The 115,343-nt window shown below is 35.4% G+C and carries 106 protein-coding genes and 1 pseudogene (1 of these 107 cut by a window edge); 67 read left to right on the forward strand and 40 right to left on the reverse strand.

The features are described from left to right. Positions 1 to 66: 66 nt before the first annotated feature. The 16 genes from AC52CF_RS07095 (at position 67) to AC52CF_RS07170 (ending at position 14,226) form a co-directional block, all read left to right on the forward strand. Positions 67 to 435, forward strand: coding sequence for a hypothetical protein (locus tag AC52CF_RS07095; protein ID WP_288461772.1), 369 nt, complete (start codon positions 67 to 69; stop codon positions 433 to 435). A 12-nt stretch (positions 436 to 447) separates the two neighbouring features. Further along, complete coding sequence (locus AC52CF_RS07100; RefSeq protein ID WP_375182280.1) at positions 448 to 864, forward strand: hypothetical protein; 417 nt, start codon at positions 448 to 450, stop codon at positions 862 to 864. Next, positions 861 to 1,673 (forward strand): DCC1-like thiol-disulfide oxidoreductase family protein, encoded by an 813-nt coding sequence (locus tag AC52CF_RS07105; protein WP_375182279.1) that lies wholly within the window; start codon positions 861 to 863, stop codon positions 1,671 to 1,673. Before AC52CF_RS07100 ends, AC52CF_RS07105 begins: the two co-directional genes overlap by 4 nt. A gap of 21 nt (positions 1,674 to 1,694) precedes the next feature. Next, positions 1,695 to 2,180: an SRPBCC family protein gene (locus AC52CF_RS07110; RefSeq protein WP_290260547.1), complete on the forward strand. Its 486-nt coding sequence runs from the start codon at positions 1,695 to 1,697 to the stop codon at positions 2,178 to 2,180. 107 nt (positions 2,181 to 2,287) lie between these two features. After that, positions 2,288 to 2,992, forward strand: coding sequence for a YqjF family protein (locus AC52CF_RS07115; protein WP_214590231.1), 705 nt, complete (start codon positions 2,288 to 2,290; stop codon positions 2,990 to 2,992). 138 nt (positions 2,993 to 3,130) lie between these two features. Next, a complete protein-coding gene (locus AC52CF_RS07120; protein WP_214590230.1) occupies positions 3,131 to 3,718 on the forward strand; it encodes a TetR/AcrR family transcriptional regulator in 588 nt (195 codons plus the stop codon). A gap of 15 nt (positions 3,719 to 3,733) precedes the next feature. Further along, positions 3,734 to 4,021, forward strand: coding sequence for a cupin domain-containing protein (locus AC52CF_RS07125; protein ID WP_214590229.1), 288 nt, complete (start codon positions 3,734 to 3,736; stop codon positions 4,019 to 4,021). A 3-nt stretch (positions 4,022 to 4,024) separates the two neighbouring features. Next, on the forward strand, positions 4,025 to 5,341 hold the full coding sequence (locus AC52CF_RS07130) for a TolC family protein (RefSeq protein WP_214590228.1): 1,317 nt from the start codon (positions 4,025 to 4,027) through the stop codon (positions 5,339 to 5,341). A 21-nt stretch (positions 5,342 to 5,362) separates the two neighbouring features. Next, positions 5,363 to 6,499: an efflux RND transporter periplasmic adaptor subunit gene (locus AC52CF_RS07135; RefSeq protein WP_214590227.1), complete on the forward strand. Its 1,137-nt coding sequence runs from the start codon at positions 5,363 to 5,365 to the stop codon at positions 6,497 to 6,499. A gap of 2 nt (positions 6,500 to 6,501) precedes the next feature. Further along, positions 6,502 to 7,725: an ABC transporter permease gene (locus AC52CF_RS07140; protein ID WP_214590226.1), complete on the forward strand. Its 1,224-nt coding sequence runs from the start codon at positions 6,502 to 6,504 to the stop codon at positions 7,723 to 7,725. A 3-nt stretch (positions 7,726 to 7,728) separates the two neighbouring features. Next, complete coding sequence (locus tag AC52CF_RS07145; protein WP_214591105.1) at positions 7,729 to 8,406, forward strand: ABC transporter ATP-binding protein; 678 nt, start codon at positions 7,729 to 7,731, stop codon at positions 8,404 to 8,406. 20 nt (positions 8,407 to 8,426) lie between these two features. After that, positions 8,427 to 8,969, forward strand: coding sequence for an NAD-dependent epimerase/dehydratase family protein (locus AC52CF_RS07150; RefSeq protein WP_317195191.1), 543 nt, complete (start codon positions 8,427 to 8,429; stop codon positions 8,967 to 8,969). Between the two features lie 150 nt (positions 8,970 to 9,119). Further along, a complete protein-coding gene (locus tag AC52CF_RS07155; protein ID WP_317195190.1) occupies positions 9,120 to 9,320 on the forward strand; it encodes a DUF1731 domain-containing protein in 201 nt (66 codons plus the stop codon). A 186-nt stretch (positions 9,321 to 9,506) separates the two neighbouring features. Continuing rightward, entirely contained in the window at positions 9,507 to 10,949 is a 1,443-nt protein-coding gene (locus AC52CF_RS07160) for an alpha-L-fucosidase (protein WP_290260535.1), read from the forward strand. Positions 10,950 to 11,209: 260 nt separating this feature from the next. Beyond that, positions 11,210 to 13,873 (forward strand): beta-glucosidase, encoded by a 2,664-nt coding sequence (locus tag AC52CF_RS07165; protein WP_214590224.1) that lies wholly within the window; start codon positions 11,210 to 11,212, stop codon positions 13,871 to 13,873. Positions 13,874 to 13,965: 92 nt separating this feature from the next. Further along, positions 13,966 to 14,226 carry a hypothetical protein gene (locus tag AC52CF_RS07170; protein WP_214590223.1) on the forward strand — a complete coding sequence of 87 codons (261 nt, stop codon included), beginning with the start codon at positions 13,966 to 13,968 and terminating at the stop codon, positions 14,224 to 14,226. Between the two features lie 60 nt (positions 14,227 to 14,286). Here AC52CF_RS07170 and AC52CF_RS07175 read toward each other — a convergent pair whose 3' ends face one another. After that, positions 14,287 to 15,159, reverse strand: a complete 873-nt coding sequence (locus AC52CF_RS07175) for a hypothetical protein (RefSeq protein WP_214590222.1) — start codon at positions 15,157 to 15,159, stop codon at positions 14,287 to 14,289. A gap of 282 nt (positions 15,160 to 15,441) precedes the next feature. Between AC52CF_RS07175 and lpdA the strand changes: the two genes are divergently transcribed. From lpdA to AC52CF_RS07195, 4 genes are all read left to right on the forward strand, one after another. Beyond that, a complete protein-coding gene (gene lpdA, locus AC52CF_RS07180; protein WP_214590221.1) occupies positions 15,442 to 16,830 on the forward strand; it encodes a dihydrolipoyl dehydrogenase in 1,389 nt (462 codons plus the stop codon). A 684-nt stretch (positions 16,831 to 17,514) separates the two neighbouring features. Then, positions 17,515 to 18,129 carry a PH domain-containing protein gene (locus AC52CF_RS07185; RefSeq protein ID WP_185205357.1) on the forward strand — a complete coding sequence of 205 codons (615 nt, stop codon included), beginning with the start codon at positions 17,515 to 17,517 and terminating at the stop codon, positions 18,127 to 18,129. A 54-nt stretch (positions 18,130 to 18,183) separates the two neighbouring features. Continuing rightward, entirely contained in the window at positions 18,184 to 18,774 is a 591-nt protein-coding gene (locus tag AC52CF_RS07190) for a hypothetical protein (protein ID WP_087706088.1), read from the forward strand. A gap of 204 nt (positions 18,775 to 18,978) precedes the next feature. Continuing rightward, entirely contained in the window at positions 18,979 to 19,785 is an 807-nt protein-coding gene (locus AC52CF_RS07195; protein WP_496517992.1) for a patatin-like phospholipase family protein, read from the forward strand. An 82-nt stretch (positions 19,786 to 19,867) separates the two neighbouring features. Here AC52CF_RS07195 and ade read toward each other — a convergent pair whose 3' ends face one another. Next, positions 19,868 to 21,496: an adenine deaminase gene (gene ade, locus AC52CF_RS07200; RefSeq protein WP_496517993.1), complete on the reverse strand. Its 1,629-nt coding sequence runs from the start codon at positions 21,494 to 21,496 to the stop codon at positions 19,868 to 19,870. A gap of 549 nt (positions 21,497 to 22,045) precedes the next feature. Then, on the reverse strand, positions 22,046 to 22,477 hold the full coding sequence (locus tag AC52CF_RS07205; RefSeq protein ID WP_214590218.1) for a hypothetical protein: 432 nt from the start codon (positions 22,475 to 22,477) through the stop codon (positions 22,046 to 22,048). A 450-nt stretch (positions 22,478 to 22,927) separates the two neighbouring features. On the opposite strand from AC52CF_RS07205, the gene AC52CF_RS07210 reads away from it, so the two are divergent. After that, positions 22,928 to 24,865: an SPFH domain-containing protein gene (locus AC52CF_RS07210; RefSeq protein WP_214590217.1), complete on the forward strand. Its 1,938-nt coding sequence runs from the start codon at positions 22,928 to 22,930 to the stop codon at positions 24,863 to 24,865. A gap of 161 nt (positions 24,866 to 25,026) precedes the next feature. On the opposite strand, the gene AC52CF_RS07215 is transcribed toward AC52CF_RS07210, so the two are convergent. From AC52CF_RS07215 to AC52CF_RS07225, 3 genes are all read right to left on the reverse strand, one after another. Then, positions 25,027 to 25,722: an ABC transporter ATP-binding protein gene (locus AC52CF_RS07215; protein ID WP_214590216.1), complete on the reverse strand. Its 696-nt coding sequence runs from the start codon at positions 25,720 to 25,722 to the stop codon at positions 25,027 to 25,029. Between the two features lie 84 nt (positions 25,723 to 25,806). Next, positions 25,807 to 26,382 carry a hypothetical protein gene (locus AC52CF_RS07220; RefSeq protein ID WP_250902167.1) on the reverse strand — a complete coding sequence of 192 codons (576 nt, stop codon included), beginning with the start codon at positions 26,380 to 26,382 and terminating at the stop codon, positions 25,807 to 25,809. Between the two features lie 446 nt (positions 26,383 to 26,828). Next, positions 26,829 to 27,761: a LacI family DNA-binding transcriptional regulator gene (locus tag AC52CF_RS07225; RefSeq protein WP_214590215.1), complete on the reverse strand. Its 933-nt coding sequence runs from the start codon at positions 27,759 to 27,761 to the stop codon at positions 26,829 to 26,831. A gap of 243 nt (positions 27,762 to 28,004) precedes the next feature. Here AC52CF_RS07225 and AC52CF_RS07230 point away from each other — a divergent pair, with 243 nt between their 5' ends. The 4 genes from AC52CF_RS07230 to AC52CF_RS07245 all read left to right on the forward strand — a co-directional run bounded on the left by AC52CF_RS07230 (position 28,005) and on the right by AC52CF_RS07245 (position 33,711). After that, positions 28,005 to 30,428 carry a TonB-dependent siderophore receptor gene (locus tag AC52CF_RS07230; RefSeq protein ID WP_214590214.1) on the forward strand — a complete coding sequence of 808 codons (2,424 nt, stop codon included), beginning with the start codon at positions 28,005 to 28,007 and terminating at the stop codon, positions 30,426 to 30,428. Between the two features lie 65 nt (positions 30,429 to 30,493). Next, positions 30,494 to 31,621: a glycoside hydrolase 100 family protein gene (locus tag AC52CF_RS07235; RefSeq protein WP_496517994.1), complete on the forward strand. Its 1,128-nt coding sequence runs from the start codon at positions 30,494 to 30,496 to the stop codon at positions 31,619 to 31,621. A gap of 39 nt (positions 31,622 to 31,660) precedes the next feature. Next, a complete protein-coding gene (locus AC52CF_RS07240) occupies positions 31,661 to 32,311 on the forward strand; it encodes a hypothetical protein (protein WP_214590212.1) in 651 nt (216 codons plus the stop codon). After that, the gene (locus AC52CF_RS07245) at positions 32,308 to 33,711 is read left to right on the forward strand and encodes an MFS transporter (RefSeq protein WP_496517995.1); all 1,404 of its coding nucleotides are present in this window, start codon (positions 32,308 to 32,310) and stop codon (positions 33,709 to 33,711) included. Before AC52CF_RS07240 ends, AC52CF_RS07245 begins: the two co-directional genes overlap by 4 nt. 268 nt (positions 33,712 to 33,979) lie before the next feature. Here the strand turns inward: AC52CF_RS07245 and AC52CF_RS07250 are convergent, their stop codons facing one another. The 6 genes and pseudogenes from AC52CF_RS07250 to AC52CF_RS07275 form a co-directional block, all read right to left on the reverse strand. Continuing rightward, complete coding sequence (locus AC52CF_RS07250) at positions 33,980 to 34,657, reverse strand: DUF2490 domain-containing protein (RefSeq protein WP_214590210.1); 678 nt, start codon at positions 34,655 to 34,657, stop codon at positions 33,980 to 33,982. A 225-nt stretch (positions 34,658 to 34,882) separates the two neighbouring features. After that, positions 34,883 to 35,332 (reverse strand): VOC family protein, encoded by a 450-nt coding sequence (locus tag AC52CF_RS07255; RefSeq protein WP_214590209.1) that lies wholly within the window; start codon positions 35,330 to 35,332, stop codon positions 34,883 to 34,885. 341 nt (positions 35,333 to 35,673) lie between these two features. Continuing rightward, entirely contained in the window at positions 35,674 to 36,045 is a 372-nt protein-coding gene (locus AC52CF_RS07260) for a VOC family protein (protein ID WP_214590208.1), read from the reverse strand. Next, positions 36,042 to 36,446 (reverse strand): hypothetical protein, encoded by a 405-nt coding sequence (locus AC52CF_RS07265; RefSeq protein ID WP_214590207.1) that lies wholly within the window; start codon positions 36,444 to 36,446, stop codon positions 36,042 to 36,044. Before AC52CF_RS07265 ends, AC52CF_RS07260 begins: the two co-directional genes overlap by 4 nt. A 5-nt stretch (positions 36,447 to 36,451) precedes the next feature. Beyond that, on the reverse strand, positions 36,452 to 36,922 hold the full coding sequence (locus AC52CF_RS07270; RefSeq protein ID WP_214590206.1) for a hypothetical protein: 471 nt from the start codon (positions 36,920 to 36,922) through the stop codon (positions 36,452 to 36,454). Between the two features lie 16 nt (positions 36,923 to 36,938). Further along, positions 36,939 to 37,393 (reverse strand): annotated as a pseudogene (locus AC52CF_RS07275) (DUF1569 domain-containing protein). A 289-nt stretch (positions 37,394 to 37,682) separates the two neighbouring features. On the opposite strand from AC52CF_RS07275, the gene AC52CF_RS07280 reads away from it, so the two are divergent. Continuing rightward, complete coding sequence (locus AC52CF_RS07280; RefSeq protein ID WP_496517996.1) at positions 37,683 to 38,894, forward strand: hypothetical protein; 1,212 nt, start codon at positions 37,683 to 37,685, stop codon at positions 38,892 to 38,894. A gap of 50 nt (positions 38,895 to 38,944) precedes the next feature. Here the strand turns inward: AC52CF_RS07280 and eco are convergent, their stop codons facing one another. From eco to AC52CF_RS07320, 8 genes are all read right to left on the reverse strand, one after another. After that, on the reverse strand, positions 38,945 to 39,430 hold the full coding sequence (eco, locus tag AC52CF_RS07285; RefSeq protein ID WP_214590203.1) for a serine protease inhibitor ecotin: 486 nt from the start codon (positions 39,428 to 39,430) through the stop codon (positions 38,945 to 38,947). A 281-nt stretch (positions 39,431 to 39,711) separates the two neighbouring features. After that, complete coding sequence (locus AC52CF_RS07290; RefSeq protein WP_496517997.1) at positions 39,712 to 41,196, reverse strand: tetratricopeptide repeat protein; 1,485 nt, start codon at positions 41,194 to 41,196, stop codon at positions 39,712 to 39,714. Positions 41,197 to 41,281: 85 nt separating this feature from the next. Beyond that, the gene (locus tag AC52CF_RS07295; protein WP_496517998.1) at positions 41,282 to 41,608 is read right to left on the reverse strand and encodes a helix-turn-helix domain-containing protein; all 327 of its coding nucleotides are present in this window, start codon (positions 41,606 to 41,608) and stop codon (positions 41,282 to 41,284) included. Further along, entirely contained in the window at positions 41,580 to 41,822 is a 243-nt protein-coding gene (locus AC52CF_RS07300; RefSeq protein ID WP_496517999.1) for a hypothetical protein, read from the reverse strand. Before AC52CF_RS07300 ends, AC52CF_RS07295 begins: the two co-directional genes overlap by 29 nt. Positions 41,823 to 41,826: 4 nt before the next feature. Then, complete coding sequence (locus tag AC52CF_RS07305; RefSeq protein ID WP_250902166.1) at positions 41,827 to 42,264, reverse strand: transposase; 438 nt, start codon at positions 42,262 to 42,264, stop codon at positions 41,827 to 41,829. A 111-nt stretch (positions 42,265 to 42,375) separates the two neighbouring features. Continuing rightward, positions 42,376 to 42,894 (reverse strand): phage tail-like protein, encoded by a 519-nt coding sequence (locus AC52CF_RS07310; protein ID WP_496518000.1) that lies wholly within the window; start codon positions 42,892 to 42,894, stop codon positions 42,376 to 42,378. Positions 42,895 to 42,918: 24 nt separating this feature from the next. Further along, positions 42,919 to 45,294: a phage tail-like protein gene (locus AC52CF_RS07315; protein WP_496518001.1), complete on the reverse strand. Its 2,376-nt coding sequence runs from the start codon at positions 45,292 to 45,294 to the stop codon at positions 42,919 to 42,921. A 35-nt stretch (positions 45,295 to 45,329) separates the two neighbouring features. Beyond that, positions 45,330 to 46,922: a hypothetical protein gene (locus AC52CF_RS07320; RefSeq protein WP_496518002.1), complete on the reverse strand. Its 1,593-nt coding sequence runs from the start codon at positions 46,920 to 46,922 to the stop codon at positions 45,330 to 45,332. 653 nt (positions 46,923 to 47,575) lie between these two features. Here AC52CF_RS07320 and AC52CF_RS07325 point away from each other — a divergent pair. The 9 genes from AC52CF_RS07325 (at position 47,576) to AC52CF_RS07365 (ending at position 55,133) form a co-directional block, all read left to right on the forward strand. Continuing rightward, a complete protein-coding gene (locus AC52CF_RS07325) occupies positions 47,576 to 48,025 on the forward strand; it encodes a PA2169 family four-helix-bundle protein (RefSeq protein ID WP_496518003.1) in 450 nt (149 codons plus the stop codon). 75 nt (positions 48,026 to 48,100) lie between these two features. Next, positions 48,101 to 49,804: an FAD/NAD(P)-binding protein gene (locus tag AC52CF_RS07330; protein WP_496518004.1), complete on the forward strand. Its 1,704-nt coding sequence runs from the start codon at positions 48,101 to 48,103 to the stop codon at positions 49,802 to 49,804. 207 nt (positions 49,805 to 50,011) lie between these two features. After that, positions 50,012 to 50,437, forward strand: a complete 426-nt coding sequence (locus tag AC52CF_RS07335; RefSeq protein ID WP_214590193.1) for an SRPBCC family protein — start codon at positions 50,012 to 50,014, stop codon at positions 50,435 to 50,437. Between the two features lie 27 nt (positions 50,438 to 50,464). Further along, positions 50,465 to 50,848, forward strand: coding sequence for a VOC family protein (locus AC52CF_RS07340; protein ID WP_214590192.1), 384 nt, complete (start codon positions 50,465 to 50,467; stop codon positions 50,846 to 50,848). Between the two features lie 36 nt (positions 50,849 to 50,884). Continuing rightward, on the forward strand, positions 50,885 to 51,907 hold the full coding sequence (locus tag AC52CF_RS07345) for a glutaminyl-peptide cyclotransferase (protein WP_214590191.1): 1,023 nt from the start codon (positions 50,885 to 50,887) through the stop codon (positions 51,905 to 51,907). Positions 51,908 to 51,953: 46 nt separating this feature from the next. After that, the gene (locus tag AC52CF_RS07350; RefSeq protein ID WP_214590190.1) at positions 51,954 to 52,979 is read left to right on the forward strand and encodes a glutaminyl-peptide cyclotransferase; all 1,026 of its coding nucleotides are present in this window, start codon (positions 51,954 to 51,956) and stop codon (positions 52,977 to 52,979) included. Between the two features lie 88 nt (positions 52,980 to 53,067). Beyond that, positions 53,068 to 54,045, forward strand: a complete 978-nt coding sequence (locus tag AC52CF_RS07355) for a hypothetical protein (RefSeq protein ID WP_496518005.1) — start codon at positions 53,068 to 53,070, stop codon at positions 54,043 to 54,045. A 34-nt stretch (positions 54,046 to 54,079) separates the two neighbouring features. After that, complete coding sequence (locus AC52CF_RS07360; protein WP_076394463.1) at positions 54,080 to 54,694, forward strand: deoxynucleoside kinase; 615 nt, start codon at positions 54,080 to 54,082, stop codon at positions 54,692 to 54,694. Between the two features lie 88 nt (positions 54,695 to 54,782). Next, positions 54,783 to 55,133 carry an ArsC/Spx/MgsR family protein gene (locus AC52CF_RS07365; RefSeq protein ID WP_076394465.1) on the forward strand — a complete coding sequence of 117 codons (351 nt, stop codon included), beginning with the start codon at positions 54,783 to 54,785 and terminating at the stop codon, positions 55,131 to 55,133. A gap of 54 nt (positions 55,134 to 55,187) precedes the next feature. On the opposite strand, the gene AC52CF_RS07370 is transcribed toward AC52CF_RS07365, so the two are convergent. Both AC52CF_RS07370 and AC52CF_RS07375 read right to left on the reverse strand, forming a co-directional pair. After that, positions 55,188 to 55,493, reverse strand: a complete 306-nt coding sequence (locus tag AC52CF_RS07370; protein ID WP_087706271.1) for a DUF493 family protein — start codon at positions 55,491 to 55,493, stop codon at positions 55,188 to 55,190. Positions 55,494 to 55,532: 39 nt separating this feature from the next. Next, entirely contained in the window at positions 55,533 to 56,210 is a 678-nt protein-coding gene (locus AC52CF_RS07375) for a DUF4197 family protein (RefSeq protein ID WP_214590188.1), read from the reverse strand. A gap of 426 nt (positions 56,211 to 56,636) precedes the next feature. On the opposite strand from AC52CF_RS07375, the gene AC52CF_RS07380 reads away from it, so the two are divergent. The 7 genes from AC52CF_RS07380 (at position 56,637) to AC52CF_RS07410 (ending at position 67,570) form a co-directional block, all read left to right on the forward strand. Next, positions 56,637 to 59,450 carry a SusC/RagA family TonB-linked outer membrane protein gene (locus tag AC52CF_RS07380; RefSeq protein ID WP_496518006.1) on the forward strand — a complete coding sequence of 938 codons (2,814 nt, stop codon included), beginning with the start codon at positions 56,637 to 56,639 and terminating at the stop codon, positions 59,448 to 59,450. A 10-nt stretch (positions 59,451 to 59,460) separates the two neighbouring features. Next, a complete protein-coding gene (locus AC52CF_RS07385) occupies positions 59,461 to 60,882 on the forward strand; it encodes a RagB/SusD family nutrient uptake outer membrane protein (RefSeq protein ID WP_214590186.1) in 1,422 nt (473 codons plus the stop codon). A 5-nt stretch (positions 60,883 to 60,887) separates the two neighbouring features. Further along, positions 60,888 to 62,276 carry a glucoamylase family protein gene (locus AC52CF_RS07390; RefSeq protein ID WP_214590185.1) on the forward strand — a complete coding sequence of 463 codons (1,389 nt, stop codon included), beginning with the start codon at positions 60,888 to 60,890 and terminating at the stop codon, positions 62,274 to 62,276. A 13-nt stretch (positions 62,277 to 62,289) separates the two neighbouring features. Then, complete coding sequence (locus AC52CF_RS07395) at positions 62,290 to 63,678, forward strand: glucoamylase family protein (protein WP_214590184.1); 1,389 nt, start codon at positions 62,290 to 62,292, stop codon at positions 63,676 to 63,678. Between the two features lie 163 nt (positions 63,679 to 63,841). Continuing rightward, complete coding sequence (locus tag AC52CF_RS07400; RefSeq protein WP_214590183.1) at positions 63,842 to 64,549, forward strand: carboxylesterase family protein; 708 nt, start codon at positions 63,842 to 63,844, stop codon at positions 64,547 to 64,549. 171 nt (positions 64,550 to 64,720) lie between these two features. After that, complete coding sequence (gene bglX, locus AC52CF_RS07405; RefSeq protein WP_496518007.1) at positions 64,721 to 67,048, forward strand: beta-glucosidase BglX; 2,328 nt, start codon at positions 64,721 to 64,723, stop codon at positions 67,046 to 67,048. 111 nt (positions 67,049 to 67,159) lie between these two features. Then, a complete protein-coding gene (locus AC52CF_RS07410; protein WP_214590181.1) occupies positions 67,160 to 67,570 on the forward strand; it encodes a hypothetical protein in 411 nt (136 codons plus the stop codon). A gap of 36 nt (positions 67,571 to 67,606) precedes the next feature. Here AC52CF_RS07410 and AC52CF_RS07415 read toward each other — a convergent pair whose 3' ends face one another. Then, the gene (locus tag AC52CF_RS07415) at positions 67,607 to 67,756 is read right to left on the reverse strand and encodes a bacteriocin-like protein (protein WP_410492760.1); all 150 of its coding nucleotides are present in this window, start codon (positions 67,754 to 67,756) and stop codon (positions 67,607 to 67,609) included. 229 nt (positions 67,757 to 67,985) lie between these two features. On the opposite strand from AC52CF_RS07415, the gene purB reads away from it, so the two are divergent. From purB to AC52CF_RS07440, 5 genes are all read left to right on the forward strand, one after another. After that, entirely contained in the window at positions 67,986 to 69,413 is a 1,428-nt protein-coding gene (purB, locus tag AC52CF_RS07420; RefSeq protein WP_496518008.1) for an adenylosuccinate lyase, read from the forward strand. Between the two features lie 321 nt (positions 69,414 to 69,734). Further along, on the forward strand, positions 69,735 to 70,208 hold the full coding sequence (gene tnpA / locus AC52CF_RS07425; protein ID WP_496518009.1) for an IS200/IS605 family transposase: 474 nt from the start codon (positions 69,735 to 69,737) through the stop codon (positions 70,206 to 70,208). Between the two features lie 336 nt (positions 70,209 to 70,544). Continuing rightward, entirely contained in the window at positions 70,545 to 74,243 is a 3,699-nt protein-coding gene (locus AC52CF_RS07430; RefSeq protein WP_496518010.1) for a phosphoribosylformylglycinamidine synthase, read from the forward strand. Then, the gene (locus AC52CF_RS07435; RefSeq protein ID WP_214590178.1) at positions 74,221 to 74,613 is read left to right on the forward strand and encodes a barstar family protein; all 393 of its coding nucleotides are present in this window, start codon (positions 74,221 to 74,223) and stop codon (positions 74,611 to 74,613) included. Before AC52CF_RS07430 ends, AC52CF_RS07435 begins: the two co-directional genes overlap by 23 nt. Before the next feature lie 33 nt (positions 74,614 to 74,646). Continuing rightward, positions 74,647 to 75,261 (forward strand): SGNH/GDSL hydrolase family protein, encoded by a 615-nt coding sequence (locus AC52CF_RS07440; RefSeq protein ID WP_214590177.1) that lies wholly within the window; start codon positions 74,647 to 74,649, stop codon positions 75,259 to 75,261. Between the two features lie 7 nt (positions 75,262 to 75,268). On the opposite strand, the gene AC52CF_RS07445 is transcribed toward AC52CF_RS07440, so the two are convergent. Beyond that, positions 75,269 to 75,640 carry a diacylglycerol kinase family protein gene (locus AC52CF_RS07445; protein ID WP_290266184.1) on the reverse strand — a complete coding sequence of 124 codons (372 nt, stop codon included), beginning with the start codon at positions 75,638 to 75,640 and terminating at the stop codon, positions 75,269 to 75,271. Positions 75,641 to 75,836: 196 nt separating this feature from the next. Here AC52CF_RS07445 and dnaN point away from each other — a divergent pair, with 196 nt between their 5' ends. The 3 genes from dnaN (at position 75,837) to AC52CF_RS07460 (ending at position 80,860) form a co-directional block, all read left to right on the forward strand. Next, positions 75,837 to 76,967 (forward strand): DNA polymerase III subunit beta, encoded by a 1,131-nt coding sequence (gene dnaN / locus AC52CF_RS07450; RefSeq protein WP_076394496.1) that lies wholly within the window; start codon positions 75,837 to 75,839, stop codon positions 76,965 to 76,967. A 596-nt stretch (positions 76,968 to 77,563) separates the two neighbouring features. After that, on the forward strand, positions 77,564 to 79,966 hold the full coding sequence (gene pheT / locus AC52CF_RS07455) for a phenylalanine--tRNA ligase subunit beta (RefSeq protein WP_214590175.1): 2,403 nt from the start codon (positions 77,564 to 77,566) through the stop codon (positions 79,964 to 79,966). Between the two features lie 483 nt (positions 79,967 to 80,449). Further along, positions 80,450 to 80,860: an META domain-containing protein gene (locus AC52CF_RS07460; RefSeq protein WP_214590174.1), complete on the forward strand. Its 411-nt coding sequence runs from the start codon at positions 80,450 to 80,452 to the stop codon at positions 80,858 to 80,860. A 47-nt stretch (positions 80,861 to 80,907) separates the two neighbouring features. Here the strand turns inward: AC52CF_RS07460 and AC52CF_RS07465 are convergent, their stop codons facing one another. From AC52CF_RS07465 to AC52CF_RS07495, 7 genes are all read right to left on the reverse strand, one after another. Next, positions 80,908 to 81,147: a DUF8828 family protein gene (locus AC52CF_RS07465; RefSeq protein WP_002977986.1), complete on the reverse strand. Its 240-nt coding sequence runs from the start codon at positions 81,145 to 81,147 to the stop codon at positions 80,908 to 80,910. Between the two features lie 38 nt (positions 81,148 to 81,185). Continuing rightward, positions 81,186 to 82,502 carry a hypothetical protein gene (locus AC52CF_RS07470; protein WP_214590173.1) on the reverse strand — a complete coding sequence of 439 codons (1,317 nt, stop codon included), beginning with the start codon at positions 82,500 to 82,502 and terminating at the stop codon, positions 81,186 to 81,188. Between the two features lie 101 nt (positions 82,503 to 82,603). After that, positions 82,604 to 83,494: a 3-hydroxybutyryl-CoA dehydrogenase gene (locus tag AC52CF_RS07475; protein WP_214591104.1), complete on the reverse strand. Its 891-nt coding sequence runs from the start codon at positions 83,492 to 83,494 to the stop codon at positions 82,604 to 82,606. Between the two features lie 24 nt (positions 83,495 to 83,518). After that, positions 83,519 to 83,932, reverse strand: a complete 414-nt coding sequence (locus tag AC52CF_RS07480; RefSeq protein WP_375181747.1) for a hypothetical protein — start codon at positions 83,930 to 83,932, stop codon at positions 83,519 to 83,521. A 31-nt stretch (positions 83,933 to 83,963) separates the two neighbouring features. Further along, on the reverse strand, positions 83,964 to 84,839 hold the full coding sequence (gene bla-A / locus AC52CF_RS07485; protein ID WP_496518011.1) for a CGA/CIA family class A beta-lactamase: 876 nt from the start codon (positions 84,837 to 84,839) through the stop codon (positions 83,964 to 83,966). Positions 84,840 to 85,113: 274 nt separating this feature from the next. Next, complete coding sequence (locus tag AC52CF_RS07490) at positions 85,114 to 86,835, reverse strand: cellulase family glycosylhydrolase (protein WP_496518012.1); 1,722 nt, start codon at positions 86,833 to 86,835, stop codon at positions 85,114 to 85,116. Positions 86,836 to 87,089: 254 nt separating this feature from the next. Beyond that, on the reverse strand, positions 87,090 to 88,052 hold the full coding sequence (locus AC52CF_RS07495; protein ID WP_496518013.1) for a Gfo/Idh/MocA family protein: 963 nt from the start codon (positions 88,050 to 88,052) through the stop codon (positions 87,090 to 87,092). Between the two features lie 157 nt (positions 88,053 to 88,209). On the opposite strand from AC52CF_RS07495, the gene AC52CF_RS07500 reads away from it, so the two are divergent. The 8 genes from AC52CF_RS07500 to hutU all read left to right on the forward strand — a co-directional run bounded on the left by AC52CF_RS07500 (position 88,210) and on the right by hutU (position 99,120). After that, positions 88,210 to 88,863: a protein-L-isoaspartate(D-aspartate) O-methyltransferase gene (locus AC52CF_RS07500; protein ID WP_214590167.1), complete on the forward strand. Its 654-nt coding sequence runs from the start codon at positions 88,210 to 88,212 to the stop codon at positions 88,861 to 88,863. Between the two features lie 309 nt (positions 88,864 to 89,172). Further along, positions 89,173 to 89,970, forward strand: coding sequence for a hypothetical protein (locus AC52CF_RS07505; protein ID WP_214590166.1), 798 nt, complete (start codon positions 89,173 to 89,175; stop codon positions 89,968 to 89,970). Between the two features lie 234 nt (positions 89,971 to 90,204). After that, positions 90,205 to 90,432: a hypothetical protein gene (locus AC52CF_RS07510; RefSeq protein WP_214590165.1), complete on the forward strand. Its 228-nt coding sequence runs from the start codon at positions 90,205 to 90,207 to the stop codon at positions 90,430 to 90,432. Between the two features lie 103 nt (positions 90,433 to 90,535). Next, complete coding sequence (locus AC52CF_RS07515; RefSeq protein ID WP_214590164.1) at positions 90,536 to 91,510, forward strand: 2-hydroxyacid dehydrogenase; 975 nt, start codon at positions 90,536 to 90,538, stop codon at positions 91,508 to 91,510. Positions 91,511 to 91,561: 51 nt separating this feature from the next. After that, on the forward strand, positions 91,562 to 91,855 hold the full coding sequence (locus tag AC52CF_RS07520) for a hypothetical protein (RefSeq protein WP_214590163.1): 294 nt from the start codon (positions 91,562 to 91,564) through the stop codon (positions 91,853 to 91,855). A 202-nt stretch (positions 91,856 to 92,057) separates the two neighbouring features. Continuing rightward, entirely contained in the window at positions 92,058 to 96,260 is a 4,203-nt protein-coding gene (locus AC52CF_RS07525) for an FIDD domain-containing protein (RefSeq protein ID WP_496518014.1), read from the forward strand. Positions 96,261 to 96,446: 186 nt separating this feature from the next. Then, the gene (locus AC52CF_RS07530; protein ID WP_496518015.1) at positions 96,447 to 96,866 is read left to right on the forward strand and encodes an endonuclease domain-containing protein; all 420 of its coding nucleotides are present in this window, start codon (positions 96,447 to 96,449) and stop codon (positions 96,864 to 96,866) included. Positions 96,867 to 97,134: 268 nt separating this feature from the next. Next, on the forward strand, positions 97,135 to 99,120 hold the full coding sequence (gene hutU, locus AC52CF_RS07535; RefSeq protein ID WP_496518016.1) for a urocanate hydratase: 1,986 nt from the start codon (positions 97,135 to 97,137) through the stop codon (positions 99,118 to 99,120). 132 nt (positions 99,121 to 99,252) lie between these two features. Here hutU and AC52CF_RS07540 read toward each other — a convergent pair whose 3' ends face one another. From AC52CF_RS07540 to AC52CF_RS07565, 6 genes are all read right to left on the reverse strand, one after another. Next, positions 99,253 to 100,041: a hypothetical protein gene (locus AC52CF_RS07540; protein ID WP_496518017.1), complete on the reverse strand. Its 789-nt coding sequence runs from the start codon at positions 100,039 to 100,041 to the stop codon at positions 99,253 to 99,255. Positions 100,042 to 100,099: 58 nt separating this feature from the next. Next, on the reverse strand, positions 100,100 to 101,803 hold the full coding sequence (locus AC52CF_RS07545; RefSeq protein WP_496518018.1) for a DUF262 domain-containing protein: 1,704 nt from the start codon (positions 101,801 to 101,803) through the stop codon (positions 100,100 to 100,102). A gap of 138 nt (positions 101,804 to 101,941) precedes the next feature. Continuing rightward, positions 101,942 to 102,337: a hypothetical protein gene (locus AC52CF_RS07550; RefSeq protein ID WP_496518019.1), complete on the reverse strand. Its 396-nt coding sequence runs from the start codon at positions 102,335 to 102,337 to the stop codon at positions 101,942 to 101,944. Between the two features lie 76 nt (positions 102,338 to 102,413). Next, positions 102,414 to 102,833: a hypothetical protein gene (locus AC52CF_RS07555; protein ID WP_394665258.1), complete on the reverse strand. Its 420-nt coding sequence runs from the start codon at positions 102,831 to 102,833 to the stop codon at positions 102,414 to 102,416. A gap of 263 nt (positions 102,834 to 103,096) precedes the next feature. Then, a complete protein-coding gene (locus AC52CF_RS07560) occupies positions 103,097 to 103,354 on the reverse strand; it encodes a hypothetical protein (RefSeq protein ID WP_496518020.1) in 258 nt (85 codons plus the stop codon). Positions 103,355 to 103,458: 104 nt separating this feature from the next. Then, positions 103,459 to 103,674, reverse strand: a complete 216-nt coding sequence (locus AC52CF_RS07565) for a hypothetical protein (protein ID WP_496518021.1) — start codon at positions 103,672 to 103,674, stop codon at positions 103,459 to 103,461. A gap of 55 nt (positions 103,675 to 103,729) precedes the next feature. On the opposite strand from AC52CF_RS07565, the gene AC52CF_RS07570 reads away from it, so the two are divergent. The 7 genes from AC52CF_RS07570 (at position 103,730) to AC52CF_RS07600 (ending at position 111,175) form a co-directional block, all read left to right on the forward strand. Next, positions 103,730 to 104,452, forward strand: coding sequence for a DUF6261 family protein (locus tag AC52CF_RS07570; protein ID WP_394665260.1), 723 nt, complete (start codon positions 103,730 to 103,732; stop codon positions 104,450 to 104,452). Positions 104,453 to 105,860: 1,408 nt separating this feature from the next. After that, positions 105,861 to 106,787: a tetratricopeptide repeat protein gene (locus AC52CF_RS07575; protein WP_496518022.1), complete on the forward strand. Its 927-nt coding sequence runs from the start codon at positions 105,861 to 105,863 to the stop codon at positions 106,785 to 106,787. A gap of 20 nt (positions 106,788 to 106,807) precedes the next feature. Next, on the forward strand, positions 106,808 to 107,290 hold the full coding sequence (locus tag AC52CF_RS07580; protein ID WP_496518023.1) for a DUF3997 domain-containing protein: 483 nt from the start codon (positions 106,808 to 106,810) through the stop codon (positions 107,288 to 107,290). A gap of 329 nt (positions 107,291 to 107,619) precedes the next feature. Beyond that, entirely contained in the window at positions 107,620 to 108,081 is a 462-nt protein-coding gene (locus AC52CF_RS07585) for a hypothetical protein (RefSeq protein WP_496518024.1), read from the forward strand. A gap of 37 nt (positions 108,082 to 108,118) precedes the next feature. Continuing rightward, positions 108,119 to 108,577, forward strand: coding sequence for a hypothetical protein (locus AC52CF_RS07590; protein WP_496518025.1), 459 nt, complete (start codon positions 108,119 to 108,121; stop codon positions 108,575 to 108,577). A 1,551-nt stretch (positions 108,578 to 110,128) separates the two neighbouring features. Continuing rightward, on the forward strand, positions 110,129 to 110,899 hold the full coding sequence (locus tag AC52CF_RS07595; RefSeq protein WP_496518026.1) for a Rossmann-fold NAD(P)-binding domain-containing protein: 771 nt from the start codon (positions 110,129 to 110,131) through the stop codon (positions 110,897 to 110,899). Between the two features lie 3 nt (positions 110,900 to 110,902). After that, on the forward strand, positions 110,903 to 111,175 hold the full coding sequence (locus AC52CF_RS07600; RefSeq protein WP_496518027.1) for a hypothetical protein: 273 nt from the start codon (positions 110,903 to 110,905) through the stop codon (positions 111,173 to 111,175). A gap of 148 nt (positions 111,176 to 111,323) precedes the next feature. On the opposite strand, the gene AC52CF_RS07605 is transcribed toward AC52CF_RS07600, so the two are convergent. Next, positions 111,324 to 111,824: a hypothetical protein gene (locus tag AC52CF_RS07605; protein WP_076394544.1), complete on the reverse strand. Its 501-nt coding sequence runs from the start codon at positions 111,822 to 111,824 to the stop codon at positions 111,324 to 111,326. Between the two features lie 236 nt (positions 111,825 to 112,060). Here AC52CF_RS07605 and AC52CF_RS07610 point away from each other — a divergent pair, with 236 nt between their 5' ends. Then, positions 112,061 to 112,738: a hypothetical protein gene (locus AC52CF_RS07610; RefSeq protein ID WP_290266215.1), complete on the forward strand. Its 678-nt coding sequence runs from the start codon at positions 112,061 to 112,063 to the stop codon at positions 112,736 to 112,738. Positions 112,739 to 113,010: 272 nt separating this feature from the next. Here AC52CF_RS07610 and AC52CF_RS07615 read toward each other — a convergent pair whose 3' ends face one another. Continuing rightward, on the reverse strand, positions 113,011 to 113,145 hold the full coding sequence (locus AC52CF_RS07615; RefSeq protein WP_336730912.1) for a hypothetical protein: 135 nt from the start codon (positions 113,143 to 113,145) through the stop codon (positions 113,011 to 113,013). Positions 113,146 to 113,371: 226 nt separating this feature from the next. Next, positions 113,372 to 113,944, reverse strand: a complete 573-nt coding sequence (tpx, locus tag AC52CF_RS07620) for a thiol peroxidase (RefSeq protein WP_214590147.1) — start codon at positions 113,942 to 113,944, stop codon at positions 113,372 to 113,374. A 181-nt stretch (positions 113,945 to 114,125) separates the two neighbouring features. Here tpx and AC52CF_RS07625 point away from each other — a divergent pair, with 181 nt between their 5' ends. Further along, positions 114,126 to 115,343, forward strand: the 5' portion of a protein-coding gene (locus tag AC52CF_RS07625) for an NADP-dependent glyceraldehyde-3-phosphate dehydrogenase (RefSeq protein ID WP_214590146.1). 411 nt of this gene lie beyond the right edge of the window; the window shows 1,218 of its 1,629 coding nt (coding positions 1-1,218); the start codon lies at positions 114,126 to 114,128; the stop codon falls past the right edge of the window.

The following is a 115,343-nucleotide window of genomic DNA, read 5'->3' on the forward strand; positions in this document are numbered from 1 at the left end:
TTCACCTTCAAAATCCAGAAAAAGAGAACGAGAGGAGATTTTTTGAACCTTTAAAATCCAATAACCATGAAAACTTCTATTAAAAACGACTTTTATATTCAACTTTCATTCCTTGTAATCGGACTTATTTTGGTATTCTTAGGAATTGTTGTTTTTGAAAATGCTACTGTTTTTCTTTTTTATTTCATAGTGGGAATACCTCAGTTGATTAGTTTTATCAGCAGAGCCTTTCAGAAAACAAAGAAATCTTGGCTATATATTGTCTACGGAATTTTTATAATGCCTGTTTGGATTTCATGGCTGATTATTTTGGCTTTTAATAACAATAATGATGTCACCAATTTTTTCGGATATATTTTAATCGCATCAGTATTTTACAGTCCGGTACTTGCAATCCTCTACATTATAGATTGTTATAAAACTTATGAATACTAAAAAAACAGGATCATGAAAACTATTCTTACATATGATCTCAGAATCCAGCAATCGCTAATATTACTGTTTCTTGCAACAATTCTTGCAGCAATAATTACAAAACAGGAATTTTTAGGAGTAGTAATAATAGTTGAATTTTTCCTGATAGCCGTTGCACAATATTCTCTGAATATTATCAAGACTTTCAGTAACAAATATGTAAAAACAGATTCCAGAAAAGTATATGTTTTTATTTCAAGCTATGTTGTAATCGGTTTTTTAATCCTGATTTTATCATCATTATTAAAGTTTGAAGACACTAAACAAAACCTGAAAAATATTTTTGAATTAATGGTAATGTCTTGGATATTTCTTTCACCCATTCTTATTATTCAGTCTTTAATGATCAGTTTTTTTGATGCTAAAAATAGTATAAACGAACAACCATGAAAACCCTCAAAAACCACATCCTCATTTACGACAATGAATGTCCTATGTGCAACATCTATTCAAAAGGCTTCATCAAATGCGGAATGCTCGATGAAAACGGAAGAGAAGCTTTTACAGATCTGAGTTTCGAAAATAATGACATCATTGATTTCAACCGCGCAAAAAACGAAATCGCTTTAGTCGATCACGAAAAAAATACAGTGATTTACGGTTTAGACAGTCTTTTGTTAATCATAGGAAATTCGTTTCCAAAGCTTGAAAAAATAGCGATGATTCAGCCTTTATATTGGTTTTTCAAAAAGATGTATTCCTTCGTTTCTTATAACCGAAAACAGATCATCCCTTCGAAAAATGACGATACGGAAACAGCTTGTGTTCCGGATTTCAATCTAAAATACAGATTGGCTTACATCGCTTTTGTGGTCATTTTTTCAGGATATATTTTAAGCATATTTTCATCTAAATTGGGATTAAACCTCACTCAGAATTTTTGGAGAGAATTTGCAATCTGTTGCGGACAAATCGTTTGGCAGACTTTAATTTTAAAAACTTATTTAAAAGAGAAAATCTGGAATTACCTCGGAAATATGATGACGGTTTCTTTAATCGGAACTTTACTTCTGATTCCGGCTTTATTTCTTAATATCAATGCAAATGCATCAGTTATCTACTTCGGAATTGTGGTTTTTGTCATGTTTTCAGAACATCTCAGAAGAAGCAGAATTTTAAAATTAAACCTTCTTCCGACCATTTCATGGATTGTTTTCAGATTGACTGTTTTAGCCATCTTAATCTGGATGAATCTTTAAAAACTAAAAAATATTTTTAAAATGTCAACAATCTATTTAGATACCATCATCAAATCAGACATTCAGACCGTTTTTGATCTGGCAAGAGACATCGATCTTCATCAGGAATCAACTTTTAAAACAGGAGAAAAAGCAATCGCAGGACGAACTTCAGGACTCATTGAAGAAGGCGAAACGGTAACGTGGAGAGCAAAACATTTAGGATTCTGTCAAACCTTGACTATAAAAATTATCAGTATGAAAAGGCCTCATCATTTCACAGATATGATGTTGCAGGGTGCTTTCAAATCCATGAAACATCAGCATATTTTCAGGCAGGAAGGTAAAAACACAATCATGACAGACATCTTCGAATTTCATTCCCCTTTCGGGATCATCGGAAAAATTTTTGATGCTCTGTTTCTTAAAAATTACATGAAAAACTTTCTTTTAGAGAGAAACAAATTAATAAAAACTGTTGCAGAAAATAAGCAGAAGCGTGAGCGAAGCGAGCGTCGAAACGTTTAGTATTAGCGATGTCATGCTAAGCTGTAAGTTTATCCTGAGCTTGACTAAGGAAAGCATCTCAATATTTAAATCCATCAACTTTCAACTAACAACAATCAACCAAAGTCATGAACTTCCTAAAAGCCGAATGGCGAAAACTAGCCATCATCAATTACGAAATTAAACCCGAAATTCTACAGAAATATCTTCCAAAAGGTACAGAACTCGATTTTTACAAGGGAAAATGCTATGTAAGTGTAGTCGGGTTTATGTTTTTAAATACAAAATTACTCGGACTTCCGATTCCTTTTCACAGAAATTTCGAAGAAGTAAATTTAAGATTTTATGTAAAGAAAAAAGAAGGCAATGATTGGAAAAGAGGAGTTGTTTTCATCAAAGAAATTGTTCCTAAACCGGCTTTGAGTTTTGTGGCAAATTCGGTTTACAAAGAAAATTATAAAACAATGCCGATGAAAAATATCATTCATCAAAAAGATCAAGAACTGCTGATAAAATACTCTTGGAAAGATAAAGAATGGCATTCAATAGAGATCAGTGCAGAAAGTGAACCATTAAAAATGGAAAACAATTCTGAATTTGAGTTCATTACTGAACATTATTACGGTTTCACAAAAAAAGAAAATAAAACATCAGAATATCAAGTCTGCCATCCGAAATGGGATTATTATTTAATCAAAAACTATCAGTTAGAAATAGATTTTCAGAAAGTATACGGTAATGATTTTGAATGTTTAAATCATAGGAACCCAATTTCTGTAATGCTTGCAGAAGGTTCTGAAATTGAAGTAAAAACAAAAAAATATGTGATCTAAATGATTTATAAATTACAAATATCTTTCTTTTACGGCTAAAATCAGTTATATGATAAAAAACACAAAATCAGAATATTGTCCGAATAAAAATAAATGCTAAATTTGGAGAGTGAATATTCACTAACTTTAATAGAATGCATGAAATTAGATATTACAAACAGGCAGATTGAAATTATCAAAGCGTCGGGTAAAATCTTGATGGAGAAAGGAATTGTGGGTCTTACGACAAAAAATTTAGCTGCTGAAATCGGTTTCTCTGAAAGTGCTCTCTACAGACATTTTAAGGATAAAGAGTCAATAATTTCACTCTTAATTCAATATCTGGCAGAAAATATCAACGAAAGATTTACAAAGATTATGAGCTCAGATCTCAACGGAGAAGAAAAATATCTTGCTGTTTTCGGGAGCCAGTTTCAGTTCTTTAAAGATAATCCCCATTATATTGCGGTTATTCTTTCCGATGGATTGATGGATAGTTCGGAAGTGATAAAGCAAAGCATAAAAAATTTAATACAGAGAAATTCTAAATTCCTCATAGAACTCATTGAAAACGGAAAACAAAATCATTTCTTTACCCATAAAATTGATACCGAAGATATGGTTCATATCATGATGGGAACCTTCAGATTACAAATGCTGAAATGGAAAATGGCAGATTTCAGTTTTGATATTACCGAAAAAGGAATGAAAACCATGAAAGGCCTATTAACACTTATTAAAAACTAAAATAAAAAAAATACAATGAACCTGAAAAAATTACATGAAGACAGTTCCGGAGTACAGGCTAAAACAATCTTTTCTGCTTCCGAAGGTAAAGTTATTTCCTTGCAGATCCTGAAGAACAACAGGCTGAAAGAACATATCACAAAAGTTCCTGCAATGCTTCTATGTATATCCGGAGAAGCCGTTTATGAAGATGAAAACAACACCAAAATATCTCTGGTTTCCGGTGATTTTACAGAAATAAAACCAGATGTAAAACATTGGGTGGATGGTATCGAAAACTGTAATCTGCTTCTTATAAAATAACCTATGAAAAGGTCTCAGTTTTTATATACATCCTTTGTCTTCCTGATTTTTTTCAGCGTTATAAATGGACAGGAAAAAAGAGAATTCACCTCTTTTAAAGAAGTTCTGGAATATGCCAAAGCCACAAATCATCAGTTTAAAAATGCCGAATGGCAGACCCGATTAGCAGACTTAACAAGAAAAACCGCAAAATTAAATCTGCTGAATCCCAAAATTCCAGCATCTGCACAGGTACTGGATAATATTACCCAGCAGGTCAGCTTTTTACCGGGACAGATTTTCGGGCAGCCGCAGGGAACTTTTAAAGAAGTAACGATTGGTCAGCAATATGCATCTACTTTCAGCATTCAGCCACAATTTGATATCATTAATTTAGCAAATTACGCCCAGATTAAATCGGCAAAAACCAATCAGCTTCTGGTTGACAATCAGAACAAAATTAACGAACAGAATGTATATGACCAGATCAATATGGTATATTTTAACATTCTTTCCTTTAATGAGCAGAAAAAAATACTCGAAGAAAATATTATTATTGCCAAAGATATTCTCAGAATCATTCAGAACAAATTCACAGAAGGAATTGCAAGAAAACAGGAGGTAAATGAGGCTGAAACCAATTTGATTTCCTTGCAGGACAAGCTTCAGCAAATAGAGCTGAATACAGAAATTCAGGTTCAGACCTTCAATTTATTTCTTGAAAATACTATAAACGCGACACTTTCTGAAGATTTGTGGACTTACGAAAACAGCAATTCGCCTCTAACCACACAAAACAGTCTTTTGGCAGAAAATGCAAAACTACAATATGAATTATCCGAACAGGAATATAATGGATTAAAATTTCAGAATTATCCCGTCCTTAGTTTTATTTCATCTTTCAACTGGCAGAATCTGAGCAATGATTTTGCTTTCTCTAAGAATTCCGACTGGATCAATTTTAATTATATCGGGTTAAAATTATCCTACGATTTGCCTACGACCGTTACCAAGTATTCTAACCTAAAATCCAAGAAAATTCAACTGGAAATCGCGAAAAACAATCAGGAATTCAGCAAAAAAGAAAACGAAAACAAAAATAAGCAGATGATTCTGGAATATGAAAAAGCCCTTCTGCAAAACGAAAATTTCAGAAAAATTTACACTCTGAAGAAAGACACCTATGAAAAAAACTTCAATCAGTTTAAAGAAAATATCCTGCCTTTGGATAAATTGCTCATTTCACAGAATGATATGTTAACAAGCCGGCTTAATGTTGTTTATTCACTGGCAAATATTGGTTTTGCCAAAGCTAAAATAGAAATCAGCAATAGATTTTAAAGTTCACAAAAAGACAACCCAATGAATACAGAAAGAAATTATTCAGAATTATCCCATCAGAAATACAGGCTGAAAACATCAGTTTTAGCTCTTTTTTTTATACTTTTTTTATTTTCCTGCGCAAAAAAGGAAGAAGTAAAACCCGTTGTTCAGGATATAAAAGAGCTTGTCTTTGCATCGGGAGATTTAGAATGGGAAAACGCTTACAATCTTACCGCGCAATCCGATGGAATATTGTTGAATGCAGATTTTGAAGTAGGAGATAAAATTTCAAAAGGAAAAAATGTAGCGGATATTGATAACAGATCAAGCGAAGTGAATGCCGAAATCGCCAATGAACAACTGGCAATTTCCAATGAAAATCTTACCCCAAATTCACCTCAGATTCAGCAGTTAGAACAGAATATTCAGTTTGCCGAAAACAAATATACTCAGGATAAAATTCAGGCAGAACGTTACGAAAGACTCTACAAAAGCCAAAGCGTGGCAAAGGTAGAATATGAAAACATGCAGCTTACTGCAAAAAATTCCTTATCCAGCTTAAATGCGCTGAAAAAACAGAAATTACAGATATTGCAGCAGGCTGAAATTCAGAAAATTGCATCAAAAGGACAGGCGGAAAACAGCAGAATTGTCCGGGGTTTTAATCACATCACGGCAACTGTGAGCGGAACAGTAATTAAAAAGCTGAAGTCGAAAGGAGATTATGTGCGGAAAGGAGATATAATCGCCACGATTGCCGATGATCAGAAGGTGGAAGCCGTACTCAATGTAGACGAAAATAACATCGGGAAAATCAAAGTCGGGCAGACTGTTTACGTAAAACTAAATACAGACAAAAATAAAGTATACAACGGAAAAATATCCGAGATTCTATCCGCTTTTAACGAACAGACCCAGTCGTTTATCTGCAAAGTTACTTTTGATAATACATTGAATGCATCTTTATTCGGAACACAGCTTGAAGCCAATGTTTTGGTGGGAGAAAAGAAAAATGCACTACTCATCCCGAGAGAACTGATGGGATATGGAAATAAAGTAAACGTGAAAGGAAAAGAACAGCCGGTAATCATAAAATCAGGGATTGTTTCCACAGATTATGTAGAAGTACTTTCAGGAATTACGAAAGATGATGTTTTACTTCCTCTAAAACCATAAGTATGAACATCAATTCTCTTATTTCAAAAACCTATATCTTTTCCAATAAAAAGCTTACCGCAGTTGCCGTTTTGGGAGTGTTATTGGGAATGTCTGTCTATATTTTCATGAACTGTCTTCTGGTAGGTTTCGACAGGACTTCCAACGCCTCCGTTTTCCGAAACACTTCCCACATCAGAGTATACAAAGATGATGAAATAAGCAGGGTTTTACCCGAAAACAAGGCAGGAAACTTCATCATTATCAATCCGAAAGTAGTTCCCGATAACAATACGATCATCAACCCGAAATTAATTTTAGCAACCATTCTAAAGCAGAAAGAAGTAACCGTTGCTGCTCCACAGGTAAATGCGAGTGTTTTTTACAATAACGGAAAATCTCAGATTTCGGGTATTGCAGCGGGGATAAATCCCGATGAAGCCAACCTTATGTACGATATAAAATCGTTTATGGTAGAAGGAAAATATGATCTCTTAAAATCCAATCCCAACGGAATTATTATCGGAAGCGGAATTGCAGAAAAAATGAATGTTGAAGTAGGCGATAATATCAATTTAACATCTTCAAGAGGTGTTAACCGAACCTTTAAACTGATCGGGATTTTCAAAACCAACAATTCTGCGGTAGACAAAACAAAATCATACATTAATCTCGCTTCCTCACAGCAGTTACTAAAAGAAGGAAATTCCTACATAACCGATATTAATGTAAATGTTACCGATCCGGAGACTGCAGGAGATATGGCAAAAAAACTGACGCAGATTACAGGATATAAAGCCGAAGGATGGAAGGAAGCCAATCAGACATTAATGGCAGCTAATAAAATGCGGAAACTGATTATCTCATTCGTTTCACTTACCATTTTGTTGGTTGCAGGTTTTGGAATTTACAATATTCTGAACATGACGGTATCACAGAAAATTAATGACATAGCGATCTTAAAAGCGATTGGTTTCAAAGGTAAAGATGTGATCCGCATTTTTGTGATGCAGGCAATTTCTATAGGAATCATGGGAGTAATAGGAGGAATTATTTTAGCTACTGTTCTCATTACCATTTTAAAAAGAGTGTATCTTGGCGGCGATATTGGTTATTTTCCCATAGACTATGAACCCGTAAAATACATTCAGGGAATTGTAATTGGCTTGGGAATTACTTTTTTTGCGGGATATATTCCTGCTAAAAAAGCAGCAGGTATAGATCCGGTAGAAATATTTAGAAAATAAATGATGACCACAATTTTAAAAACAGAAAAGGTAAATAAATTTTTTCACGATCCTGTTGAATTTCAGGTACTCAAAAACATAGAATTTGAAGTACAAAAAGGGGAATTCCTTTCCATGATCGGGAAATCCGGAAGCGGGAAATCTACCCTGTTGTACATCCTTTCTACGATGGATACAGATTATAAAGGGAATCTTTATATTGATAATCAGCTTACAACAGGTCTCAACAAAGATAAGCTTGCAGAACTGCGGAACGAAAAAATAGGATTTGTTTTTCAGTTTCATTATTTACTCCCTGAATTTTCTTGCCTGAAAAATGTAATGATTCCTGCATTAAAACTTGGAAGATTAAACGAAAAAGAAATTGAACACAAAGCTTATGAGAAACTGGAAATGCTGGGGCTGAAAGATCAGGCTCTGAAGCCGGCAAGCAAACTTTCAGGAGGACAGCAGCAACGTGTTGCAATCGCCAGAGCACTCATCAATGATCCGTTGATTATCATGGGAGACGAACCGACAGGAAACCTCGACAGCAAGAATACAGACATTGTTTTTGATATTTTTCAGGAGCTTACCAAAACCTACGGTCAGACGATTATTGCAGTTACTCATGATGATGATTTTGCCCGCAAAAGTGACCGGATTATTGAGATGAAAGACGGAGAAATTATCAAAAAATAAATACGCACAATAGAATTCAGATGAAAATAATCATTGCTGCCGGAACAGGTTTTCTAGGCAAAAATCTCGAAAAATATTTTACCGAAAAAAGAAACGAAGTATATATTTTAACCCGAAACCCAAAACAGAAAAATGAATTGTATTGGGATGCCAAAACTTTGGGCGAATGGAAAAAAATACTCGAAAATTCTGATGTTCTGATCAATCTTGCCGGAAAATCCGTCGATTGCAGATATACGGAAAACAACAAAAAAGAAATTTACAATTCAAGAATTGAAAGCACTAAAGTTCTTCGGCAGGCAATTGACGAATGTATCCATAAACCCAAAATCTGGCTCAATTCCAGTTCCGCAACCATTTACGTTCATTCAGAAAAGCAATTAAACACAGAAGAAAATGGAATCATCGGTGACGATTTTTCCATGAACATCTGTAAAAGCTGGGAAAATGAATTTTTTAAATCAGAAACAGAAAATCTACGAAAAGTTGCGTTACGGACTTCCATCGTTTTAGGAAATAACGGCGGTGCTTTTCCAAAACTGAAAATGCTCACCAAATTCTGATTAGGCGGAAAACAGGGAAGAGGAAACCAAAACGTAAGCTGGATTCATATCGAAGATTTTTGCAGAGCAGTAGCGTTCATTATTGAACATGAAAATATTTCAGGAACTATCAATATTACAGCTCCAAATCCGTTATCCAACGAAGAATTCATGAAAAAATTAAGAAAACAAATGAAAATTCCATTTGGATTGAATGCTCCGGTTTGGCAACTGGAAATCGCATCAATATTCTTAAACACCGAAACCGAATTACTATTAAAAAGTCGGAATGTCTACCCTGAAAAATTAATCAAAAGTGGGTTTGAATTTACTTATTCAAATATTGAATCTGCATTTAACGATTTGGTTTAAAGTAAAAATAAAAATGAAAGGAATGAGAAACCAATGCAACAGAAAATATTTGATTTTCAAAAACTAATGTGTTCTTCTATAGAAAATGTGATAATAATCTTAAATTCTAATGTGTTTCTAATCTTTTATGCCTTTTGTAGTTAAAAATTTACGGTGAAATATTAAATTAGCAAAAACTAAACGTCAATGTTCATCAGACAAAAAGCAAAAGCCATAATCCTTTCATCATTTCTTACGTCATCCGCTTTTTTTTCTCAGGCTCACAATGTTTCTGAAGGCTATCAGAAACCTACCGATCCGCTTGTTGTTCAAAATCTGGAAAACTGGCAGGATTTAAAATTCGGACTCTTCATGCATTGGGGAACCTACAGTCAATGGGGAATTGTCGAAAGCTGGAGCCTTTGTCCCGAAGACGAATCATGGACACAAAGAAAACCCGAACACGGAAAATCGTACTATGAATACGTAAAAAACTATGAAAATCTTCAGACTACTTTCAATCCGGTTCAGTTCGATCCACAGAAATGGGCAGAAGCAGCGAAAAAAGCAGGAATGAAATATGTGGTTTTTACCACAAAACACCACGACGGTTTTGCAATGTTTAATACCCAACAGTCTGATTACAAAATTACTTCTTCCAAAACGCCTTTTTCCAAAAATCCGAAAGCAGACGTAACAAAAGAAATTTTCAATACATTCCGAAATAGCGGGTTTAAAATCGGAGCTTACTTTTCAAAACCCGATTGGCATTCCGACGATTACTGGTGGTCGTATTTTCCGCCAAAAGACCGAAATGTAAACTACGATCCTAAAAAATATCCGGAAAAATGGAACAGTTTTAAAAACTTTACCTTTAACCAACTCAACGAAATCACCTCCAATTACGGCAAAATTGACATTCTTTGGTTAGACGGAGGCTGGGTTCGTCCCTTTAATACCATCGATCCTAATGTAGAATGGCAGAGAACCATCAAAGTTGAACAGGACATCGATATGGATAAAATCGGAACAATGGCGCGTAAAAACCAACCCGGAATCATTGTCGTAGACCGTACCGTTCCCGGAAAATGGGAAAATTACGTAACACCGGAACAGGCGGTTCCCGAAAAACCACTTTCCATTCCCTGGGAAAGCTGCATCACAATGGGGGATTCCTTTTCCTATGTTCCCAATGACAATTATAAATCCTCTCAGAAAATTATCGAAACGTTAATTAAAATCATCTCAAGAGGCGGAAATTACCTCATGAATATTGCTCCCGGACCCAATGGAGACTACGATTCCATTGTTTACGAAAGACTGAAAGAAATTTCAAGTTGGATGGATAAAAATCAGTCGGCTGTTTTTGCAACAAGAAGTATTGCCCCTTATCATGACGGAAATTTTTACTACACCAAAAGCAAAGACGGAAAAACAGTGAATATTTTTCATCTGGATGAAAAAGTAAATTATCTCGCTCCTTCTACGTTAAATTTTGCAATTCCGGAAAATTTTAAACTAAAATCATTGAAAATTTTAGGTTTATCCCATAAAATTCAGTGGAAACAATCTGGAAATTCAATTGAAATCAATTTACCCAAAGAAAGAAATCAATTAAAATATTCAACCGTAATCCAGATTACACGATAGTTCAGATTGAGGACTGCTATATATCAAAAAACGACCTAGGAAATCGAAGCGTTAAGAAAATAAAGTCTGTGAACGTTAAGAAAATTCTACTGTTTGAGCGCGACACAATTATTGAACTGAAAAACCAACATTGAATTCGCGCGGGTTTTAGAATTTTTAGAGAGCAGATTTTTTTTTTAGCGGAGAGTTCCATGTCTTGATTTTTTGTTTCTTTTTTCATCAAGGAAAAAAGAAAATATTTAAAACAAAATTATTTTGCGATGTCTTTAAAACTTCGATTTAAAATTATAGGAATTTCATTGTTGAGCACGGTATTCATCTCAGCTCAAAAAACACTTTACAAAGACCCCAAACAGCCTGTTGAAGCCAGAGTTCAGGATTTATTGAAACGCATGACGCCCGAAGAAAAATTCTGGCAGTGCTTTATGATTCCCGGAGATCTAGATAACGTTCCGAAAGGTCAGTATTCATACGGAATTTTCGGTTTGCAGGTGAGCGCAGGAAATCAGGGAGGCGGAGTTGCAGGACAAATGCTGAAATACAACGCCAATGAAGATGCAGAAAGACTCGCAAAAAAAATCAACGCCATTCAGAAATATTTTGTGGAAGAATCAAGATTGGGAATTCCGATTATTCCTTTTGATGAGGCTTTGCATGGATTAATGCGTGAAGGTGCAACTGCTTTTCCACAGGCAATTGGTTTATCCGCAACTTTCAATCCTGAATTGATGAAACAAGTTTCAAGGGCTATTGCAAAAGAATCTAAACTGAGAGGAATCCGTCAGATTTTAACGCCGGTTGTCAATTTAGCAAGCGATGTACGATGGGGGAGAACGGAAGAAACATACGGGGAAGATCCGTTTCTGACTTCCGTAATGGGGGTAAATTTCGTCAGTTCTTTTGAAAATCAGGGAATTATTACCACTCCGAAACACTTTTTAGCCAACGTTGGAGAAGGCGGAAGAGATTCTTATCCGATTCACTGGAGCAGAAGATATTTGGAGGAAACCCATTTGATTCCTTTTCAGAAAGCTTTCCAACAGGGAAAAAGCCGTTCGGTAATGACTTCCTACAATTTGCTTGACGGAAGACCTTCAACGGCAAATCATTGGCTGTTAACAGAGAAATTAAAAAAAGACTGGAATTTTAAAGGATTTGTCATCAGCGATGCAAGTGCAGTCGGAGGAGCCAATGTGTTACATTTTACGGCAAAAGATTACGATGATGCCTCTGCACAGGCAATCAATGCGGGGCTTGATGTGATTTTTCAGACAGAATATCAACATTACAAACTTTTTATTCCTCCGTTTTTGGATGGAAGAATTTCTCAGGAAAGAATTGATGATGCAGTCGCGAGAGTTTTGAGGGCAAAATTTGAACTCGGTTTGTTTGAAAATCCTTACGTTTCCAACAAAGACATTGCAGAATTAAAAAAAATCAATCACAAAACATTGGCGGAAAAAGCTGCGGCAGAATCTTTTGTGTTGCTTCAGAATAATAATCATACTCTTCCGATTTCAGAAAAATATAAAAAGATTTTAGTTGTCGGAACAGATGCTGTTGATGCAAGATTGGGTGGTTATTCGGGGCCGGGAAATAAAAAGGTCAGCATTTTGGACGGCATTAAAAATTTTGCCAAAAATAAAAATATCGAAATCGCTTATTCAAAGGGAATCGACTGGAATGTAAAGGATTTTATGACCGTTCCTGCTGAAGTTTTGTCTTCTGAAAATCAAAAAGGGTTGAAGGGAAGTTATTTTTCAAATTCTGAATTAAATGGAGATCCCGCTTTTGAAAAACAGGACGAACAACTGAATTTCAAGTGGACTTTGTATTCGCCTAATCCTGAAAAATTGCAGCCAGATAACTACAGTGTTCGCTGGAAAGGAAAACTGGAAGCTCCAAAATCGGGAAAATATCAGTTAGGTTTAAGAGGAAATGATGGTTTCAGATTGATTTTAAACGGTTCATTGTTAATTGACCATTGGGAAAAGCTGAGCTATTCAACAAAAACGGTTGAGGTAGAATTTAATAAAGGTCAGAAATATGATATTGTGGTTGAATTTCACGAAAACAGGGGAGAAGCGAACATTGAACTGATCTGGAACTATGGCTTATATGACTATCAAAAAGATTTTAATGATGCTTTGAAACAGGCTCAGAATGCAGATTACATTATCGTGACAGCCGGAATTCATGAAGGGGAATTTCAGGACCGCTCTTCGTTGAGTCTTTCTGGAAATCAGGAAAAATTCATCCATGAATTATCAAAATTAAATAAACCGACAACGGTTGTTTTGATTGGTGGTTCTGCCATAAAAACAATAGGTTGGAAAGAGAAAGTCGGAGCGATTCTGGATGTCTGGTATCCCGGAGAAGAAGGCGGAAACGCAGTGGCAAAAGTGCTTTTCGGAGAAGAAAATCCTTCAGGAAAACTGCCGATAACATTCCCTGTTGAGGAAGGGCAGCTGCCTTTAACCTACAATCATCATCCTACAGGACGCGGAAACGACTATTATGATCTGAGTGGCGAACCTTTATATCCTTTCGGTTTCGGATTAAGCTATACCACTTTTGAAATCTCAGATTTACAATTAAATAAAACAAAATATTCTAAAAATGATGTCATTACAGCAAAAGTAACCGTTAAAAATACAGGTTCAAAAGCAGGAAGTGAAGTGGTTCAGCTCTACGTAAAAGATCTGCTGGCTTCGGTTTCAAGACCGATTATTGAACTGAAAGGATTTCAGAAAGTATATCTGAAACCCGGAGAATCCAAACAGATTTCAATTACAGTTCCGGCGAAAGAATTACAGTTTTTAGATGAAAAAATGAACTGGATTGTCGAAAAAGGAACATACAGAATCTTTGTCGGAAACTCTTCCAAAAATCTTCCTTTGAAACACAATATTGAAGTTGAGTAGTTCGGCGTAAAAAAATTATGGTATGATATATGTAATATTTCCTCCGAACGCGAATGAATTCATCACGAATTCATTCAAAAAAGTAAAATGTTATGAAAAATTTATTTATATCAGCCGTTTTATTAGTAGGATTATCAATGAATACTTACGGACAAAAACGTCCGCCGGCACCTCCTCATCCTTCAAAAAGTGAACTGATCAGCATCAAGTCGAAAGAACTTGACAGAAGATACAACGCAGAGAAAAAAGCAATTTTAAATCATCCGCTTGCTACTAAAAGAATGAAGCAGGATCAGTTAAGAGCTTTGAACGAAAAATATCAGAGTCAGAAGAGATTACTGAGAAAAATGTAATTTCCGGGCAAAATAAAATAGGCTATCCCAAAAAGACAGCCTATTTTTTATGAATTCATGCTAATAAACTTTTCTTGAAAGCAAGAGATTTAAAAGGAATGTTCCCGTCCAGTTACTGTTATTGGTAAAGTTATTCCCTACAAAGTCTACACGGGCTACGGAAACAGTCAGTCTTGTTCTGCCCGCTGTTCCGTTATTGGCAAGATTTACGAAAGAAGCAATAAACACATCCGGAAAACTTGAGTTATTTCCGGCTGTAAGAATAGGATTCATATTAGTGATGTTAAAAGGAGTTCCCTGATATTCATACACTATGGTCATTCTGCTGGCATTTGAATATCCTGATCCAACAATATATGAAGTTGATGCTTTGCTGATAACCCACCATACATCAGTTCCTGTTCCTGTATCATATCCTGTATTAGAATGTCCCGTCCAGTCAGCTACTCCGGCATGTGGAGGAATGGATAGCTGAGCTCCGTAAATTTCAACATTGCTGGGTCTTGGGAGAGTGGCATAGGAAATATCCCATGTTCCGCCCGTGGTATTGTTGTTGTTTACAACTTCGGCATAGGCTCCTGTAGGAATCGTAAGAGTAGATACTGCGGTATTGTCAACCCTTAGTGTATTGCCACCTGAAGCCTGCAGCGTGATATTAAAAGCAGAGACGTTTTTAATTTTATAAACTCTTCCTGCATAACTTGACGATCCTGATCCGATATTCGGAAGCGTAAAGGTAGAATTTGCAGTTCCGTTATAGGTCACATAACAATCGTTGTCCGCAAGTGTATACGTGGCAGCCGTTACTTGTCTGTAATTGGCACTTAAGGATCCGTTAACATCTAGGGTACTTGTTGGTAGGTTTTTGTTGATTCCTACTTGTGCATTGAGGGATAATGCCGAAAATACAATTATCGATAATAATTTTTTCATAAATGTCGTTTTTGTTGTGTTATTGATGATAAAATTAAAAAAAAACAAAATAAAAACAATATTGGCGTGTCAATTTTTTAATAGTTTGTTTGTATTTTTGTTATTTATACAATCTTAAAAGGTTATATGTGGATATTTTAAAATTATTTGTAAATTTTATTAAAAATTTCACTTTTTTGGGATTATTTTGTTTATCATATCAAAATCCTGTAGTCCATCAATTTTGTTACAATGCAATACATCCGATATTTTTCCTTAAATTCGCATAAAAATTTTAAACTAATGAATTACGATATTATTGTCATCGGAAGTGGTCCTGGCGGATACGTTACAGCAATCAGAGCGGCACAATTAGGTTTCAAAACAGCAATCATTGAAAAAGAAAATTTAGGAGGAATCTGCCTTAACTGGGGATGTATTCCTACGAAAGCTTTATTGAAATCGGCTCAGGTTTTTCATTATATCAACCATGCTGAAGATTATGGTTTGAATAAAGTGGAAGCAAGTTTTGAGTTTCCAAACGTAATTCAGAGAAGCCGTGGCGTTGCATCGAAAATGAGCAAAGGGATTGAATTCCTGATGAAGAAAAATAAAATCGACGTTATCCTTGGAACTGCAAAAGTACAGAAAGGTAAAAAAGTTTCTGTTACAGATAAAGAAGGAAAAGTAACTGAGTATACAGGAACCCACATCATTATCGCAACAGGAGCACGTTCAAGAGAATTACCGAACTTACCACAGGACGGTAAAAAAGTAATCGGATACAGACAGGCATTGTCTCTTCCTGAGCAGCCAAAATCTATGATCGTTGTAGGCTCCGGAGCAATCGGGGTAGAATTTGCCGATTTCTATAACACGATGGGGACAAAAGTAACCGTTGTAGAATTTATGCCAAACATCGTCCCTGTAGAAGACGAAGAAATTTCTAAACATTTAGAAAAATCTCTGAAAAAATCAGGAATTGATATTATGACCAATGCTTCAGTAGAAAGCGTTGATACAAGCGGAGAAGGCGTAAAAGCTACCGTAAAAACAGCAAAAGGAAACATCGTTCTTGAAGCTGATATCTTATTATCTGCTGTTGGTATCGCCGCAAACATCGAGAACATCGGTCTTGAAGAAGTGGGAATCCAGACCGATAAAGGAAGAGTTTTGGTAAACGAATGGTACGAAACTTCAGTTCCGGGTTATTATGCAATCGGAGACATCATTCCTACTCAGGCTTTGGCGCACGTTGCTTCAGCAGAAGGAATTACCTGCGTTGAAAAAATCAAAGGAATGCACGTTGAAAAAATCGACTATGGCAATATTCCGGGATGTACGTACTGTCACCCTGAAGTAGCTTCAGTAGGTCTTACAGAAAAGCAGGCGAAAGAAAAAGGATACGAAATTAAAGTAGGTAAATTCCCTCTTTCTGCAAGTGGAAAAGCTACAGCAAACGGAAATACGGATGGTTTCATCAAAGTTATTTTTGATGCAAAATACGGAGAGTGGTTAGGTTGCCACATGATCGGAGAAGGTGTTACAGATATGGTTGCAGAAGCGGTTGTTGCCAGAAAACTGGAAACTACAGGTCATGAAATCATCAAATCTATTCACCCGCACCCTACAGTTTCTGAAGCCATTATGGAAGCTGCAGCGGCAGCGTATGGTGAAGTAATTCACATTTAATTTTTCACTTTGTCAAAGTTGAAATCTTTGACAAAGTTTAACAATATCAAATATCAAAACCACAGATCATGAGTCTGTGGTTTTTCTCTTTTAAAAAGCCTGTTTCAATTTGATATTTAAAATTTTAAGATTCGATTATTTTATCACGCAAAGTTTTAATTCAACTTTACACATTATTCTTAGAAAGCATAGGCAAATAAAATTTGCTTCACGACGCCTGAAAATAGTGCTTCATCAAATCAACTTCTTGATTCTTCTTTGTTCACTTAAATATTTAACCTCAGTTCGGGATAAGAAATAAATTTAAATAATTGATTTATCGCATTATATTAATTTATCGCAAAGAAAAGCAAAAGATTTTTTTTAATTATTAAAAGTTTGTAAGTTAAACAAAGGCACTTCGTTTATTTAAAAAAGAGAAAAATGGTATTACTTTGATCAATTTTACGCCTCTGTATATCTTAAAAGCTGAATTCCTGATAATTGAATCTCTTTGTTTAACCTTACGTTTAAGAAGACTTATCCCGAATTCAGGTAATTAAATCTTTAAATAAAAACTTTGCGTCAAAAAATGAATGAAATTTTTCAATATTTAATCAAATTTAAACACTCTTTAAGATGATTTTTTTTGATTTTATCTCGGTTATTTTCTTATTTTAGTCAGTCAATAAATACAAATAAACTATGTTTAAAAAATTAGCTGCGGAAGCTTTAGGATTGGGAGATATCGGTAAAATCATTCCTTCTCAGGATTATGATAAAGTAGACTCAGACGATTATATCCTTTCCGAAGATAACGAGAAAATTTTCTTCCTCATTAAATCTAAAAGAGACGAATATTGCTTTACCAACAGAGCTTTGATCCACATCGACGGAGCCAGTGCTTTGGATAAAAAAAGAGTTTTGAAGAGATACGAATATTATCAGTTTCCTTTCTCTAATATTGCTTTACAGACGGCGGGAACCATTGATCTTGATGTAGAAATTTCTTTCAATATCGGGAATGTTCCGATGATGATAAGCGTTGCAAAAGGTCAGATCGATCAGTTGAAAGATTTATATAAAGCACTTTTGGCGATTCAGCAGGAAGTTCACCACAATCATTCTTTGCTGAATTTTTCTAACGACAGCATCCAGAAGGCGATCACTACAGTAGCTTCCGGAAAGCAGGAAAATGTTTCGAAAAGTCAGGAATTAAGAGCCATCAACGAATATATTTTTGCATGGAATACCAACAGTTTTGATAAATACAATCAGAAAGATTTTTCAAGAATTTTTGAAAAATATATTAATAATTAAAATAAATTTAGATAATATGCCCGGAAATTTGCCGGGCTTTTTAAACCGCCATTCATGAAAAAAATCATTTTTTTGCTGCTTTTTGTATGCTTTAGCTTTTCATTTTCTCAGAACAAAGACGATAAAAGATATTTTCCTGTGGAGTACATTCTGAAAACATCCAGTGATACCATCAAAACGAAGATCAGAAATGTAGGTAAATTTTCCAATACAAAATATTATGTAGCCACGGTGTTACTTAAGATGAAAATGAGGGATTCTTCCGGGGCTGAAACGTGGGTGGAACCAAAAGATGTGGAATACATTAAGATTACCGATGAAAATAATACCATTCATGAATATTATGCTTCTGCCGGGAAAATGGTTTTTGACAATGGTTTTGTAGAAATTTTGTATGAAGGCAAAAATATGAACTGGTACAGATTTTTTCCTCACGGCGGCTTAAAATTTGTTGGAACAGATTTCTTAATCGACGGCAGAAACCGAAAAATTATCAATGAATCCGGATTTTTCAATCCCAGTCTTAAAAACAGCCTGAAAGTAAGATTTGCAGCTTATCCGGATCTTCTTGCAATGATAGATTCCTGGAAAACAGATGATGATCTTCTGAAGATTCTTCAGTTGTATGATAAAAAAGTGGGTTAAACTATTTCTTATTGAAGAAAACCTCTTTTAAAAAAGCTTTAGATTAAATACTTAATACTAAAATCATTATAGTTTTCTGGTTAAATAAGATCAGATCATCAATATTCATTTAAGCATAATTTTATTTGTGTTAAAATAATCCCAAATCACGGTATTTAGAAAATTTAATCTGTTTTTCTCGACTTGTTTTCTTAATTTTATTCAATGGATTTTGGGAAAGTTGGGCTTGTTTTATCGGGTGGCGGAACAAAAGGGATCGCACATGCCGGAGTTTTAAAATTCTTAGCAGAAAAAAATATTGATATTGATGTTCTGTCATGCTGCAGTGCAGGTTCAATTGTGGGCTGTCTTCATGCGGTAGGCAAAACGCCCGAAGAAATTCTGGAATTTTTCAATTCCGTTTACTTTTTTAACTGGAAGCATTTTGCATTCAACCAACCCGGATTGGTTTCTTCCGTTATTTTCAGAAATTATCTCAATCCTATTTTCGGCGAAATGAAACTGGGCGATCTGGATAAAGACGTAAGAATTGTGGCGACAGAATTGGTAAGAGGAACCGAAAAAATCTTTGAAAAAAGTTTTAAAATCGTTGATGCCATTATTGCTTCATGTTCCATTCCCGGAGTGACGACTCCTTATATTATTGATGATGAAATGTACTGTGACGGAGGAGTACTGAATAATTTTCCTGCTGACATCATCAGAGACGATTGCGATAAGCTGATCGGAGTTTTCGTTTCTCCCCCACAAGACGTCAAAATCAATGATTTAAAATCGATTAAAGCCATTGTTTCCCGCTCGTACGATCTGCTTTCTTACCGCATCGAAAGAATTAAATTCGATCACTGCGACTGGTTTATCTCATCGCAGGAACTTTCCATCTACGGAACATTCGAAAGAAGAAAAGACCGTCTGGAACAGATCTTTAACATTGGTTATCAAGCTGCCAAAGAAAGCTTTAATGAAAGCCGTTTTTACGCTGATCTGGAAAACGAAAAAAGAATAGTCTGAAATCTTTAATTTTACTAAATCTTGAAAAGTTATTGGAAATTGATAAATCGTGTGTTTTTTATCAAATAAATTGCAGTAAAATTTATTTGATAAAGACATCCGTAAACTCAAAACTTTTCCCGTTGAAAAGCCCTTTGTCGCTAAGTTTCAGCTCGGGAATCACCAGAAGAGCCATGAAAGACAAACTCATGTAAGGCGCTCGTAATCTGCTTCCCAATTCCTTTGCGCGCCGGTCTAATTTAATATAAGCTTCTGCTACTTTTTCCGCAGGAAGATCCGTCATAATTCCCGCAATCGGCAGTTCCAGAACCATTTCTTCCTCATCATGGGCAAGAGAAATTCCGCCTTTTGCCTGAATGATCAGATTCACGGCTTTGCATATGTCATCGTCATTCGTTCCCACCACTACAATATTATGACAGTCGTGCGCAACACACGAAGCAATCGCTCCGTTTTTTAAGCCTATATTTTTAATGAAAGCTGTTGCAACTGGCGCATCCTGATAACGGTTCACCACGGCAATTTTCAGAATATCATTTTCAGGATCAGATTCTGCAAAACCATCAATATTTAAAACTTCTGCATGAATTTCTTTTGTAATCAGTTGTCCGTCCAGTGTTTCAATCACACGAACTTTTTCCCCTTCGCTTTTTACCTTAAAATCTGATGGGCTTTTTAAGCTGCAGCTAAAATTATTCACTGTCGCAGCTTCCACAGATTCAATAAACGATTCCCCGTTTTCTGAAACCAATGCTCCGTTGATGTACGTTTTTAAAATCGTAAAATCCGTGAGATTATCGATTTCTATAAAATCTGCATTGTCGCCAATCTGCAATAATCCGACCGGTAAATTGTAATGTTTAACTACATTGTACGAAGAAGTACGCAGCACATCGTACAAATCATAACCCAAATCCAGAGCGCGTTTTACATGATCGTTGATATGAGATTCCAGCAAATTATCAGGATGCTTATCGTCACAGCAAAACATCATCTGATCCGGAAAATCTTTTAATAAAGGAATTAAAGTGTCAAAATTTTTCGCTGCACTTCCTTCACGGATCATCACTTTTACCCCGAATTCAATCTTTTCCAGTGCTTCCTGATACCCAAAACACTCATGATCTGTAGAAATTCCCGCACTGAAATAAGATCTCATTTCTTCTCCCATTAATCCCGGAGCATGACCGTCAATCGGCTTGTTATGTTTTTTCGCAGATTCCAGCTTTTTCAGAACCTCCTCATCTTTATAAATAACCCCCGGAAAATTCATCATTTCAGCCAGATATGCAATTTCTTTCTTGCTTAAAAGCCCGTCAATATCACCCGAATCAATCACCGCACCTGCTGTCTCAAAATGGGTCGCAGGAACGCATGAAGGAGCCCCGAAATAAAAATGAAAAGGTACTTTCTGAGCATTTTCGATCATATAATCTACCCCCGAAACTCCCAAAACATTGGCAATTTCATGAGGATCTGAAATCGTTCCCACCGTTCCGTGCTTTACCGCAATCTTTGCAAACTCAGACGGAACCAGCATACTGCTTTCAATATGAACATGTGCATCAATAAATCCGGGCAGAACATACGTATTCAGTTTTTCTGAAATTCTTTGTATTGAACTGATCTTGTTGTCTTTAATAATTATTTCAGCAGGGTAGGTTTCCTTTGCAACAATGTCGATGAGGTTTGATTTAATGGTGAAATCCATTTTGTATTGAATATTTTAAGTGAATTTACCAAAATATTAGAAATAATACCATTTTTCTACACATAAAATATTCTGTAGAAATCATATCTGTGCAGCAGAAAAATAAAATGCAGAAGCAGAACTCCGAAGGAGTTCAATTTTTTATAGTAACTTTAATGACGAAATGGGAAACCAGATAGGATAGCCTTAACCTCAAACTTAGCCTTTCCAATCTAAATCTTTTTTTTGAAGCTGTTTCCCACTTTCGCTACTCGCTTTTTTAGAGTTTCGGCGGCAGCTTCGCTGCCGCCGAAACTCTAAAAAGAGCTCAGACATGCCGCTCAATTGGGGCTAGGAAACCAGTTATTCATTCACTATTTCAATAATATCTTCAATAAATAACCTCCCCAAAATAAAAACCAAAGTATTTTTTATTTATCTGATTTTTAGCTTTCACCAGAATGTAAAAACCTTTGTGATTCATAAAAATTTAAACAATTCTCCATTGTTTCAAAAAGACAAAAAAAAAATCCTGACGGTGAAGTCAGGAACTCAAATATATAATTGAAATTAATTTTTGACAATGTAACCATCCTGATTAACGATTGTCTTGCCGTTTCGGTCCGTTACCGTTAAAGTATAAGGAGCTTTTTTTGCAGAACTCGTTAAATAATTTCTCCAGATCTGATAAGTATATCCGTTATTATTAAACTCATAGTAATAATTTCCGCCTGTTCCGTCCGGAATTAATTCTCCGTCCGAAATAATCATACTCGGTTTCGAAGTCACCTTTCCGTTGGCTGCCCACGATTGATACAGATAATTTCCGTTCGGTTGCTTATCAATTTTAATTTTAAACTTTTTCGTTTTAATGATAAACGACTTTGGAACTTTTTCCTGTTGATAATGGATTTTTGAAACCGGATTTTCATTAAAAGCTGCTGCCTGTACCAATGAAAACTGTGCAATACAAAATACTCCTAATAAAATTTTTCTGATCATTTTCGATGTATATTACACAAAAAATTAATCAAATTTAAAGCCAATTTATAACGATAGGGTTCGTTTTCCGTCTAATTTCACATTAAAAACCACCTGATTTTGATTAAAAAACAATATCGCTGTAAAAATAATTGTATTGATTATCAGTGAATTAATAAATATTCAGAAAAATATTTAATTTTTTTGAAACAAGTAAATATTTTTCTTACGTACATTTGTATCATCAAAAGGATCTCGTTCCTTTCTTATCAAAATGAAACTAATTAACTTTAAGTTTTTTCTTTTAAAAGTATCAGAAATCATCTTCACGATTTTCAATACTTCTCCTCCTGCACTTTCTTAATTTTTACGAAAGAATTATCATATAATTCGTACTCTGTTTTTCTTTTATGAAAAAATAGAGCACACTTTCTGTTTTCAAATTTAATCAAACAAAAAAACAAACAAACTATGGAATTAGGTTTTCATGGCTGGATGATTCCGGTCGTTATTGCACTGTTGTGCATCATTTTTTACAAATTTATCTTAAGAATTTTCTTTGGATTAGTGATTGTTCCACAAGACAGAATTGGCTTGGTCACCAAAAAATTCGTGCTTGTCGGTAAACAGGAACTTCCCGAAGGAAGAATCATCGCCACCAACGGAGAAGCCGGTTTTCAGGCACAGACTTTGGCTCCCGGAGTTTATTTCGGAAAATGGATCTGGCAATATTCTATTGATTTTCAGCCTTTCACCGTAATTCCCACAGGAAAAATAGGCTTACTTCTTGCGAAAGACGGGATGGAGCTGGAAACCGGAAGAATTTTAGGAAGAAAGGTAGACTGCGATTCTTTTCAGGATGCAGAAGCCTTTTTAAAGAATGGAGGAAGAAAAGGCCGCCAAACCGCCATCATTGCTCCCGGATCTTACAGAATCAATACTTTACTGTTTGAAATCGAACTTACTGACATGACTCAGATTCCCGATAATGCAGTGGGAATTATAACAACGATGGAAGGAAGTCCGTTGGAAGAAGGACAGATTGCCGGAAAGATCATTAATGACCATAATAAATTTCAGGATGTTGATACTTTTTTAAACAGCGGTGGTTACAAAGGTCTTCAGGAACAGGTGATTTTGGCGGGTTCATATTTCTTAAACCCTTGGTTTACAAAAGTTGAAATGGTAAAAATGACGGAAATTCCTATCGGTCATGTTGGAGTCATTATCAGTTATGTAGGAGAAGAAGGGCAGGATTTGAGTGGGGTAGACTTTAAGCACGGAAATATTGTAGAAAAAGGGCACAAAGGAGTTTGGGCAGAACCTATCGGTCCCGGAAAATATCCAATTAACCCTTACATTATGAAAGTGGAACTTGTTCCGACAACCAATTTAGTTTTAAACTGGGCTTATGAAAGAAGCGAATCTCACCAACTGGATAAAAACCTTTCCACTATTACCGTTCGAAGTAAAGACGGTTTCCCTTTCAACTTGGATGTTTCGCAGATTATTCATATTCCGACGTATGAAGCACCAAAAGTAATTGCCCGTTTCGGAAATATGATCAATCTGGTGAGTCAGGTACTGGAACCTACGATCGGAAATTACTTCAGAAACTCTGCGCAGGACAGTGATGTAATTGCCTTTTTAGGAACCCGTAAAGAAAGACAGCAGTCAGCCAAAGATCATATCAGCAGTGTTTTGGAACAATATAATGTAAATGCCGTTGATACACTGATTGGAGCAATCGTTCCTCCTGAAAGTTTAATGAAAACTTTAACAGACAGAAAGTTAGCAGAAGAACAGAAAATTACTTACGAAACCGAAATGCTTGCTCAGGAAACCAGACAGGCTCTTGAAAAAGAAACTGCTGTTGCAGATATGCAGAAAGAAATTGTAAAAGCAGATCAGGGCGTTGTGATTGCAGAAAGAATTGCCGATGCATCCGTGAAAAAAGCAACAGGAGACGCCAATTCCGTAAGATTACAGGCAACTGCGGAAGGAGACAGATTAAAACTTTTAGCAACCGGTGAAGCAGAAAAAACAAGACTTCTTGCAAAAGCCGAAGCGGAAAAAATCGAATTGCTGGCAAAAGCTAGTGCAGAGCAGATTTCATTAACAGGTAATGCAGAAGCGGAAAAAATCCTTGCCATCGGTAAATCCAACGCGGAATCTTACAAATTGTCTGTGGAAGCAATGGGTGGAAATAATTTCACGCAGTTAAAGATTATGGAAAATATTGCGAGCCAAAATGTGAGAATTATGCCTGAAGTGTTGATCGGAGGAAACGGAGATTCAGCAAGCGGAGGAATCAGCGGACTTTTGGGATTACAGCTTTTGGAGCAGGTTCAGAAGAAAAATTTAGAAACGGTTCCTGCAACTGAGGAAAAAGGAGATAACCATGCTTAATAATTTCTGTCAGAATCAGAATCAAAAAAAACACAACATCATATATATTCAAAGTACAGAAATTTTTTCTGCTTCACTTTAAAAACTTTTAACCATTCTATATATCTTTTGCCGGATTTCGCTGCAAAAGAGGAAAGCTCCAGATTTTGGAGCTTTTCCTTTTATGCGGTATAGTTTGCAAATGCTTCTTCCAGACTTTCAAACTTGCCTTTGAATTCATCAATCGGGCAGTCCTGCAGGATATTTCCTTTATGGATAAGGATCACACGCGAGCAAAGCGCTTCCACTTCCTGCATGATGTGAGTGGAAAGCAAAACCGTTTTCTGCTGTCCGATTTCTTTCACCACATTTCGGATTTCGATGATCTGGTTCGGATCCAGTCCGTTTGTAGGTTCATCCAGAATCAAAAGATCAGGCTGATGAATAATTGCCTGTGCAAGACCAACTCTCTGTTTGTATCCTTTGGAAAGCTGACCGATCTTTTTAGATTTTTCAGGGGTAATTCCTACAAGCTCAATCACTTCATCTACCCTTGACGCCGGAATTTTGTGAATATTGGCAACAAATTGTAAATATTCTTTTACATACATTTCCAGATACAGTGGATTGTTTTCAGGAAGGAAACCGATCTTCTTCTTGCTTTCGATTTCGTTTTCCGTGATGTTTTTTCCGTTAAAAATTATTTCGCCTTCATCAATTTTCAGTGCGCCGACAATGGATTTCATTAAAGTAGATTTTCCGGCTCCGTTCGGACCCAAAAGACCGATGATTTCATTTTTATCAATGGAAACGTTAATATTGTTCAGAGCAGTCTGCTCACCAAATTTTTTAGTTAAATTGTTTATTTGAAGAGACATAATTTCGTAATGATCTTTTTGCAAAAATAAAATAAAAAAACTCATCCGTATGAATGAGTTGATGCAATATTTTAAAAAGTTTAATTATTTTTTCGACTTCTTACCTGTACCGGAAGCAGATGGTTCTGCGGCTGGTTGAACTGCAGCTTGTTGCGGATTGGAAGCACTCATTGTCTGAGCATTATTCTTTTGTCCGGGTTTCTCATACAGTGCAGATTTTCCGTTGGTTCTGCCAAAGATTTTATCAATCTGTTTTTTGGTCAGAAGCTGGGATTTTCCTACGAATTTTCTGTTTTTGTTGATATACTGGATAAACTGAACAGTAGGAGTACCGTAGTTTTTCTCAAAATGCAGTTCGATGATATCGTTCGGAAGCTCCAGAATGATGTTTCCTACAGGAATATCAATAAAGCCGTTTTCGATAAGTTCATAAAGTCCGGAAACGTCCTTATTAAGATTCTGAAAAGAGAATGATCTGAAGGTATTAAGGTTTGCCGTATTCAGATCCTGATAATTGAACGTAAATTTATCATCTTTTTTATATAAACCTACGGCATTATCTTTACCAATTTCTATCAGAGTTTCGTTTTTCAACACCTTGATCTGTGAGGAAACTGAAATACCGATCATACATACAAATAGTAGAATTATTTTTCTCATGAGTAGATTTTTAATGCTATATAATGTGGTATTCTAAAATTAACAAATAAAACGCGAAAAGTAATTTTTACGCCCTCAAAAACAAATGTAACACTTTTTTTAATATTTGTTAATGGGATTTAATAGATAAAACTTATTCTTTACTGCGTGAATTATATTAAATCTTTGAAATTTAATTATTTATGAAAGATGCCCGATCTCTGTTAATTAATTGATAATTCTTAAAAAAGTGTACTTATCTCATAATAATTTAAAAGTCAGGAGCTTTGTCCTATTATAAAAGCAATGCTTCAAATAATTATTTCTGAAAATTATTAAAATAGGGATTGGAATTTTTGATAACAGAATGGCAGTTCGGGAATGGGAATGTTGATTTTTTCATTTCGTGTATGTTTATTTACTGGCAAATTTAGCAAAATAATCTTTGCAAATCCTACAGTTTCCTATTAAATACCACTTTTAATGAGGTGCAGCAATTTCGAAGCCGCCATAGTTCCCATACTGAAACCGTCATTGATGATACACTCATACGAATCGTCCAGATATCGTGGAAGCGTACCCTCCGTAATAGCAATAACTTTTACATCGGAAGTCTGTACCTTCTTTTTAATAAGAGAACTGTGCAGTCCGGCAAGCGTTTCGTCACTCATCGCGAAATAACCGTCAAACTGTTCATAATCCAGAATAATATTCAGTTTCTCTTTTACACTTTCCGCAGACTCACAATAAATTACCTTGCATTCTATTTCCGGATATTCTTTCAGCTTTTGCAGGAAAAAATCTCTTCGGGTTTGCGTGATGTCCAGATTCTCATCCCCGAAAATGGCAAGAATCTTTTTACATTGGTTTTGGGCAAGCTTTTCCGCGGCAGCTTCCACATTCAGTTTATTGTCGAAAACAATCTGCTCAAAAGAATTCTGAGAAATCGTTTTATCAAACATTACTACCGGAACTTCTATTTCCCTGAGTCTGTTTAAGTGGGAAAGATCTTTCGTTTGTCTTGTAAGAGAAATAAGAATTCCGTCCACACGTGAGTTGATGCAGGTAATGATATTTTCTTCCTCCATTCCCACAGATTCTTCTGAGGACAATACAAAAAAATGATATCCTTCTTTATGCAGCACCGAAGAAATTCCTCTTATAATAGAAGGTATAAAAAACATCGACATTTCCGGAATGATAAGTCCGATAACTTTTGAAGACTTTTTTCTGAAATTGATTGCAAAATCATTCGGAATATAATTAAAAGTTTCTGCAGCCTCCTTCACTCTCAGCTTTACAGCACTGCTGATATCAGGATGGTCTTTCAGTGCTCTGGATACTGTAGATACACTGATATTGAGCATTTCTGCGAGGTCTTTTATTGTGACTCTTTTCATTTTTAAGTTAATTGAGGCAATTTTTGGGTTAATTTAGTGATGTTTTCGGGTTAAATTTAAGTTAAAAAATGTTAAAATTTAAGATTTAAATGTTAATAAAATGTTAAAATTTTTAGAAGTTATCCACCGCAAACGTTTGCGCAAACGTTTGAAATTAATATAAATTTAACACAAGGGAAAAATTATGTTTTGAATATGTTAAAAAAAATACTTTTAGACCATAATTAAAAACTCTCAAAAATTATGGAATCAAAAATTTTTACCAAATTGCTCATTTTCGGTGCGATGAACACTGCAGCATTTATGTTTTCTCAGAGTACAGAAAATGATACAATTACAAGAGGAAAAGCGATTGATGAGGTTGTGGTGACCGGAAACGCAAATCCTAAAGCATCTATTAAAACCAGTACTTCTATTTCTACTTTAAAAATGAAAGATATAGAAAATGCTGCTCCAAGAACAACTGCCGAAATTTTCCGTACCATCCCGGGAATCCGTTCAGAATCTTCAGGGGGTGAAGGTAACTCAAATATTACGGTAAGAGGGGTTCCTGTTTCAGCAGGAGGATCAAGATATCTACTGATTCAGGAAGACGGTTTACCGGTAATGCAGTTCGGAGATATTGCTTTCGGAACTCAGGATCAGTTTACAAGATTCGATTCTTTTGTTGCCAGAGTGGAAGCGTTAAGAGGAGGTTCAGCATCCGTTTTTGCAAGTAATTCTCCTGCGGGGATCATCAACTTCATTACGAAGACCGGAGAAAAAGAAGGCGGAAGCATCACGCAGCAATTAGGTCTAAATTATAAAAACTACAGAACAGATTTCGACTATGGAACTCAGATTGCGGATAATACGTTTTTAGCTTTAGGAGGTTTCTACAGAATCGGCGACGGACCAAGAAAAACAGGATTCAACTCTAATAACGGAGGACAGTTCAGAGTATCTTTACTAAAAAAGTTCGAGAAAGGAAGCTTCAGAATTTATGCTAAATTTCTGGATGACAGAACTGCTGCGTATATGCCGATGCCGGTTGCGGTTTCAGGAACAGATGCAGATCCGAAGTGGTCTTCTTTATCCAATTATAATATCCTGAACGGTGCGTTACAGACAATTAATTTACAGCACGACAGAACATTAGGGAACGACGGTAATATCTTCAACAGCGATGTTTCAGACGGTATGCATTCTATTTCAAAAACCATCGGTGCAGAATTCAATTATGACCTTGGAGAAGGATGGAAATTTGAAGACAGAATCCGTTACTCAGCAAACGATGGTCAGTTTATTGCACCTTTCCCTGCAAGCGTAAGCAAAGGAAGCGATTTCTTCAAAGCTTCTAATTTTGCCAATTTCGGAAGTGCAGTGTATGCAGGAACCAATACTCCGGTTGACATGAATGCTTATTACATGAAAATTGCACTTTTCAACGTAAAGCTTAACAACTTCAATAATTTTGTGAATGATTTTAACATCAGCAAAAAATGGAGCAATGTGAAATTCAACGCAGGATTGTACAAAGCTACCCAAAACATCAATATGGACTGGATGTGGAACAACTATATTCAGGAAGTAAGCGACAGCAATGCAAGATTGGTAGATGTTAAAAATCTTTCAGGAGCTTTCATCACAGATCAGGGGTTACTTAATTACGGGATGAAAGACTGGGGGAATTTAAAAAGAAACTACAATACCAAATATGACATTACTGCGCCTCACGCACAGATCGAAATTAATGCTACTGATAAGTTAACGATTGATGCGGGTGCAAGATACGATATCGGAAAAGTGACAGGAACTTTTTCAGGAGGGACTGTTACCTATACAAGCCGTGATATGAATGGAAACGGGGTTATCGATATTCCTGAACAATTGGTAGGTTCTAACGACAATATCAATGTTCCTGTAAAATACAGATACGGAATTTTCGGATATTCAGTAGGTGCTAATTATGCTTTAAACAGCAAAAATGCAGTATTTGCAAGAGTGAGCCAGGGTGGAAGCGCTTCTGCAGACAGAATTTTATTCTCAGGATACAATTATACCAATAATGATGATCCTGCATTGGATGCTGTAAAAGTAAACAAAGTAAATCAGGTGGAAGCCGGTTACAAATTGAGAGGAGCAGGATATTTCCTTAATACAACGCTTTTCTATGCAGGAACCAAAGAAGCGAATTACGAAGCAACTACACAGAGAAAAACAGAAAATAAATACGAGTCTCTTGGGGTAGAATTGGACGGATACTATAAAATTGCTAAAGGTTTTGACGTAAAAGCAGGACTTACCTATACCCACGCGGAAATTAAAAACGCACTTGATCCGACTGTTGTTGGAAACACGCCTAGAAGAACACCTAAATTGATGTACTCCGTAAATCCTAATTTCAACGTAGACAAACTGAATGTTGGTTTCTATCTGATCGGAGCAACAAAAGCTTACACTCAGGATTCAAACAAATTAATCATGCCTGGTTACGCGATTGTAAACCCTTATATTTCTTACCAGTTGATGAAAAATCTTTCGGTTAGCGTAAATGCAAACAACATCTTCAATACCATTGCAGTTACAGAAGCTGAAGAAGGATCTATCGCAGGAGGAAACGGAATCGTAAGAGCAAGAACGCTTCCTGGAAGCAGCTACAGCGCAAGTGTAAAATTTGACTTTTAATACTTTTATCTTAAAAATGTGGAATGAATGAAAGTTCATTCCGCATTTTTTAAAAAAAATAAAATATGTTTAGACAGGAAGCCATTGAAATTATAAGGAAAGCCATTACAGAAGAAGGAATTCTGGCATCTGCACAACAGAGAGACAACTACGCAAGAGTATGGGCGAGAGATTCTATGATGACGGGATATGCCGGAATTTTAGTACATGATGAAGAAATCCTTGCCGGACTGGAAAAATCTGTACTTACACTCGCCAGACATCAGGCAGAAAACGGACAGATCCCTTCCAATGTGGTAAATGATAAAGCAAGCTACGGAACACACGTAGGCAGAACAGATGCCACAACATGGTGGATTGTTACAACTTGTGAATATCTTAAAAGCAAGCAAAATGAAGAGCTTAAAAAAAGTCTGAAAGAAAAAATTTATAAAGCTCTTTCATGCCTTAAAAGCTGGGAATACAACCAGAGAGGTTTGGTATACAGTCCGTTAGGCGGAAACTGGGCAGACGAATATGTAACTTCAGGATATACTTTGTATGATAACGTTCTGAGATATTGGGCTTTAAAAAATGCTGCTGAAATTTATGATGATGAAACATTGAAAATTTTAGCGGAAAATACAAAAAAGCTGATTCAGGAAAATTTTTATAAAAATGAAAACGGAACAGATTCAACCCGATATCACGAAACGGCTTATGCGAAAGTTACTGCAAAACCCTATTTCTATGCTTCGCTCAATGCTAATGGATATGACGGACGTTTTGATCTTGCAGGAAATGCGCTTGCTCTTCTACTGGATTTTGATTTGGGTACAAACGCTTTTTCAGAATTTTTGAATGGTGTAAAGGCTGAATTTAAACATTGGATGCTTCCTGCATTTTATCCTGTGATTTTGCCGGGAGACGATGACTGGCGCCTGCTGGAAAACAACTACAGCTACAGTTTTAAAAATGAACCTTATCATTTTCATAACGGAGGTTCCTGGCCGATATTTCTGGGCTGGCTTTGTCTCGGACTTAAAAATAAGGGCGTAAAAGACATTCCTGAAAAAATCCTGAAGCAGTACGAAGAACTGATGAATGAAAAAGGAGAGCATTTCAGAGAATATTATTCCACAGATCAGTTATTGCCGTTGGGAACAGAGCAGCTTTGCTTTTCTGCATCGGGGTATCTTTTAATGACTTACTAAGGTAGTTTTTCAAATTTTTCATTTTAAAAAAGTAAAAAAATGGTCGGCGATATTATAGAATTAAAAGAGAAACATCTGGCAACAGCCAAAAAAATAACAGCAATATTAGAAAAGCGCTTTTCGTTGAATGGAAAACAGAAATTAGCCATCGGAATCGGGGGAGAAAGCGGAAGCGGTAAATCGGTAACGGCTTTTGCTATACAGAAAATTCTGGAGCAGGAGAATGTAAAAAGTCTGGTGTTGCAGATGGACGATTATTTTAAGCTTCCTCCGAAAACCAACCACGAAAATCGTCTGAAATCTATTGAAAATGTGGGAATTCAGGAAGTAGATCTTGAAAAACTGTCCCAAAATATAAAAGATTTTAAAGCAGATATTCATGAGATCGAAAAACCGCTGGTTTACTATAATGAGAATCTGATCAGTAAAGAAAAAATAAAAACTTCAGAATATGAAGTCATTATTGTAGAAGGAACGTACATTCTGGAGATCGAAGAATTTGATTTTAAAATTTTTATAGACAGAAACTACAAAGACACTCACGAAAACCGCATGAAACGTAATCGTGACGAGCAAAGTGATTTTGTAGAAAAAGTTTTGGAAATTGAACATCAGATTATCCGCAGTTTCAAAAATAATGCAGATCTTATTCTCGGAAAAAACTATGAACTTGTAAACACAGATTTATGAACGCAAAAAGAATCATTCCGCGCCTGAGTTTCTGGCAGATCTGGAATATGAATGTCGGATTTTTCGGCATTCAGTACAGTTTCGGGCTTCAGCAGACTGCGGTTAACCCCATCTATTCTTTTTTAGGAGCCCATGCAGAACAGCTTCCTATCCTTAATCTTGCCGGTCCTATTACAGGACTGCTTATCCAGCCTTTGATCGGAGCCATCAGTGATAAGACCTGGAGTCCGAGATGGGGGCGAAGAAAACCATTTTTTTTGCTGGGTGCAATATTCTGCAGTATTGCCTTGTTTTTATTCCCTTTCAGCTCATCGATTTGGATGGCGGCAGGACTTTTATGGATTCTGGATGCGGCAAATAATACGGCAATGGAACCTTACCGCGCTTTTATCGGAGACAAACTTCCCGAAGATCAGCAGACTTTTGGTTTCCAGATGCAGAGTCTTTTCGTTGGTGCGGGGATTACGCTTGCGAATCTTTCTTTATTTGTTTTTCAGAAATATTTAGGCGGAAATTCTGCAAACGGAGGAATTCCGGTGTGGGTTTATTATTCATTCTTTCTGGGTTCTTTCTGTTCCATTGCTTCTGTGGCGTGGTCCGTTTATAAGACACCTGAAATTCCTCCAACAGATGAGGAAATTGAAGAATTAAGAATAGCAAAGGAGAAAAGTACATTTTTCACACCTTTTACAGAGATCATTGTAGCAATAAGAGAAATGCCGAAAGTACTTTGGCAGCTGGCATTGGTTTATCTCTTCCAGTGGTATGCGCTTTTTGTCTATTGGCAATTTATTACACCCATGCTGAAATCTTCGCTGTACGGAATTTCTGAAGCTGATGAAACCAAAGCAAATGCAATAGTAGAAAGTGCCAAAAAAGGAGTCTCTGTTATATCTTCCGACCTAAGCTGGGCACAAGGAATACTTCATCAGGTTGAGGTTGCTGTAGGACAAACGGGATTAATGAATGGTTCTTACAATATTTTCACCATGCTTTCCGCTTTGCTTCTGGTTCCTTTTGCTAAAAAATTTGGTTCTAAAAACACATATATATTTTGTTTGTTCCTTACAGGTTTAGGCATTATGACCTTACCTTTTATTAAAAATGAATATTTCATTTTGCTTCCTATGGTAGCATTGGGAATTGGATGGGCTTCAATGATGGGGTTACCATATTCCATGGTTTCTCCATCTATTCCTCACAACAAAAGAGGAGTTTATATGGGGGTTATTAATATGATGATTGTTATTCCGATGCTTATCCAGACTTTATCCTTTGGTTTTGTATTTAACAACTTTTTAGGAAACAATCCCTGTTCTGCAATTATTTTAGCCGGAGTACTGTTTGTTGTAGCGGGAAGTTGTGTATTCTTAATAAAACAGGATGTGGCAAAAAATTAAAATTAATGTAAAAATAGATCTTCATATAATTTGGTTAGGAAGCGCGCTGCAAAATTTTTGCAGCCGCTTTTTATTTGAAAATAATACCTCTTATAATATTGAGAAATTTTTATGAAAGAAATAGGAGAGAGCCTAAGAATTAAGAAAAAGGATATAATAAAATCCGTGTCAAACAACTCTGGTTTATAGGATTAAACTACTCAGGAAAGGCTCGGATAGTTTGGTTTAAATTTTTAAAATAAACCGTATTTAATCTCATAATTCATTTTTAGTTTTTAGTAAACGGAATATTATTATAAAATCCGATCTGGATCTGTCCGCGGTTTCTGTTTTCCTGAATCTGGTTCATGTATCCCGCTTCAATTCTCATATTTTTATTAATGACATATCCCAAAGCTCCGTAAACTCTGTTTCTGTCGAAAACCGGACTGTCGAGATGTAGAAAAATTTCATTGTAAGCCGATGCGTAGAATGTTTTGGGCAGCATTTCCTTGTTATTGATCGGAATATTAAATCCTAAAAAATAACGGAACCTCATCCTGAAATCTTCTTCCAGAAAACGTTCTTCCAGACGATAACGATGCTGAATGTTAAAACGTCCGAATTTCTGTTTTGTAATATATTGCTGGAAAATCCGGTGCTCTATATTTTCTGTTTTCTCTCCTTTCACGTAAGGCTGACTTAGAATAAAACCGTAACCCAACAAAACATTGTTATTGTTTTCTGAGAGATCGTAGCCAATTCCGGTGCGGATTAACAGTTGCTCCAAATCTCCTATTCCGTCAAAATTTCTGTACTGGATTTCGTTGTGAAAGTTCAGTTTTTTGCTGATTTTGTTATTCCCGAAATACATATACCAGGCTCCCAAATCGCTTTTCTGAGCCTGTGAAAAAATTGCTCCCAATGTAAAAATTCCTAAAACAGCTTTTTTTAAAATATTCCTCATGTAGTTTTATTACTATTATCTATCGTTTTTAACAAATTTAATATTTTAAATCAATAATAACAAACTGCATATTGTAAGCCGCTTATATTTTATTTGAACACAAAAGGCTTTTATTTAAGATGGAATAAGCGTCAATAGTTTATAATGAGCCTGTAAAAGTTGTGCTGCTTACGAACAGGACAAAAAAAACTGACAGAATTTGTCAGTTTTAAAATACATTAAATATTAAGGATGTTGCTTCATTTTTGCAGGATCGTCATAATTTACCATCCAGTTGATCCCAAATTGATCGGCAAACATTCCGAAATAGGCTCCCCAAAATGTATCGGACATCGGCATCGTTACATTTCCGCCTTCAGAAAGTCCAGCGAATAATTTGTCCGCTTCTTCTCTGGATTCTGCATTAATGGAAATTGAAAAGTTGTTTCCCATCACCAGATGAGCGGCATGATCGCAGCCTGCATCACTTCCCATTAAAATCGTTTCTTTAGAAATCGGAAGCGAAACGTGCATGATTTTGTCTCTGTCTTCTTCTTTCGTTTCCTGACCTTCCATCGGAGGCATTTCCCCGAATGTTCCGATGTAAGGAAATTCTCCGCCGAAAACAGATTTGTAAAAATCAAATGCTTGTCTGCAATTTCCGTTAAAAGTTAAGTAAACATTTACTGTTGCCATAGATGTGTCTTTTTTTATAGTTTAGTTTTAATTTTTAACTTGTCTAAGCTTTAGTTTTTTAAGTTTAATAGTTAAATGGAAAAAAGAGTACGTAAGTTAAAAAATCAAAGATTTTTTCTCTTTGCAGACTTTTGAAATACTTTAAATTCGATAAAGTCTTTTGTCTCTTTTGCGGTTAAATTTAAAATGAGTTTAAACAAACTTATTAAATAATAATTCCGTTTGAACTTTTTATCACATAAGAGTTTAAAATGATTTTTAAACCTGATAAAAAGAACATTTTAGTTATTAAGAAACCTTTGATTCTGCTCTTTTGTGATAGTATTAAAAAGAATAAAACCTTATCTGTGCTGATCGATCAGGATCATATTTCCGTCGGGATCTTTCAGGTAAATATGTTCAGGACCGGAAGTGTTTTCATCGGCTTCCTTCTGTAATTCCAAACCCTGTTCTTTTAATTTTTTCTGTATTTCCCGAACATCATCGAAAGATTCAAGATTCTGTGCATTCTGATCCCAACCCGGATTGAAAGTAAGCATATTCCCATCGAACATTGCCTGAAAAAGACCAATGATATGATCTCCGTTTTTCATGATAAGATAGTTGTGATCGAGATTTCCAGCCATCTGGCTGAATCCTAATTTTTCGTAAAAATCCTTAGACTTCTGAAGATCTTTTACACTGAGACTGATTGAAAAAGCGCCTAAATTCATGCTTGTTTATTGTTTAATGCCAATTTATATCCTGCCAAAACCAATCCCCATACTGCAATTCCCAAAACCCAGAACCAGAAAGGAGTCGGAAGCATTACCATATTGTAAATGGTAAAAAAAGTAAAAATAACTCCACAGATGATTGCTGATGTCGGTTTTCCGTTGTTGGCAACTTTGGTGGAAATAAATCCCGCGAGCAAAGCTCCCAAAGCGTAACCGAGAATCACGATAAATTTCCCCATAAAAGGCAAATTTTCCACATACGCTCTGAATCCTTCAATATCATCCGGTCTTAAACCTGAAGGAAACGGATACAGCGCATGACCGAGTCTTTCCATCAGCCAGACTCCAATGGATCCGGAGATCATTCCTGCGATTACCGCTAAAATTCTTCTTAACATAGTGATTACTGATTGTTCATTTTTGTTTTGAGATCAAGCGTTCCGTCATAGCTTTTCCAGTCGCCAATGAGTTCAATATACTGGGATTCCACTTTTTCAGTGTCTTTATTCCATTTAAAAGTATAAATAAATTTTCCTTTTAAAATGCCGGAATGCTTTCCTTTGTTTTCTTCTGCCAGTTCATATTCTCCGAAAACGGTTCCTCTTTTTTTAGCATCCTTATATTTGGTAATGATGAATTTGCCTTCGAATTTAGCATAAGTTTTATCAACGAGAGTATATCCCGAAACAAAATATTCCTGATCGTTTTTCTTGTTCTGCTCAGAAATATTGATTTTCAGTTTGATTTCCTGATTCTTATTTCCGATGGTTCCTGTGTACGCTTTGCTGTTATTGAGCCAGACATTGGAAATATCGGGCATCTGTGCAAAGATAAAATTGGAAAGAAGTACAAAAAGTAATAAAAGTTTTTTCATATTGTTTTTAGTTTTTTTAAACTCCGAATTGTGCCAGATGGTGATTCAGATGTTTTGCAAACATATTGTTCCATTCCTGTGCTTTCAGTTTCCCGAAAGAAAAAGATTCTTTACCGTCAAAAGCAGAAGCTCCCAATTGCTGTGTTTTCTGGATAAAACCGATGAGTCTTTTTTTCTCTTCTTCAAAGTTTTTATGATCCGAAATAATAAACTGAGGCGCAGTGGTCCGTTCTGCGGATATGCTTTTTCACCGACAACTTTAGATTTTACAAAAGATTTAAGGATGAATTTTGCAATAGCTCCCGGCTTTTTATGCTTTTCCGGTTCGTAAACCATTTCGTAAGACACATTACAATGCGCCAACATCTGATCTACAGACATTTTCCCCCACAAGCCTTTGGTTTCCGGCGTAAGATTATTAATCCTATCAATGTAATTTTGAGCAGCTTTTGCATCAAAAACGTTTTCCATAGTTTAATTGTTAAAAAACAAATATATCAGTTTTTTTTCATCCTTTTTTTATCATTTAATAAAAAGAATGCAATCCATTATAAATCATATTATTAATCGAATAAAATTTAATCTTAGGATAAGGAGTTGTGATCAGAGTTTTCTTTCTAATTTAAAAATTAAGAGTGATATTCAGAATTGGTGATAATAAATGTTTAGAGAAACCGTTAACCAGAGTAAAACTATAATTTTGAAAAATTCTGTTGCTTTTTTATTGCTTTTCATTTGTTCTTTTTACAATGCACAGGAAATGGAATTATGCAAATGTGATCTTTTAAAAAAATCCGAAGACAGCATCAGCGATTTTTATGCAAAACATGAGTTTAAGGCGATTTCCAAAAAAGAAGCATTGAAGACTAAGTATGATTACATTTCAGTTCAATATTTAAAAAAATATTCAAAATCGCAGGATATTGTCGATTCTTTGGAGCTTAAAATCAGTAATGAGATAAGCAAAATCGTTCCTGATACAGCTTATGTTTCTTATAAAATTCGGGACTCTATTGAAAGGCTTGAATATTCAAAAAAATTTGGAGACATCCCAAAACCTGTAATTATCAAGACAGGTAAACTCCATGATGCTATAGCTATATTATATCATACCCGTAATTTTTATCATCCCAAATATTATCTTAGAATTTCTTATGATGAAGGGAAAAGCTGGAAAAACTATTATACAGGTTTGGAGAAAAATGCTAATTATTTATTCAAAACAAATTCTAAGTATCCATTATGGAAAGATAAAAACAACATACAGATTGAAGCAGATATTGTGAGAATGATTAAAGAGCCTTTGTTTCCATCAAATCCCATTCCGACGTACGAAACCATTAAAAACAATGCTTTAATAACTTTAAATTTAAAGGAAATTATTAAAGATTCTGATGGCATTAACGATCTTGAAGAAAAATTTGTCTATTTTACCAATCCTTTATCAGCTGACACAGATAAAGATGGCACTATGGATTTTGACGACGAAAATCCCCGATATAAAAATCTTAACAACGATTTTACAAGACTTGCAGAGATATTAAGATTCGGAGATTATCCATTGCTGACAAATAATTCTACAGTACAAATGGATGAATTTACCACCGATTTAAAAACGGTACATGAGGATATACAAACTCAGGTAGAAAAGCAGAAATCTGAATTTAAACCACGAGAAAGAAGTTTTTTGGATTTATTAGAATTTATAGTTATCGTTACAGATGATGAAAACATCAGAAGAATGGATACATACGGAGAGAAAACCATATTTCTGACTTCTAAGGAGTATTCTAATTATTTAAAATATAATTATGGTATTAATTATTGTAATTACAGTAAAATTTTCAAATGTGATGATCAAAAAGATACTTATATTTTAACTTTTGATGGCTTAATAATTGGTGAAACCTATATTTTTATCAAAATTCCTGAAGGCTGGATTGTGAGAATCGGACATAGATGGCAAGCCTAAACAAAAATTCCCCGCAAATAGCAGGGAATTCATATTTAAATTAAGTTAATTTATCTCTGAACAGCTTTCTTCATCGCATCGGGACGAAGAATTCTGTATCGTACTTCCATATCTTTCGGAACATAGAAAACCAATGGTAATTTGCTGTTGTATCTTACGGTTTCCGGCTGAATATACACAAACTGTTTTGTCATTTTTTTATCCGGACAAGCCATTAGAGTTCCGGCAGTTTCTCCTTTCGATTCTACTTCATAATAATTGTACCCCCATCCCTGAAGATCCTGTGTATTCACTTTCCCGATTAAAAAATGTCTGTTACAGTCGAGCATTTTTTCTGCTCCTACAAAAAATTCCACTTTAAGGTCATTTTCATTCTTAGCAACCGGAAGCTGTACATACACCTGCTTAAAACCTTCTTTTGCTTTTGGGAACATTTCAATCTGCAATTTTTCAAACTTTTCTGTTTTCTTTTGCGCGAATGCATTCACTGCTGCAAACATCATTAATCCCGAAATAAGTGTTTTTGAAAATTTCATAAATTTTGTATTTATTTTTTATAAATTCTTTAAAGACAAAAACTGTTCCAAATTAAACATTTGTTTAAATTAATTTACAAACAACAATGAAAAAAATCAATCATTTTTCTGAGAAATAAGTCCGGAAACGGTTAGTGTTCTGCTTATGCCTTACAGTGTTCTTTTAAATAACAGATGATGCCTATTGTATTAAATTTAAAAGTTGTTTAAACTCATTTCATAATTAACTCAAATATAAAAATCTTACCTATTCTATTATTCTTGTATAGTTTTATTGTTATTTATAAAGTCGGAGAATCTTCTGAAGGCTGATGATCGTTTTCTAAAAAGGAAAGAATATCTGAGTTCGGAGGCAGATTATATTTTTTTCTGAATCTGTTTTTCCTTATTTCGACAGTACTTACATTTACATGAGTATAAGTTGCAATATCTTTATTGGAAAAATTTAATTTAAGAAAAGCACACAGTTTAAAATCATTCTTATTGATTTCAGGAAAAGTCTTTTCAATGGTATTGCTGAATTTCGGATAAGCGTCTTTAAACCTTACTAAAAATGAAGGATCATTGTTTTGAGCCAGCTCCAGCACTTCTTTGGAAATATCGTTAATTCTGTCCTGAAGTTGAGAAATCTGTTCTTCCTTTTCTGTAATATACTGGCTGGTTTCTTCTTTTTGTTTTCTTTCGGTATGATACTTTTTAAATATCCTCCCTGCAAAAAACAATATCACTACAAAGGCTGAGAAAAACAGGATTAATATGTAGTAAAACTGATTTTTTTTCTTTCTGTTGTTATCTTCCAATAAGTATTCGTAAGTTCCGTTGATGTCTCCTTTCTCTTTTTTGCTCAACGCATACGCAAGATCTTTCGCTTTTTTCGTGTAATATAACGAAGTTTTACTTTCACCGAGATTTTCGTAAATTGAAGATAAATCTTCATAGATATATTGCTGCTGATAATCCTGCTTAAGATTTAAAAATAAAGGCAACGCTTTATTGTAATAATACAGGGCGCTATCATTTTTGTTCACATTTTTAAAAGCTTCTGCAATTCCCATTAAACCAAACGCAATATCATTGGGATTTTTTGCCTTAAGAGAAAGCGAATAGGCTTTTCTTGAATAATATAGTGCCGAGTCCGGTTTGCCCACCGCCGAATAGGAACTGCCCAGATTATACGCCTGTGTAGCAGTAACCGTAATTCTCCTGTAGACATTTTTAATTTTTTCGCAGGAAAGAAAGCTTTTAAGATCGTATTTTAAAATAATTTCCGGCCTGGAGCCTCTCATTTCTTCAATTTCTGCGTGTCTTTTATAAACATCTCCCATGGCATAATAAAAGTCGTCTCCCTTCAGATTTTTCGATAAGGATTCTGCTGTTTTTAAAGAGCTGTCTGCTTCTTTGAAGAATCCTAAATATGCATACGCTGATGCTTTGGTTCCCCATGCAAATACCTGAAAAAGATAATTGTTTTCCTCCGATGCAATCTTTTCAAGCTGATTGGCATATTCAATGGCTTTTTTATTATTTCCTGTGTATATATTGATGTTCACCACACTGTACAAAGCCCGAATTTTACCATAACCGTATCCCATTTCATCCGATAGCCTGTAGGCTTCAGATGCATCTTTTACTGCCTTTTTTATGTTAGATTTGCTGTATGTTGCCGAAATAATACTGTCGATCTGCTTTTTTGAATATGCCTGAGTCTTTATTTGGGAGAATACTAATTGAGATAATAAAATTAATAGCCATTTAAAGTTCTGCATTATTTTTTTAATAAAAATAAGAAAATTTAGATATTTTTTTAATTAATCATTAGAATAACTTGTTGAGAAATTGATGGGTATCATCTCATGATTGATTAATAAATATTTTTTTCCATTTGGTAATGGTATTTCTGCTCATTTTAAAATGACTGGCAAGCTGGGTATTGTTGAGGTTATTGATCTTTTGATATTGCAGAATTTCGAATATTGTTTTTCGGTCATAAGAACGGTGCTTATGATTAAAATCTTCATTGCTGTTCCCAAATATAAGATCATTCAGCTTCATAATGTCTACAAAAGACAGATGCTTTTGGGAAAGTATCTGTACACATTTTTCCTTTTTTTCGGGATATTTTTCTGACAACAGATCATTGTAAATTCTTTTATAATTTGGTTTTTTTAATTCTTTCATACCAATAATAATATCTTTCTACTGTAAAACTTACCTTTTCATTTTCAAAATACACATACAGAACTTTCTTCATTATTTTTTTTCTTTCCACATAAATCCACAGGTCTTCTTCAGAATATTCTGAATCTCTTTCTCCAAGAATATGAATGATTTCCTGTTTGCTTTTTCCCTTCAGCTCTTGCCGGTTTGTATTTTCTGTATTTTTATTTCTCATTGCTTTATAGTGATGGAGGATCGTTTTTTTTAATGAGACTTTTCTCGTGTTTATAAATCCATTTATATAATGTAGTCTTAGGAATGTTATAATGTTCTATAACTTCATTTTTAGACATTTTTCCCTTGTTGATCTTTTCCAGAATAAATTCAATAATTTCTTTAGTATAGATATTTTTCCGGAACTGTGGTAAGGAAGACTTTTTGGCAGTGACTTTATTATAATTTACGTTTCTCTGAGGAGCGTATAATATAAGATGCTGCGTGTAAATCCTGAAAAAATCATATTCCAGTAATTTAGACCATTTCAGCAGATCCTCACAATAGAGATCTCTCCTTTCAAAATGTTCCTGTATTTCTTCTTCACTGCATTTAAAGAATTTCGCAATTCTCGCCATATCCAGATCACTTTCTTCCACTCTTTCTTTTAAAAGTGATCCCATGTGAATTTTTTTTAACTTCATAATAAGCTGATTTTTTTATTCCCGTTGTATGAATGAAAATGAAATACAGTAAATTTTTGTCCGGAGTATCATATTTTTTTTAAGAATTCTTTATTTCCAGTAATTCCATTTCAGACCATCAAATACCGCTAAAGATTTGCTTACCGTATCATAACACATTGTTCCGACATGGGGTGACTTTACATTAATATGCGGATTGCTTATTTTAGGCAGAATCATAGCCTTATCAGATGATTCCAGTACCAAAACTCCTTTTGCATTACTGAAAGGCGCACCTATTGTTATTCCCTGTCCCAATTCTGATCCGCTGTTTGAAGTTGCTCCGGCAGCATTCCCGGAATCAGAAAGGTTTTTCCACGCACCATTTTCAAACATTTTCAATTTTAAATCACTTTTATCAAAAATAAAAGTCCCGTTATTATTGGATGTTAAACCCGTTGGAGCGCTGTTTACGGCAGGTAATATAATCGCTCGTGTATTGGAAGCAGAATCTTCAAAATCCAGTAAAGTACTGCTTCCGTTTACATTGGTTTTTGCAACAGCGATCTGCGCATGGGATATACTGAATATCCAAAAAAAGAAGAATAATATATATGCTTTATTTTTCATTATTTCTAAATTTAATTGTTGTTTTTAATTATTGCAACTTCTTACAATACAGTTCCATACAGTGCCGTTATATAACTTCACGCAATTGGCTGCAATATCATAAATAATCATTCCTTCCTTAGGATTAACGATGGCGTTTTCATTGGCTACTCTTGTAATAACAAAGCCTTTGTCTTTAGACTCCAATGCTATAAAACCGTTGGAAACCGCATCGGGAAAATCGGAAGATTTTGTAAGATATGTTGAGATCCCTATCAGCGAATATGAATAGTCCGGTGTCCCGATTGCCGCAGGCTGTGTACAATAGGAAGGACAAGTAATTATCTGTACCGGAACACTTACCGTAGGACTGTAACATCCTCCTGCAGCATCATAAAACGCAGCATAATACGTTCCGGAAACAGAAACTGCGTCAGGACTGGCTATTTTGTTGGAATCCGTAGCCGGAGTTCCCGTATGCCACGTTACCGGAAGATTACCACTTTGTACCAATGCCGTAAGATTAACAGTAACAGCAGGACAAATGTTGGATATCACAGTACAGCCGTTAATACTTACAGTAACGGGAGAAGAAGTGGTACTGTAGCATCCGTTTGCCGCATCATAAAATGCTGCATAATAAATTCCTCCCTGATTTACGGCATCCGGTGTTGTCACTTTATTGGCATCCGTAGCTGTGGAACCGGTGTGCCAGGTTAAGGTAACATCCGCATTCTGATTGCCCGCTGTAATTGTTGTTAAATTTACCACAGCTGCAGGACAGGTATTGCTTATACTATAAGTACTTAATGCCGGACTCGGATCGTCACTTGCCAGACATGGGATCGTTATCGTTGCGGGACAGTTAAAAGAAGGAGAAACGACACCGCCGTTGTTCGTATTACCGAAAGTGTTGCCTCCGCCATTTATGTAATTTGTATTTACCGGAGCTGTAGTTCTGGGAAAATATTCATGACTTAAATAACTATTAATACCGGATAACTGTAATTGATTATTAGTCAGCGTTAAAGTCCCGTGAGTTCCAAATTGGCTTCCACTGTATAACGCGATATCTGCCGCAGTATTTCCGTTGCCTGCCGGAAAACAAGCCGGTCCGGATGTTGTATTACCTCCAACATTATTACCATAGAACAGGCATCCCGTAATGGTGCTTGCAGCACTTGTAGTACCTCCTGAGTTCACCATGAATATTGCACCACCTAAACTGCCGTTTGTATAATTGCTGACAAACTTACTGTTGCTGATGTTGGTAAGACCAGAATTTGGATAAGTATAAATAGCACCTCCTCCCTGAATATTGGCATTGCTTACATCAAGAGTATACGGAGAACCGTTGTTGTAGAAAACACAATTATTTACTGTAAGAGTATTTCCCACTCCGCTGCCGCCGCCGTATGCACCTCCGCCATAAGCTTTATTTCCATAGAAATTACAATCGTTAAGGGTAACATAGCCGTTTGAGTTTAATATGGCACCTCCAAAACCAACGCTGGTAACTGTATTATTACTGAATGTACATCCTGTAAAATTAGCTGTAGCAAAATAACTGCTATAGCCAATCTGTATGGCACCACCTCCCCATTGTGAGGTATTGCCGCAAAAACTGCTGTTGGTAGCCGTAAAATCTCCCATTGTTGTAATTCCGCCTCCACTGCCTACAGATGAAGTATTGGAACATCCAACCACAGAACTGTTATTAAACGAAATGGAAGTTGTATTGGTATTGGCATAAATTGCAGAAGCAAAACTCCCGGTACTCAGATTTTTCAGTAAACAGTTATTAAATACTGCTTTACTACCGGCTACTGTGGTAAGAAAATCGAAGGCAATAGCACACATGTCGTGTACATAAAGATCTGTAAAATTGATGGTTCCTCCGCCACCTGCCGAAAAGCCATTATTGCCCGTTACATAGACCCACGCACACGTTGTGGAACTTGCCGTTATATCAAGACCTTTTATTTCGGCAGATTCTGTACCCGCCATATTGGTTTGCCCGAATAACTGATAGGCTGTGCCTCCTGTAATCGTAATACGCGTCGTATTAATTACCGGATTATATCCCGAAAGATCATTACCGGTAGCCGTTGCAGGAAAACCTCCCTGTATAAGCACACCCGGACTTACCCTGATAACCGGTGCTGAAGATCCTCCCAAATAGGTGTAACCCGTATTTGCTTTTATATAGACTTTAGTATTCGCCGGAATAGTACCTGAAGAAAGGCTTCCGAAATAAGAGCTAAAAGACTTGGCATTATTCCAGTTGACACCGGTTCCGGCACCTCTGTTGGCGATGTCCAGAAAAACCTGTGCAGCTAAATCCTGTGAAAAAATAAAGAATACTAGGAATACAGAAAGTCCGGATATTCTTTTGTATATATTGAATAAATTACTTTTCATAACGTTGAAATTTGTAAATAATGAATCTTTGGATCTTAATTTAAAATGGGGGCAAAAGATCCTGCCACACAATACGTAATCTTTGAAGGACAACTGAAAGTAGGTGCATTCAGCCCTCCGGAAATATTACTAAACACATTCCCCGTACCAAAAGTGTAGTTATTAGCTGTTGCCGTAAAAAATGCGTACGAGCGATAAGAGTTGGCAGCAGACAGCTGCATTCTGCTGTTGGCAATGCTGTATTTGCCGCTACCCGCTGAACCTGCATAAATACCGATGTCACAACCTGCGGTAACAGTAGAGGTTCCTAATTTATTATTTATAAAAGTCACATTACTAAGAGCAATACTGGTATCAATGCTTCCCCCGAAAATATTGCTCAGGAAAATAGCGCCTCCGTAACTTGTAGAAGGAACCGCATTACTGTCAAATACACAATTACTGATATTGATGGTTTTCAGCAGTGATTGTCCTGTAAAAAGGATAGCTCCTCCGCCCTGATTTCCTCCTCCTGACGGTGAAGAACCGGTAGTAATGCTATTGTTGTAAAAATTACAGTTGGTAATAGAAGTCGTAAGATAACCTGCATCCAAAGACAATGCTCCGCCTCCTGAACAGCAGCTCGTTTCCGAATTACTGTAAAAATTACAGCCACTCATGGTAAGAGTATTTATACCGCTTCCTGTAGGTCCCGGATTCAGACAAAATGCTCCTCCCGTGTAAGCTCCTGATGTATTGTTACTGAAAGTACAGTTGGTAACGGTCCAGTTACCCGCCGAAACTCCTGTGCCCGCTCCATTTCCCAAAGCACCTCCCGCACCGCTGGGTGTACTGTTCCCACAAAATGAACTGTTGGTAATAGTGGTTGTATCTGCAACACTTGCCACAGCACCGCCTCCGCCTTGTTGACCGGTGTTACTTTTATTATTGGTAAATGTACAACCATTAACAGTAAGTGTAGTTCCTGTTCCTCCCAAAATATCAATGGCTGCTCCGTCATTTGCTGCGCCATTGTCGTGGAAATAGCAGTTGGTAAAAGTATAGTTTCCATCGTCCTGTGTCCAGAATGGCTGCCATCCCTGTCCATTCGTAAAATTTCCAAAATGGAAAAATTCACAATCCATTACCTGAAGGTCAATCGTAATGAGTGAACCCAAAGTCCCGTAATAAATTACATGAGAAAAGCCTCCCGCGGTTACATTTCCTTCTCCTTCAAAACGGATTCCCTTTATCAGCATACTGTTGACGGAACCTGTAGCATTCAGGAATTCGTAAGGCGTGGAGGTTCCGGCTCCCGAGAACTTAATATTGGTCTGATTCGCCAATGGATTGTAACCTGTAAGGTCCGTTCCTGTAGCCGTTGCAGGAAAACCACCTATTAATCTGAATCCCGTTGCTGCAGATATTGCATTAACAGCGCTGTAATTGTACGTTCCGGCTTTTAAGTAGATCGTAGTATTGGCAGAAACGGTAGTAGCAGATAATGTTTGCAGAAAGGTAACTCCTTTTGGACTATTCCAGCTTGTTCCGGTATTCGAATTATTTCCTGTTGTGGAAACATAAATTTCAGCGGCTGAAATCTGATCAAAAGAAAGAATGAAAATCACTGATAAAAAAATTCCGTACATTTTTTTCAGAATTTTTTTGTGCTTAAAAAAAATTAGGTTCATCATTTTGTTTGTTATTTATCATCATTTTTATCTCGTTCATAAAACTTAAAAAGTAAGCAGAGAACATTTGAATGTAGTTCCTATACCAATTTGCTCATTAGTGAACAGATGAAGTATAAATCCATTAACTGTTGATAATTAAAATACATCAGAAATGGCTTTGTGAAAAATTTTGTGGAATGTATTTTTTGATGAAGCAAAACTACTTCGTGATCCATTTGTAATCCAAATTTCGTTACCCTACATTTACTTAACAAATAATTAAAGTATTGTTATTCAGATATTTAATTTAATAAACTAAATAATTAATGTAGTTATTACAGTGAAAATGAATTTTAAAATTTTCATTAAAAACTGAATAATATTTAAGAAAATCGTCAAAAAAACAACAGAGCAGTGAATGTAAACTTAAATGATGGCATTATAAAATTTACTTTATTTCTTGAAGATCAAAATCACAAAAGACCAAGATTATTAAATAGAAATTTGAGCTTACCTATAAGCTGTAAATTAATTGATTCTTTTTCAGCCTGAAACGTAAATAAAGAAATTTAATTCATAAAAGGCATATTTATTGTAAAGTATGAAGGACACCAAATAAAAAATTTAATATGAACAACGAAAAAAATGTAGCAGTATTAAACGATTTACTGAACATTACCAATGACAGAATTGAAGGATTTTCAAAAGTAGAAGACAAAGTATGGGATATCCATTCTGCATTGAGAAGTGACTACGACAATATGGTTTCTCAGTCTCAGATTATGAAAAATGATCTGATAAGATATATCAATGAACACGGAGGAGAAGCAGACAACACCACAAGTACGGCAGGAGCTTTCCACAGAGCGTGGATAGATGTGAAAAATGCATTTTCAGCAGATAAAGATGAATCTACTTTAGAAAATGTTGTTTTCGGAGAAAAAGCAGCCATCGATGCTTATCAGGATGCACTAGACAGTGGAGATCTTTCTCCTGAATGTTCCACACTGGTATCGGATCAGCTTCATCACCTGAAATCTTCCTATTCCAAATTTGAAAATCTTGAAGAAAGAAATTAGTACATACATTACCATCCAAAGAAGAGAGTTTTTTAGCTCTCTTTTTTGTGGTAAATTTTAAAAATTAAATTACCCATGAATACCATCAACAGTATTGCCCTTATCGGCGGAGGACCGGCAGCTTTATTTGTCGTAAAACACCTGATTGCCGAAAAGGTTTATCCCAAAGAACTTTATATTTTCGAAAAAAATGAAACTTTAGGATCCGGTATGCCTTACAGCCATTACGGAGCTAATGTAGAGCATGTTGCCAATGTATCAGCGAATGAACTTCCGGAACTTCCGGTTTCTTTTACAGATTTTGTCCTGAAAAAAGATCTGAAAGACTATCCTGATTTTGCCGGTGGAGACAATGGAAATATCAATGAATATAAAGTAATTCCCAGACTTCTTTTGGGAAATTATCTGGAAGACCAGTTTAATATTTTATTAAAAACTGCCAATAAACTCAATATTATAGTAAAAGTTTTCAAAAACACAAAAATTGTAGATATCGACAGGAAAAATGATGATTTTTTTAATGTGATTACAGAATCCGGTGAAATTCATAAAGTTTCTAAAGTCATTATCTGTACCGGACATCAATGGTCTTCTGAAAACGAAACCCGAACCAAAGGATGGTATGATTCTCCATATCCTCCGTCAAAATTTACCTTTGCATCTGATCATTCAGTTGCAATTCGCGGAACATCACTTACTGCAGTAGATGCCGTGAAAACTCTGGCAAGATTAAACGGAAAATACATCGAGGAAAATAATGATCTGAAATTTAAAATTAACGAAGAAAGCAAAAATTTTTCGATTACCTTATTTTCAAAAAGAGGATTTCTTCCGGCTTTAAGGTTTCATTCTGAAGGAAGCCCTTATTCTGAAGGCTGGATCATGTCTCATGACGAAATCTATGAATATAAACAGAAAAATAACGGATTTGTGGATCTGGATTATGTATTCAATATTAATTTTAAGCAGCCACTAAGAAAAAGAAACGAAAAGTTTTATCAGGAAATTAAAGATCTCAGCATTGAAGAATTTGTTGAAAAAATGCTTGAACTGAGAGAAAAACTGGACAGTTTTCAACTTTTTAAAGCTGAATATGCAGAAGCCGAGAAATCAATAGAAAGACATCAGACTATCGCATGGAAAGAAACTCTATCAGCTTTCAGCTACGCGATTAATTATCCTGCGAAACATTTTTCTGCTGAAGATATGATGAGATTAAGAAAAACTTTGCTTCCTCTTATTTCCGTTATCATTTCATCTCTTCCTCAGTCTTCATATAAAGAACTTATGGCAATTTATGATGCAGGAATTCTGAATCTGGTAAGTGTAGATGAAGACAGCTATATCGAATCTCATGACGACGAAGGCATAATTTATCATTACACAGATGAGACAGGAAACAAAAGATCAGATCATTACAGACTTTATATCGATGCTATTGGTCAACAGCCTGTCCAGTTCAACAATATTCCTTTTGAAGGTCTGAAAAACGGAAGATTCATAAGTTCAGGGTATATTAAATTTAAAGATCCGGACAAAGGCAAAAATGAATTCGAACAGGATAACCGAAATATCGTACAAACTGAACCCGGCAATTATTATCTGCGCGTGGACGGATTGAATATTAATGATAATTTTCAGGCTCTGGATTATTACGGAAGAGTTACAGAAGATCTGTACATCATGGCTGTACCATATATTGCAGGCTTAAATCCGGATTATTCCGGACTTGATTTCTGCGATACGGCAGGAAAAAGAATTGTAAAATCTTTATTGTAAATGTGAATTTATCATTTTATAATCTGAAATACACATCTATATTTAAAATTTCCGTTTTCGACTCTTTAAGAAATTTTATTGAGCTATATATCCATCTTATAGTTTTCTTTTGTAACTTTTGAGATTAAATTTAAAATCATCTTAAGTAAATGATTCTAAAGTAAACTTTCATCATTTTTGCATTCAATCAATAAAAAAAACAGAAATATGAGTCATCCAATTATTGTTGAGCAGAAAATAAATGCTCCGGTTTATAAAGTCTGGAAAGCACTAACCGATAAAGCTGAAATGCAGGTATGGTATTTCGATATTTTTGATTTTGAACTGCAAACCGGCAAAATATTCAACTTTTATGAACCGGGTGAAAAGAAAAAGTATCATCATCAGGGAGAAATTTTAGAAATTTTTCCTAATGAAAAGCTAAAATATTCATGGTCATATCCTGAGTTATCAGATAAAAAAACAACCGTAATCTGGGAATTGAAACCCGACGAAAACGGAACTTTAATAAAGCTTATTCACGAAGATATTGACCTTTTTAACGATCTGGGTGAAAATTTTTCACGGGAATCTTTTACGGAGGGCTGGAACGGAATTTTGAAGGAAAGTTTAAAACCCTATCTCGAAAATTAATTAAATAGTAGACTTAAAATATAAGTGATGGCAAAATTCAATTCCCTTCGTCCCGTTTTATGGACAGAACAATTCGATGAAACAATAGGTTTTTATACGCAGATTCTTGGTTTTACCCTACAGGAAAGAAATGACGACTGGCAATGGGCTTCTTTGCAGAAAGATGAGGTGCAGATTATGCTTACAAAACCGAATCAGCATGAGAAATTCAACGGAATTGGTTTTACGGGTTCATTCTATTTTACTGTAAATAATGCAGATGAATTATGGGAAGAGCTGAAAGATAAAGCAAAAATCTGCTACGAAATAGAAACGTTCGACTGGGAAATGAGGGAGTTTGCGATCTACGATAACAACGGCTATATATTACAATTTGGTCAAGATGTACATGAAATTAGTTCAGAGGAATAAATTTTGCTAATTTTGGGAAAATTATTTTAGAAATCAATGAAAAAAAATATAATAGCAGGTTTTGCAGCGATTTTGTTGTTGGCTTCATGTAAAGATGACAAAAAAGTACTGGATTCTTTGGCAGATTACAACAACTCGATGATGGAAAAAGGATACCATTTCGGAGATAAACTGGATTTGCCGAAAGATGTGCTTGATGATGCAGAAACCATTTCAATTAGTTTCGGAGACAAAGAAACATCAGGTCTTACCATAGATCCTAAATTTTTTACTTTGGGCGATAATGCTGTTACTTTTAATATCAAAACAAAAGGCGGTGAAACATTAACGCAGGACGCCACCATTAATGTATTTGCCAAAAATCCTGAACAGAAAATCAATTACGAAATCATTGCCGAATATCCTCACGATCCGAAAAATTTTGTGCAGGGTTTCCAGATCGAAGGCAACACAATTTATGAAAGCGACGGACAGAACGGTTCTTCACAGATTTTAAAATATACGTTAGGCACTACAACACCTTTGGCTTCTACAAAACAGGGACAGGAAGATTTTTCTGAAGGAAGCACCATTGTTGGCGATAAAGTCTATCAGTTAACATGGCAGAGCAAAAAAGGATATATTTACGATAAAAGTTCTTTAAAATTGATCAAAGAATTTGCTTATCCAAATGTATTGGGTGAAGGTTGGGGATTAACCTACGACGGTAAAAACCTGATCGCTTCAGATGGTAGTAAATTGCTATATTTCCTTGATCCGAACAATCCTTCAAAAATGGTTAAATATATTGCCGTTGCAGGAAGTTCTCAGGCTTACGACCAGTTGAATGAACTGGAATTCCATAAGGGATTTATTTACGCTAATGTTTGGCAGAAACCGATCATTCTGAAAATTAATCCGGCAAACGGAGAAGTGGTAGGAACTTTTGATTTTACAGAAATTGCCAAGCAAAATACCAAAGGAAGCGACGACGTTTTGAACGGAATTGCTTTTAAAGGAGATAATATGCTGATAACCGGTAAAAACTGGTCTAAAATTTACGAAGTAGCCATCAAATAAATTCTGATATTTTCTCTTTATTTGTAATGAAAATAAAAAATTTAAAGTGAAGAAAAGTCTGATCGCAGGTTTTGCAGCAGCTTTGCTGTTAATGTCCTGTAAAAACGATAAAAAAATCCTTGATTCTTTAGCTGATTATAACAATTCGATGGAGCAGAAGGGATATCATTTTGGTGATAAACTGAATCTTCCGAAAGAAGTTATAGACAATGCAGAAAGTATTTCTATAAGTTTCGGAGATAAAGAAACGTCAGATTTAACGATTGATCCGAAGTTCTTTTCTTACGGTGATAATGAGGTGACCTTCAATATTAAAACGAAAGGAGGGGAAATTTTAAATCAGGACGCCACCATCAATGTTTTTACAAAAAATCCTGAAGCCAATATTCCTTTCGAAATTGTAGCAGAATATCCTCATGATCCGAATAATTTTGTGGAAGGGTTTCTTATAGAAGGAAATACGATTTACGAAAGTGACGGGCTGGAAAAAGCTTCACAACTAATAAAATATACTTTGGGAAGTACGGCTCCCGCGCAGACTGAAAAACAGCCTGCTAATATTTTTTCCGAAGGAATTGCCATTGCGGGAGATAAAATTTATCAGTTGACCTATCAAAATAAAATCGGATTTGTTTACGATAAAAATACGTTGAAGAAAATCTCGGAATTTCCTTTGCCGAATGAATTCGGAGAAGGTTGGGGAATGACCTATGACGGGAAAAATCTTATCGCAGATACAGGTTCAAATAAACTGTATTTTCTGGATGTAAATAATCCTTCAAAAGTGGTGAAAACCGTTTCCGTGGGTGGAAATAAGGAAATTTACAACCAAATCAACGAGCTGGAATACTACAACGGATTTATTTATGCCAATATCTGGCATCAGCCTTATATTTTAAAGATCAATCCTCAAACCGGTGAAACTGTAGGTAAATTTGATTTTACAAAGATCACGGAAGAATATACTCAGAATAACAGCGAACACGTTCTCAACGGAATCGCCTTTAAAGGAGATCATATGCTGATTACAGGAAAAAACTGGTCGAAAATTTATGAAGTTGCGATTAAATAAGTTAAAAAGAATGGCAATTTCTGTTGAAATAAATAAAAATAGTAAATTGGTAGCGTTCCTTTCCGGAACGCTATCTTAGTAAAAGAATTTGAAAGTATTATCCTTCATATTTGCATTCGTTTTCTGCTCGTTATCTGCGCAGAAAGCTCTTCCTTTAGACACTTTGAAACTGAAGGAAGCAAAAGATATGCTTGCCGACGATTACGGGAATCTGTACATCTATAAAAACAAAGATTTCAGTTTTACCAAATACGATTCGCTCGGGAAGCAGATCGGAAAAATGATGCTTACGGTTCCTTATAAAGTACAGACGGTACAAAATCCGTTAAGCGTGCCTTTGTTTTCTGAAAACGCTCAGGAAATGAAATTTGTAGATCAGAACTTAAACGAAATCCAAAAGTTTGATTTTAAGCAGAAATTCGGGTTTATTAAAATGGCTTATGCGGAAGATCTGCAGCAGCTCTGGCTTCTGGACGACAGTACAAAACGTCTGATCCAGTATAATTTCAGAAATGAAACCACCATTAATTCTTATCCTTTTGATGCAAGTATTGACGATTTGACGGATCTTCTGGTATATGAAAATAAAGTGTATGTTTTAACCAGAAAATACATCCGTGTCTATTCATTAAAATTTGAAAAACTCTTTGAAGCACCTCTGGAAAACGGAAAACGTTTCAGACGAGAGAATGAATTTATACTGGTGATTACCAATAATTCCATCCTGAAATATGTTCCGGAGAAGGAAATGGTGAAGATTTTTGAAGATTCGGATGCACAGATTGTGGATAAAAATACGCTGTCTTATTTTGAAATAAAAGCCAACAAACTTTATCTTTACAGTCTTGAAAAAAACAAGGAATCCAAACCACAAACAGAGCCTGATCCTAAGCAGAAAGTTGCGGAACAGGAGGTAGAAAAATCTGCTGAGAAAGCAGCGGAACCCGATAGTCCTGAAGGAAAACTGGAAAAGAAAACTCAGGAAATTGAAAGCAAAAATCCTGCGGAAAGTTCTCTTCAGAAGCTTCTTGAAGATACTTCCCAGATTCAGGCTGCCGGAATTTAGATCTTATTGAATTTAAAAATATACTAAGGAAAATATGCACATTGCAGTTACAGGAAATATTGGAGCAGGAAAAACGACGTTAACGACGATGCTTTCTAAGCATTACGGTTGGGATGCCCAGTTTGAAGATGTAGATCACAATCCTTATCTGGAGGATTTTTACGCGGATATGAGCAAGTGGAGTTTTGCGCTTCAGATCTATTTTTTGGGAAGCAGATTCAGACAGGTAAAAGAGATCAGGGAAAGCGGCAAAAATATTATTCAGGATCGTACGATTTATGAAGATGCACACATTTTTGCAGAAAACCTGAACGATATGAATCTTCTTTCGGACCGTGATTTTAAAAACTACGAATCTGTTTTCAATCTGATGAAATCTTTCGTTTCTGCGCCGGATTTATTAATTTACCTTAAATCTGACGTTCCGAATCTGGTAAAGAAAATTTACAAAAGAGGAAGAGAATATGAAGCATCCATCAGCATCGAATATCTTTCAAAACTGAATCAGAAATACGAAAAATGGATCTCCAATTATACGGAAGGCAAACTTTTGATTATTGAAGTGGATGATCTTGATTTTGTAGAAAAGCCTGAAGATTTTGGATTTATTTTAGAAAAAATCGAAGCGGAACTAAACGGTTTGTTTTAACAAAGTTTTATCATACATTAAAGCAGTAATCGTTTTATTCTTTCTAAATTTGCTAAAGAAACAGTTAATTTTTTAAATATAAATAATCATGTTGGTGAAGGTTTTACATAATGGAAATTGTTCAAAATCGAATGCGGTTTTAGAATACCTCGACGAAAACGGAGTTCCGTTTGAGATCATCAACATCGTTGAAGATCCGTTGAGTGAGCTGGAAATTAAAACTGTTTTAAAAAAGCTGAATCAGAGTGTTTTTCACATCATCAGAAAAACCGATAAATTATATCTGGAAAATTTCGCAGACAAAAATTTATCAGAAGAAGAATGGATCAAAGTTCTGGCTGAAAATCCGTCCCTGATCCAAAGACCGATTATTATTAAAGGCTCTGTAGCAATGCTGGGAAGACCAATTGAAAATGTGAAGTACTTTATCGAGAAATAAAAACTTCTTTGAAAAATATACTAAAAAAGTCAGCCGTGAAGCTGACTTTTTGTTTTATAAAAGAATGACGCCTTCTATTTTTGCGACTTCCTGATAAATGGTTACCACCTGATCCGCATCCAGAACGAATGCATTAATATTGCAGGCTGTGTATTTTCCGTTTTTACTTTCGCGGTTTCCCAGTGTAAATTTGATCCCGTCGAAAACCTTATAAATCTCTGTAAGTTTTGCCTGATCGGTAGGAATAATAAATTTAAATAAATAATCTTCCGGAAAATCGTGATGACCTTCCAGTTTTTCCCTCAAAGAGTTATAAAAATCTTCAGGGTTTGCGTGTTGATTTCCTTGTAATATATCCATCTGCTTTTTAAAATCTATATAAATATAGTCAAAATTTTTCTATTTCCCAAGCGGTCCCAGAAGCGACTTGGAATTTTGGATCTCATAATCTTCAATGATGTTGAAAATCCCGTTCACAAGCTGTTCGGAAGCCAATTGGCTTAATCCTCCCGAATTTACAGAAGTTTTATTTCCACCCAGAAGACTTCCGAGTAGATTGCTTCCCGATAGTGCAGTATTAATGCTCTTAACAATTCCGTATTGGTTAAGCTGTTCTTCGACTTTCGGAGTAATGGCGGCAATAAGCTGTTGGGAAGTTTTTTCTTTTAGAATTAAAGTTGCTGTTCCTTTCTCTCCCTGAATAATTCTCGTTACGTCATTTGCATTCAGGCTGTTAACGGCATTTACGAGAATAGGTTTTGAAATATTTACCGTATATACTGCTGCATCCGCAATATAGGCTCTTTCTTTTGCAACCAGAGAAGGAGCAATTTTTTCTAACATTGAATTGATGTCTCTAAGCTGTTTTGGAAGGGCTTTATCTACCATATTATTTTGTAAGAAAGCATCTCTGTTGCTGTATACATTCACTCCTTTATCAATTCCGTTCAGAAGAAGTCTTTTAATAATCGATAATCCGAGATCAGATGTTGCCAGAGTCGTACAAGACTGCATTGTTGTATTGATAACAGCTCCGGTTCCTATCATAAGAGCCGCCGCGATAATATATTTTTTCATTGATAGTGATTAAATTTTAAAAATTGTCAAATACCGAACCAAATTTATAACAGTAGAATTAGTTTAACAAATTTTATTATTCCTATTTACTATCGGAGTTTAACTTTATTTGGTCGTTTCTTTTGGCATAGTTAAAATTTTTAAGAGCTATGTTATGAATAAATTATTAATTTTTTTAATTGAAAAGTATAAGTTTGCTATTAAATAATATGTAATAATAACGAATATATTGAATGATTTACTTAATGTAAATGATAATTAAATGTTTTTCCGTAAATCTAAAATATTAACAGATAGGTAAAAAAATTAAGTATAATTAACATTGTTTGATATATTTTTATAATTTTGACTAATGTCTTTTATTGAGAATATATATTTTTCGGTAAAAAACATCAAGTTTTGATTGTACGAATAAAATTAAACTATATGAAACAACGTGATTTAAAGTATTCATGTCTCATTGCGGTTTTATACTTCGGTATGAATGTCAATGCGCAAACTACCCCAAAAGACACTGTTCCGAAGGAGCAGAAGATTGAGGAAGTTGTGATGATTGGATATGGATCTCAGAAAAAGGAGAATGTAACGGGGAGTATTGCTACAATATCTTCAAAGCAATTGGAAAATCAGCCCAATCCAAACGCGCTTAGCTCTGTTCAGGGGAAAGTAGCGGGGGTTCAGATTACAAACGGTGCGGCTCCGGGATCTTCTCCAAGAGTGGATATCCGAGGAATTGGAACTTTAAACGGAACAACGGTATTTATTGTTGACGGAAGTATAACAGAAGATATTTCTTTTCTGAATCCGCTGGACATTGAGTCGATGAGTGTTTTAAAAGATCCTTCTTCGTTGGCTATTTATGGAGCGAAAGCTTCTAAAGGTGCTGTAATTATTAAAACAAAATCCGGTAAAGGTAAAAATGTCTTTAATTTCAATTCTTATATCGGGTTAAAAAGAGTTTCCAACATACCTAAAATGGTTAATAAAGATCAGTATGTGGAACTTTACAATGAAAAATTAAAAAACCAGGGATCAACAACCGGATTTATTAATTCTTCCATGTTTCCGACAAGTACCAACTGGTTTGATGAGATTTTTAGAGATGCCATGATTAATTCAAATGATATCTCTGCATCCGGAAAATCAGACAAATTAACTTACTTTTTAAGTTTAGGTTATTTAACAGATCAGGGGAATTTAGCTGCCGGTAAAGGAATCAACAGTGGAGATGAGTTCCGCAGATTTACATCAAAGATTAATTTAACGTATAAATTAACAGATCATTTAACGGTTGGTACAAATTCAACATGGAGTACTACACGAAGAGATAATGCAAACAATCCTACATTAACAGCATATCTTTCTCCACCAGTATACAGCCCAATGAATGCAGATGGAACTTACGGTTATCAGACTCTTGTTTCATTAGCTAACCCAAGAGCTGCTTTAGATCTTTTCAGAGGAAAGGATAATGGTAACAGATATTTGATAAACCTTTGGGGAGAATATAAATTCTGGGACGATTTTACATATAGAATAAGTTATACTCAGGATAATTCTGATGTTAAATCTTATTCTTATAATCCTGTTATTAATTACATTCCTGCAAGTACTTCACGTTCAAGCTTATTAAGAACAAACCAGATGTTAAGATCTTATGTTTTAGATAATACTTTAACATGGAGAAAGCAATTAGGAAGTCATAACCTTGAAATTCTTGCAGGTATGACCAGAAACGAGGATTACGGACTTAATCTTAATACTTTTGGAAGAGATATCGTGTATAACGGTACAGAACAGTCTTTATATTTTTCTGGAAGTATCCCAACCACGAGCGGAGGAGGAAATAATTATGCGGACGGAGCTTCTTGGGAAGTAGGCTTCAGAGATAGGGTACAGTCTTATTTTGGAAGAGTAAATTATGATTATAAAGGAAAATATCTTATTAATGCATCCATTAGAAATGATGGAACTACAGGATACAGCTCCGGAGACAGAACACACTGGTTCCCTGCTGTAAGTGCAGGATGGGTTATTTCCAAAGAAAACTTCATGAGCAACCAGAATATTTTTAATTTGTTAAAAGTAAGAGGAAGCTGGGGAAGTTTAGGAAATCCGGTAAGAGGTCTTAACTACGTTTTAACCACACAAACCGGTCTGAATGCTTACTTTGGAGGGGTTGCTTATCCGGGTGAAACCACAACAGATATTATTGATACATCAATTGGCTGGGAAACTATTGAAGGAACAGATTTCGGATTGGAGATGGCGTTCCTGAAAAACAGGCTGAAAGTTGAAGCTACTTATTATAACAAAGATTCTAAAGATGTTGTATACGGAATTCAGCAGCCTTCTATTTCCGGAGCGCAGAATAAATTGGTTACCAATGCATTCTCTTTCAATAATAAAGGATTTGAATTCTCTGTTAATTATGAAGCAAACCTTACCGATAAAATCAAATTCGGAGTGTATGGAAATTTAACCACTCTTAAAAATGAAATCACTTCGGTTTACAACAACTCCTATAACGAAACAGGACCTTATCTATTCGGAAGCACCATCACAAGACTTGAAAAAGGAGTTCCTGTAGGTTCTTACTACGGGTTCCAGGTAGCGGGAATTTTCCAGAATCAGGCACAGGTAAATGCTGCACCTAAGCAGGTGGGAGCTGCTGTCGGAGGATTTCAGTTTGCAGATATTAACGGGGACGGAGTTATTGACAATTCAGATAAAACATACCTAGGAAGCCCGATTCCGGACTTTACTTACGGATTCGGAGTTAATTTATCCGGATATAATGTAGATTTTTCTGTGGACTTCCAGGGAGTTTCCGGAAACAAAATTTACAACTACAACAGAGAGCAGCGTTATGGTAACGAAAGCTGGGATTTAGATTTCTACAACAACAGATGGAGAGGCGAAGGTACTTCTAATACATATCCTATGGTTACCAATGATCAGAATATCATCAAGCCCAACAGTTTCTATGTTGAGAATGGAAGTTTCTTCAGAATCAGAAATATTCAGTTAGGATATACATTACCATCTAATTTATTTACGAATACAAAGATTCAGAAATTAAGACTGTATGTTTCTGCTCAAAATCCATGGACATCTTTTAAATACAACGGTTTTTCACCAGAAATATTGAATACATCAGACCGTGTTCAACTGGGGGTAGATCAAAACATTTATCCCTTATCTTCGATCTATACAATGGGGGTTAATTTAACTTTCTAAAATTAAAAAAATGAAAAAAGTATCAATACTGTTATTAAGTCTATTTCTTGCATCATCTTGCGGAAATGATTATTTAGATATAAAACCGGAAACTAAAAACGAAGCTGATAATTTCTTTACTACCGAAGCTGATGCTGTCTCTGCGACGACTGCTATTTATAGCTTTCTAAGAAGCTGGGAAAACTCTGCATTTCCGTCTCAATATGTTTTTGGTGTTCCTGCGGATGACGTCCTGAAAGGTTCAAACCCGGGAGATGCATCCTTTATGCTTGCTTATGATCAATTTACTTACACTGCTTCCGATGGCGGAGTGGAAGGATACTGGACAGGTCAGTGGAATGCTGTAGCGAGATGTAATCAGGTAATCAGTAACATTCCAAAGATTACCATGAACGAAACATTAAAAAAGAGACTTCTTGCAGAGGCTAAAATGCTGAGAGCATATTTCTATTTTAATCTGGTAAGAATTTATGGAGGGGTTCCTATTTTTGATGGTATTCCTTCAGATTTAAATTATAACATCCCTAGAAAATCCAAAGAAGAGGTGTATAATTTTATCATTTCAGATTTAATTTCAGCTTCAGAGGTCCTGCCTCAGACTTATTCTGCTGCGGATCAGGGTAGAGTTACCAAAGGTGCAGCGCTAGGATTACTATCAAAAGTTTATTTGTATAAAAAAGATTACCAGAAGGCATACGATGCTTCTAACCAGGTAATTGCAATGGGATATTCACTAGATCCTGATTTCAACCACCTTTTCAGAATTGCAGGAGAATTCGGTCCGGAATCTGTATTTGAAGTAGACTGTGAATGTTCTTCATTAGGAGGAAGTCAATATGCAGAAGTTCAGGGAGTAAGAGGACAGTTTGGATGGGGCTTCTTCACACCGTCACCTTCTCTGGAAGCGGCGTTTGAAACCGGAGATATCAGAAAAGAGCTTACGATCTTAAGAGACGGAGAAACAACTCCGGAAGGAGATGTTATTGCGGTTGGAGATCCTTTATCAGTAAAAACATTTAATCAGAAGGCGTATGTTCCTAAAAGTTTAAATAATACTTCTTGCGGATATGGCTCCAGACAAAATATAAGAATTTTAAGATTTGCTGAAGTATTGCTAATTAATGCAGAAGCGGCAAATGAATTAGGAAATTCTGCAACCGCGATCACGAACTTAAATAAAGTGAGAACGAGAGCTATGTTACCGGTTACAACTGCAACCTCACAATCTGCATTACGTACCGCGATATGGAAAGAGAGAAGAGTAGAATTAGCGATGGAAGGAGACCGATTTGTGGATCTTGTAAGAACGGGACAGGCAGCCAGCGTCCTTGGAAGTTATGGATTTGTTGCCGGGAAAAACGAAGTATTCCCAATACCGCAAAACGCAATTAATCAAAGCAATGGGGTACTTGTTCAGAATCCTGGATACTAATCCTCATGAGAATTAAAAATTTTATAATACTAACAACTGCCATATATTTATGTGGCAGTTGTTCTTCTGAAGATATTGTAAATAACCAGCAAAATCCAACAGCTCCCACCAACAACTACACCGATGCACAACTCATCGAAATGGTACAAAAAGATGCTTTAAAGTATTTTTGGGATTATGCCGAATCGGGATCAAAATTAGCAAGAGAACGATATCACACAGATAATCCGTCTCAGGATGCAAATATTGTAACCACCGGTGGTTCAGGTTTTGGACTCATGACTATTTTAGTGGGTATTAAAAACGGATATATTTCCAGAGCTGAAGCGGTTTCCAGATTAACAACCTCTCTTAATTTCCTTCAGAATGCCAATCGTTTTCATGGAGCATGGCCGCATTGGATCAATGGAACTAACGGTCAGGTTATACCTTTCAGCCAGAAAGATAATGGAGGAGATTTGGTAGAAACTTCATTTCTTGCACAGGGACTTATCTGTGTGAGAGAATATTTTAAAAATTCTTCAGATGCTTCAGAACTGGCAATTTCTCAGAAAGCTGATGCGCTATGGAAAGGAATTGAATGGAACTGGTACACGCAAAATCCCGCAGCTCCCAATATGCTTACATGGCATTGGTCTCCCAATTATGATTGGCAGATGAATATGCCGTTAAGAGGCTTTGATGAGACGTTAATTACCTATGTCATGGCTGCTGCATCTCCAAACTATTCAATCGCTAAACCTGTTTATCAGCAGGGATGGGCAAGAAGCGGAAGTATAAAAAATACAGGATCACAGTTCGGATTACCTCTTGTAGTGAATCATAATGGTGCGAATGGTACAGTAGGTCCTATGTTTTGGTCACATTATTCATTTTTGGGATTAGATCCGAGAGGCTTGTCGGATGAATATGTAAATTATGGCGATGCTACAACCAATCATGCCAAAATAATGTATCAGTACTGCGTTGCTAATCCAAAAGGATGGCAGGGTTATAATTCAAAAAGTTGGGGACTTACAGCAAGTTATTCCAGAAATCCAAATACAGGAGGAGACGATTACGCTGCACATCAGCCAAATAACGATTTAGGAATAATTTCTCCTACAGCAGCATTATCGAGTATGCCTTACACACCAACGGAAAGTATGAATATGCTCAGATTTCTGTATAATGAAAATTATAATAAATATGTAGGTGTTGCAGGACCTTACGATGCTTATTCTGTTCATTACAATTGGGTTACGCCAAGATATCTCGCAATAGATCAGGGAACGATTGCACCAATGGTAGAAAATTATAAAAGCCAGTTTTTATGGCAGTTATTTATGAATGCGCCAGACGTGAAGCAGGGATTAATAAAATTAGGATTCCATTCTACACAGTATGGATTTTAAACAAAATTAAATTATGAAAAGGATAATACTTTCAGTCATCACTATATCATCACTCTCGGTTTCGTGTAAGAACTCACAGACTTCCATTCAGGAAGCATCAAAAGTTCAGGTTGTAAAAAGCAATGTCACAGACGAGCAGTTAATGGATAAAGTTCAGAAAGATGCTTTAAAGTATTTTTGGGACTATGCAGAACCCAATTCCATGTTGGGAAGAGAACGCTATCACGAAGATAATATCTATCCGGATAATGATAAGCACGTTGTGACGACAGGAGGATCAGGATTTGGATTGGCAACCATTTTAGTGGGTGTAGAAAGAGGATTTATTCCAAGAAAAGATGCGGTAAAAAGATTGAGTACCATGATGGATTTTCTTGCAAAAGCAGATCGTCATAAAGGAGCCTGGTCGCACTGGATCAATGGCGAAACTGGAAAAACAGTGCCGTTCGGGAAAAAAGACAATGGAGGAGATCTGGTGGAAACCGCTTTCTTAACTTCAGGAATTTTAATGGTTCGTGAATATTTTAAAAACGGAAATACTGAAGAAAAATCTTTAGCAAAAAAATGTGATGAACTTTGGAAAGGAATTCAATGGAACTGGTACACAAAAGGTGGACAGAAAGTCCTTTACTGGCATTGGTCGCCCGATTATCAGTGGGAAATGAACTTCCCGTTGGAAGGCTACAACGAATGTTTAATTACCTATATTTTAGCCGCTTCGTCACCTACTTATCCGATTGATGCTGAAACCTACTACAAAGGCTGGACAAGAAATAGAACCTACCTTTCAGATAAAGAAAAATATGGTCTTCCAATGTATGTAAAACACAATGGAGCAGCAGAATATGGAGGACCTCTATTTTGGGCGCATTATTCTTATATCGGTTTGGATCCGACGAACTTATCAGATAAATTAATTAAAAACTATTTTGATTTAAATAAAAATCAGGTTCTTATTGATTACAAATATTGCGTTGAAAATCCCAAAAACTGGAAAGGATATGGACCCAATTATTGGGGGTTAACCGCCAGTTATTCAAGAAATGAAGACGGAACTGCGGGATATGACGCGCACTTTCCACAAAATGACCGTGGTGTAATTACTCCTACTGCGGCATTGAGCAGCTTTCCGTATTCTCCGAAAGAATCAATGGATTTTTTAAGATTTATCTACACCCAAAAACCTGAATTTATTGGCTCTGCGGGACCTTATGATGCAACGTCTATTCATTACAACAATTGGACAACGCCTAGATATCTCGCGATTGATCAGGGAACGATTGCGCCGATGATAGAAAACTACAGAACCGGATTTTTGTGGAAATTATTCATGAATGCACCTGAAATTCAACAGGGATTAAAGAAATTAAGCTTCAAATCGGAAAAATATCATATTAAATAATTTTTTCAGAAGCTATTTCCCGCTTTCCGCACTCGCTATTTTAGAGTTTCGGCGGCGGCTTCGCCGCCGCCGAAACTCTAAAATGAGCTCAGACAAATGCTGCAATCGGGGCTATTAAAAAAGAATGGTTAAATTGTAACAACCAAAACATACAAATTCTAATATGAAATATAAATTAAAATACGCTTTGTTGCTGCCGTTTTTATTTTCTTTAAAAGCAAATGCGCAGGAAATAAAAGCAGAACTCAACAAAGAAGTAAAAAGACAGGAAAAAATTTCTTACATTCTGGATTTTCCTCAGAATGCAAAAGGAAACGTTCCGCTTATTGTTTTTCTTCACGGTTCTGGAGAAAGAGGCAATAATTTGGAAATCGTAAAAGTGCACAGTCCGTTTACCTATAAAAACTTAATAAAAGAACCGGTGGCAATTTTAGCACCTCAATGTCCGGAAAATACATGGTGGGATACAGAAACAGTTTATAATTTAATAAAAGAAATTCAGTCAAAATATAAAGTGGATCCTTCAAGAATCTACCTTACCGGACTTTCAATGGGAGGTTGGGGAACACTGAAACTAGCAATGGAACATCCCGAAATGTTTGCGGCGGTCATTCCGGTTTGCGCACCTACAGACAGATTAATGTACGCAAACATCCATCAGTACAAAAATCTGAATATGAAAATCTTTCATGGCGGAATGGATGATGTTGTTTTACCGGAAAATGCATTTAATTTTTATCAGGCATTGCATCCTGTCAATCCCTCTGCCGAATTAACAGTTTTCCCGAATGACAATCACAATTCCTGGGATTCAACCTATTCCAATCCTAAATTATACGAATGGATGCTGTCAAAAAGAAAAGAGAAATAATTTAGTATAAATCGTTAAACGAAAAGTGTTTGCTGAATGAATACTTCATACTTAGCTTATAAAATTACCTACGCGAACAGAAAATGGACAGGATAATTAAAAAAAACTTTTCAACTTTTCGTTTAGATAAAAAAATTAAAAATAGAACTATAATTAAAAGAAGATAGAGTTATGAAAAAGTTAATTGTAATCGCCACTTTAGCATTGGCTCCTGTATTTTCGGCACAGGAAATGGTAACGAAACCCGTTCAGTCTTATCAGACGGCTCAATATCAGGCTAAAAAGAAAGCTTTTGTGGATAATCTTTTGTCGAAAATGACTTTAGATGAAAAAATCGGACAGCTTAATTTACCAAGTTCAGGAGATTTTACAACCGGTTTGGCTAAAAGTTCAGACATCGGAAAAAAAATCGAACAGGGTTTAGTAGGAGGGCTTTTCAATATAAAAGGAGCAGATAAAATCAGAGCCGTTCAGAAAGTGGCAGTGGAAAACAGCCGTCTTAAAATTCCATTGATTTTCGGAATGGACCTCATCCACGGTTACGAAACCACTTTCCCGATTCCATTGGGATTAGCCGCTTCATGGGACATGAATTTAGTTCAGCAGTCGGCAAGAGTTGCCGCTAAAGAAGCAGCTTCCGACGGAATCAACTGGACATTCTCGCCAATGGTGGATATTTCCCGCGAACCAAGATGGGGAAGAGTTTCTGAAGGTTCCGGTGAAGACCCATACTTAGGAAGCGAAATTGCAAAAAATATGGTCTATGGTTATCAGGGAAAAGATCTTGCCAACGGAACCAATATTCTGGCTTGCGTTAAACATTTCGCGCTGTACGGCGCAGGTGAAGCAGGAAGAGACTACAACACAGTCGATATGAGCCACGTAAGAATGTTCAACGAATATTTTCCGCCCTACAAAGCAGCAGTAGATGCAGGAGTAGCTTCTGTAATGGCCTCTTTCAACGAAGTGGACGGAGTTCCTGCAACAGGAAACAGATGGCTGCAGACTGAAGTCTTAAGAAACAAGTGGAATTTCAAAGGTTTCGTAGTAACCGATTATACCGGAATCAACGAAATGGTAGATCACGGGATGGGAAATCTTCAGGAAGTTTCCGCATTGGCTTTAAAAGCAGGTATTGATATGGATATGGTAGGTGAAGGATTTTTAACGACGTTAAAAAAATCTTTGGCAGAAGGAAAAGTGACTCAGGCTGAGATCGATATGGCAGCAAAGAGAATTCTTGAAGCGAAATACGACTTAGGTTTATTTTCAGATCCATATAAATTCGGAGATGCAAAACTGGCTGCAAAAGAGGTGTACAATATGGAAAACCGAAACATTGCCAGAAATGCAGCAGCACAGTCTATGGTTTTGATGAAAAACGACAATCAGGTTTTGCCTTTGAAAAAATCAGGAACTGTTGCCGTAATCGGACCATTGGTAAATAACTCTCTGAACATGGCAGGAACATGGAGCGTTGCAGCAAAACATGAGAAAGCCGTTAATCTGATGCAGGGATTACAGGAAAACTTCGGTAAAGAAGTGAAATTCCTTTCTGCAAAAGGAGCAAATATTGATTATGATGCAAAACTGGAAGATATCTATGCAGCGCACGGTAAAAAAACCGACAGAGACAACCGTTCAAAAGAAGCTTTATTAAAAGAAGCGGTAGATGTTGCCAATAAATCCGATGTTATTGTTCTGGCAATCGGAGAATCTGCTGAAATGAGCGGAGAATCGTCTTCAAGAACAGAAATTACCATTCCTCAGTCTCAGGTAGATCTTTTAAATGAACTAAAAAAGACAGGAAAGCCAATTGCAGTAGTTCTTTTCACAGGTCGTCCTTTAGCCTTAACAAACATTAAAGATACTCCGGATGCAATTCTTAATGTCTGGTTTGCAGGTTCCGAAGCAGGAAATGCAATCTCGGATGTGCTGTTCGGAAAAGTAAATCCTTCAGGAAAACTACCGATGACTTTCCCAAGAAGTTTAGGGCAGGTTCCAATCTATTACAATGCTAAAAATACAGGACGCCCGTTAGATCAGAAGCTGGTTGATAAATGTGAATACCAGAGATTCCGTTCCAATTATATGGATGAGTGTAACACGCCGTTGTATCCTTTCGGTTATGGGTTAAGTTACACAAAATTCAATTATTCTGATGTTACAGTTTCCAATGCAAATCCAAAAGGAAATCAGACCATTCAGGCATCCGTTACTGTAACGAATACCGGAAATTATAATGGAGCAGAAGTAGTTCAGCTTTATATCAGAGATATGGTAGGAAGCATCACAAGACCCGTAAAAGAACTGAAAGGCTTCCAGAAAGTAATGTTGAAAAAAGGAGAATCTAAAAAAGTCACCTTCGATATTACTCCGGAAAACCTTAAATTCTACAATGGAGACCTGAAATACGACTGGGAACCGGGTGAATTTGATATCATGATCGGAACCAATTCATCCGATGTGAAACATTCCAAAATCAACTGGACAAAATAATTTTATAAGCCGCTCACAATGAGTGGCTTTTTTTGTATTTTTGAATACATAGCAACTCATAAGGTTCTTTGGCATAATTTTGAACAGATTGAAAACTTAAAATTTAAAAACATGAAAAAAACAATTTTATTTGGTATGATGTTCCTTGGTTCATTAGTCTTTTCACAGCAAACGCATTTAGTGGGCGGAGACAAAGATGTTCATGGCTGTAAAGCTTCCGCAGGATATACCTATTCTCAGCTGAGAAACGATTGCGTAAGAGTTTTCGAGCAGAAAATTAAATTGAACGAGGTAAACTCAGACAAAAGTTACAGCACATCAACGGCAGTTATTTTCAGTAAAAACATGAAAAAAGCCGAAATTTTTATTCCCGACGGAAGCGCGAACAGCATTATTCTCGACAGACAGGGAAAAAGCAAGGTCTGGAAAAGCGGAAAGCACATCAAAGACAGCTATGTTTTGATAGCTTATAAGAAGACAGGCTATCAGATTAAGAAAAATGATGTTGTCATTTATCAATAAAAAACAGGAGAACTATTCTCCTGTTTTTTTATTAGTTTAGATACAAAGACTAGCATTATATGGTCTGCAAGGTCCGTTCTCTTTATATTGGCAACTACCTGCAGGACAACTTTCTCCTGGAGGAGGTACCCATCCTCCTGCAATGTTTTTTAAGGCTGACTTTGATAATTTTTTTAAATTTTTCATAATTAATTTGATTTAATATTTCTTTTGTAGAAGCTAAAATAAAAAATAAATCTGATAATAATTCATTTAATGTTGAAAAATATTTTCTACGGCTTTTTTATGAAAGTTTTCCTTCATTATTGCTGTCTGGTTTCATTTAAACACAGATAAGCATTTCTAAGAAAAAACCATTTTTATCTCTCACTGAAAAACCGTATTTTTGCATATCTAAAAAAAGTAAAAGAAAAGAATGAATTCCTACAAAAATCCATTGGAAGAACGCTATTCAAGCGAAGAGATGTTATTTAACTTTTCTCACAATAATAAATTCCAGAACTGGAGAAAGCTTTGGATTGCCCTTGCTGAAATCGAAAAAGATCTTGGTCTTGACATTACAGACGAGCAAATCGCCGAATTGAAAGCTAATGCAGAAAACATCGATTACGAAAAGGCTGCTGAATACGAGAAAAAGTTCAGACACGATGTAATGGCTCACGTTCATACATATGGTGATGTAGCACCTTCAGCAAAAGGGATAATTCATTTGGGAGCAACTTCAGCATTTGTAGGAGATAACACCGATTTAATCCAGATTCGCGACGGACTTTTAATCTTAAAGAAAAAATTGGTTAACGTTATTAAAAACTTAGCGGACTTTGCAATTGAATATAAAGATCTTCCGACTTTAGGATTTACCCACTTTCAGCCTGCTCAGTTAACAACGGTTGGAAAAAGAGCAACCCTTTGGCTTCAGAGTTTAGTCCTTGACATTGAAGAACTTGATTTCTTCTTAGAAACATTACGTTTCAGAGGCGTAAAAGGAACAACAGGAACTGCAGCAAGTTTCTTAGAACTTTTCAACGGTGATTATTCTAAAGTGAAGCATTTAGATAAAGAATTATCAAAAAGATTCGGTTTCGAGAAAGTTTTTGGCGTTTCCGGACAGACGTACGACAGAAAAATAGACGCGAAAGTAGTCGCTTTATTAGGAAATATTGCTCAATCTGCACACAAATTCACCAACGATTTACGTTTACTTCAAAATCTTAAAGAAATTGAAGAACCATTCGAGAAAAACCAAATCGGTTCATCGGCAATGGCTTACAAACGTAATCCGATGAGAAGTGAAAGAATCGGAGCTTTGGCAAAATACGTTATGTCTTTAACAACCAGTTCTGCAATGGTCGCTTCAACACAGTGGTTTGAAAGAACATTGGACGATTCTGCAAATAAGAGATTAACCATTCCTCAGGCATTTTTAGCTGTTGATGCAATTCTATTAATTTGGAACAACATCATGAACGGAATTGTGGTCTATCCTAACAGAATCAACAAACATATTATGGAAGAACTTCCTTTCATGGCGACAGAATACATCATCATGGAAGAAGTGAAAGCTGGTGGCGACCGTCAGGAAATTCATGAAGTGATCAGAGTTCATTCTATGGAAGCTTCCAAGCAGGTAAAAGTAGAAGGTAAAGAAAACGACCTTATCGAAAGAATCCTGAACGACGATTCGTTAAAATTAGATAAATCAAAATTAAAAGAAGTTCTCGATCCTAAAAACTTTATCGGTTTTGCGCCAATTCAGACGGAAGAATTCATTGCCAATGAAGTTCAGCCGATTATCGATGCAAATAAAGATTTGATTGGGTTAGAAGCTGATCTTAAAGTATAATATGGTATGCAGTCCTTTTGGGCTGCATATTTTTTAATATTTGGTTTGATGAGATAGCAGTCCTACGGACTGCAACGTTATTACAATAAATTTTCTACACAGATAAGATTCCTAACGGAATCAACTTGAAGAATTGTAATATTAATAAACATTCCAGAGGAATTTCATCTGTGTAGATAATAAATAAAGAGGCGTTTGCAGTCCGTAGGACTGTTATCTGTGTAGCAAAAAGATTGGTATATGAATTTGTTTTCAATCTGTATTCATTGGGAATTTGACAAAGATAATTTACCTTTGAAGAAGTGATGAAAATAAAATTTTATGCCCAACACCTATACACAAATTTACATTCAGGTTGTTTTTGCTACAAAAGGACGTGATATTAAAATTAAATCGGAAGTACGAGAAGAAATTGAAAAATATATTTGTGGAATATTTAGCAATAAAAATCAAAAAGTATTAGCTATTTATGCAAATCCAGAACATATTCATATCTTCTTCAGTTATAAGAATTTGCAGGTTACAATTCCGGAACTGATTAAAACGGTTAAAATTGAATCCTCAAATTTTATTAATGACAGGAAATTGTGTTTAGGAAAGTTTTTCTGGCAGGAAGGTTATGGTGCATTTTCCTATGCGAAAAGCCAAAAGGATAAAGTTGTAAATTATATTCTGAATCAGGAAAAGCATCATGCGAAGAAAAGTTTCAGAGAAGAATATATTGAGATGCTGAACGCATTTGAAATTGAATTTAAGAATGAATATTTATTTGAATTTTACGATGAATTAGGTTAATTTTTTTATTGTAAAATAATTTTTTAATAAAGAAAGATAGCAGTCCTACGGACTGCGCTATCTCAGACCATATAATTTTCTACACAGATACGATTCCTACGGAATCAGCTTTAAGAATTTTTAATATTAATAAATATTTCGGAAGAATGTTATACGTGTAGATAAATGAGTAAGATGTGCTCGCAGTCCGTAGGAATGTTATCTGTGTAGCAAAAAGCAAATAAATATGAAATCTGCAGTCCGTAGGACTGCTATCTGATCAATGTATTGCTGATTTAAAATCATCCCATTGATTATTTAAAAAAATAAATAAATCTAAATAAAATCTGACATCTAATGTCTCAAAACAAAAGAATTTTCGTAGAAAAAAGAGGAATTTTCGATGTGGAAAGTCCAAAAATTTTTGATGAAGTAAAAGCGGTTATACCGTCCATCCAAAGCGTAAAAGTATACAACGTGTACGATATTTTTGGATTAAATGACGGGGAATTCGAAAAGGTAGTCAACAGCACTTTCGTAGATCCGGTTACTGATATTTTAATCGAAGAAAATCCTGCACAGGGAGTTTATTTCGCATTGGAATTTTTGCCGGGGCAATACGATCAGCGTGCAGATTCTGCCCAACAGTGCATTGCTTTATTAACGGGAAATGAAAAATCTAAAGTAAGAAGCGGGAAACTAATTGAATTTGAAGGTGTTTCCGAATCTGATTTAGCAAAAATCAAAGACCTTTTAATCAATAAAGTGGAATCTCAGGAAAAAGATTTATCAACCTTAAACATTCCTGCGGAAGAAACTCCTTCAAAAGTTATTGTTCACCAAGGTTTTATCGATTTCGATGATGCTCAGCTTGAAGAATTCTTTAATAATCACGGTTTTGCATTAGGGTTGGATGATTTGAAATTCATTCAGGAATATTTTAAATCGGAACAGAGAAATCCTACGGAAACGGAACTTAAAGTTTTAGACACCTATTGGAGCGACCATTGTCGTCACACAACCTTCGAAACAGAATTGTCCAATATCGAATTTGAAGGACAGTTTAAACATACATTGGAAACGATTTTCAATGATTATATCGAAAAAAGAAAATTCTTAGGACGCGAATTGAAACCTATTTCCTTGATGGATCTGGCAACCGTTTGCGGAAGATATTTCCATAAAACAGGTCAGTTAGAAAACCTGGTAGTTTCTGACGAAATCAACGCCTGTACAATCCAGATTGAAGCAGAATACGATGGTAAAAAAGAACCGTGGTATTTATTATTCAAAAATGAAACGCACAATCACCCGACAGAAATCGAACCTTTTGGTGGTGCTTCAACATGTTTAGGAGGAGCCATCAGAGATCCTTTGTCTGGGCGTTCTTTTGTTTTCCAAGCGATGAGATTAACGGGTGCTGCAGATGTTTTGGAACCGGTTGATAAAACATTACCGGGAAAATTGCCTCAAAAAACAATCACAAAACAGGCTGCAAACGGATATTCCTCTTACGGGAACCAAATTGGTTTGGCAACTACAATGGTTTCTGAAATCTACGATGAAGGCTACAAAGCGAAAAGAATGGAAGTTGGTTTCGTTGCGGGAGCCGTTCCTGTGGATTGGGTAAGACGTGAAAAACCGGCAAATGGTGATTCTATCATTATTTTAGGAGGATCAACAGGTCGTGACGGTGTTGGAGGAGCAAGCGGAAGTTCAAAAGAACAGGACGAAACTTCTATCCATACGATGAGTTCTGAAGTTCAGAAAGGAAATGCCGTTGAAGAGCGCAAAATTCAGAGATTATTCAGAAATCCTGAAGTAACGAGACTGATTAAAAAATCAAATGACTTCGGAGCGGGAGGAGTTTCCGTGGCAATTGGCGAAATTGCTGATTCTTTGGAGGTTAATCTGGATGTTTTACCTTTAAAATATGAAGGTTTGAACGGAACTGAACTTGCTATCTCTGAATCTCAGGAAAGAATGGCGGTTGTGGTTGAACCAAAAGATAAAGAAAAGTTCATCAAATTCTGTGAAGCTGAAAATATTGTGGCTGTTGAGGTTGCAAAAGTGACAGATTCAGGAAGAATGCAGATGTTCTGGAAAGGTGATAAAATTGTTGATCTTTCAAGAGCTTTTTTAGATACGAACGGCTGTTCAAAAAGTCAGGAAGTTAAAATTACGCACCTTAATGAAGTAAAAGAAGAGATTCCGGCATTTAATGAAGAGAATTTCCTGAAAATTTTAAGCGATAAGAATGTTGCTTCTCAAAAAGGATTGCTGGAAATGTTCGATTCATCAATTGGTGCAACTACGGTTGCGATGCCTTTAGGTGGAAAATACCAGCAGACTTTGATGGAAGGAAGTGTTCAGACATTGCCAATCATCGGAGCAAAAGATATCGAAACCGTTTCTCTGGCAAGTTGGGGATTCGATGCAGAGATTTCTAAACAGAATTCTTTACTGGGAGCTTCTTATGCAGTAGTAGAAAGTGTTGCGAAGATCGTTGCAATGGGTGGCGATTATAAAAATATCAGATTCAGTTTTCAGGAATATTTTGAGAAATTAGGTCAGAATCCTGAAAAGTGGGGAAAACCTTTGGCTTCACTTTTGGGAGCTTACGATGCTCAGATCAATTTCGGTTTAGCAGCTATCGGAGGTAAAGATTCAATGAGCGGAACGTATCAGGATCTGAATGTGCCGCCAACATTAATCTCTTTCGCCTGTGCAAACGGAGAAAAGAAAAATATCATCTCTCCTGAATTTAAAAACGAAGGAAATAAACTATATTTCTTCAATCATATCGCTCAGGAAAACGGACTTCCGAATTACGATGCTTTAAAAGATGTTTATGAATTCATATTCCAAAATATCAAAGCAGGAAAAATCGTTTCAGTAAAAACGGTTAAAGAGGGTGGAGTTGCGGTTGCTTTGGCAAAAATGAGCTTTGGAAACAGATTGGGCGCTGACATTACAGTAGATGATGTTTCGGCATTGCTCAGCAAGCGAATTGGTAGCTTAATTATAGAATCTAAAGAAGAATTAAGTTCTGTAAATCTTCAATTGATAGGTCAAGTTGTTTCAGACGAAGTTTTAACCATCAACAATCTTCAAACTTCCATCAACAAATTATTAGCTGCAAACACCAATACTTTCGAAAATCTTTTCCCGACAGTTGAAAAAGAAAAAATAACGGTTGCATTGGATGAAAAATTAAATTCAGTCAATCCTAGAAATATCATCATTAAGAAACACGGAATCGCTCAGCCAAAAGTGTTTGCTCCGGTTTTCCCGGGAACAAACTGCGAATACGACACACTGAATGCTTTCGCAAAAGAAGGCGCTGTAATCAGCAGTTTACCATTAATCAATATCAATCACCAATTGTTGGATGAAAGTATTGATGCATGGGTAGAAGAAATTAAAACTTCCCAGATTTTAGCTTTCTCAGGAGGTTTCTCTGCGGGTGACGAACCGGATGGTTCTGCAAAATTCATCGTCAATGTGTTGAAAAACGAAAAGATGAGAAATGCCGTTCACGAATTGCTAGACAGAGACGGAATGATTATCGGGATCTGTAACGGTTTTCAGGCGTTGGTTAAATCAGGATTATTACCTTACGGAAGAATTAAAGATTTAGATGAAAATTCTCCAACGTTGGCTCACAACGCGATCAGAAGACATATTTCCCAGATGGTCAATGTAAAAGTCGTAAATGACGAATCTCCTTGGCTAAAAGGAATGAAAGATCAGGTTTTCACCATTCCGATTTCTCACGGGGAAGGTCGTTTCATGGCATCGGAAGCAGAAATTCAGAAGTTATATGAAAACGGACAAATTGCCACTCAATATTTAGATTTAGAAGGAAATATTGCCCAAGGAATGCCTTTCAATCCCAATAATTCATTATTCGGAATTGAGGGTGTCACAAGTCCTTGCGGAAAAATTTTCGGAAGAATGGGACATCCGGAACGTTTTGCAGAAGGTCTGTTTAAAAATATTCCAACCGCAAATTATCACAACATCTTTAAAAATGGAGTGGAGTACTTCAAATAACAATAAAAACAAAATGACTGTCATCAATGGCAGTCATTTTTCAAATCTGGAAGCGTTCTACGAGGAAGCTTCATTACTTTTTTTGAAAGATGAAAATTGGAAAGTCGGAACTTTAGATGGTTTTGATGATATTTTGTATGGATTTCAGGGTGAATTGATTTGGAAAGATTCTCGAAAATCAAAAGAAGATTTAGGTTTTGATCTCACCAAAGAATTTTACGAAAATAAAATCCGACAGGGAAGACCTTTCAACGTTACATTGATTCAGCAAAAACTGGATGATTTAATTAATGGAAACGGACAAACGCTATTTGAAATTTTAATAGAAATTATAGAATCGCATAAAAATATTACCCTAATTTTGGATTGATTTTTAATTGAACAATTAACATTTGCCTAAACTATGTACGGATTATTTTTTGGCGACAGCATCACTTATGGAGAATACGATGGCGTTTTTGGCGGCTGGGTCGATATTCTAAAAAGATATGTTCTGCAAAAATACAATGAAGGAAGCAAAGAACTGATTATTTTCAACCTTGGAATCGGCGGCGAAACAACCGAAGGTTTGGTAAAAAGAATTTCTTCCGAAATAGCAGCAAGAAATTCAGATGAAGGAAATATTATTTTTCTGGGATACGGCGCAAACGATCTGGCTGTAAAAGAAGATAATTACCTTGTAAATCCGGAAAAGTTCAGGGAAAATATATTAAAGGCGGTTCAGGAAGCAGAAAAATATTCACAAACAATTTACTTAATAAGCATTCTCCCGATTGCTGAAAAATTAGACGGAATTATCACTGCCTCCGGAAAATTAAGAACAAATGATGAGGTTTTGGTATACAATCAGATTCTAAAACAAATTGCCAAAGAAAATTCTCTGAATTATATAGATTTTCATTCTGCTTTTCTGCAGGATAAAGAAATCCTGCTTTCAGAAGACGGCATTCACCCCAATGAAAAAGGTTATGGAATCATGGCTGAAATTGCCATTCCGATTATAGAAAAATATTTATAAACAACCTTCAGAACTGCTGAAGAAATCCTGAAACATATTTCCAGTAAACCATAACTCCGACGATAACTGATAAAATAGCCATCAAAACTACGGCTCCGGCGGAAATATCTTTGATAAATCCAATTCTTTTATCAAATTCAGGCTGAACAAAATCGCAGATTTTCTCAATGGCAGTATTCAGAATTTCAGTCGTTAAAACGCCGAAGGAAACCATTAAAATTAAAATAGTATCTGTAGAAGAAAGATTCAGGTAAAAAATCAGAAACAAATTAACAAGGAAAGCGGCAAATTCAAGCTGAAAATTTCTTTCATGCTTCATCATGAGAAAAACACCCCGGAAAGCATTTCGTAAACTCTTATGTACAGGAGGTTTTCGCATATTAAAACTTTATTTGCAAATATAGTCAATTGCTAAAAGAAAATCCTTATCTTTAGTGCTTTAGGATGTTTTCGGGCATCAAAAAGCAGAGCAGGGAAGTTGTAAAATTATTTTGATGGATGTTAATAACTCTCAGAATTATTCTTTTCATTCTGTTTTCTATTTATTATATTTGTAAAAATTTATTTTTAAATCTATGAAATTTATTATTTCAAGTGGTGAACTACAGAAGGCTTTGCAAACTGTAAGTGGCGTAATATCAAGCTCTCAGTCGAGACCGATTTTAGAAAACTATCTTTTTGAATTAGACGGAACTCAGGTTACCATTACCGCATCTGACGGCGAAACGACTCTTGTAACTTCTCTTGAGGCAAAGTCTGATGATACGGGTAAATTTGCCGTTCCTGCAAAGATTTTTCAGGACTTCATCAAGACTTACGGAGAACAGCCTCTTACGTTGGTTGTGAAGGACAATGCGGAAGGAACAGGAAGTCAGCTTGAGATTTTAGATGAAAAAGATAACTTCGCCGTAGCATTGGATAACGCAGACGATTATCCGGAATTGCCGGAATTTGATGCCGCACAAAGTGTTACCATGCCTGCAGGAGTTTTATCTGAAGCCCTTACCAATACGCTTTTCGCAACAAGTAACGACTCTCTTCGTCCGGTAATGACGGGAGTACTGTTCCAGTTTGGAGAAAATGAAACCAACTTCGTTTCTACAGATTCTCACAGATTGGTAGTATATAAAAGAAAAGATCTGATGAATGCCGAACCTATGGAATTCATCATGCCTAAAAAGCCATTAAACATTTTCAAAAATATTTTAGCGAGCTCCAATGAAGACGTAACGATCGAATTCAACGAGAACATGGCAAAATTCACTTTTGGAAAACACGTTTGGATCTGTAGATTAATCGACGGAAAATATCCGAATTATACAGCGGTAATTCCTAAAGAAAACCCTAATGTATTAACCATCAACAGAAATCTTTTATTAGGAGCGATTAAAAGAGCTTCCATCATGTCTAATAAATCGACAAATCAGGTAAGATTTAAGCTTTCTGCAAACATTCTTCACCTTCACGCAGAAGATACGGAGTATGCAAACAAAGCAGATATGCAGATTCCTTGCGATTATAACGGAGAAGACATCAACATCGGCTTCAGCTCTAAATTCTTAACGGAAATGTTAACGATTCTTGGTTCAGACGATATCACCATGAAAATGTCTCAGCCAAACAGACCGGGAATTATCGAACCTCTTGATGGTCTTGAAGAAAACGAAAGTATTTTAATGTTATCAATGCCGGTCATCGGATTGTAATTTTGACGTAAATAAAATAGGATAAGAGGTTTTGATTTTTTCAGAACCTCTTATTTTTTAGGAGCTATTTCCCGCTTTCCGCACTCGCTATTTACTTAGGAATCGGCTGCGGCAGCGAAGCTGCCGCAGCCGATTCCTAAGTAAATGAGCTCAAACAAAGCTGCAATCGGGGCTAAAATTGCAGTCCGCCGTTTTGTAAAGAACAAAGAGAAGAAGTAAGAATATATCTGCAAAGTTGGTCATTCCATAGGAATCTAGGCTTAGTTTCAGAAATAGTAATGACAGATTTAAATTCTGCTGTTACTTGCTGAGTAGAACACCTTAGCGAACAAAAATATTCGAAATTTAACAATACTTTTCTTAGCGATCTTTTGCGTTAAAAATAAGGTTTTCAGGTTGCTGCGGTGTTTCGCTTTTCGCAATGAAAATGCCTTGCTAATCCGGCAGGAAAAAGAAAGCTGCTAAATAACTCTTAAAGTTTCTCTCACATTTCTCTGTTTCTTAAAAAAACACGATATTTGTAACGCGAAAAATTCAAGTAAAATTTTCAAAATAAACAGGGTTTCTTTTAACCTTGAAAAATAATAAATTATCAGATGAAAATATCAAACAACTGGCTTAAAGATTATATCAAAACGGACCTGAAAACTGAAAGAATCGGTGAGTTCCTTACAGATATAGGTCTTGAAGTTGAAGGGATAGAAAAATTTGAAAGCATAAAAGGAAGCCTGGAAGGAATTGTTGTGGGTAAAGTTTTAACCTGCGAGAAACATCCGAATGCAGACAAATTAAAAAAGACAACCGTAGAAGTAGGAAACGGAAAGATTTTAAACATCGTTTGCGGAGCTCCTAATGTGGAAGCCGGACAAACCGTTCCCGTAGCAGTTGTCGGAACAAAAATCTATGATAAAACCGGAAACTTTTTCGAGATCAAAGAAGCAAAAATCCGGGGAGAAGTTTCTCAGGGTATGATCTGTGCAGAAGACGAATTGGGTCTTAGCGACGATCATGGCGGAATTATGGTTTTGGATGAAGAAAAGTTTGAAGTCGGAAAAAATTTCGCAGATTATTTTGAAATAACAAACGATGAAGTTCTGGAAATCGGTTTAACGCCGAACAGAACCGATGCAATGTCTCATTACGGTGTTGCAAGAGATCTTCACGCTTATCTTTCCACAAACAAGCAGAAATCGGAGTTCGAAAAAGTATCTTCTGTTGCACTGAACAACGAAGGTTCTCACGATTTTACATTAGAAGTGGAAGATGCAGAATTATGCCCGAGATACATCGGAGCGGTGATTGAAAATGTAAAAGTGGCAGACTCTCCGGCTTGGCTGAAAGACAGACTGAAAGCCATCGGATTAAGCCCGATCAACAATGTTGTAGATATTACAAATTATATCCTTCACGGTTACGGACAGCCGCTTCATGCTTTTGATGCAGATAAAATTACAGATAAAAAAGTAAAAGTAGGGACAGTAAAAGAAGGAACAAAATTCACGACTTTAGACGGCGTTGAAAGAACTTTGAACGGTTCTGAAATCATCATCAAAGACGGAAAAGATACACCGATATGTATTGCCGGAGTTTTCGGAGGAGCTAATTCAGGGGTTTCTGCTGAAACAACTACCATCTTTTTGGAAAGTGCTTATTTCAATCCGGTTGCGGTGAGAAAAGGAGCAAAATTCCATGGATTGAATACCGATGCTTCTTTCAGATTCGAGAGAGGAGTAGATCCTAATATTACAAGAACAGCAATTACGCACGCTATAAAATTAGTTCAGGAACTTACTGAAGGAAAACTTGTGGGAGAATTGCTGGAACAATATCCTAAGAAAATTGAAGATCAGTACGTCATCATTAGATTTTCAAAAATCGAGCAGATTTTAGGAACCAAAATTCACAGGGAAAAAGTAAAAGAAATTTTAAAAGCCCTTGAAATTCAGGTTTTAAATGAAATTCAGAATGGTTATGAAATTTCTGTACCTGCTTACAGAGCAGATGTTACCAGAGAAATTGACGTTATCGAGGAGATTTTAAGAATTTACGGATACAATAAGATCGATGCTCCTCAGAAAATTTCGTTTACGCCGGTAAAATTGGCTGCACAGGATCAGGATGAGCTTGAAAATAACTGGGCAAGAACATTACAGGGACTAGGTTTCAATGAAGTAATGAACAACTCATTGACTTCGCTGAAAGATGAAACGGATGCCGTAAAATTACTGAATCCTTTAAGCAGCGATCTGGCATTTATGAGAAAGTCTTTACTGGAAGGGCTTTTGCAGAATGCAATTTACAATATCAACAGAAAAAATCAGGATATTAAATTCTTCGAATTCGGAAAGATCTATCATAAGAGGGATCAATACGAGGAAAGAAAGCAATTGGCTATCCTTGTTTCCGGAAGAGATGTTGCAGAAAACTGGTTGCAGCCGAAATCTGCGACAAGCTTCTATAATCTGAAAGCTTATGTAAAAGTTTTGCTGGAAAGATTAGCAGTTGATTATAAAGAAGTGGCTTTGTCTGATGAAAGATTTTCTGATGCTTTGGCGTATGAAGTGGATGGAAAAGCTTTGGTAAGAATCGGGAAAGTGGCTACTCAGATGTTGAAAGATTTCGATATTGAGCAGGAATGTTTCTACGCCGAAATTGAACTTGAATTTGCTCAGAAATTACGTTCTGAAAATCAATTGAAATTCAAAGATATTCCTAAATTCAATAAAATCAGAAGAGACCTTGCTTTACTGATCGATAAGAACGTGAATTACGAAGATCTTTATCAGACAGCAAAGAAAAATAAATCTCCGTACCTGAAAAATATTAATTTATTTGACGTTTACGAGGGGAAAAATCTTCCGGAAGGCAAGAAGTCTTATGCAATGAGTTTCGAACTTTTAAACGAGGAAAAAACTCTTGAAGAGAAAGAAATTACTGCGGTAATGGATTCCTTAATTAAATCTTTCCAGAAAGAATTCAGTGCAGAATTAAGAGGGTAAAAAAATTATCTTTCGAATACAATATAAACGGACATTTGTCCGTTTTTTTTATGGGCAAAAACCGAAATTGCCAATAGTTTAAAGATTTAATATTTTATTAAATTAACCTCAGTGTGGGATAAGAAATAAATTTAAATAATTGATTTATAGCGTTGTATTATTTTATCGCAAAGAAAAACAAAAGATTTTTTTTACTTATTGAAAGTTTACAAGCTAAACAAAGGCACTTCGTTTATTTGAAAAAGACAAAATGGTATTACTTTGATAAGTTTTACGCCTTTGTATATCTTAAAAGCTGAATTCCTGATAATTGAATCTCTTTGTTTAACCTTGCGTTTAATACTTATTCCGAACTCAGGTTAAATCAGGATAAATCATATTCAATTACAATTTTATCTGAAGTGTTAAAGAATAATAAAATCTTCCGAAACCCGTTTAAATAATAATAATTCCGTAAATTTGGTTTAAATCAAAAAGTAAACAATGAAGAATCTTTTTTTAAGTATATGTACTGCTGCAGTTTTGGTTTCGTGTGGAACAATGTCTAGCTCTTCTGCTTCCAAAGTAGGAAAAGCGCAGCCTTCTCTTGCAGGTACAAAATGGGCTTTGGCTGATAATGTGAAAGGAAAAATTCCTACTCTGAATATTGAAGGAGAAAAGATCAGTGGTAATGCAGGATGTAATAATTACTTCGGGACAGCGAAAGTGGATCCGGCAATGGGTAATTTTTCTGCGGGAGCTTTAGGTTCTACAAGAATGGCTTGCGATAATATGAGCGTGGAGAAAAACTTTATGGATATGGTAGGAAAAGCCAATAAATATGTAGTAACCGGAAATGTTCTGGAATTGTATCAGGACAATCTTTTACTTTTAAAATTCAATAAAGCTGAATAAAATAAAAAGGAACTCAATCGAGTTCCTTTTTTATGTTTAAATTGTTATTAATCTTCCTCTTCTTCGTCGTACTTAGCCAACTCTTCATCACACCATTTAAACGCAGCTTCCACTACTTTTGTAGCCTCATCCGCCATTGTTTCTTCGTCGTCACCTTCCAGATCATCCAGCCACTCAACTTCTTCTTCCTCAACGTTTAAGATAAATCTTGGATATTCTGTGTGTACCACGAATAAATCTTCTGGAAATTCCGAATTATCTGCTAATAAAAACTTTGGTAATTTCATTTTTTTAATGTTTTAACTTTAAATCAAAGATAATAAAATTATTGGTATTTGTTCTTGTCAATCTTTATTTTTTGCAAAACTTTATACCTTGTTAACGTTGTTTTCTGAAGCGTATCTTTCGGTTTAAAAGTTAGCGTAATATTAGGATTGATGGTACTCATCAGTTCGGCAACCTGTATTTTATCAAGATCTTCCGTGGTTTCAAGATAGAATTTTAAAGGTATTTCATCAAGTTTTTCAGATTGCAGAAACTGCTTCATTTCCTTTCTGTTTTCAAGATAATTGCCTTTGGAAAGCCATGTAAATAACATTCCCGAAAGCAGACTTAAAAAGCCTAAAGCGTATGTTTTAACTTCAAAAACCATGAATAATTTCCTGAAATAAACCAGCCAGACCGGAAGACTGAAAGGAGCCATTAATCTGTAATCAATCGCATTCACAGAATAAAAATACTGAATAAAATAAGAACAGATAATCCCGAAAACACTCACAAAAATATAAAAGAACTCTGTTTCTGAAAGTTTGTATTTAATAAAAAGGAAAACAATCAGCAGGATATTTACAAAGCCGATTCCGTAGATCGCATAATTGATCATTCCGCCTCCCGGATCTGCAATGTGAATAAAAGGGTTGAAAGTGGTACACAATCCCTGAAACAATTCAACAAGAAGTTTAGAGGTAGGATATAGACCGATTTCCAGAAATTGACTGACATAGTTTTCGTTAAAGTAATCAATGAAAACAAATTTGTACAAAACCACAAAAATTCCTCCGATAAGTCCTGAAATAATAAATATTCCCGAATATTTTCTTTTCCAGAAAATTAATCCAAAAAGTCCGGTTCCGCCCATGATGAAAAGAGCGCTGTATCTTATGTTATACAAAGCAATCAGGCTTAGTGAAAGATAAAAAACGGCTTTTCTCTTTTCTAATTTTCCTTCAATAATTAATGTGGAAACATATAAAAATAAAATAACGAACGGCAAAATCAACGGTTCGCTCATGGTGTAGGAGAAAATGGAGAGGAAGCTGAATAAAGCACATAAAACAATGGATTCTCTAAAGAAAAATTTCTTCTTCCATGTGAAAAAAAGAATGAAGAAAAATGCAGAAATTCCTACAATTTTACTTCCCCAGAATTCATCAAACCCGAAAAATGTAAAAAATTTTATCGCTAAAGGATATCCTAAAGGCGTCGTGGTATTATCGATCGTCGGAAAAACGTGCGCAAATCTCATATAACGGATGGAATCCGGATTTACACGTCCTTTTTCATTAAGCAGAAAACGCAAAATGGTCATCACTAAAGTAATGATGACCATTGATATCTGAATATTTTTTTCTTTAAATTTCATGGATCGTGAAATTAGTAAATTTTGCAAAGCCAGTCAATCTTAATCACATTAAAATTGAATTCCAGAAAATTCACAATTTACCCTTCACAATTCACTTTTTATTATTTAGAAAACATTTTCGCTACTTTTTCTGCTTTTTTGCTTTCGGAGTAATCATAGAAACCTTCGCCAGATTTTACGCCTAATTTTCCTGCCATTACCATATTTACCAACAATGGATTCGGAGCATATTTAGGATTTTTGAAGCCATCGTACATTACGTTTAAGATCGCTAAACAAACATCAAGACCAATAAAATCGGCAAGCTGAAGCGGTCCCATTGGATGCGCCATTCCCAGTTTCATTACCGTATCGATTTCCTCAACACCTGCAACACCGTTGTACAATGTCTCGATAGATTCATTAATCATCGGCATTAAAATTCTGTTGGCAACAAATCCCGAATAATCGTTTACCTCTACAGGAACTTTTCCTAACGTTTTGCTCATTTCATAGATCGCATCGAACGTCTCTTTGGAAGTGGAGTAGCCTTTAATGATTTCAACCAGTTTCATGATCGGAACCGGATTCATAAAGTGCATTCCAATTACCTTATCGGCTCTTTTGGTAGCCGCCGCAATTTTTGTGATCGAAATTGAGGAAGTATTGGTTGCCAAGATGCAGTTTTCAGGAGCAAATTCATCCATCTGTCCGAAAATCTTCAGCTTTAATTCCTGATTTTCCGTTGCTGCTTCCACAATAAGATCCGCAGAACCTACCGCATCCTGAAGTGCTGTAAATGTGGTGATGTTCCCTAAAGTTTCCGCTTTTTGTTCTTCGGTAAGGTTTCCCTTTGCAATTATTCTGTCGAGATTCGTGGTAATGGTTTTAAGACCTCTGTCTAAAGCTTCCTGAGATACATCTACAAGATTTACTTTAAAACCGCTTTGTGCAAATGTGTGCGCAATACCATTTCCCATGGTTCCGGCTCCGATAACTACAATGTTTTTGATCATTTTTCCTTATTTAAGTTTTAATTATTTACTGTTGATTAAAGTTAAATTTCGTGCATTGGAAAGATCTGCTTTTTTTACCGTCAACGTTTCATCAAAACTCACATTCCCGTCTCTGTTAGGCCTTTTCATTTGGTTCTGATTATTGATGGCAGCTTTCAGTCCTTCCACAAATTTGGTTTTCTGGGTTCTGGAGAATGTATCTGTTCCGATATAAATGTTAAATTCACCTTCTCTTCCCAAACCGCTTTGTTTATACACTTCGAAATTTTTTATTTTGTTTTTTTTCTGAAACTGATTAATGAAATCCATCACAGGTTTAGCGGAAGGCGTACCGCAGCAAATGCTGTGATAGCCTACCTGCAGATAATTTTCACTCTTCTGTGCAAAAAATACTGCGGAAGTGAATAACCCGATTATTAATACTATTTTTTTCATTTTTAATGGTTTTAAAATTAAGCTTAAATTTTTATTTATTAAAATAATCCCAGACTGTTTTTGAAATGTCTGAAATCATTCTGCAGTTTACTTCGGCTGTTTCCGTTGAGTTACTGACAAATACAGCTATTGCATAATGCTTGCCATTCGGTAAAGTGATGATCGCAATTTCATTTTCAGCACCCGTTAAACCTGCATTATTCTTGCCGGAAGATCCCGTTTTTCTTGCGATAAGTGTATCTTTCGGAAGCTGCTCAATTAATTTATTTGTTCCTGTAGAAGTGGAAAGCATTACTTTCATCAGATAATCTGTTGATTTTTTTGATAATAATTTTCCGTCATAAAACTTTTTCAGCACATCAACCGCGGAATTCATGGTGGTGTAATTTTCATACTGCGCGTTCCAGTCTTTGTGCATCGCTTCTTCATTGTATTTGATCTGAAAGTTTTTCACCCCTTTCGCATTCATAAATTTCTGAACAACCTGCGTTCCGCCCAATAATTTTAAAAGAATATCGCAGCCGTTATTGTCACTTTTAGCAACGGTGTATTCAATAACTTCACTTAGAGGAACAATACCGCCATTTGGATATTTTTCGCGAAGAGGCGACCATGTATTTTCATGTAAATTCGATTGATTAAGGGTAACTTTTTGATCTAAAGAAAGTTTTCCTTTCTCTACATAATCTAAAACCGCAGCAGCAATATGAAATTTGAAAACACTCTGCATCGGAAGCTTTTTATCAGCATTTTTATTGTATGTAAAACTGTCTTCGAACCCCAGAACAGAAATTCCGACCGTTGCTTTTTTATCTTTAATAATAGAGCTTATTTTTTGATCTAAAGAAGATTTCTGCGCAAAAACAAATGCCGAAATCAAAAGAAATAATAATTTGATTTTTTTCATAATATTTGTTTAATCATCTTTTTATTAACCGCAAAAGAAGCAAAAGAAATTCTGTACTATTTAAATACTTTTTAGTTGATTAAAAGTCTGTAAAAGATAAAAATCTTTGATTTTTTAAACTGATGTGTTCCTTTTTTTGTATTTAAAAATTGAACTTAAAATAACTAAAGTGTTAATCATTTCCTTCTTTTGCGGTTAAAATAAAAGTTTAAATAGTTTTAAAAATAAATCCCTCTTAGAAACTAAAAGGGATTTGCAAGTTATGATTTTTTCTTTATCTCACTTCAAAATAATTCAGATTAACGCCATCATTTTCGAAATAAATTCTGACTTTATTTTCTCCTTTTTTAAGATGAATTCCTTTTGCAGAAGCCGTTTTCCAAATTTCATTTCCGCCTGTTGAAGCCAATGAAACGGTGGTTAATAGTTTTCCTGAAGCATCCTCAATCAGTATTTTTGCGTCGTTTTCACTGGCATATTTTATGTCGAAAGTATACGTTTTATCTGCTTTTGAGTTCATGGTATACTGAAGCCATTCTCCGGTTTCTGTCTTTCCGACGTAATATTCATTGTCTTTTGTTCTGTAAATATCAACACCGTCATTTCTCAGTTGATTTCCGGAATTCCATTCCGATCTTTTTGCGGGATCACTTACCCAAAGATTAATAAAATCTTTATCCGAATAAGCAGAACCTATTCTTCCTAAATCATAATCGGTTGCGAATATTTTTCCTGGAGCCTGTAGATTTTTGAAAGGTTTTGTGGAACTGTCTTTTGTCTGTCTGAACATCGCATCAATCACATCATTTTTAATTTCCACATTGCTGAATTTATAGTTTTCAGCAATCTGCATCAAAGCTTTCTTGGCGAAATCTTTAGATGGTTTTTCAGCTCCGTTCTTCCAGTAATCCAGTAATTTCTGGTATTCCGGAGTAATTTTAACGTTGGTAATTCCTGCGAAATTGTCTATTTTTTTCATCGGCCAGAATGCGTAACCAATGTTGTGTTTATCTAAAAGCCGGATCAGCTCTGTAAACCATACATTCGAATTTTCGCCTGTTTCGCCCAGCCAGATCGGGATTTTGTGTTTTTCTCTTAAATCCAAAGCAAATTTCAGCGTGGCGTCATCATTATTATTCCAGTATTTATGGAAGCTGAAGACCATATTATCATCCCAAAGCGACGTTAAACCGTTGTAATTATTTCCCCATCCGTTTCCTTCGATAATGATGATGTGTTTTTTATCAACAGTACGGATCGCTTCCGTGATTTCTTTCTGAAGCTTCCAAAGCGGTGCATTCGACATTTCATCCGTTCCGTTTATATTTTTTCCTGTGAAATTAATATTGGGTTCGTTAATTAAATCATAACCGCCAATCCATGGAGAATCTTTATATCTTTCGGCTAATTTCTTCCATAATGCAATGGTTTTTTTCTGATTTTCTTCGCTTTCCCAAAGAGATGGTTTGGATTTATCACGATCCGAAATATTTACATCATTTCCCTGTCCGCCCGGAGCTGCATGAAGATCGAGAATAAGGTACATTTTATTATCAGCGCACCATTTAAGAAGATTATCAGTCATTGTAAAACCTTCTTCCAGCCATGTATTTTCTCCTTTTTTAGGTTCTTTTTCAATCGGTAAAGTGTACAGATTATAATGCATCGGAAGTCTGATCGAATTGAATCCTGCTTTTTTTAGAAAATCAATATCCTGTCGGGTAATTCCGTTTTTCAGATAAACTTTGTAAAACTCGTTCATACCGTCTTCACCAATCAGTTCAGCAATTTTCTCCTTGATTTTGTATTGCGGACCTGCAAAGTCAGCCGTTTTCAGCATATATCCCTCCTGAAGCATCCAGCCTCCCAAACCGAGACCTCGCAACTGAATATTTTCACCTTTATCATTAATAATTTTCTCACCTTGTGTTTTTAAAAGCTGTGATGTCCCAAATTGAGACAATAAAAAAGCGGATAATAGGATGGCTCTTTTCATAGTGATTTTAATTATTGAATTGTTAAGGGATTGTTTTAAAGAAATTATTGATTAAGAGTTAACAAATATATTTAAAAATTATTGAAAAGTAATTAAATTGATTTAAAATTTAAATATAAAAGAGATTCGACATTTAAAACTTTCGACAAAAGTCAATTGGAAATAATTCATAAAAAAAACGGGTTTTTAGCCCGTTTCTATCAATAAATTATCGTGTTATTCGTGAAAATATTTGTGCGATTTGTGTTAAAAAATTAAGAAATCAATTTCATAATTTCCAAAGCCACTTTCAGCGCTTCTGTTCCGTCTTCAAGCGAAACTTCTATATGCTTATCTTCGGTAATAGAATCTGCAAAAGAATTAAGCTCATCCAAAATCGCATTGTTCGGCTGAATATTCGGATATTCAAATAAAATCTGATTTTTCTCTCCCTCTGCATTTTCAATAATCATGTCGAATGGAGTAGGGTGTTCAGGAGCGTCTTTCATGCGGATCACTTCCGCTTTTTTCTCAAGAAAATCAACGGAAATATAAGCGTCTTTCTGGAAGAAACGGCTCTTTCTCATCGCTTTCATCGAAATTCTGGAAGTCGTTAAATTCGCAACACAGCCATTTTCAAATTCAATTCTCGCATTCGCAATATCCGGTGTTTTGCTTATCACACAAACGCCGCTTGCGTGAATATTTTTAACCTTAGATTTAGCAATGCTTAATAGAATATCCAGATCATGAATCATCAGATCGAGGACCACCGAAACATCCGTTCCTCTGGGATTAAATTCTGCTAACCGGTGAATTTCAATAAACATCGGATTATTGATGTATTCTTTCGTTGCAATAAATGCAGGATTATATCTTTCAACGTGTCCTACCTGTGCTTTAATGCCTTTTTCCTTGCATTTCTGAAGAATTTCTTCCGCCTGTTCAAGAGTTTGGGTTACAGGTTTTTCAATGAAAAAATGCAGACCTTTTTCAATTGCTTTTAGCGCATAATCGTAATGATAAATGGTGGGCGTTACAATATCCAGCATATCGATCTGCTCCAGCAATTCATCAAAATTCTCAAAATATTTATATCCGAATTCCGCTTCCAGTTTTTTCCCGTTTTCTGCGTCTTTGTCGTGGAAACCGATGAATTCGTATTTATCTGACTGATTTAAAAGTCGTAAATGTATTTTTCCTAAATGTCCGGCTCCTACCAAACCTGCTTTCAACATAGCTGTATTAAATTTCTGTAAATATAACAATTTGTTGTTGGTTGTACATTGACGGTTATCAGAAAATTAAAAACTGCTTGCAACAGTTTTTAACCCCCGACAAAATTTCATATTTTTGTGCGAACTGTTACCTGCAACCTAATAACTACTATCTGTAATGACGCAAGATTCATTTGTACATAAAGGAAAAAGAAAGATTTTAGTGGAATATCTCCGAAACAGAATCGGGATTTCGGATGAAAACGTACTTTCAGCAATGAATGAAGTTCCGAGACACCTTTTTATTGAAAGTATTTTCGAAGATTTTGCCTACGAAGACCGTGCTTTTCCTATTCTTGCGCATCAGACGATTTCGCATCCTTCAACAGTTGCCGAGCAGTCTGAACTTTTGCAGGTGAAAGAAGGGGAAAAAGTGCTGGAAATAGGAACTGGCTGTGGTTATCAGACCGCCGTTTTAATGGCAATGAAAGCCCATGTTTATACGGTTGAGCGACAAAAAGATCTTTTCGATTTTTCTAAAAAGAAACTCCGTGAAATGAATTTATATCCAAAATTTCAGAGTTTCGGGGATGGCTTTGCCGGACTTCCTACCTTTGCTCCGTTTGATAAAATTATCGTGACCTGCGGCGCTTCCGTTTTACCAACCGAACTTCTGAAACAGCTTAAAGTCGGCGGAAAAATGGTTATTCCTCTCGGTCCGACCGATGAGCAGGTTTTATACAGATTTACAAAAATCTCACAGACCGAATTTGAAAAAGAGGAATTCGGGGCTTACAAATTTGTTCCGATGCTTGGAAATACAAATCAGTAGTTAATAATCCGAGTCACTATTTTTATCGTTGCCGGAAATCGGAGATGGAGCGTATTTTCAATTTAAGTTTTCAGCATATTCAGGAATATGCTGAATAATGATCATTATCCAAAATTCTAAAATAATTTGGTCGTTAAAAAAAATGAGTTTGAAAGAATAGTTTGAGAATCAGACAGATAATGTTTTTTACTTCTCAAATCGGCTAAATCAGGACAAAAAAAAGTAATAATCTTTTTAAAAAGTACTGAAATAACAATTAAAAAATATATTTTAGCCGAAATTTTAAAATAGCACATGAAAACAAAAATTATGCTTCTGTCTATTGCATTACTTGCAATATCATGCTCTAACGATTCAAACACTGTAGATCCTGTAGATTCAACCCCCATTCTTCTTACCAAATTGATGAATAATGGGGAAACCTATGTTTATACCTACAATGGTTCAAAAATAGTACAGGAAAAAGGTTTAGTTGACGGAGATATCAGCAACTTTACTTATACGGGTGATTTGATTACAAAAATCGTTAGTACCTCTTCTAATGGAGCACCAACTTCTACAGAGACCTTCACTTACGACAGTTCTAATCGTTTAATAAAAGCGGAGGATATTTCGGGTTCGAATAGTACAGTTACAACGTTTAATTATTTATCTGCCGATCATGTTACCATAATAGAAAAAAATACAAGTGGAAATTATGTAAAAACATATACCAGAGACGCCTATTTAAATACTGATGGATCTGTAAAAAGCTATACTCAAACCATACAGGCGACTCAAAATGGAACTATTGTTGAAACTGGAACGGGTAATCTGCAACCTATTGTTTATGATAACAAAAACAATCCTTTCAAAAATGTTACAGGTTTAAAGAATATTCAGGTTTATTATCAGGTAGATCAAGCATCTGAACATAATGTCCTGTCTTACAAATTAGTGAATAGTACTACAGGGAGTGGGTCAAGTGGTATAAGTTCTGATATATTCACGCAAACTTATCAGTACAACTCTAATAATTTTCCTACACAGAGTGTCTTAAAAAGCTATGACAATAATAATACATTAACGGGAACTTATACGACTACTTACGAGTACAATCACAATTAATCAACCGGACGATGAAAATAAGAAAAGATACTGTTTTAAAAGGCAGTATCTTTTTTTGTAAGCATACTTTATTACTGACTTATCAATACAGTTACAGTCCTGAGTCTTATTCTTAACCTTTAAATCTTCCATTTAAAATAATCTGTTATTAAAATTAATTAAAAACAAAAATTACGTGACGTTTCGGAACGAAAATTGAATATGTATTTCTGTATAATTAACTAAAATCTTAATATGATGAATGCGAAAAGATTTAAAATATTACAAGATTTCAGTAATATTCAGAACGGTTTTAAGATTAATTTCCGAAACAGAGCGGAAGATAATCCGGATAAAAAAGAATCCGGAAATGATCTTCAGGTAAACACTTTCAAAGCTAAAAAGTCGGAACCGAAAAGAAAAGTCAGAAGATCAGCATTGGAGATTTGGGAAGAAATGGAAGAGTTGATATCTGAATCTTAGAAGAATAAATTAAAGTATAATCATTTTAATATTAAAGTTGAAAAACCTTACTTGTGAAAAGTGAGGTTTTTTACTTGATGAAATCATTTAACCATCACAAAATATGAAAGTATTCATTAACAAAAGAATTCCTGAAGCAGGTATCAGACTTCTTAAAGACGCTAATCTTGAAATATTCATTCCTGAACAAGAAAATCTCTCCTATGAAGAATGGCTGAATTACTGCAGAAGCCATGATGCCATTTTAAGCGTGGGAGGAGAGTTTAAATTCGATAAAGACTTTTTTAACGAATGTCCGAATATAAAGGCGATTGCCCTGTTTTCAGTAGGGTTTGATCATGTTGATATTCAGGAGGCCGATGCAAGAAAAATTCCGGTCGGAAATACACCCGATGTGTTAAGTAAAGCCACTTCAGATGTTGCTTTTTTACTCATGCAGTCGGTTGCACGAAGGGCAAGCTATAATTTTGAAAAAGTAAAATCCGGAAACTGGGGAGATTTTGATCCTTTGCACGCTTTGGGTCAGGAATTATACGGAAAAACGCTCGGTATTTTCGGTCTCGGAAGAATTGGATATGAAATGGCTGAAAAATCCAGAGCTGCTTTCGGAATGCAGATTATTTATCACAACCGCCATCACAATGAAGAAGCAGAAAAGAATTTGGGAGCAAAATATGTTTCTTTTGATGAGCTTATTGAGCAATCCGATGTTCTGAGTATTCATGCCAATTTCAAACCAGAGCAGAAAGAGCTTTTTAATGCTTCTGTCTTTGATAGGATGAAGAAGAATGCAATCTTCATTAATACCGCAAGAGGAGGTTTCCATCATCAGAAAGATCTTTACGCCGCACTTTCTGAGCATAAAATCTGGGGAGCCGGACTGGATGTTACCAATCCGGAACCAATTTTTAAAGATGATCCTATTTTAGAGCTTTCTAATGTTTGTGTACTTCCTCACATTGGCTCAGCAACGGAAGAAGCCAGAAACGGAATGGCAAAAGTGGCTGCTGAAAATATTATTGCCTTTTCAAAAGGTGAAAAAATGCCTGCCTGTGTAAATCCTGAAATATACGCTTAATATCTTGGAACTATTTTTGTTTGATTACAGACAACACCAAAAAATAAGAGTATGATACCCGAAAACAGCGAACAGGAACAGGAAAGAAGACTGGAACAGAGAGAATATAAATCCAGTGAAGATATTTTTAATCAGGAAGAGCATATTTCCTTAGACGGAAACGGAAAACCGATTTTTAATCAAGAAAACGATGACGATAAATTAGATAAAGGACTGGATATTCCCGGAGTGGAAGATGACGACGAAATGGAGGAGATCGGCAGTGAAGACGAAGAAAACAATTACTGGAGTCTAAGCGATAACGACGATGACCATGAGGAAGAAAATGATGATGTTTTAACCTAATATGAACTTAATTTCAAATAATTATAAACCTTGCTTTTCCGGCAAGTTTTTTTTTATTTACATTTATTTTGTAAATTGTTGTATTCTAACCTTATGAATAATTTCGTTATGAATACCATGTAAATAAATGTTTACTATTGATAATTGTATTGCTAAAAGTGGTAAATTTATCAATAAATAGTGATTAAAAGAAAACTTGATTATGATAAAACCTTTACAATTTATCCTCGTATGGATAAGCATTTTCGGGCTTGCCCAAACTCCCGGAAATGTTATCATAAAAGATGCAGTAGGCAATCAGAGCTTTAATGTTACCTGTACCAATGGTCTTAATGCAAACGGTTGTATCGATCTCCATCTGGAATATCCTGTCATTAAACAGACTTCAAATTATGAAGTCGTTTCTCAGGCTTTTGCTCCTCCCATTGCATTGAATCAGGGAACTCCGCTCAATGCCAACTACGATGACGTTTTTCCTACCAAGCTGGATCTTCCTTTTCAGTTTTGTTTTTATAATCAGAATTTTAATGCATTAGTAGTCGGTTCAAACGGGATGGTCACTTTTGATCTGAGCCAGTTGGGAAACATCAACTATCCCAATGTCCAATGGCAGAACCCCAATGTAAGCCTTCCTAAAAACTCCATATTCGGGGTATACAACGATATGGTTTTTTCTGCAAATGATCCTTCTGAAATTTATTATTCCACCATCGGAACAGCTCCTTACAGAAAATTTGTTGTCAGCTTTTTCGAAGGAAGAATTGCAGGATGTACAGACAGAGCTTCATCTCAGATTGTTCTGCATGAAACTACCAATGTGATTGAAGTTTTCGTAGATAAAAAACCGACACCCTGCCCGACAAGAAAATTTGAAAATGCTTTAATAGGCGTTATCAACGGCGACGGAACACTCGGCGTTTCTCCTCCTAACAGAAATACAGGAGTATGGCAGGCTTTGCAGGAAGGATATAGATTTAATCCGCTTGGGAACGCAATACAGCCGGATGTAACATGGACAGATTCTGCCGGACAGACTGTTGCTACGGGAATTCAGGCTACGATTTGCCCTACCCAGAATGAAGTGTATACGGCAACTGCGGTTTTTAATACCTGCGGAACCAGTACCCTTACTTTAACGGATGATTTTCCTTTAACATTTGATCCTACTTATCCCGCTGCGAAAAATTTCACACAGGATTACTGCGGAAATAATCCTGTAAACCTTACTTTAAGCAGTTTTCAGGGAAATGTAACCACACAGAACCCTGCAAATTTTGTATTCAGCTTTCATACAACTTTGCAGAACGCACAAAATAACGTCAGTCCTTTACCGAACAACTTTACATTAACAGCAAATACGGTTTTATATGTGAGAATTCAGAATCCGAATGTTCCCAACTGTTACAGAGTGGCTGTTTTAACTCTAAATTTTAAGACCAAAAGTTTGCTCAAAAATACGGTTCAGATTTGCGATACGAATAATGACGGGGTAGAATCCAACTATAACTTAGCATTCCTGGATCCTGAGCTTTTTCCGCCGGGCACTACGGGAATTTCTTATTTCGCCACGCAGGCAAATGCTCAGAACAATACCAATGCGATCAGCACAATTAATGTTACAGCAGGTACAACGGTCTGGGTAAGACTGCAGGAAGGAAACTGTACCTTCGTTTTAGGTCCTGTAACTTTCCAGTTCAAACCGGGAGTTAATCTCAATTCTCCGATTAACTATAACTATTCAACCTGTGATATCAACAATGATGATGCAGAGCCTTTTGATTTTCCTTTAACTTTCGGACCGCTCATTACATCACAGCCGGGAGCTGTATTTACGGCATATGGAACCTATAACGAAGCTCTTACAGGTTCAGGAGGCGTTTTAAGTACAGTGCATGACGGAGCTTATACCATTTTTATAAGAGTTCAGATCCCGAACGGATGTGTTGCAGTGGCAACTGTAAATCTCAATATTACATTTACTAAAGTTGTGGTTATTCCTAAAACAGAATACATCTGCTTTAACGGAACAGATGACATCAGTGTTAATTTAAATACCCTTTCAAACGGAATGCTGATCTCTCCGGCAACAGTTCCCGTAGTGAAATTTTTTGCAGATTATGCGGATGCGAGTTTCGGAATAAATCCTATAAGCCCGAATCAGGTCATTACCACCAACGGAAATTTCGTTACACAGATTTATTATGTACGTTTCGAACTTTCTGAGACCTGCTACACGATAAGACCACTTACGATCAATCTGGTTCATCCTGTTGCAGAACAGTCCAGTTTTACGGTTTGTGATTTTAATAATGATAATACAGAAAACGTACAGTTATCACAGTTTTCATCTGCCATTATCGGAAGCCAGAATGCTACGGTAACCTTCTATCTTACTGCTGCAGACGCAGCAAGTGGAAATAATCCGGTGAATAATGTAACCTTTACCGGAACACAGCAGTACTTTGTAAAGATCAATTCGTATAATTGTGAGCAGATTTATCCGTTTACCGTAGGATTAACTTCTACACCGGCAGTAAATCCTACGGTAACGGTTAACCTGACGAATATTTGTGATAATAATAATGACAATACGGAGATTTATAATCTTACACAGGCGCAAAGCCAGATTACAACAAGCTCGAATGTAAACTTTACGTATTATCTGAATTATGATCCTGTTACCCACATTTTCACCAACGAGATTACAAATCCCACTCAGTTTGTTGTTACCGGAGGAAGTGCAACCGTTTATGTGAAGGTGAAGTTTAATAACAACGATTGCTTTTCAGCGGTTAAACTTACCATTCTGATGACATTCTTACCCCCTGTAGTTCTGAACAATGCTGTATTGAACAAATGCGATGAAGATTTTAATTTAAGTGAAACCTTTCAGTTGAGTGATGCCACTTCTCAGATGTTTATTCCTGCTCAAAACACCTATCCTTTATCAAATATCACCGTTACTTATTACAATACACAGGCAGAAGCCAATGCCGGAAACCCTGCCAGTCAGATCGGAAATACCGTTACAACCAATATTTCTACCGTTCAGGTGTGGGCAAGATTTCAGGTGAATACCACAGGATGTTACTCTGTAGCATCAATTGAGCTGAATACCTATTTCCCTCCGAAAGCCATCAATTCTACCATTTCGGTTTGTGATGAAAATCTCGACGGAAGCTATGAAGTAAACCTTTTGAATTTTACCAATTTAATGGTTGACGCACCGAATCCTGCGAATACATTTACCTTCTATCTTACCCTGCAGGATGCGCAGAACGGAACCAATCCTATTGCCAATCCGTCGAACTTTACCGCCAATCCTTTCCCTGCGCAGATGTGGGTGAATGTGCAGAATATTCCGGGATGTAACGATATTGCATCCATAACCTTCACTTACGGAAATAAAGTAACCCTGCTGAACAACGGACCTTTCCCTTTAGCAACCTGTGATATCGGAAATGACGGATCAGAGACCGTTAATCTGACCCAGTTCCAGACACAGATTTACAATGGAGCTAACGTTACATTTACCTATTACTCGTCTTTAGCAGATCTTAATGCGGGAACCAATGCGATTGCAAATCCTTCAGCGTATCTGTATAATCAGGTTTCAGGTTCCAGTACCATTTATGTAAAAGTAAGTGTTCCCGGATCGTGTTCCAATCTGGTGCAGATTCAGCTTTCATTGAAAAAAACTCCGATTTTCGATATTCCGACATTGTATTTCTGTCCGGAAGGCTCACTGAGCAGTTATTCTGTAAATATTACCAATTACACGATTGTAAGCTATCAATGGACTAATCCTGCAGGACAGACCATCTCTACAACGAATACGATTACAGGAATTAACACAGTAGGAACTTACTCATTAACCGTGACGGCGGATAACGGATGTTCTTACACCAAGACTTTCGATATCAAACATTATGAAGTCCCTGTTATTACAAGCATTCAGTTCAGCGGTAATAATGTGATTATTTATGCTACGGGTTCAAAATCAATACTGTATTCTATCGATGGAATCAACTGGCAGGCAAGCAACAGCTTCAATAATTTACCTACAGGAATTACCACCTTCTATGTGAGATTTGCCGACAGCGACTGTATTGTGAAAAAAGACGGTCTGGTACTGGATATTACAAATACCATTACACCAAACGGTGACGGACTTAATGACCATTGGGTGATTAAAGATCTTCAGGTATTCGGAACAAGAATGTCTAACCTCAAAATCTTCGACCGTTATCAGATGCTGATTTTTGAACAGAATTCAAACACTCAGTTCTATTGGGACGGGATGATAAAAGGAAGGGTACTTCCTACTGCAAGTTACTGGTATGTGATTACCATACCGGATGGAAGAACAATAACCGGCTGGGTTTTGGTTAAAAATCATAATTAAATCTAAAAGCTTATTTCTATAAAGCCTCATTGAAATTTTCAGTGAGGTTTTTTATTTTTGAAAAGATTTAATCACCGCATTATCCGGAAAGTGGAAATTCCCCTCCTCTGGAGGGGTGGCAAAAATTTATAAAATTTTTGACGGGGTGGTTTAATTAAAAAACACAAACAGTAAAAGCAACAATTGATGAAAGAAATCCTTACAGTAATTAACGGAATTTCTGTTCGCAGGAATTTTGTAGAAAATCTTCCCTACAATCCCAAATTAAAACCTCTTTTGAACGAAAAACGGAAATCCGGAATTTTGAGTGAAGTCATTTTCTGGAAACAGGTTCGTGCGAAAACATTCCATAATATTGATTTTGACAGACAGAGAATTATCGGAAATTACATCGTTGATTTTTATGTGAAAACGCTGGGGTTAGTTATAGAAATTGACGGCTGGAGCCACGAAACCAAAGAAATTTATGATGAGGTAAGGCAGAAATACCTGGAATCTTTAGGTCTGAAAATATTCAGGATAACAGACTTTGATGTACTACATAATTTGTCTGTTGTGATGAAAGATTTAGAAAACTTCATCATTGAACATTATAAATACAAGTAAAATATCCATCACAATATTCCCCTCCTTTGGAGGGGTGGATTCGACCAAAGGGAGAAGACGGGGTGGTAAAATAATAAACCAAAGATAAATTAAGATCATCTAAAACCACCCCGTCAAAAATTCTTCCGAATTTTCGCCACCCCTCCAAAGGAGGGGAATTTTTCATGCTGTTTCAAATTTTATCACATTAGTTGCAGGGATTTTCTAATTTGAATATCTTTAAAACCACAAAAATAAATCTGCTAAACTAACAACGATCAACAAATACATGACATTCCAACAACAGATACAACAGGGTATACCCAACCAGCTGCCACAGCCGAAACCTTACGAAACCAACATCAATCATGCGCCGAAACGCAAAGAAATTTTAGGGGAAGAAGAAAAAAAACTAGCGTTGAAAAATGCGTTACGTTACTTCGAGCCTCAGTTTCATGCAGAATTATTGCCGGAATTCAGGGAAGAACTGGAAAAATACGGAAGAATTTATATGTACCGTTTCCGTCCGGATTATGAGATGAAGGCAAGACCGATTTCTGAATATCCCGGAAAATCGGAGCAGGCAAAAGCCATCATGCTGATGATTCAGAACAATCTGGATTATGCAGTAGCGCAGCATCCTCATGAACTGATTACGTATGGTGGAAACGGGGGAGTATTTTCCAACTGGGCACAATATCTTTTAACAATGAAATACCTGTCTGAAATGACGGATGAACAGACTTTGGTCATGTATTCCGGGCATCCGATGGGATTGTTTCCTTCCCATAAAGATGCGCCGAGAGTAGTGGTAACCAACGGAATGATGATCCCGAATTACTCAAAACCGGACGATTGGGAAAAATTCAATGCTTTGGGCGTTACACAGTACGGACAAATGACGGCGGGAAGCTATATGTACATCGGTCCGCAGGGAATTGTTCACGGAACAACCATTACGGTACTGAACGCGTTCAGAAAAATCAATAAAGATCCGAAAGGCGGGCTGTTCGTGACTTCAGGATTAGGGGGAATGTCCGGAGCGCAGCCAAAAGCAGGAAATATTGCAGGCTGTGTTACCGTTTGTGCGGAAGTTAATCCGAAGATTACCAAAATCCGTCACGACCAGAAGTGGGTAAACGAAATCCATGAAAATCTTGACGAGCTTGTTGCAAGAGTTCGACAGGCGCAGGAAAATAAAGAATCTGTTTCTCTGGCGTACTTGGGAAATATTGTTGAGGTTTGGGAAAAATTCGATCAGGAGAATTTAAGAATCGACATCGGTTCAGACCAGACTTCGCTTCACAATCCTTGGGCGGGAGGATATTATCCTGCAGGACAGAGCTTTGAAGAATCCAATAAAATGATGGCGGAAGATCCGGAACTCTTTAAAGATAAAGTTCAGGAAAGCTTAAGAAGACACGCAGAAGCTATCAACAAACATACAGCAAAAGGAACCTATTTCTTCGATTACGGAAATGCCTTCTTACTGGAATCTTCCAGAGCCGGAGCCGATGTAATGGCAGAAAATCCTACGTTGGGAAGAGAATTTAAATTCCCTTCTTATGTACAGGATATTATGGGACCGATGTGTTTCGATTATGGTTTCGGGCCATTCCGCTGGGTTTGTACGAGCGGAAAGCCGGAAGATCTACAGAAAACAGATGATATTGCCTGTGCGGTTTTAGAAGAAATTCAGCAGAATTCTCCTGAAGAAATCCAGCAGCAGATGAAAGACAACATTCAGTGGATCAAAGGAGCGCAGGAAAATAATCTGGTGGTCGGTTCGCAGGCGAGAATTTTATATGCCGATGCAGAAGGTAGAATGAAAATTGCCGAAGCCTTCAATAAAGCCATCAAAAACGGAGAAATCGGACCCGTAGTTTTAGGAAGAGATCATCATGATGTTTCCGGAACAGATTCGCCGTACAGAGAGACATCCAATATTTATGACGGTTCCAGATTTACGGCAGATATGGCGATCCATAATGTGATTGGCGACAGTTTCCGTGGGGCAACCTGGGTTTCAATTCATAACGGAGGCGGAGTAGGATGGGGAGAAGTCATCAACGGAGGCTTCGGAATGCTGCTGGACGGAAGCGATGATGCCGACAGAAGATTAAAATCCATGCTGTTCTGGGACGTAAACAACGGAATCTCAAGAAGAAGCTGGGCAAGAAATGAAGGCGCTGTTTTCGCCATCAAAAGAGCCATGGAAATGGAGCCGAATCTGAAAGTAACGCTTCCGAATTTTGTGGATGAAAATCTTTTTTAATTTAGAAATGAAATCAACTTTGTCAAAGTTCTTAAACTTTGACAAAGTTTTACTAATTTTTTGATATAAGGAATATTCTGTTGTGTTTCGATCAATATTTTTCAGAAATAATGATCCCAATTGTAGAGCCTCCTAATTCGCAATATAATAGAAAAATCCGTCGCTGATATTTCTTGAACTCATGATCTCAAACAAGTGGTTATTGTTTTCCAACATTCCCGACGGGGAAAAATAATAGCCGTAAGAATTATCGGAAAATCCGTCCAGAAGAAAGAACATTCCCAAGTCTGTTTTTACAATCGAATAAATATTTACTTTCTTCATCTGTTCAAGGATCTGTTGCTGCAAAGAGCTGAAACGGTAATTTTTCTCAGTTTTTATTTTTGCTGAGATGGGGAAGGGCGATTTTTGCGGAATCACATAAGACCAGTATCCATTGTTTTCTTTAAAAATATCATCTACCCTTTGCAAAGAACTCTGGTTTAGATAGATTAAATTCCTGCTTTTTCCCACAAGAGCAGCCAGTGTTTTGAATTCCGGAAGATGATCCTTCAGAAACTGAATATGCCTGTCCTCGTCAATCATACCTTGTTTTAAAAACTGATTCGGTTTTTCTGCCGCTTCCTTTTCCGTCAGTTCATACCGCTGAGAAAAACCACCCCAGAAAAAATTGGAGATTTCACTTGATGTACGTACCGAATCGAGCGCGTAGATTTTCTCATGCTGCAAAGGTCGGATATCCCATTTCGAAAAAGGCTTTGAAAACTTAAGATACTCCTCCAGAGGAACTTTACGTTCCACCGTCAAACTATCTAAATAATTAAACAGTTCCACATCATATTTTTCGGTTTTATTTAAATAATCCTGACCGAAAACAGATGCCGATAAAACGAAAAACAACAGAATGACAATTTTTTGCATAGAATAAGAAAGTAATTTCGTAGTTATTGTATTGAATTACGAGAACAAATGTAAAATATTAACACCACCATCTTTCTAAACAGTATTCTGCAATTTGTTTTGTTCTTTGATTTAATTCTGATTTAGTAAATTTTTTCATAGTATCTATTTCAGAACCAATTATTTTAGTCATAGAGAATAAACTTTTACTATATGTTTCAACTTTATCTATCGAGCTCTTATTCTGAATGCTAGAATTTAAGTTACGCTCAAGAATTGTTAGATTTCCTAAAGTATGCTCATAGTCGATAAAATCTTCTTTATTTTTAAAGCCCATTGTTCGTGGTGCAAAAGTCGGAGTTTGAGACAAAACATGTTCAATATTAGGATTCTTGTTAATAAGTTCTTTCAATTCAGAAATTTTATATTCTTCATTTTGAAGATGCTCACAATAATTGATAAAAATATGATTTAAAGCTCTGTTTCCAAAAATCCAACTAAATAAGTGTGCTTGAAATTCTTCTTTGGGCATCCATTTACTGTTAAACCAAAATAAATAATTTTCAATATCTATATTGTTTTTATTATCAATGTTGAAAATTAATCTAGATATATCAGCTTTAGGGTCAGTCCCTCTTGTTTTATATACTCTTACTTCTATTAATTCTATTAGATCGTAAAAAGTAAATTTTTCAAAGCTTTCTCTTTGTAAATTTACATCTAGTAACCCTAATGATTCTAGTTTAATTACTAATGGATATAATGTTGCAGATAAATTTAAAATAACAAATAGTTTAAAATATCTAGATTCATTTTTAGCCCTCTCAATAACATTTTTACAATTTTCAAAAAATGATTTTAAACTTTTTGAGTATGAGTTAATAAAATTTTCTATTTCTAGATAATTATCAGATTTATTTGAATTTCTATAACCTGTTAGTTTATTTTTCAAAAATTGCAGAACATATGATGCAGTTGGATCGTAATTTTCATCACTATAGCTTACAAAATGATAGCGCATCAAATTATCTTCATTAAATTCCTTATTTTTTATTAAGTTTATGTTTAATTCTTCTCCTAGATGTTTTATATCGTCATAAATTTCAAAAATATCACTAAAACAATCGTTGATTTGGTTATCTAATTTTTTATTTAAATATCTATTGGAGAAATATATTAATAAACTTTTTGCTTTTTCCATATTTGATAAAGGCTTTCCTCTATCATTAACAGTTTGAAAAATTCTGATTGCGTCACCCTCCGAATTTTCTACAAATTCCATTACTTCAAGTTTTTCAACTGATTTTAAGAATTTTAGCTTATTATCTATTTTATTAACTTTATATTTAATTTCTTGAAAAGCTTCTTCTAAATAACGTTGACTTTTATTTTGCGGTTTACCAACATTATTATCGAATAAATCTGTTAAAAATTTATTATCACGATTTAAAGGAGATAATCTAAATCTATCGTCTTCTTTTATGTAAAATCTTTCATAATATGCTTGATCTTTTTCTGAAAGATTTTTTATTAAAGAACTTATTATCAAAGTTAATGTTGTTATTCGTTGTTGACCATCAACTACATAAAATTTTTCATCATCATCATCAGATTTTGAAAGTACAATGGTCCCTATATAATGATTTGAGTTTGATTCAATTGATTCAATTATATCTTCAAATAATTCTCTAATGTTTTGTAATTCCCATGCATAACCTCTTTGATATTTTGGAATTTCAAAAAATCTACCATTAAAAAAGTCTTTAATTTTTATACTTGCCATAATTATTTGTTATAATTTAAATTTCATGTTTAGTTTTGTTAAAAAGTTAGCAAATATATACAACTTAAATTTATTTAAATTATGGTTTTCCATAATTTAGGTTTATTAAATTATTAACGCAATGGGATTGAAATTAAGTTATTGAATCGGAAGAATTCCTCTATTGTTTTCTTCCATTGACCATTGAACCTGATAAACAGTTCCTTCAATTTGATCAAGCAATAAAAAGTTATAAGTATTTTCTGTAGGATAAAGAGTAAATCTTCCATTTACCTCTTTTTCTTCTGCAACAAGAGATATAGAATTTAAATTTAAAATAACACGATTATCTCCCTCTTTTACTGCAAAATGAACTTGCCACATTTTACCATTTCTTGTATTTAATTTTATAAATGTCCAAAAGTTTTTAGTTGGAAATAATTGATACATTTTATCAGCACTCTGTTTATGATAGGCTGAATTGTTTATTTTTGTTTGGGCAGACAAACAATTTAGAGACAAAATAAAAATAAATGAAAGAATTTTATTATTCATAGTATGTGATTATTTAAAAGGATACTGTTGTTTGTTATTACAAATTATAAGCTTTCAAATATTTAGGTAATACATATTAATTAAATATTTTGTTATAAGCTTCTCCAACATCTTCAAGAATACTTTCCCAATAATCAATAATAAATAGAGCTAATTTGTTATTGGTTCTTTTTGAAAAATAGATATCTGCTGTAAAATATCCATAGAAATTACCATCTCTGTCAACTAGAACAGGAGGATTAGAAGCATATTTATTAAAGGGTGAGTCGCTACTATATTTGCCTCCGTAGTTTCCATACTTATTCCAAATAGAATTGGAACTATATTTAGAACCATTATTACCATATTTATTCCATATAGAGTAATCATTATATTTGTCACAATCTAAACACCCCAGAAAAACATCATGATTTTTTCCTCCAAAGATTAAAATATTTTGAGCAAGAGTAATATTAAAAACAAATAAAAGCAAAATGAATAGATAATTTTTTTTCATACTTATTTTTTAGGTTAATTAATTATTTTGGTCAATTGATGCTCATATACATACATTTCCCCTTTATATTGATTTGTGTCTATTTTTATTAAAACAATGTAATCGAAATTATTTGGGGGATACATTTATTTTTGATTATACGTATGCGTATATGGCTCTTCTTTTGTTGCCACAACAATGCATTTTTTCCCAGAAGCTATTTCTAATACTTCTTCATTTATTTTAAACTTCATTTTTAAAAGTTACATTATTAACTAATATTATTAATCTGTAATTACCTCAAAAGGCCAGGTGTAATGGCTAGATGCAAAAGGTCGATTTCCGTTTGTTGGAACTATGATCTTTGCTTTTATTCTAAATTTTGTTCCAACTGGAAAATCAGTTGACAGAACTTTGGAACATTGCACAAACATCGTTTCTAAATAGGGATCTTGATTTGGAAGCGGTTTTATATGAACCGGTCCATGTTTGCCTCTTTCATTTGTTAAAACAGTTTGTACAATAATATAATCGTAATCCATAATTATTTGATTTATAGTTATAAATATTATATTTCAAATATAAAAAAACGATGATTATTATTCTTTCCGTATTTCTACGGAAATTTATAGTTCGTAAAATCTTATTAATCTTCTCTAACCGCCAAACCTCTCCAACAATCTGCAGGAAACTTCCGGAGAACTCCGGAGATTAAAAACAAAGTTGTTTGCGAATTCCGTACATCTCCGGAATTCTCCTGCAAGTTGCGGGAAACCTCCGGAGGACTTCTGTCGTTTAAAACAATAGTGTTTGTAAGTTTCGGAGGACTCCGGAGGTTTAAAACAGAGTTGTTTGTAATCAAAGAAGTTTTTTTATATTTGGTTTTTTAAATTATTAATCAAAAAAACGCAAACAAAATGAAAATTGCACTCACAAAACTGAGTACTAAAGATCTCGCTACTTTATCTCAACGTATTCTCTCAAATGCACAGTCAGGGAAATATACAACGGTTGATAATCATCCACTTACTTTGGCTTTACAGAATTCGTACACAGAATACGATAAAGTCTATGCAAAGCAGAGTTATAGCGGAAAAGGGAAAGATGTGGCAACGGCAGATCATGAAAGGGATGTTGCTTACACCAATCTGAAAGCCTTTCTCAACGGATACCGCAAACTTTCTTCTGCACCCAATTATCAGGCTGCCGAAGATTTGTACAATGTATTGAAGAAGTACGGACTTGATCTCGACCGTTTAAGCTATTCTTCTCAGACCGCACAGATGAAAAAGCTGATCGAAGAACTGGAAACGCCCGAAAATATGCAAAAAATCGGACTGCTTTCCATCAATGCTGCATTCACAGAAATGAAAACGAAACATGAAGATTTTGAGACCTTATTTGCCGATCAGGCAGAAGCCAACGCAGACCTCCGACAAATGACGAGCGCAAGCGCCATCCGCAAAGACCTTGAGAAAAACCTGAAAGCCTACATCAGTTTATTAACCGTGATGAAGGGTGTTTCCGGCTGGGAACTTCTGTACAGCGACACGAATGAACTGGTAAAGGCTGCCAAAAATTCTTCCCAGCAAAAGACGAACAGCGAAGGAAAAACCGGAACTTCCGGAAACCAGCCGTAAAATCAACGATTTGTTGATTGCTGCACGTACTTTTTTAACCACAAAAGCCACAAAAGATTTTGATACCTTATTAAAGGTAACAAGCGTAAGACTAAAAGAACACAACAGTTTTTAAAAAATCTCTGATTTTTATGCTTTTGAGGACTTTAATTATTCTGAAAATCAGCTTTATCATTATCTTTTGTGCCTTTTGTGGTTAAATTTTCCTGTCATTCTGAATGAAATTTTGTGAAGCATTATGCAGTGAAGAATCTATTAAAATGCAGTTGTTTTTAGATTTTTCGGCTCCACTTCGTTGCGCTCAAAATGACAGCGCTGTAGATTGAATGTAAGAGTTTTTTTTAAACACATAAGTCACATGAGCTTTTAAAACAATTTAAGCTTTAGATCAGAACACATTAGTTTATGAAAATCTTTGATTTTCTTCTTATGTGATCTTCTAATTATTCATTAAACTAAACTTATGTGACTTAAGTGTTATATTTAAAAATCCTGTCATTCTGAATGAAATTTTGCGAAGCATTATGAAATGAAGAATCTATTAAAATGCAATTGTTTTAGATTTTTCGGCTCCACTTCGTTGCGCTCAAAATGACAGCTTTGCAGGTTAAAAAGTTTTTAAAACACTTAAGTCACATAAGATTTTAAATAATTTAAGCTTTATATTAGAACACATTAGTTTATGAAAATCTTTGATTTTCTTCTTATGTGATCTTCTGAATACTTCATTAAACTAAACTTATGTGACTAATGTGTTATAATTTAAAAACAGTAAATCACTCTGTCATTCAGAATGAAATTTTGCGAAGCATTATGCAGTGAAGAATCTATTAAAATGCAATTTTTTTAGATTTTTCGGCTCCACTTCGCTGCGCTCAAAATGACAGCTTTGCAGGTTGAAGAGTTTTTAAACACTTAAGTCACATAAGATTTTAAATAATTTAAGCTTTATATTAGAACACATTAGTTTATGAAAATCTTTGATTTTCTTCTTATGTGATCTTCTGAATACATCATTAAACTAAACTTATGTGACTAATGTGTTATAATTTAAAATAGTGAAATTCCTCTGTCATTCAGAATGGAATTTTGCGCAGCATTATGGAATGAAGAATCTATTAATATAAGATTTTTCAACTCCACTTCGTTGTGCTCAAAATGACAGTGCTGTAGATTGAATGTAAGAATTTTTTTTAACACATAAGTCACATAATATTTTAAATAATTTCTAAGCTTTAGATCAGAACACATTAGTTTATGAAAATCTTTGATTTTCTTCTCATGTGATCTTTTATATTTGGTTGGAATAATTGAACTTATTTGATTATTAAGATTAATTTTATGCTGCAGGTTTTGTATCTTTTGCAGATAAAAACTTTTTTAAAACCTGTAACCATAGAAATCGGATATGAGGAAATATTTTTTTAGTGTACTGTTCGGTGTTTTATTTTCTGTTCCCGCATTCGGATGCCTGAACGGAGAAACACTGCATCTCGAAGACGGAACCATTCTCTATGAAGATTATGAAGGATATGTACCGTATGGTCATTATTTTACCAATACCGAAGAGCTTAATAAAATACTGTTATCGATGGAAAAAGGCTATAAGGAAACAGGAAAACTGAATTATCTTTCAGATAAAGGACTGATCCTGATTATTCAGGGAAAATACAAGGAAGCCATCGAACTTTACAAAAAGATTGAAAAAGAGGAACCGAACCGATATTCTACCGCTTCCAATATCGGTACCGCTTATGAACTGATCGGTAATAATGCCGAAGCGTTGCGCTGGATTGAAAAAGCAGTAAAAATAAACCCCAATTCTCACTACGGTTCCGAATGGATTCACATCAATATTCTGAAAGCCAAAATGAAAGGCGGAAAGTTGATCAATTCCAGATTTTTAATCGGAAATGATTTCGGAAATGGAAAATTTCCTGAATCGGAAAGAGAGGACAAGGAACTTTTTGTCTTGAGAAAGCAATTGTATTATCAGCTTAATGAGAGGGTTTCTTTTGTAAAACCGAAGGATAAAATCGTAGCACAGCTTTTATTTGATCTCGGGAATATTTCTTACCTGATGCGGGAAAAAGAAGAAGCTGCAGAAACTTATAAAATGGCAAAAGAGTACGGTTTTAATAAGCCTGTTCTGGAAGAAAGACTGGCGTTGTATACACCGCCGGTAATCGATCATGTACAAAAGAAAGCAATTAAGGAAATTAAGTTTCAGACCAAACCCATACGAAGAACCGAACTGATTAGTTTTTGTATAGCAATCGCGTATCTGCTATTTTCGGGAGTGATTGTTTTTGTATTCAGAAAGAAGATTTTTTAAAATTTAAATACTGTTTTTGCATGAGAAAATATCTGAAAGTAACTGTATTTTTTGTTGGAATTATTCTCTTTATTCTAATGATTGGTCTTTTAAGAAGTAATAAAATTCCATTGGGACTGCCTTTCGCTTTTGGTCCGGGAGTACAGGATTTTACAAAGGACTTAACAGGAAATTATACGCTTTACAGAAATTCGGCGCAAGAAATATTTATAGCTCCGGATGACGGATGGGATTCGGAAACAGCGATCATTCCTGCAAAAGTTATTAAAGTGAATGTTTATCAGGAATTTATTATTGCAGAAAGACACGGCATGAAAAGGAGGAATGTACACGATAGTATGGATACTTTTGAGATTCCGGATAAAGAGAGTACAGATTACTGGATTTTAAATACTGAGGAAAATTATGTCTTAAAAAATTTAAAGAAGAATGATTTCAAAAGAAAACGGGAATCTTTAAAAATACCTGAAAAGATTGATTTAATTGATGTCTATGAATATTAGTTCAACAGCATTTTTTTATTTTAATCATGAATTTGCTTAATAATTAAAGTACTCAACTTGTTTTTTATGAACCTGAGTTCGGGATAAGTCTTCTTAACTGCCATGTTAAACAAAGATATTCAATTATCAAGAATTCTGCTTTTAAGATATACAAAGGCGTAAAATTGATCAAAGTAATACCATTTTTGTGTTTTTTAAATAAACGAAGTGCCTTTGTTTAGCTTACAAAATTTTAATAAGTAAAAAAATCTTTTGTTTTTCTTTGCGATAAATTAATATAATACTATAAATCTATTTTTTAAATTTATTTCTTATTTCGAACTGAGGTTATGAATAAAATATTTTACATTTTTCTATTTCTGGCTCTGGTTTCCTGTAAAAAAGATCATGAGGTGAAAAAGGACGAGTGGGATTATCTAAACAGCAGTTTTAATAACAAAGAAAACCTGAGCGATCTTATGATGCACTGTATGTATGATCTGTTTTCTGTAAAAAGGATCAATGATTCATTGTTCTACATCAGGCTTGATGAATTTCAGGGATGGAAAAAAAATTACAGAGTCTATGAAGATACCGTAAAATTAAGCGAGAATAAAAAGATTACAGATTCATTGGGCAACCAGAAAAAACAGATCTTAAGATTTTCGAATAACCATGATGTGGATCTTGAAATTGAGATTCATAAAATTGCAGTGCATTTCGATTCGGTTTCTCTTTACGAATATAACGGAAGAGTAAGCATTAATAACAAAAAGCTTCAGTATACCTGCAAAGATTTATTTGTAAAGTAAAAATTGTTTTTCCTCAGGAAAATGATATTTTTGAAGGATGAGATTGTTCACGATAAAGCAAATTTTATCTTCTTGTCAGCTTTTAGATGAAGCAGGGAATATCGTTGCGGAAAGGCTTGCTGATTTTGTTTTTTCAACAAATGAAAGGCTGAAAATCAAAGATCAGATATACAGGATTAAATATTCAGGTCTTTTTGGGGAGAAAACTGAATACTTTGATGAAAAGGGAAACGTTGTCGTAATGATTGATCGTGCAAACCAAAGAATATTTCATTATCAGAATCAATACACCGAAATATATTTCTACAGATCAAAGGGTTTTATCAACAGAACTGTTTCTTTATACCGTTTTCAGGATGATGCCTTAATGATGACATTCACTTTTAAAAACTCTATTTTCAAAAAACAAGGAAACATTGAAACGAATGATGATTTCAACAATCCATTGCTTTTAACCGTGTTTTTTCATCACAATCTCAGAGAATCTGAAGATTGATTTGAACACAATTTTTTGAAATGATTTTTTTTAACATAGCAGTTGTTTTAAATTTAACCACGAAAGCCGCGAGGAAAATGTGTCATTCAGAATGGAATTTTGCGTAGTGTTATGCAGTGAAGAATCTGTAAATGAAAGTTTTAAAGACTAAATATATGTACTTTTTTAACCACAAAAGCCACAAAAGATTTTGATGCTTTATTGAAGTTAACAAGCATAAGAATAAAAGCACACAACAGTTTTAAAAATCTTTGATTTTTATGCTTTTGAGGACTTTAATTATTCTGAAAATCAGCTTTATCATTATCTTTTGTGGTAAAATTTCCCTGTCATTCTGAATGGAATTTTGCGCAGCATTATGTAATGAAGAATCTCTTAAAACGTTTTGATTTTAGATTTTTCGGCTCCACTTCGTTTCGCTTAAAATAACAGCTTTGCAGGTTGAATAGTTTTTAAACACTTAAGTCACATAAGATTTTAAATAATTTAAGCTTTAGATCAGAACACATTAGTTTTTGAAAATCTTTGATTTTCTTCTTATGTGATCTTCCGAAAATTTCATTAAACTAAACTTATGTGACTTAAGTGTTATATTTTAAAACAGTAAAACTGTCATTCTGAATGAAATTTTGCGAAGCATTATGCAGTGAAGAATCTATTAAAACGTTTTGATTTGAGATTTTTCGGCTCCACTTCGTTTCGCTTAAATTGACAGCTTTGCAGGTTGAAGAGTTTTTAAACACTTAAGTCACATAAGATTTTAAATAATATAAGCTTTATATTAGAACACATTAGTTTATGAAAATCTTCGATTTTTTTCTTATGTGATCTTCTAAATATTTCATTAAACTAACTTATGTGACTTATGTGATATAATTTAAAAACAGTAAAGTCACTCTGTCATTCTGAATGAAATTTTGCGAAGCATTATGTAATGAAGAATCTATCAAGATACAGTTGTTTTTTAGATTCACTTCGTTGCGCTCAAAATGACAGTACTGTAGATTGAATGTAAGAGTTTTTTTTAACACTTAAGTCACATAAGATTTTAAAACAATTTAAGCTTTAGATCAGAACACATTAGTTTTTGAAAATCTTTGATTTTCTTCTTATGTGAACTTCTAATTATTTTATTAAACTAACTTATGTGACTTAAGTGTTATATTTAAAGCAGTAAAACTGTCATTCAGAATGAAATTTTGCGAAGCATTATGGAATGAAGAATCTATTAAAACGTTTTGATTTTAGATTTTTCGACTCCACTTCGTTGCGCTCAAAATGACAGTACTGTAGATTGAATGTAAGAGTTTTTTTAAACACATAAGTCACATAAGATTTTAAAATGATTCTAAGCTTTATATCAGAACACATTAGTTTTAAAAATCTATGATTTTTTATTCTTTTGAGGACTTAAATTATTCTAAAAATCAGCTTTATTATTATCTTTTGTGACTTTTGTGGTTAAAGAAAACAATCATATTTAGCTTGCTTTTTACAATTTTCAACGCTGAAAAACCATAATAAAATTGTAATTTTCGGCAAATAAAAAATATGAAGAAACTCGGGATCATCGGTTGTGGCTGGCTGGGAAACCATTTAGCGAAACGTCTGTCGAAAAACTATGAAATTTTTGCAACCACTACAACAGAAGCGAAACTGGATGTTCTGAAAGCTAAAGGATATCATGTGGATCTTGTAAAATTTCCGGATGAAATTAATGCTGATATGAAACCGTGGAACATAGCTTCCGAACTGGACGCTATTATTGTTGCCGTTCCTTTTTCGGGACTCAGAGGTTCCAGAATTCCGATGACGGGGAAAAGGGAAAACCTGCTTCGTTTTATAGGAGATTTTAACCATCAGATTTTTTATACAAGTTCCACAGGCGTTTATCCGGATATCGAAAAAGAATTTACAGAGGATGATCTTCCGGCAGTGGAAGTGGAAAGTGAAAACTTTATGCTGGAGAAATTCCCTCAAACCAATATCCTGAGATTAGGCGGTTTAATGGGCGGCGAAAGACTGCTGAAAAACTATAATATCTCTCATCAGGATCAGCTGGTGAATCATATTCATTACGCAGACATTTGTTCGGTTATTGAAAAAATGTTAGACCAGAAGTCTCAGGCTAAAGTTTATAATATTGTTGCGCCGATTCATCCCAACAAAGAAGAAGTCATCAATGCGCAGAAAAATCTGGCTTATAAAGGAGAAAGAAGAACCACAGGAAGAATCATTTCCCCTGCAAAATTAAAAGAAGAGCTGAATTTTGAATTTCAATATCCCGATCCGAGATATTTTCATCTGAATGTAAATAATTAATATATGCTGAGTATTTTTTTAGCTTGCGGATCTGTTTTCGAGCCTTTAATGGGAATGTTGTTTTCTACGGTTAGCTGTATTGGAATTCTGATATTTTTAGCGGTTCGTTTCTTTAAAGGCGAAACTTATACCCTGTTGAAAAATTCAGGAACCGCGAACAAAACCTTCAGTATTATTCTGTATGGTGCAGCAGGAATTGTAGTGACGGCTTTTGTCTGGTTTATTCTCACCTTTGTGTTTACAGCCATTGTTTTCTGGTATACCAAAAATTTTTAGAGTTTTTGACTTAAATTTTAGAGTGTTTTTTAAGTAAAAAGATCCTTCCACAAGCTCAGCATGACTTCTCCGGTGCAGACTGTTATTTTCAACGGTGCAACACTGAGCCTGTAGAAGTTTTGATAAAATAATTGACAGACAATTTATTCTATCTGTTCATCAATATGTTTTCAATCGATTCTAAAATTTCTTTTTCAATATTTTCTTCGGTAATTGTTTCCAGAGTGTATTTCTGCTCCTTAAAAGCAGCGGTTCCGGTTCCGTTCTGAAAAATGGTGTCCTGATGAATTCCGATGCGTTTCAGATTTTTATCGGCAACGAACATGATGTGTGGAAATTTATCATTCGCATAAAAATTAGATTCCACATTTCTGGAAATCTGAAGTTTCATATGGGTTTGTGAATTGACGCCCAAACCGTTTTTATTTTCTTCATTAAAAGTTACCTTACAGCCAAATCCGTTTTCTCTCAGCATTCTTCTGAATTCCTGCATTTTGGGTTCGATGAGGTTTTTACTCAGCGTTCTGAACCCTTCAATAAACATATCTTCCTCACTTTTCTTCTTGGCAAGACTTTCCTGCAGTTTTTGTTCTTCCGTTTTTAAATTGGAAAACAGAGAATTGAGCCGTTCTATATTTTCTTCCTTCATGGTAATTAAAAATCAATAAATAATTGTCCTGTTTTTAAGTTCCGAAATATCGTGAATTTTTTTGAGTAGATTGATATGTTGCATTCAAGCTTAAATTATTAGTTCCATCTTTTTATTACTTTGAGTCCGTTAGACCTTTGGTTTGTAATTAATAAAAATTATGGTCAGTTTTAAAAAATATCAGTTTACTTTCCAACCTTTTTAGCCAATCATGCATCTTTATAAAAAAGATCAATATGAAAATAACGATACCAAAACCATGTCACGAAAACTGGGAGATGATGACTCCCGAAGACAAAGGGCGATTTTGCACAGTCTGTTCAAAGACAGTAAGAGATTTTACGAACGCTTCGGATGAAGAAATCATCAATGCTTTTTCCAACACATCAGAAAATATCTGCGGAAATTTCACCGAATCTCAACTCGACAGAGATCTGCATTATTCTTACCTCAATTCGCTCCTTACCAAATTCGCAGTAGGCTTTATTTTTACAACAGCGGGCTTTGTCGCCCTGAATGCACAGAAGACTACAGCGAAAGATACTATAAACAGGGAAAGAACCGATGGAATTGTTATAACATCAGGAATTGTACGCAAAAAAGTATGTGAGACAGATATTTCTAAAGATACAAAGACTAAAGATCTTGATATTCAATTAAAAGGGCAGGTTTCAGGAGTAAAGATAAAAGATACAGTTCAGTCGGACAGGCTGATTCTCGGAGGCATTCATTCCGTTAAAATTGATGATTACAGACCGTTGTATGTTCTGGACGGAAAGATCATCAGCGAAAAAAAGTTCCGGAAATTAGACCAGAAGTCCATAAAAACAATGAATATTTTGAAGGGAGCTTCAGCAACTGCAATTTATGGTGAGAAAGGAAAAAACGGAGTGATTTTGGTGAAGACCAAATGATTTTTTCAATGTAAATAATTTTTTAGTGTATTAGCAAAAAGAACTATGCTAATCAAAAATTTTTAATTGATATGGCTGTCATTTTGAGCGCAACGAAGTGGAGCCGAAAAATCTAAAAATAACTGCATCTTAATAGATTCTTCATTGCATAATGCTGCGCAAAATTCCATTCTGAATGACAGAAAAATTTAACCACAAAATGCATAAAAGATAATAATAAAGCCAAATTTCAGAATAATTAAAGCCCTCAAAAGCATAAAAATCAAAGATTTTTAAAAACTGTTGTGTTCTTTTATTCTTACGCTTGTTAACTTTAATAAAACATCAAAATCTTTTGTGGCTTTTGTGGTTAAAAAAGTGCTTACATTTTCAACCCGTAAAACCATCATTTTTAAGAGATTCTTCATTGCATAATGCTTCGCAAAATTTCATTATGAATGACAGAAGAATTTAACCACAAAAGGTACAAAAGATAATGATAAAGCCAAATTTCAGAATAATTAAAGTCCTCAAAAGCATAAAAATCAAAGATTTTTAAAAACTGTTGTGAGCTTTTTATTCTTCCGCTTGTCAGCTTTAATAAAACATCAAAATCTTTTGTGGCTTTTGTGGTTAATTAAAAGTCTTTCGGTCTTACTTTTTCACAGCAGCGATTGCCGCTTCATAATTCGGTTCGTGAGAAATATCTTCTACCTGTTCTTCATATACGATTTTTCCTGAAGGATCAATTACAACAACTGCTCTGCTCAATAATCCTTTCATGGCAGAATCGGTAAGTTCCACACCATATTTTTTTCCGAAATCTGAACGGAAATCTGAAAGCATCACGACATTTTTAATTCCTTCTGCACCGCAGAATCTTTTCTGTGCAAACGGAAGGTCTTTAGAAATACACAAAACCACTGTGTTCGGAAGATTTGCCGCATCTTCATTGAAATGGCGCACAGAAGCTGAACAGACTCCTGTATCTACACTTGGAAAGATATTCAGGATCATGTATTTTCCTTTATAAGACTCCAGAGTCTGCTCTTTCATGGTAACGTCGGTAAGGGTGAAGTTGGGAGCCATTTTGCTGACAGCAGGCAATTTCGAGTAGGTATGAAATGGTTTTCCTCCTGCCAAAATGGTATTGCCAGACTTTGAATTTTGTGCAAAAGTAAACACCGCCAAAAGTAACAGCGCACCGGAAAATAATTTTGAATACATGAATTTCATTTTTTAGATGGTTTGAATGTCTGGCAAAATTATTCTTTTTTCAGGGGCTGAATGTTAATTTTTGTTTTAAATAGAGCAAATCTATTACACGGAGTATTTTAAAACCAATTTTTAGATCTACCTTTAGTATAGACAAATTTTAACCTTACCATATTAAAAAAATAGAAGATTTATGAGTTCAGAAAATAACCCGTCATTTCATGAAATATTCAAATCCGAAAACGAAATCCCGGAAGAATATAAAGTTCCCGAAATTCATCAGCGGGAATACCTTCTTAATGGAGAACTGGTAGAATGGAACGGCGATGTGCAGCATATTTATTCCCCTGTCTGTATTCGTACAGAACATGGTCTGGAGAGAAAACTGTTGGGAAGCATCCCGAATATCGGTCCCGATGAAGCTATGAAAGTTTTGGATGCCTGCGTAAAAGCGTATGACAACGGACTGGGAGAGTGGCCAACAATGTCTGTGGAAGGGAGAATAAAATGTATGCAGAAATTTGTGTACTTAATGATTCAGCAGAGAGATCTTGTGATCAGATTGCTGATGTGGGAGATTGGGAAAACATTGGCAGATTCTACGAAAGAATTCGACAGAACGGTGGATTACATCAACCAGACGATTGATGCACTAAAAGATCTCGACAGAGAATCTTCTCGTTTTCAGCAGGCGGAAGGTACAATTGCCCAGATCCGAAGAGCGCCGCTTGGTGTGGTGTTAAGCATGGGACCTTTCAATTATCCTTTAAATGAAATCTTCACGACGCTGATTCCGGCGTTGATTATGGGAAATACGATTCTGTTTAAACTTCCAAAACATGGTGTTTTAGCACATTACCCTTTATTAAATGCTTTTAAAGAAGCTTTCCCGAAAGGAACTGTAAATACGTTGTACGGAAAAGGTTCTGAAATTATTACGCCGATCATGGAAAGCGGAAAGGTGAATGTTCTTGCATTCATCGGATCGAGTAAAGTTGCGAACGGACTGAAAAAACTTCATCCGAAAGTTAATCGTTTAAGAGCGATTTTAAGTTTAGATGCTAAGAATGCGGCTATCGTTACAAAACACGCTAATCTGGATGTTGCGGTGAGTGAATGTATTTTGGGATCTCTTTCTTTTAACGGACAGAGATGCACCGCTTTAAAATTAATTTTCGTTCAGAGAGAAGTGGCAGAAGAGTTTACCCGCAAATTAACCGAAGCCGTTTCTGCCATGAAACCGGGACTTCCATGGGAAAAAGACGTGAAAATAACTCCTCTTCCGGAAGTCAATAAGCCTTCTTATTTGAAAGAATGTATTGAAGATGCGTTATCCAAAGGTGCAAAAGTCTTAAATGATAACGGCGGTTTTACGGAAGAATCTTTCGTGTTTCCGGCAGTGGTTTATCCG

The organism is Chryseobacterium sp. 2P (assembly GCF_059579425.1).

Bases quoted from the DNA above. Each gene is read 5' to 3' on its own strand.
- AC52CF_RS07095 (WP_288461772.1), top strand. From the start codon at position 67: ATGAAAACTTCTATTAAAAACGACTTTTATATTCAACTTTCATTCCTT.
- AC52CF_RS07100 (WP_375182280.1), top strand. From the start codon at position 448: ATGAAAACTATTCTTACATATGATCTCAGAATCCAGCAATCGCTAATA.
- AC52CF_RS07105 (WP_375182279.1), top strand. From the start codon at position 861: ATGAAAACCCTCAAAAACCACATCCTCATTTACGACAATGAATGTCCT.
- AC52CF_RS07110 (WP_290260547.1), top strand. From the start codon at position 1,695: ATGTCAACAATCTATTTAGATACCATCATCAAATCAGACATTCAGACC.
- AC52CF_RS07115 (WP_214590231.1), top strand. From the start codon at position 2,288: ATGAACTTCCTAAAAGCCGAATGGCGAAAACTAGCCATCATCAATTAC.
- AC52CF_RS07120 (WP_214590230.1), top strand. From the start codon at position 3,131: ATGAAATTAGATATTACAAACAGGCAGATTGAAATTATCAAAGCGTCG.
- AC52CF_RS07125 (WP_214590229.1), top strand. From the start codon at position 3,734: ATGAACCTGAAAAAATTACATGAAGACAGTTCCGGAGTACAGGCTAAA.
- AC52CF_RS07130 (WP_214590228.1), top strand. From the start codon at position 4,025: ATGAAAAGGTCTCAGTTTTTATATACATCCTTTGTCTTCCTGATTTTT.
- AC52CF_RS07135 (WP_214590227.1), top strand. From the start codon at position 5,363: ATGAATACAGAAAGAAATTATTCAGAATTATCCCATCAGAAATACAGG.
- AC52CF_RS07140 (WP_214590226.1), top strand. From the start codon at position 6,502: ATGAACATCAATTCTCTTATTTCAAAAACCTATATCTTTTCCAATAAA.
- AC52CF_RS07145 (WP_214591105.1), top strand. From the start codon at position 7,729: ATGACCACAATTTTAAAAACAGAAAAGGTAAATAAATTTTTTCACGAT.
- AC52CF_RS07150 (WP_317195191.1), top strand. From the start codon at position 8,427: ATGAAAATAATCATTGCTGCCGGAACAGGTTTTCTAGGCAAAAATCTC.
- AC52CF_RS07155 (WP_317195190.1), top strand. From the start codon at position 9,120: ATGAAAAAATTAAGAAAACAAATGAAAATTCCATTTGGATTGAATGCT.
- AC52CF_RS07160 (WP_290260535.1), top strand. From the start codon at position 9,507: ATGTTCATCAGACAAAAAGCAAAAGCCATAATCCTTTCATCATTTCTT.
- AC52CF_RS07165 (WP_214590224.1), top strand. From the start codon at position 11,210: ATGTCTTTAAAACTTCGATTTAAAATTATAGGAATTTCATTGTTGAGC.
- AC52CF_RS07170 (WP_214590223.1), top strand. From the start codon at position 13,966: ATGAAAAATTTATTTATATCAGCCGTTTTATTAGTAGGATTATCAATG.
- AC52CF_RS07175 (WP_214590222.1), bottom strand. From the start codon at position 15,159: ATGAAAAAATTATTATCGATAATTGTATTTTCGGCATTATCCCTCAAT.
- lpdA (WP_214590221.1), top strand. From the start codon at position 15,442: ATGAATTACGATATTATTGTCATCGGAAGTGGTCCTGGCGGATACGTT.
- AC52CF_RS07185 (WP_185205357.1), top strand. From the start codon at position 17,515: ATGTTTAAAAAATTAGCTGCGGAAGCTTTAGGATTGGGAGATATCGGT.
- AC52CF_RS07190 (WP_087706088.1), top strand. From the start codon at position 18,184: ATGAAAAAAATCATTTTTTTGCTGCTTTTTGTATGCTTTAGCTTTTCA.
- AC52CF_RS07195 (WP_496517992.1), top strand. From the start codon at position 18,979: ATGGATTTTGGGAAAGTTGGGCTTGTTTTATCGGGTGGCGGAACAAAA.
- ade (WP_496517993.1), bottom strand. From the start codon at position 21,496: ATGGATTTCACCATTAAATCAAACCTCATCGACATTGTTGCAAAGGAA.
- AC52CF_RS07205 (WP_214590218.1), bottom strand. From the start codon at position 22,477: ATGATCAGAAAAATTTTATTAGGAGTATTTTGTATTGCACAGTTTTCA.
- AC52CF_RS07210 (WP_214590217.1), top strand. From the start codon at position 22,928: ATGGAATTAGGTTTTCATGGCTGGATGATTCCGGTCGTTATTGCACTG.
- AC52CF_RS07215 (WP_214590216.1), bottom strand. From the start codon at position 25,722: ATGTCTCTTCAAATAAACAATTTAACTAAAAAATTTGGTGAGCAGACT.
- AC52CF_RS07220 (WP_250902167.1), bottom strand. From the start codon at position 26,382: ATGAGAAAAATAATTCTACTATTTGTATGTATGATCGGTATTTCAGTT.
- AC52CF_RS07225 (WP_214590215.1), bottom strand. From the start codon at position 27,761: ATGAAAAGAGTCACAATAAAAGACCTCGCAGAAATGCTCAATATCAGT.
- AC52CF_RS07230 (WP_214590214.1), top strand. From the start codon at position 28,005: ATGGAATCAAAAATTTTTACCAAATTGCTCATTTTCGGTGCGATGAAC.
- AC52CF_RS07235 (WP_496517994.1), top strand. From the start codon at position 30,494: ATGTTTAGACAGGAAGCCATTGAAATTATAAGGAAAGCCATTACAGAA.
- AC52CF_RS07240 (WP_214590212.1), top strand. From the start codon at position 31,661: ATGGTCGGCGATATTATAGAATTAAAAGAGAAACATCTGGCAACAGCC.
- AC52CF_RS07245 (WP_496517995.1), top strand. From the start codon at position 32,308: ATGAACGCAAAAAGAATCATTCCGCGCCTGAGTTTCTGGCAGATCTGG.
- AC52CF_RS07250 (WP_214590210.1), bottom strand. From the start codon at position 34,657: ATGAGGAATATTTTAAAAAAAGCTGTTTTAGGAATTTTTACATTGGGA.
- AC52CF_RS07255 (WP_214590209.1), bottom strand. From the start codon at position 35,332: ATGGCAACAGTAAATGTTTACTTAACTTTTAACGGAAATTGCAGACAA.
- AC52CF_RS07260 (WP_214590208.1), bottom strand. From the start codon at position 36,045: ATGAATTTAGGCGCTTTTTCAATCAGTCTCAGTGTAAAAGATCTTCAG.
- AC52CF_RS07265 (WP_214590207.1), bottom strand. From the start codon at position 36,446: ATGTTAAGAAGAATTTTAGCGGTAATCGCAGGAATGATCTCCGGATCC.
- AC52CF_RS07270 (WP_214590206.1), bottom strand. From the start codon at position 36,922: ATGAAAAAACTTTTATTACTTTTTGTACTTCTTTCCAATTTTATCTTT.
- AC52CF_RS07280 (WP_496517996.1), top strand. From the start codon at position 37,683: ATGGAATTATGCAAATGTGATCTTTTAAAAAAATCCGAAGACAGCATC.
- eco (WP_214590203.1), bottom strand. From the start codon at position 39,430: ATGAAATTTTCAAAAACACTTATTTCGGGATTAATGATGTTTGCAGCA.
- AC52CF_RS07290 (WP_496517997.1), bottom strand. From the start codon at position 41,196: ATGCAGAACTTTAAATGGCTATTAATTTTATTATCTCAATTAGTATTC.
- AC52CF_RS07295 (WP_496517998.1), bottom strand. From the start codon at position 41,608: ATGAAAGAATTAAAAAAACCAAATTATAAAAGAATTTACAATGATCTG.
- AC52CF_RS07300 (WP_496517999.1), bottom strand. From the start codon at position 41,822: ATGAGAAATAAAAATACAGAAAATACAAACCGGCAAGAGCTGAAGGGA.
- AC52CF_RS07305 (WP_250902166.1), bottom strand. From the start codon at position 42,264: ATGGGATCACTTTTAAAAGAAAGAGTGGAAGAAAGTGATCTGGATATG.
- AC52CF_RS07310 (WP_496518000.1), bottom strand. From the start codon at position 42,894: ATGAAAAATAAAGCATATATATTATTCTTCTTTTTTTGGATATTCAGT.
- AC52CF_RS07315 (WP_496518001.1), bottom strand. From the start codon at position 45,294: ATGAAAAGTAATTTATTCAATATATACAAAAGAATATCCGGACTTTCT.
- AC52CF_RS07320 (WP_496518002.1), bottom strand. From the start codon at position 46,922: ATGTACGGAATTTTTTTATCAGTGATTTTCATTCTTTCTTTTGATCAG.
- AC52CF_RS07325 (WP_496518003.1), top strand. From the start codon at position 47,576: ATGAACAACGAAAAAAATGTAGCAGTATTAAACGATTTACTGAACATT.
- AC52CF_RS07330 (WP_496518004.1), top strand. From the start codon at position 48,101: ATGAATACCATCAACAGTATTGCCCTTATCGGCGGAGGACCGGCAGCT.
- AC52CF_RS07335 (WP_214590193.1), top strand. From the start codon at position 50,012: ATGAGTCATCCAATTATTGTTGAGCAGAAAATAAATGCTCCGGTTTAT.
- AC52CF_RS07340 (WP_214590192.1), top strand. From the start codon at position 50,465: ATGGCAAAATTCAATTCCCTTCGTCCCGTTTTATGGACAGAACAATTC.
- AC52CF_RS07345 (WP_214590191.1), top strand. From the start codon at position 50,885: ATGAAAAAAAATATAATAGCAGGTTTTGCAGCGATTTTGTTGTTGGCT.
- AC52CF_RS07360 (WP_076394463.1), top strand. From the start codon at position 54,080: ATGCACATTGCAGTTACAGGAAATATTGGAGCAGGAAAAACGACGTTA.
- AC52CF_RS07365 (WP_076394465.1), top strand. From the start codon at position 54,783: ATGTTGGTGAAGGTTTTACATAATGGAAATTGTTCAAAATCGAATGCG.
- AC52CF_RS07370 (WP_087706271.1), bottom strand. From the start codon at position 55,493: ATGGATATATTACAAGGAAATCAACACGCAAACCCTGAAGATTTTTAT.
- AC52CF_RS07375 (WP_214590188.1), bottom strand. From the start codon at position 56,210: ATGAAAAAATATATTATCGCGGCGGCTCTTATGATAGGAACCGGAGCT.
- AC52CF_RS07380 (WP_496518006.1), top strand. From the start codon at position 56,637: ATGAAACAACGTGATTTAAAGTATTCATGTCTCATTGCGGTTTTATAC.
- AC52CF_RS07385 (WP_214590186.1), top strand. From the start codon at position 59,461: ATGAAAAAAGTATCAATACTGTTATTAAGTCTATTTCTTGCATCATCT.
- AC52CF_RS07390 (WP_214590185.1), top strand. From the start codon at position 60,888: ATGAGAATTAAAAATTTTATAATACTAACAACTGCCATATATTTATGT.
- AC52CF_RS07395 (WP_214590184.1), top strand. From the start codon at position 62,290: ATGAAAAGGATAATACTTTCAGTCATCACTATATCATCACTCTCGGTT.
- AC52CF_RS07400 (WP_214590183.1), top strand. From the start codon at position 63,842: ATGAAATATAAATTAAAATACGCTTTGTTGCTGCCGTTTTTATTTTCT.
- bglX (WP_496518007.1), top strand. From the start codon at position 64,721: ATGAAAAAGTTAATTGTAATCGCCACTTTAGCATTGGCTCCTGTATTT.
- AC52CF_RS07410 (WP_214590181.1), top strand. From the start codon at position 67,160: ATGAAAAAAACAATTTTATTTGGTATGATGTTCCTTGGTTCATTAGTC.
- AC52CF_RS07415 (WP_410492760.1), bottom strand. From the start codon at position 67,756: ATGAAAAATTTAAAAAAATTATCAAAGTCAGCCTTAAAAAACATTGCA.
- purB (WP_496518008.1), top strand. From the start codon at position 67,986: ATGAATTCCTACAAAAATCCATTGGAAGAACGCTATTCAAGCGAAGAG.
- tnpA (WP_496518009.1), top strand. From the start codon at position 69,735: ATGCCCAACACCTATACACAAATTTACATTCAGGTTGTTTTTGCTACA.
- AC52CF_RS07430 (WP_496518010.1), top strand. From the start codon at position 70,545: ATGTCTCAAAACAAAAGAATTTTCGTAGAAAAAAGAGGAATTTTCGAT.
- AC52CF_RS07435 (WP_214590178.1), top strand. From the start codon at position 74,221: ATGGAGTGGAGTACTTCAAATAACAATAAAAACAAAATGACTGTCATC.
- AC52CF_RS07440 (WP_214590177.1), top strand. From the start codon at position 74,647: ATGTACGGATTATTTTTTGGCGACAGCATCACTTATGGAGAATACGAT.
- AC52CF_RS07445 (WP_290266184.1), bottom strand. From the start codon at position 75,640: ATGCGAAAACCTCCTGTACATAAGAGTTTACGAAATGCTTTCCGGGGT.
- dnaN (WP_076394496.1), top strand. From the start codon at position 75,837: ATGAAATTTATTATTTCAAGTGGTGAACTACAGAAGGCTTTGCAAACT.
- pheT (WP_214590175.1), top strand. From the start codon at position 77,564: ATGAAAATATCAAACAACTGGCTTAAAGATTATATCAAAACGGACCTG.
- AC52CF_RS07460 (WP_214590174.1), top strand. From the start codon at position 80,450: ATGAAGAATCTTTTTTTAAGTATATGTACTGCTGCAGTTTTGGTTTCG.
- AC52CF_RS07465 (WP_002977986.1), bottom strand. From the start codon at position 81,147: ATGAAATTACCAAAGTTTTTATTAGCAGATAATTCGGAATTTCCAGAA.
- AC52CF_RS07470 (WP_214590173.1), bottom strand. From the start codon at position 82,502: ATGAAATTTAAAGAAAAAAATATTCAGATATCAATGGTCATCATTACT.
- AC52CF_RS07480 (WP_375181747.1), bottom strand. From the start codon at position 83,932: ATGAAAAAAATAGTATTAATAATCGGGTTATTCACTTCCGCAGTATTT.
- bla-A (WP_496518011.1), bottom strand. From the start codon at position 84,839: ATGAAAAAAATCAAATTATTATTTCTTTTGATTTCGGCATTTGTTTTT.
- AC52CF_RS07490 (WP_496518012.1), bottom strand. From the start codon at position 86,835: ATGAAAAGAGCCATCCTATTATCCGCTTTTTTATTGTCTCAATTTGGG.
- AC52CF_RS07495 (WP_496518013.1), bottom strand. From the start codon at position 88,052: ATGTTGAAAGCAGGTTTGGTAGGAGCCGGACATTTAGGAAAAATACAT.
- AC52CF_RS07500 (WP_214590167.1), top strand. From the start codon at position 88,210: ATGACGCAAGATTCATTTGTACATAAAGGAAAAAGAAAGATTTTAGTG.
- AC52CF_RS07505 (WP_214590166.1), top strand. From the start codon at position 89,173: ATGCTTCTGTCTATTGCATTACTTGCAATATCATGCTCTAACGATTCA.
- AC52CF_RS07510 (WP_214590165.1), top strand. From the start codon at position 90,205: ATGATGAATGCGAAAAGATTTAAAATATTACAAGATTTCAGTAATATT.
- AC52CF_RS07515 (WP_214590164.1), top strand. From the start codon at position 90,536: ATGAAAGTATTCATTAACAAAAGAATTCCTGAAGCAGGTATCAGACTT.
- AC52CF_RS07520 (WP_214590163.1), top strand. From the start codon at position 91,562: ATGATACCCGAAAACAGCGAACAGGAACAGGAAAGAAGACTGGAACAG.
- AC52CF_RS07525 (WP_496518014.1), top strand. From the start codon at position 92,058: ATGATAAAACCTTTACAATTTATCCTCGTATGGATAAGCATTTTCGGG.
- AC52CF_RS07530 (WP_496518015.1), top strand. From the start codon at position 96,447: ATGAAAGAAATCCTTACAGTAATTAACGGAATTTCTGTTCGCAGGAAT.
- hutU (WP_496518016.1), top strand. From the start codon at position 97,135: ATGACATTCCAACAACAGATACAACAGGGTATACCCAACCAGCTGCCA.
- AC52CF_RS07540 (WP_496518017.1), bottom strand. From the start codon at position 100,041: ATGCAAAAAATTGTCATTCTGTTGTTTTTCGTTTTATCGGCATCTGTT.
- AC52CF_RS07545 (WP_496518018.1), bottom strand. From the start codon at position 101,803: ATGGCAAGTATAAAAATTAAAGACTTTTTTAATGGTAGATTTTTTGAA.
- AC52CF_RS07550 (WP_496518019.1), bottom strand. From the start codon at position 102,337: ATGAATAATAAAATTCTTTCATTTATTTTTATTTTGTCTCTAAATTGT.
- AC52CF_RS07555 (WP_394665258.1), bottom strand. From the start codon at position 102,833: ATGAAAAAAAATTATCTATTCATTTTGCTTTTATTTGTTTTTAATATT.
- AC52CF_RS07560 (WP_496518020.1), bottom strand. From the start codon at position 103,354: ATGGATTACGATTATATTATTGTACAAACTGTTTTAACAAATGAAAGA.
- AC52CF_RS07570 (WP_394665260.1), top strand. From the start codon at position 103,730: ATGAAAATTGCACTCACAAAACTGAGTACTAAAGATCTCGCTACTTTA.
- AC52CF_RS07575 (WP_496518022.1), top strand. From the start codon at position 105,861: ATGAGGAAATATTTTTTTAGTGTACTGTTCGGTGTTTTATTTTCTGTT.
- AC52CF_RS07580 (WP_496518023.1), top strand. From the start codon at position 106,808: ATGAGAAAATATCTGAAAGTAACTGTATTTTTTGTTGGAATTATTCTC.
- AC52CF_RS07585 (WP_496518024.1), top strand. From the start codon at position 107,620: ATGAATAAAATATTTTACATTTTTCTATTTCTGGCTCTGGTTTCCTGT.
- AC52CF_RS07590 (WP_496518025.1), top strand. From the start codon at position 108,119: ATGAGATTGTTCACGATAAAGCAAATTTTATCTTCTTGTCAGCTTTTA.
- AC52CF_RS07595 (WP_496518026.1), top strand. From the start codon at position 110,129: ATGAAGAAACTCGGGATCATCGGTTGTGGCTGGCTGGGAAACCATTTA.
- AC52CF_RS07600 (WP_496518027.1), top strand. From the start codon at position 110,903: ATGCTGAGTATTTTTTTAGCTTGCGGATCTGTTTTCGAGCCTTTAATG.
- AC52CF_RS07605 (WP_076394544.1), bottom strand. From the start codon at position 111,824: ATGAAGGAAGAAAATATAGAACGGCTCAATTCTCTGTTTTCCAATTTA.
- AC52CF_RS07610 (WP_290266215.1), top strand. From the start codon at position 112,061: ATGAAAATAACGATACCAAAACCATGTCACGAAAACTGGGAGATGATG.
- AC52CF_RS07615 (WP_336730912.1), bottom strand. From the start codon at position 113,145: ATGAAGAATCTCTTAAAAATGATGGTTTTACGGGTTGAAAATGTAAGC.
- tpx (WP_214590147.1), bottom strand. From the start codon at position 113,944: ATGTATTCAAAATTATTTTCCGGTGCGCTGTTACTTTTGGCGGTGTTT.